Here is an 84669-nt window from a genome sequence, read left to right as displayed (position 1 = left end):
GTAGGCAGTAGGCAGTAGGCAGTAGGCAGTAGGCAGTAGGCAGTAGGCAGTAGGCAGTAGGCAGTAGGCAGTAGGTGTCTCCTTCCCTATTGCCTATTTGCCTAATCTTTACTGCCTCTTTCCCGGTTTCTGCCAGCCCGTGCCGAGCAGCCCGATCTCGCGGAGCTCCCTGTCCATCGTCTTCGCGATGTCCCGGCGTCCAGCGCCGATGTCGCGCAGCTGGCCGTCGGAAAGGTCTTCGACTGACTCGTGCGGCAGCCAGACGGCGACGCGAGCCTGGCGCAGCCAATCGCGTGCTGAACGCAGCCAAAGCGTGAAGCCGGAACGGGATTCCAGGGTGGTGCATGACTTCAGGACGATCTCAGACATGGCTCTATCCGTGTTCTCTGGATATCAAATCCGGTTTTATAGTGTTTCGATGAAGCCATGATGCCGGATTGAAAAACAAACGGGAAACGAGTAGTTCTTTTCTGATCGTCAAGTTTTATTTGGAGATCATATGTCCAAGCTGCTGCCGGGAACGCGTGCGCTGCGGACGTTCGAAGCGGCCGCCAGGCATCTCAACTTCACCCGCGCGGCCGACGAGCTCGGCCTGACGCCAGCGGCGGTCAGCCACCAGATCAAGGAAATCGAGGATCAGCTCGGGCTAGTGCTGTTCACGCGCACCAGCCGCACTATCCGGCTGACGGAGGCAGGCAATGTGCTGCTGGAGGCCTCGGTCGATGCGCTTGACCTGCTGAACCGCGCCGTCAGCCGCGCCCGCAAGATGACCCGCGGCACGGCGCTGCTGAAGGTGACGCTCGACGCGCAGTTCGCGACGAAATGGCTGATGCGCCGCGTCGACGACTTCCGCAAGCAAAAGCCGGGCATCGAGCTGCGCTTCGACATCACCTACGATGTCCGGGATTTCGACCTCGACGACGTCGATGTCGGCATCCGCTTCGGCGCCGGCAAATATCCGGGGCTCTGCGCGCATCGGCTGTTCGAGAACATCATCATCCCGGTATGCAGCCCAGCGCTGCTGGCGTCAGGTCCGCCGCTGAAGGAGCCGCGCGACCTGTTCAACCACACGCTCGCGCATATCGAATGGTCACGGCAGGGCGTGACCTGGCCGAACTGGAGCATGTGGATGCACGCGGCCGGCGTCGACGACTTCGACGACAGCCGCACCCTGGTCTTCGGATCGTCGACCGACGCCACCCAGGCGGCGCTCGACGGCAACGCGGTGGCGCTCGCCGACTTCGCCATGGTCGCCAACGATCTTTCCCAGGGACGTCTGGTGCGGCCTTTCGAGCTCGGCATCAAGGTCGCGCCGGAATTCGCCTATTTCCTGGTCTATCCGGAGGCGGCGAAGGACGACGCGCGCGTCGTCGCCTTTCGCGAATGGCTTACCGAGGAGGCGGCGAAGACGCCGACGTGATGGCCTAAATACTTGTTTCCGCGCAATTCCGGAGGGAAGGCTACGGCGAAGTCGCCGAGCCTAAACGCTTACACTTTTCCTGGAATTGCTTTAGCCAGCCGCGGCGGCCGGCGCGCCGAACCAGCCGATGATGGCGCCGATGATCAGCATCACGCCCAGCCAGTGGCCGGCATCGATCAGCGTCAGGGTCCAGCCGAAGCCTTCATAACGGTGGTTGACGGTGAGCGTGGTAGCGATGAAGCCGAGCCAAAGCACGAAGCCGAACAGCAGCCCGGCGATCGGGTTCGGCTCGCCGCCGGTTATCGCGCCCACCACCAGCGTCAGCACGAGCGCCATGATCAGCTCGGCGATGAAGCTGACGACGAAGGGAGCGACCGAGCGCTGCATGGTGGCCGGGTCGAGCTTGGCGGCCTTCAGCCAAGGCTTGCTCAAGCCCATGTACCAGGCGGCGCCGAACAGCCACGCGACGGCGGCGGCGGCGATCACCGCCAGCCAGTTCACGACCGAAAAATCCATGCTTTCCCCTCCAAGTTGAAAGGCGATGGAACGCTTGTTCGGCGATCGCGTCAAGCAAGGCGCCAGACGGTCGTGCGCTTGACTTCGGCATCTTCCAGCACGCGCGTCACCGGAACCTGGTACATGGCAAGCGCTTCCAACCCGGTCCTGGGGAGATAGGCACGGCCGGGATCACCGACGAGGATCTCGGCGCCGCGCGCCTTCAGAGAGGTGAACCAGGGCAGCAACCGGTCGGCGAAGGTCTTGTCGTAGAAGACGTCGCCGGCAAGCAAGACGTCCCAGCCATCGTCGGTGCCGACGCAATCCGTGCCGCGGAATTGCGCTTCAACGCCGTTGGCTTCGAGGTTGAGCGCGATCGCCGTCTCGCAGAACGAGTCGATGTCGGCGGCGATTACTTGCTTCGCGCCGGCTTTCATCGCTGCGATCGCGACGAGGCCGGAACCAGAGGCGAAATCGAGCACCCGTTTGCCGCGTACGGTGCCCGGATTGTCGAGCACATAGCGGGCGAGGCCCTGGCCGCCGGCCCAGGCGAAGGCCCAGAAAGGCGGCGGCAGGCCGATCTCGGCCAGCTCTTCCTCGGTGCGCAGCCATAGATCATGCGCCTCGTCGGCGAGGTGCAGCAGCACTTCCGGCACATGCGGCGGCGCCATCAGCGCCGTGTTGTCGAGGATGAACTTTCTCGCGCTTCTCGGCGTGAGCTTGGTCACGGCGCCGGGTTGAGCTCGGCCATGCGGCAGACCTCTTTCCATTCGGCCGGCGTCACCGGCTGCACGGAAAGCCGGCCGAGCCGGACCAGCGCCATCTCGGCGAGCTTCGGGTTGGCCTTGACCTCTTCCAGCGTCACCGGCTTCGGCACGTCCTTATAGGCGCGGATGTCGACGCATTCCCAGCGCGGATCGTCGGTCGTGGTGTCGGGATGGGCCAGCGCGCAGACCTCGGCGATGCCGACGATGTCGAGGCCCTCATTGGAATGGTAGAAGAAACCGAGATCGCCGATCTGCATCGCCTTCATGTTGTTGCGGGCGGCGTAGTTGCGAACGCCGTCCCATTGCGTGCCGGCCTTGCCTTTGGCCTTCAGCGCCTCGAAGGAAAAGACCGAGGGTTCGGACTTGAACAGCCAGTAGTTCATATCGTTTGTCCCATCGCTTTGTCGCACCGCCACGCATGGCGTTCCCGTCTATGCTTACTCTCTCGCCGTCGATGCGGCGAGGGCAGCCAATCATGCGCCGGCGGGCTTCTGGAAGACCCAGTTCCACGGACGGATCTGGACGCTTTCGAACAGGCCGGCCTTAGCGTAGGGATCGGCCGCGGCCAAAGCTTGGGCAGCAGCCATGTCCGGCGCTTCGATCATCACCAGGCTGCCGTCCGGCTTGCCGTCGGCGTCGAGGAAGGGACCCGCAAAGGCAAGCTTGCCGTCGGCGATCAGGCCTTCCAGGAACGCCGCATGCGCCGGCCGCGTGTCGACGCGCAGCTGCAGGCTGCCGGGCTTGTCCTTGCAAATCAACGCAAACAGCATTTTCAACTCCGATGGTCAGATGTCGGTTTCGGTTTTGAGCGGCCTCGTCATCAGCGCGGTCACGGCCTGGCCGATCGTCACCTTGCCGTCGAGGATGGCGGCGACGGCCGAGATGATCGGCGCCTCGATGCCGCGCTCGGCGGCGATGCGGGCGGCGATGCCCGCCGTCGGCACGCCTTCGGCCAGCGGCAGGCCGGCAAGCGGCTTGCCCTGGCCGAGCGCCAAGCCATAGGCGAAATTGCGCGACTGTGCCGAGGAGCAAGTGAGCAAGAGGTCGCCGAGGCCGGAAAGCCCCATCAGAGTTTCCGGCCGGGCGTCGAAGGCCGCGCCGATGCGGCGCAATTCGACGAAGCCGCGCGTCACCATGGCGGCCTGGGCGCTGGCGCCGAGGCCTGCGCCAGTGACAGCACCGGCGGCAATGGCAAAGACGTTCTTCAGCGCGCCGCCGATCTCGACGCCGATCAGGTCGTCGCTCGAATAGCAGCGCAGGTTCTCCGCTGAGAAGCGCGCGGCAAGCTCGGCCGCCAATTCCGCATCGCGGGCGGCAACCACCACGGCGGTCGGCAGGCCGCGCGCGACGTCGCTGGCGAAGCTCGGGCCGGAAAGCGCCGCGACCGGATTGCCCGGCAGGCTTTCCTCGACGATCGCCGAGAGCAGCGCGCCGGTATCGCGCTCGATGCCCTTGGCGCAGAGCACCAGCGGCGCTCCCTGGGGCACATGGTTGCGGGCGTTGGCCAGGATGGCGCGCAGCGACTGCGCCGGCGTCACGGCGAGCACGCAGTCGGCGCCTTCAAGCGCCGCGGCAATGTCGCTGGTGGCCGTGATGCCGGGCTCGATCCTGATGCTGGGCAGGTAGCGCGGGTTCTGGCCGCGGGCGATGGCGGCGACGGTTTCGGCGTCGCGAGCATAGAGCCGGACATCATGGCCGGCGCGCAACATGGCCAGCGCCAGCGCCGTGCCCCAGGCGCCGCCGCCCAGCACCGCAACACGCCAGCCGCTGGTGCTCTTCTTGGTCATGCCTTGGCACCACGCCGGCCCGAGCCGACCAGAGGCGCGGAAACACTGTCGAGCGGCCAGCGCGAGCGCGGCACGAAATCGGCGGCATTTTCGTCGGCGATGCCGGCGCGCAGCCGCTCTATGCCGGCCCAGGCGATCATCGCCGCATTGTCGGTGCAAAGCTTCTGCGGCGGCGCGACGAATGCGAAGCCGGCCTCGAAACACAGCGCTTCGAGCGTCGCCTTGATGGTGCGGTTGGCGGCGACGCCGCCGGCAACGACCAGCGCCGGCTTTGGATGGTCCGGGAATTCCTGGCGGAACCGGGCAAGGGTGCGGCCGACACGATCGTCCAGCGCGTCGGCCACCGCGGCCTGGAAAGAGGCGCAGATGTCGGCGACGTCCTGGTCGCTCAGCGGCGCGATCGCCGTCGCCGCCTGGCGCACCGCCGTCTTCAGGCCGGAGAAGGAGAAATCGGGCTGCGCCGAGCCCTTCATCGGGCGCGGGAAGGCAAAGCGGCCTGCATCGCCGCTGGCGGCCGCCTTCTCGACATTCGGGCCGCCGGGATAGGGCAGGCCAAGCATCTTGGCGGTCTTGTCGAAGGCCTCGCCCAGCGCATCGTCTATGGTGGTCGCCCAGCGCTGGTAATCGCCGACGCCGCGCACCGCGACGATCTGGGTGTGGCCGCCGGAAACGAGCAGGAGAAGGTAAGGAAAATCGAGGCCGTCGGTCAGCCGTGCCGTCAGCGCGTGGCCTTCGAGGTGGTTGATGGCGATCAGCGGCTTGTTGGCGGCGGCGGCGATTGCCTTGGCGGTCATCAAGCCGACGATCAATCCGCCGACCAGGCCCGGCCCTGCTGTCGCGGCGATCGCGTCGATCTCATCGAGCGACACCGCCGAATCGGCGAGCGCCGCCTCGACGATGCCGTCCAGCGCCTCGACATGGGCGCGGGCGGCGATCTCCGGCACGACGCCGCCAAAGGCCGCATGCTCCTCGATCTGGCTGAGCACGATGTTGGACAGGATTTCGGGCGCGGCGACGCCGTCCAGCGCCACAACGCTGGCCGCCGTCTCGTCGCAGCTCGTCTCAATGCCCAGAACGCGGATCAATTGGTCGCTGGCCTCTATGATTGTATCACCGGCCAATCCCAATTAGGAAAAGGCCCGGCAGACCTCAAGCTGCCCCGGGGGGTTATCACGGACCGCGCGCCATGCAAACTTTGAAAATCGGAACACGCGGCAGTCCGCTGGCATTGGCCCAGGCGCATGAGACGCGGGCGCGGCTGATGCAGGCGCATGGCCTGCCCGAAGAGGCGTTCGAAGTGGTGCCGATCTCGACCAGTGGTGACCGCATCCAGGACCGGCCGCTGTCGGAGGCCGGCGGCAAGGGCCTGTTCACCAAGGAAATCGAGGAAGCGCTGCTCGAGCGCCGCATCGACATCGCCGTGCATTCGTCGAAGGACATGCCGACGGTGCTGCCCGTCGGGCTGGAGCTTGTCACTTTCCTGCCGCGCGAGGACGCGCGCGACGCCTTTATCGGCAAGAACGTGAAGCGGATCGCGGACCTGCCGCATGGCGCCGCGGTCGGATCGTCATCGCTGCGCCGTCAAGCGCTGATCCGCCGCATGCGGCCGGATCTCGACGTGGTGATCTTCCGCGGCAATGTGCAGACCAGGCTGCGCAAGCTGGACGAAGGCGTCGCCGAGGGCACCATCCTCGCCTATGCCGGATTGAAGCGCCTCGGACTTGAGCATGTCGTCACCGACCTGATGCCGCTGGAAGCTTTTCCGCCGGCGCCGGGGCAAGGCGCGATCGGCATCGAAACCCGCATCGGCGACCGCGACGTCGAAAAGATGCTGGCGGCGATCCATCACGTGCCGACCGGCCAGGCGCTCACCTGCGAGCGTGCCTTCCTCGCCGCGCTCGACGGCTCCTGCCGCACGCCGATCGCCGGCCATGCGATGGTGGCGGGCGAAAAACTGTCCTTTGACGGACTGATCATCTCGCCCGACGGCACGGAATCGCACGAGGTCCAGTTGGAAGGCGAGGCTGCCGACGCGGCGGAGATCGGCCTGGACGCGGCGCGCACGGTCCGCACCAAGGCTGGTGCGACATTCTTCGACGGCTGGGCCTGACATGATCCGCGTCCTGGTGACGAGGCCGGAGCCTGGCGCGTCGCGCACGGCACGGCGCCTCGAAGCCCTGGGATTCCAACCCGTCTTGCTGCCGGTGACCGAGACGAGCGCATTGCCGGTCGAGGCGAGCATCGGCACCGATGCCGTCGCGGTCGTCGTCACCAGCGCCAATGCGGTGCGGCATGCGCCGAAGGCGCTGATCGCGGCACTTGCGCGCCTACCTTGCCACGCGGTCGGGAAAAGGACGGCCGAGGCCTGCCGCGCGGCGGGATTTTTCGCCGTCACCGAAGGTCCGGGCGATGCCGAGGCGCTGGCCTATGCCATCGCCGGCTGCCTTGCCGGCAAGGCAATCGTCTATCTGTGCGGCCGCGTCCGCTTGCCTGCGTTCGAGCAGCGGCTGGCGGCGGCTGGCGTGCATGTCCAGGCGATCGAGACCTACGACACGACAGGTGTCGACCATGGCGATGCCGATGTGGTCGCCCGCCTGTCGGATCGGCCGATCGACGCGGCGCTGCTCTATTCGGCCAAAGCCAGCTTGGCGCTGGCCAGCCTGATTGCGCGGCCGGCCTTGCGGCATCTCTTTGAAAAAACGGAATTCCTGGCGCTTTCGGCGCGTGTCGCCGAGCCGCTGGGCAGGGTTGCCGGTAGCAGGGTCCGCACTGCACCCAAACCCGAGGAAGAGGCGCTGCTGGCGCTTTTGTCGCTGCCCGGCTGAGCCGCGTCATCACACCGCCCCTTTTCACCGCTTGGTGATGTGCTAGAGCATCCTGACGCTCTGGACCCCTTTGATCCATCCTCAAGCCATTTTGCGGAGCCCAAGCATGGTCAAGACGCCGAAGATGCGACATTCGAAGACCCGGCGCGAGCCGGTGACCATCGAACTCGAGCCCGGCGCCGTCTCGCGAATCACCGACGAGGATGCCGCCAAGGCCGAGGCCAAGGCAGCGCAAACCGACGAGGCGAAGGCGGAAGAGGCCGCCGCTGCTTCGCAGCCGGAGCCGCCGGAAGAGCCGATCCATGCCGAGCAGGCCGATATCGAGCCGTGGGAGCATAGCGACGCCGCGCAGGCAACTACCGATAAATCAGAGGCCGGCAAGGACGAGCCGGAGGCGCCGTATCCCGGCGCGTCCGATGCGCCGAAGAGCCAGCCCAAGGGCTTCGATTACAATTTCGAGGACGCATCCGCGCCTGGCGCCGGCGCCTCGGCATCGAAGGCAAGCGAGACACGAAGTGAGACATGGGGCGAGGATGGCGTGCCGCAGCCCCCGCGCAGAACCGGCGTCAACGCCATCGCTGCGGGCGTCGTCGGCGGCGTGATCGCGCTTGCCGGCGCCGGCCTGCTGCAGGCGGTCGGGCTGATTGGCGCGCCGGGATCGAACGGAGGATCGCTCGATGGCGTCAATGGCGAGATCGCTTCGCTGAAAACCGAGATCGCGGCGCTGAAGGAAAGCGGCGGCACCGGGGCGGCCTCGGCCAAGGTCGAGGGCCTGTCCTCGGCGCTCGATCAGGTCAAGGCCGATGTGGCGGCGCTGAAATCGTCGGCCGGCCAGGGCGGCGACGGCGCTACGCTCAAGGCGCTCGGCGACAAGGTCGGCCAGATCGAGACAACCGTCGCCGAGCTGCAGAAGAACGGCAATGCGGCACCCGCCGATCTCGGTCCGCTCAACGAGAAGATCGCCGGGCTCGACGCGCTGGTGAAATCGGCGGGCGATGCGGCCAAGGCCGAGGACGACCGGGTCGCGGCGCTGGAGCAGTCCGTATCGCAGCTTTCCGGCAAGGTCGAGGCGCAGGCCTCGCAACCCAAGATCGCGCTGGCGATCGCCGCCTCGGCGCTGAAGTCGGCGCTCGATCGCGGCGCGCCGTTCGCGACCGAGCTCGACACCTTCGCGGCGATCGCGCCGGACGCGCCCGAGCTCGCGGCGCTGCGCTCCTATGCCGAAAAGGGCGTGCCGACCCGCGCCACCATCGCTGCGGAGGCCGATGCCGCCGCCAACGCCATGGTCGATGCGGCAAAGCCGGTCGACCAGAATGCCGGCTTCTTCCAGAGCCTGGTGTCGAGCGCTGAATCGCTGGTCAAGGTGCGGCCGGTCGGCGCGGTCGAAGGCAAGGGCGTGCCGGAAACCGTCGCGCGCATGGAAGTGGCGGTCAACCAGGGCGATTACGCCAAGGCGCTCAGCGAATATGACACGCTGCCGGACGCGGCAAAGGCGGCCGGCGCCGATTTTGCCGACAAACTGAAGGCACGGCTGGAGGTCGAAAAGCAGCTCGAAGCGCTGATTGCCGGCGCGACGAAGGCTTAAGGAGACAAGATGATCCGCATCCTCGTCTTCCTCGCCGTCGTCTTCGCGCTCGGGCTCGGCTTTGCCTGGCTGGCAGACCGCCCGGGCGAGATGCTCGTCACCTTCAACGGCTACCAGTACCAGGTCACGCTGATGGTGGCGGCGGTGGCGATCGTCGCTGTTGTGGCGGCGGTGATGATCGTCTGGTGGCTGATCAAGTCGCTGTGGAACAGCCCCTACACGATCTCGCGCTATTTTAGGGTGCGCCGCCGCGACCGCGGATACCAGGCATTGTCGACGGGCATGATCGCCGCCGGCGCCGGCGACGGCGCGCTGGCGCGCAAGAAGACCAAGGAGGCGGCCAAGCTGATCAGCTCCGATCAGGAGCCGCTGATCAACCTGCTCGACGCCCAGGCCTCGCTGCTCGAAGGCGACCATAAAGGCGCGCGGGAGAAATTCGAGCGCATGCTCGACGATCCCGAGATGCGGCTGCTCGGCCTGCGCGGGCTTTATCTGGAGGCCGAGCGCCTCGGCGACCGCAATGCCGCGCGCCACTATGCCGGCCGCGCGGCGGCGGTGGCGCCGCAGCTTGCCTGGGCGGCGGAATCGACGCTGGAAGAACTTACCGAACGCGGCGATTGGGACGGCGCGCTGAAGCTGGTCGAGGCGCAGAAATCGACCAGGCAGATCGAGCGCGACGCCGCCAATCGCCGCCGCGCCGTGCTGCTCACCGCCAAGGCGCAGGCGCTGGTCGACAGCGACCCGAACGCGGCCCGCACCGCGGCGCTCGAAGCCAACAAGCTGGCGCCGGATTTCGCGCCGGCCGCGGTGATCGCCGCCGATCTGGTTATCCGGCAAAACGACGTGCGCAAGGGCTCCAAGATCCTGGAGGCCGCCTGGAAGGTCGAGCCGCATCCCGACATCGCCGAGCTCTATACCCATGCCAGGCCGGGAGACGCCGTGCTCGATCGTCTGAACCGCGCGAAGAAGCTGCAGGAATTGAAGAGGAATCATCCCGAGTCGTCGATGGCCGTGGCGCGCGCAGCGCTCAATGCTCAGGATTTCGCCACGGCGCGGCGCGAGGCGGAGGCCGCGATCCGCATGGATCGTCGCGAGGGCGCCTATCTTCTGCTCGCCGATATCGAGGAGGCCGAGACCGGCGACCAGGGCAAGGTCAGGCAGCTCTTATCGAAGGCCGTGCGCGCGCCGCGCGATCCGGCCTGGGTGGCGGACGGCGTCATCTCCGAGCGCTGGGCGCCGGTGTCGCCAGTCACTGGCAAGCTCGATGCCTTCACCTGGCGGGCGCCGATGGAGCGGCTTGGCCAGCTGATCGACAGCGACGCGGATGTCGCCGTACCGGCGATCACGGCCGCGCCGCCTGTCCAGCCTGTCGCCGAAAAGGCGATCGACATCGTCGCCGATGCTCCGGCCGAGAAGCCGGCGCCGGTGCCTTCAAACGGCGGCGAGAAGCAAGCGTCCGTTGCGGAAGCCGTCAGCGAGGCTGAAATCGGCGAGCCCGGTCCGGAGCTGCCGCCTCTGCCGGATGACCCGGGCGTCACGCCGGAAGAAGAAGCGGAAAAATCGCCGCGCCGCTTTCGTTTGTTCTGAGGCTGTGTTCTGGGACCGGGTTTGTTGGGCAGGGAAAAAACATCGATGTTCGAGCGCGTATTGTCCTTCCTGAGGGATCTGCCGGCTGGGCGCGAGACCAAGCCGAGCGCCGACGATCCGCGCGTCGCGGCTTCGGCGCTGCTCTATCATGTGATGAACGCCGACGGCGTGCGCCAGGACGTCGAGTGGGAACGGTTCAAGCAGATCCTGGCCGAGACCTATTCGGTGAGCGGCAAGGAACTCGATGCGCTGGCGGCGGCCGGCGAGCGCGCCGACAACGAGGCGATCGACCTCTACGCCTTCACCAGCGTCTTGAAGCGCCACCTCGACCCCGAGGCGCGCAAGGCCTTCATCGGCCTGATGTGGGAAATCGTCTATGCCGATGGCGAGCTTGATGAGCTCGAGGACAACACAGTCTGGCGGGTCGCCGAGCTGATCGGCGTCGAGCGTCGCGACCGCATCGAGGCGCGCCGCAAGGCGGCAGCCGAGGTGCCCGGCGCGCGGGGCGAATCGAGCGACGAATAGCAGGATCTTTTGCCTTCCATGCCACCCAGACCGAGGCCGAGACCAAAAATCCTGATCGTGCTGCATCAGGAGACTTCGAGCCCCGGCCGCGTCGGCCACATGCTCCTGGAAGAAGGCTTCGACCTCGACATCCGCCGGCCGCCATTGGGTGACGAATTGCCCTGCACGCTGGACGGTCACGCCGGCGCGGTTATCTTCGGCGGGCCGATGAGCGCCAATGACGAGGACGAGTTCGTCCGCCGCGAAACCGACTGGCTGGAAATCCCGCTCAAGGAGAACCGACCGTTCCTCGGCATCTGCCTCGGGGCGCAGATGCTCGCCAACCATCTCGGCGGCAAGGTCGAGGGCCATGGCGAAGGCCTGGTCGAGATCGGCTGGTATCCGCTGAAGGCGACCGATGCCGGCAAGAAGCTGCTGCACTGGCCGGAGATGGTCTACCAGTTCCACCGCGAAGGCTTTTCGCTGCCGAAGGAAGCGACGCTGCTGGCAACCGCGGAAACCTATCCCAACCAGGCGTTTCGTTACGGCGACAATGCCTGGGGCATCCAGTTCCATGGCGAGCTGACAAGGGCGATGATGCAGCGCTGGGTGGTGCGCGGCGCGCATCGCTTCGAACTGCCCGGCGCCCAGCCCGGCCGCGACCATCTCGGCGGCCGGCTGATCTGGGACATGCACCTCAAGCGCTGGCTGGGCGAGTTTTTGCAGCTGATTTTTGGCAGGCCGGCTGTGGGGTAGGGCAAACTGATGCGGCTGTTGGACTGGATCAGACCGACCAGCATCTGCGCCGCACCTGCCGAGGTCGCGCAGATCGTTGCCTCGCCGCGCCAATTTTCTGCGCCCGACGCGGCGAATCCGTAACCCTACTCGGCGGCCGTCTCCGACGGCGCCTCTGCCGGCCCCGAAGGCTCGGCTTCGGCACGGGGCTTGCGCCGTGAAAACAGCGACCTGAGCGTGACGTAGAACACCGGCGTCAGGAACAGGCCGACGAAGGTGACCCCGAGCATGCCGGAGAACACCGCGGTGCCGAGCGACTGGCGCATTTCTGCGCCCGGGCCCGTTGCGATCATCAGCGGCACGACGCCGAGGATGAACGCGAAGGCGGTCATCAGGATCGGCCGCAGCCTGAGCCGGCAGGCTTCGACGGCGGCCTCGGCGGCCGACAGGCCGCGTTCCTGCGCCTGCCGCGCGAATTCGACGATCAGGATCGCGTTCTTGGCGGCAAGCCCGATCAGCACGATGAGGCCGATCTGCACGAGAATGTTGTTGTCCAGCCCTCGGAAAGTCACGCCAAGCAACGCCGCGAGCACGCCGAGCGGCACCACCAGCACAATGGCGAACGGCAACACCCAGCTTTCATATTGCGCCGCCAGCGCCAGGAACACGAACAGCACCGACAGTCCGAAGATATAGACGGCGGCATTGCCGGTGTTGCGCTCCTGATAGGCAAGCTCGGTCCATTCATAGGAGGTACCGGCCGGCAATGTCTTTGCCGTGATCCCTTCCATCAATGCCAGCGCGTCGCCCGTGGAGACGCCAGGCGCGGCGTTGCCCTGCAGCGGCACCGAGACGTACATGTTGTAGCGCTGGACCAGCGCCGGGCCGGTGACGTCGCGGATCTCGATCAACGTGCCGAGCGGAACCAGCGCGCCGGTCGCCGAGCGAACCTTCAATTTCAAGATGTCGGAGCGATCGAGGCGGAACGCCTGGTCGGCCTGCGCTCGCACCTGGTAGACGCGCCCGAAAGCGTTGAAGTCGTTGACGTAGGCGGTGCCCAGATTGATCGACAGTGTCTCGAAGATGTTGGGGATCGGCACGTTCAGGATGCGCGCCTTGTCGCGATCGATCGCCAGGAAGAATTGCGGGCTCGACGCGGAGAACGTGGTGAACACGCCTGTCAGCCCCGGCGTCTTATTGGCCTTGCCGGCGATTTCGTAGGCAAGCGCCAGGATCTGCCGCATGTCGGCGCTGTTGCGCTCCTGGATCTGCAGCTTGAAGCCGCCGGCATTGCCGACGCCGCGGATCGGCGGCGGCGGCAGTGCGATAATGAAGGCTTCCTTGATGCTTTGCAGGCTGCCGAACAGATTGCCGATGACCTTGGTCGCCGACTGGCCGGCTTTCAGCCGCTCGTCAAACGGCTTGAACCTGGCGAAGATCACGCCCTGGTTGCTGGCGTTGGTGAAGGTCGCGCCGGAGAAGCCGGCGAAGGCGACCGCGTAGTCGACGCCTGGCGTTTTCTGGATGATCTGCGACGCCTGCTGGATGACCGCATCGGTCCTCGACAGCGAGGCGCCGTCGGGCAACTGGACCACGACGATCGCATAGCCCTGGTCGAGCGATGGGATGAAACCGCGCGGCACGGCCTGCGCCATGTAGACCGTGGCGGAGATCAGGCCCGCGAAAACGGCCAGCATGGCGGCGATCGTTATCCACGAGCCGACCAGCACGCGGATGATGCTCGAATACCAATGGGCGACCCTGTCGAAGCCGCGATTGAACCCGTCGGCGAGCGCCCGTCCGAACCGCGCCAGGAAAAAGCGAGGCGGCGCCGCCGCGGCGCGGTGCGACTTGAACAGCAGTGCGGCCAGCGCCGGCGAAAGCGTCAGCGAATTGCATGCCGAGATCGCCGTCGACACCGCGATGGTGATCGCAAACTGCAGGTAGAATTGCCCGGAAATGCCGGGGATGAAGGCTGTCGGCACGAAGACGGCTATCAGCACCAGCGAGATCGCGATAATGGCCGTTCCGACTTCGTTCATGGTCAGGTGCGACGCCGGATTGGGCGCGAGCCCACTGGCGATATTGCGCTCGACGTTCTCGACCACGACGATCGCATCGTCGACGACGATGCCGATCGCCAGAACGAGCCCGAACAGCGACAGCATGTTGAGCGAGAAGCCGGCGGCGTAAAGCACAGCCAGCGTGCCGATCAGCGACACGGGGATCGCCACGATCGGCACGATCGCCATGCGCCACGACTGCAGGAAGACGATGATGACGATGATGACCAGCAACATCGCCTCGAGGATCGTCTTGTAGACCTCGTGGATCGACTCGGCGACGAATTCTGTCGGATTGTAGACGATTTCGTAGCTCAACCCGTTCGGGAAGTCGCGGGAAAGCTCCTTCATCTTGTCCTGGATCTCCGCGGCCGCGGCGAGCGCATTGGTGCCCGGCCGCTGGAAGATGGCGAGCGCCACCGCCGGTTTGCCGTTGAGATAGGAGTTGGTCACGTAATCCTTGGCTCCGAGCTCGATGCGCGCAACGTCCTGCAGCGAGATCAGGCGGCCGTCGTCGGTCGATTTGACGATCACGTATCGGAAGTCGCGGGCGTCGTTGAAGCGGCCTTGCGTGGTGACCGTGTACTGGAACGCCGTGCCGGTGCCGGTCGGCGGCGCGCCGATCGAGCCGCCCGACACTTGGACGTTCTGGTCGCGCAGCGCCTGCACCACATCGCCTGAGGTCATCCCCAGGGCGGACAGTTTTTCCGGATCAAGCCAGATGCGCAGCGAATATTCGCGTTCGCCGAAGATGATGAGGTCGCCGACGCCGTCTAACCTGAGCAGTATGTCGCGCACCCGCGAGCGGGCGTAGTTCGAGACGTAGAGCTGGTCGTAGGTATTGTCGGGCGACAGCATGTGCACGACCATCATCAGGTCGGGCGAGCTCTTGGTGGTGGTGATGCCGAGGCGGCGGACTTCTTCGGGCAGGCGCGGCTCGGCGACCGACACGCGGTTCTGCACAAGCACCTGCGCCTTGTCGAGATCGGTGCCCAGCTTGAAGGTGATGGTCAGCGCCATCGACCCGTCGCCCGACGAATAGGACGACATGTAGAGCATGCCCTCGACGCCGTTGATCTCCTGCTCGATCGGTGTTGCCACCGTCGCTGCGACCGTCTGGGCGTCGGCGCCCGGATACTGCGCGCGAACGACGATGGTCGGCGGCGCGATCTCGGGATATTGCGCGACCGGCAGCTGGGTATAAGCAATCCCGCCGAGGATCAGCAGGACGATCGAAACGACCGATGCGAAGATGGGGCGGTCGACGAAGAAATGTGCGAACCTCATTGCTGCAACCCGGCGGTGTCGGCCTTGGGCGGCAACGTCACCATCTCGGCCTTCACTTTGGTGCCAGGCCTGGCGTGCATCAGCCCTTTGACGATGATCGTCTCGCCGCCGGTCAGGCCCGAGCGGATCACCCGGTAGCCGTCGAGAAGCGGGCCGGTGCGCACGGGCTTCGCCGACACCATCCCGGCCTCATCCACCAGGAAGACGATGCGTCGATCCTGATCGGCGCCGATCGCGTCGTCGGGCACCAGCACGCCGCTATGCGGCAGCGACCCCGGCACGTTGATGCGCCCGAACATGCCTGGCTGGAGAATGCCGTCGGGGTTGGCAAACTTCGCACGCACCCGCATGGTGCCGGTCGCGTTGTCGATCCGGTTCTCGGCAAAATCGAGCTTGCCTTTGAGCACCGCCTCCGCGCGGTCAGCGACATGAACCTCCACATCGAGCCCGCTGGCGCCTTCCTGCATGCTGCCGCCGCGCGCCTTCGCGTCGCGGGCGTAGCTGAAATACAGGCGCTCATCGACGTCGAAATAGAAGTCGATCGGGTCGCGCGTGACGATGGTCGTCAGCAAGGTGGAATCCGGCTGCACGAGGTTGCCGACCGACACCAGCCGGCGGTCGATGCGGCCGGATAAAGGCGCCTTGATCTCGGTGAATTCCATGTTCAGGCTGGCCGTCGTCAGCGCAGCCGTCGCGCCCTGCATCTGCGCCTGCGCCGCAAGGTATTCCCGCCGGCGGTCGTCGACCGTGGCGGGCGAGATGTTGCCGGTCGTGGCAAGCTCGTTGGCGCGATCCAGCTGCATCTTGGTGAATTCGAGCAGTGACTTGGCGACGTCCACTTGCGATTTGGCGGCATCATAAGCGGCCTGGTACGGACGCTGGTCGATGGTGAAGAGCAGGTCGCCCTTGTTGACCAGCGAGCCGTCCTGGAAGCTGACCTTGTCCAGATAGCCGCTGACGCGCGAACGGATGGCGACCTGGTCGACGGCTTCGAAGCGCCCGACGAACTCGTCGTCTTCGACGATATCACGCACCACCGGCTTGGCCGCCGTCACCGCTGGTAGCTGCTGGTCCTGCGCCAACGCAGCGCTGCCGAAAGCCATGCCGAGCAGGAATGCCGCCGACACGGCGGCGCGGGCAAGCCAGTTGGCCGATCGACGGGGTCGCCCGCCCGCGTCGCGATGCAATTGCCCATTCCCTGTGGTGTCCATTTGCGTCCCCGCTCGCTGGACCCGGAGGTCGATTGATCCGCTTCACGCTCAGGCTTCTAGTGGAGATCAGACTGCAGCGTTGTGCACAGCAACATGATCATTTTCCATGCGGGCTGAAATGTCCACCCCGTGGCTGCCCATCGCCATCCGGCAAGGCCGACATCGATCATACAGACGCGACGGCCACTTCACGCCACGAGTCAAAGTTCGTGCTCGCCCTGGCGTCCGGTCACCAAGCAATCCAGGACATCGGAGTTCACCGTTTGGTGATGATGCGCATCGCAGCGAGAGCGTATGGCGACCGTCAGCGCTGCAACAGCGGTTTCACTCCTGTCGCTGCTTTCGTCGGATTTCCAGATGCTGTGCAGCAGCAGCCCGGAGATCGCTGAAATCATCCGCACGACCGCGCTTGAGTAGCGCGGCGCGGCGCAGCCGTCCAAATAAGTGTCGTTGCTAGCTCCGAGGCGCTGGCGAATGCATCGGCTTTCCCCGCCGGCGCTGTGCATCGCCGGTCTGGCCGCTATCGGCGGAGCGGCGAATCTGTGCTAAGGCGCCGCGCAATCAATCAAAGGAAGACACTGTGAACGAACTGACCTTGGCCGAGGCGACCGAAAATATCTATGCCTCACTCCGAGCCGACAATGCCGAACTCGATACGCATATCGCGGCACTCAAGGCGGCGCTGGCGCGGGAGGGGAAGAAACAGGCGGTTTTCGATCCGGCCAGGCTGGTGCAGAACAACCGCGCCGGCCGCAAGTTGATGCAGGCCTATTTTCGGCAGCGGGGCGTCAGCGTGAGCTTTTCGGAGTAGAAACAGCTTCCGACCCTACCTCGCTGGTCGACAGCGCAGCGTGATTGGCCCGAACGTCGGATCCAGCGGCTTGGATTCAGAACTCAGTCAGTTCCGGCTGTTCAGGTGCCGCACCTGCCGCAGCGCCGGGAACAGATACGCCCATAGGGCGGCGACGGCGATGGCGCCGATGCCGCCGATCACCACTGCGGGAACCGTGCCGATCAGCGCCGCCATGGTGCCGGCGCGGAATTCGCCGAGCTCGTTCGACGCGCCGACGAAGACCTGGTTGACGGCGTTGACGCGGCCGCGCACCTCGTCCGGCGTCCAGAGCTGGATCAGCGTCTCGCGGATGTAGACGCTGAACATGTCGGTCGCTCCAAGCAAGGCGAGTGCGACGATGGACAGCCAGGTGATGGTCGACAGGCCGAACAGCACTATCGAGGCGCCGTACAAGGCGACGAAGCCGAGCATGATCTTGCCGGCATGGTCGCGGATCGGATGGCCGGCCAGCCAGACGGCGACGCAGATGGCGCCGATGCCCGGCGCCGAGCGCAGCAGTCCGAGCCCCCAGGGACCAAGCTGCAAAATGTCGCGCGCATAGACCGGCAGCAACGCAAAGGCGCCCGACAGGAGCACGGCGAACAGGTCGAGCGAGATCGCGCCGAGCACGATCTTCTCGCCCCAGATGTAGCTGAAGCCGGCAAACAGCGTCTGCATCGTCGGCTTGTCGGTGGCCGTCTGCTGGGCAGGCTTGGGAATGGTGAACACAAGCATGCTCGCAACCAGCATCAGCACAGCGGCGGTGGCGTAGGCGACTTCCGCCGACACGCCGTAGAGCAGGCCGCCGGCGACCGGGCCGACGATGGTCGCCGTCTGCCAGGCCGACGAATTCCAGGCTATCGCGTTGGCGAAATCTTCCTGCGGCACGAGATTGGCGAACAAGGAGGACGAGGCCGGACCGTAGAAAGCGCGGGCAATGCCGAACATGACCAGCACGAGGAAGATCGGCAGCGGGCTGGTCAGGCCGCGCAGCGTCAGAAGCAGCAGGGCCAAGGCGCAGCCGGCCTCGACCAGGGTCGCCAGCGTCATGATCAGCCGGCGGCCGAAGCGGTCGGCGACGACGCCGGTGACCAGGACCAGGAGCAGCGAAGGCAGGAACTGGACGATGCCGACAATGCCGAGGTCGAACGGATTGCGGGTCAGGTCATAGACCTGCCAGCCGACGGCGACCGAGACGACCATGGTGGCGAAGGTGGTGAGGAAGCGCGCCGTCCAGTAGCTGAGGAACGGGCGGTGCCGGAACGCGGCGTAGCGCTGGTCTGGTGACGTTGCTTCGACGGTCATGATTCGAGGGCCCCTTTGCGACAATGGCCGGCGGGGCACTTCCACGGTGGGCGCTGGTCCGGCCGCAACCCTTTAGCCCAGTTCGTCTTGCCATGCGCGTAAAAAATCCGCGCTGGATCTAAGAAAATCGAAATTCCCTGCTCTTGTGATGGGGCGTTCAGCCTCTCAAAGCAGCCGAGATGGCTTCCAGCCCGCCGCGCAACTCCGCCTCTTTCGGCCAGCCGAAACCGAGGCGGAAGAAACGCTTCGGCATCTCGAACCAGTGGCCGGGGCCGACATAGGTGCCGTATTCCTCCAGCAGCCTGGTGTAAAAGCGGTCAAGGTCGAAGCCGGCATCGACGTTGAGCCGTGGGAAACCGACGACGCCGCCTTGCGGCAGCACCCAGTCGACGAGAGGCTCGCCGTCGATCCAGGCCTGCACGATATCGCGGCGCTTGGCCATTTCGGGGAGCAGCGAGGCGAGGAAGGCATCGCGGCGTTCGAGCGTGGCGCGGGCGATCGCCTCGTCGATGACGCTGCCGCAGATGCCGATCTGCTCCTTGGCGGCGAGGAAGGTCTCCTGCAATTGCGGATCGCGGGTCATCAGCCAGCCGATGCGGATGCCCGGAATGCCGAAGGCCTTCGACAACGAGCAGACGCTGATGGCGGCGGAGCTGAGCGAGGCCGCCGACGGCAGCCGGGCGCCATAGGAGAGGTCGCGATAGGTCTCGTCGACCAGCAGGCGGCATTTGCGGCTTTCGGCAAGCGTAATCAGCGCGTCGAGATCGGCGCGTGTCATCATCGTGCCGGTCGGGTTGTGCGGGCAGGTGACGCTGATCAGCCTGGTGTTCGGCCGCAGCTCTGCCTTCACACGGTCGATGTCGATGGCAAAGCCCTCGTCAAAATCGAGATCGATGTAGGAGATGGCGCAGCCGATCGCCTTCGGTGTCTCGATGTTGGTGGCGTAGTTCGGCCGCACGACCACGAGATGGTCGCCGGCCGACAGAAGCGACGTGGCGATGATGAACAGCGCGCCGGCCGCGCCAGCGGTCACCAGCACATCATCGGGGGAAAGACCGCTGTCCTGCCCGGCGATAAGCGCCCGCAGTTCCCTGTCGCCGCGGTGCTCGCCATAAAACAATGTGAGGTCCGGCAGCGCGAGACCTATGTCGGAGAGTTTCTGGTCTGCGATCGAGCTTTCGGAAAGGTTGTAGCGGATGCGCTCGTAGCCGTATTCCTCCGGCGCTTCTTTCTCGATCACCATCCTGGTGTAGTTCATGACCATGTCCCCAAGCGGTTCATCCTTTTAAACAAACCGCGCGTCCTGTTTTGACGCAATTCCGTACGGCTTTTCTGGAATTGCCTGGTGGAACGGTATCCAAGCCATAAAAGCAGGAAGCCTGCCAAGGCTGATTCCTCGGCAGGCTTCCCTAAACCATTGGTGCAGGCGCGTTATTTCAGGCCGGGGCTTTGGCCTTCCTGGCCCTTGCAGGCTTCGCCGGCTCCGGTTCCGCCTTGCGGCCGAGGCCGATCGACTTGGCGAGCTGCGAGCGCGAGGCCGCGTAGTTGGGCGCGACCATCGGGTAATCCACCGGCAGGCCCCATTTGGTGCGGTAGGCTTCCGGCGTCAGTCCGAAATGCACGCCGATATGCCGCTTCAGCGATTTGAACTTCTTCCCGTCCTCGAGGCAGATGATGTAGTCCGGTGTCACCGAGCGCCTGGGATTGACGGCGGGGACCGGCGGGGGCGCCGCGGGCTCCGCCGGCTGGCTGATCCCGCCGATCGAAGAGGCGACGCTGGCGATCAGTCCGCCCAGGTCGGAAGCAGGCAAGCGGTTTTTGGCGACATAGGCCGATACGATATGAGCGGTGAGCTCGAGCAGGTCGATTTCCCTGGCTGTGCTGGTGTCCTCGTCCACGTAGTCCCTCCATTTCTGCCGCAAGGTCGCGAAACCGATCCGGTTTTCGCGGTGTAATGTCGAAGCGCTGCGAGCGTTGTTTGCGAATTCGGGAAGCCGCAGGGGCCGCAGGCCGGCGAATTCCTAGTCGGCAAATCTGCGCGGCGCAACATTTTGTCGCGTCAATACACGCTGTTTTGAACAATTATACTGAAATGTAACTATATCAGACGACCAGCGCCTTGTCGCGCCACAGACGAAATCCACCCTCGAAAGCGCGAGTGTTGTCGCCGCGCCGGGACTTTTCAGGCAATTGATCGAGCTTGTCGACATTGCCGCCGCCAATCACGACATAGTCAGGCTGCAAGGCGGCGCGGAGCCTATCGACAACGTCGAAAACGTATTTGCGCCACTTCTTCTTCCCGTGCTTCATCAAGCCGCGTTCGCCGACGTAATCTTCGAAAGTCGCTCCCTTCTTGTAGGGCAGGTGGGCGAGCTCCATGGGCTGGCCGACATTCTTGATGATCATGGCGGCGCCCAGGCCCGTGCCGAGGCCGAGGAACAGCATGCGGCCGCCGTCATAGCTGCCGATGGCCTGCATCAGCGCGTCGTTGACGAGCTTCACCGGCTTGCCGAAAGCGGCGGTGAAATCATAGCCGTTCCAGCCCTTGCCGAGATTGAAGGGATCGAGCGAGGGCTTGTTGTCGCGCACGGGGCCGGGATAGCCCATCGAGATGACGTCATAGTCCAGGCCCTCGGCCAGTTTCTTGACCGACGAGACGACCTGGTCCGGGGTCAGGCTCGGTCCGGATGCGACGCGGCGCATCTCGCCGCCTGCGCTGGTGAGGATCTTCACATGCGAGCCGCCGACATCGACGGTGAGCACGATCGGATCGCCGGTCGCCGCGGCTTTCTTTGCTGCCTTCGCCATCCCCGTCCTCCCCGATATTATTTGCTCGGATTGATCCAGCCATCGGGTGGGCCGAAGCCGTTCATGGCATCGACCGGCCCCCAGGTCTTGGGCGCATAGATCGCCGGCGCCGCGGTGTCGCCGAGCACCGGGCCGACGATGCGCCAGGCAAGCTCGGCCGCGTCCTGGCGCGTGAAGAGCTGGCCATTGCCGTTCATGGCGTCGCCGATCAGCCGCTCATAGGGCGGCATGTCGCCCTTGGTGTCGTCGAGCGCGGTCAGCTCCACCTGCTCGCCGATCATGTCGTCGCCGGCGACCTTGCGCTGGGCGCCGATCGAGATCGCCACCTGCGGGTCGATGCGGAAGCGCACATAATTGGCGTCGCCCGGCTTGATCGGATCGAAGACGTCGAGCGGCGGCCGCTTCATACGCACGATCACCTCGGTGGCGTGCACCGGCATGTTCTTGCCGGCGCGGATGAAGAAAGGCACATCCCGCCAGCGCCAGGTGTCGACGAAGAAGCGCACCGCGGCGAAGGTCTCGACCGGCGAGTTGGGCCTGACGCCCGGCTCGGCCAGATAGCCGTCGAATTGGCCGCGCACGACATCGTCCTTGGTCAGCGTGCGGATCGCGCGCAGCACCTGCACCTTCTCGTCGATCAGGTCGTCGGCCGAGCGGCCGACAGGCGGCTCCATGGCCAAAAGCAACAGGATGTTGAGCAGGTGATTTTCGATCACGTCGCGGATGCAGCCGACATCGTCATAGAATTTGCCGCGGCCCTCGACGCCGAAATCCTCGGCCATGGTGATCTGCACGCTCTCGACGAAGTTGCGGTTCCAGATCGGCTCGAGGAAGGAGTTGGCGAAGCGGAAATAGAGCAGGTTCTGGATCGCTTCCTTGCCGAGATAGTGGTCGATGCGGAAGATCGACTGCTCGTCGAACACCAGATGCAGCACCCGGTTGAGCCAGCGCGCCGACTGCAGGTCGTGGCCGAACGGCTTTTCCACCATCAGCCGCGCGCCGCGCGCGGTGCCGGACTGCTCCAGGCCCTGCACGACCGTTTCGAACATGGTCGGGGGGACGGCCATGTAGTGCAGCGGCCGCTGCGCGGAACCCAGCGCCGTCTTCAGCTTCTCGAAGGTCGCGCCGTCGCGGTAGTCGCCGCTGACATAGCGCAGCAGCGAGGCGAGCTTGGAAAAGACCTTGTCGTCGACACGGCCAAGCGCGGTGACGATGCCGTCGCGCGCACGGTCCACCAATTTGGGGAGCTCCCAAGGCTCGAAGGCGACGCCGATCACCGGCTCGCTCAGCGTGCCCTTGGCGACCATCTGGTAGAGCGCCGGGAAAATCTTCTTGTGCGCAAGATCGCCGGTCGCTCCGAAAAGCACCAGCGTGTCGGACCTCTCCTGGCTCATGCAGTCTCTCCCTTCACGCGCCGGTCTTCGGCTTCTCGACATGGCCGCCGAAGGCATAGCGCATGGCGGACAGAAGCTTGTCGGCGAATTGCGATTCGCCTTGCGAGGAGAAGCGGTCGAACAGCGCAGAGGACAGCACCGGCGCCGGGACGCCGGTGTCGATCGCCGCCTTCAGCGTCCAGCGGCCTTCGCCGGAATCGGAGACACGGCCGCCGAACTGGGCGAGCGCCGGATCGTTCTTTAGCGCGCCGGCGGTGAGATCGAGCAGCCAGGAGCCGATGACGCTGCCGTGCCGCCAGACCTCGGCGACCTGCGGCAGGTCGATGTCGAACTGATAATATTGCGGATTTTCGAGCGGGCTGGTCTCGGCGTCGGCTGTGCGCTGCCTTTTGCCGGCATTTGCCGACTTCAGGATGTTCATGCCCTCGGCATAGGCGGCCATCACGCCATATTCGATGCCGTTATGCACCATCTTGACGAAGTGGCCGGCGCCGCTCGGTCCGCAATGAAGATAACCGAAGGGCGCCGTGCCGGCATCCTTGGGCGGATTGGCCCCCGCATCGGCGCCCGGCGCCAGCGTGGCAAAGATCGAATCGAGATGCTTCACAGCGTCATCGGGGCCGCCGATCATCAGGCAGTAGCCGCGCTCCAGGCCCCAGACGCCGCCGCTGGTGCCGACATCGACGAAGTTGATGCCCTTAACCGCCAGCTTGGCCGCCTGGTCGACGGCATCGTGATAATAGGAATTGCCGCCGTCGATGATGATGTCGCCCGGCTCCATCAGCGCTGCAACCTGGTCGACGATCCTGCCGGTGATCGCGGCCGGCAGCATCAGCCAGGCGCAGCGCGGCTTGGCGAGCTTGGCGACGAACTCCTCCAGCGAGGCGGCACCGACCGCGCCGTCCTTGACCATGCCGGCGACGCTTGCCGAATTGATGTCATAGACGACGCATTCATGACCGTCGCGCATCAGGCGCCGCACCATGTTGGCGCCCATCCTGCCCAGTCCCATCATTCCGATCTGCATGGTTTCATCCCGATTGCTTGAGGAAGGAGAACTACAATGGCCCTGCTGGATCACGATTGGGCGCCAATGCCGACGCTGAAGTCGACATTCTCCCAACGCATCGCCCCGGGCCAGAAAAAAGTGAAGACGATGGTGGTTCCCGGCTGCAGGCGGTTAACGGGCAAATCCACCAGGTGAATGCCGAACGCATTCTCGGTTGTCTTGCTGTCCTGCACGGTCAGCCATTTGTCGCTGCTCCAATGGACGACCCCGGGCGCCGACAATTCGACGCGCAGCGCCTTGCCGGCCGGAATGGAGCGGATCTTGTTGTTGAAGCGCCAGATCCTAAGCGGCGAGATCGTCTGGCCCTTGATATAACGTTCGACGCCTTGCGGCGGCAGGTCGAATACAACGCCGTCGCGCAGCGAGCGCAACAGCTTGATGTGCTCTGCATGCGCCCAGACCAGCGGCATGGCGCTGCCCGAAGGGGCGCCCAGCCGCAATTCGCGGTCTGGCATGTCGGGGCGATCCCAGACCTGCTCCGGCAGGAAGCCGCCGACGCCGGCCGAACGTTCGAAAGTCTCAAGGAGCTGCGCCGCCCTGTCCCCGCGGCCGGCTGCCAGTTCGTAATGGGCACGCTCGCCGGCGAGCAGCGGCCACGGCCGGCCCCGGCCGGTGCCGTCGAAAGGCGAGCCGTCCTCGTGCTCGCCATAGCCGTCGCCGGTATAGCGGTACCAGAGCGGCCCCTGCGGCAACTCGCAGCGCAGCTCGGCGTCGATGGCCTTGACGGTGTTGACGATGCGCGGGTCGTCCGCGGCCCTCAGGCCGAAGCGGACCAGCGCCAGCGCATCCGGGCTGATGATCGCCTCGGCGGGCTTGTCGGTGTCGCCCGGCGGCCGGTTCTTGATCGGCACGAAGCCGTCCTTCGGAGACGCGGCGCCGCCATTGTCGGGCGGCGCGATGCGGACATAATATCCGTCGATTCCCGCCTTGGTGCTTGCCTGCGTACCGGTCACATAGGTCCAGCGCTCGACTTGGTCGTTCCAGCAATCGGCGGTCTCGCGCAGATAGTTTGCCGGCTCATTTTTGCCGCAGGCTTCCAGCATGTCGGCGGCGGCGAGCAGGCTCGCTATTTCCACGGCCAGCGTGAACGGGCTGTAGCCGGCGTCCTCTTCCCAGCGGTCCTGGCCGGTGACCGGGCCGTTGCGCGCGACATAGGCGGCGGCGTTCTCGACCATGCCCATGAAGTCGGCGAGCTTCGCCTTCGGCAGATGGCCGGCACGGCGCAAGGCATCGGCGAGCAGCAGCGGAAAGGCGCATTCATCCATCTGGATGCCCGGCCAATAGGCGGTGCCGTCGGACCAGCAATTTTGCGGCCAGTGGCCGTCCGGCTGCTGGATCGAGCGCAGATAGGCGAGGATCTGCAGCGCCTGCCTGCCGTCGCCGGCCGCCAGGAAGCCGCCAGCCGTCTCGACCAGGTCGCGCGGCCAGACGAGATGATAGCCGCCGAGATCGTCGTCGCCCTTGTTGAAACCCCAGGGGATCGACAGGCTGGCGACCGCGGCGCCGGGCCTGGCTACCGACAGATGCGTCGCCAGCACCGCGCTGCTGACGCGGTAGGTGTTGAGACCGGAGGCTGCGTGGCGGTCGAGCTTTTCCAGTCCTGCCTGAAATGTCCGCCAGTTCTCGACATAAGTCTTCGCGGCCGGCTCGAAACCCTGTTGCAGACTTGCAAGCGCAAGGTCGGCGGCTTCCTCCGGCGAGGCGCCGAAGCCGAGCGCCAGCAAGGCGACCGTCCCGCCGGCCGAAAAGCCGATCTCGCCCGTAAGCGCGACATTGCCGTTTTCGGCTGCATGACAGGAAGTATCGAGCGCGCCGCTGTCGCGCAGCTGCTGCCAGCCGTCGGAGAAGCCGACATAGCCGGCCGAGCAGGCGCCCCAGGGCAAAGAGGAGGCGAGCGCGAGCGACACGCCGCGCCCTGTGGCGAAGAGAAGACGCTCCCCCTTGTGCTCGCCGATCCAGGCCGTGTTGCCCATGCCGGCGTTGACGAGGTGCGGCGCCAGCAGCGCGTAGACGCGATAATCAGCCAGCGAGCCCTTGATCGCGCTGAAACGCACTTCCTGCAGCAACACAGGTCGTTTCGAATCCGTAACGATGCGTTTTTCGATGCGGTAGGCGCCATCGGAAGCGGTGTTGCTGAACCTGTAGCCGGGCACCCCGTCCTCGAAAGGGTCGGCGGTGTGGGCCGCATCGCGTTTCTCTTCGGAAAAATAACCGTCGGGGCCGGTGACGATCAGTCCCAGGTCGCGCGTGCAGGCGCTGTCGAGGTGCGGATAATAGATTTCATTCAGGATGCCGTGGCTGGTGGTGAACCAGAGCGGGCTTTTTGCCGAAAGCGCGGTTCCGACGCCACTCTTGGCACTTGACGTCCAGCGCGCCGGAATTCCGGGCGCGCCTTTAGCAACGGTCGGCGTCACTGCCATGCACTGGCCTCCTGCCGCGTTCCTAGACCAGGAGTCGCCGTCTTTTCAATCGTCGCACCGCAAGTTGATCGAGCAGTGCCAATGCTTTGCAGTTGACAGCTTGCGGTTCCTCTGCATTTGTCTGACAATAGATAAAAAACAGAGAATTCGCGTTTAGTAGCAGCAACCTCGGGAGGAACCGATATGAAGAAACTGCTCGTATTGAGTGCATTTGCGGCGATGCTCGCCTCGGGCACCGCGCTTGCCGACACCAGCGGCAAGAAGATCGCCTTCTCCAACAATTATGCCGGCAATTCGTGGCGCCAGGCGATGCTCGACAGCTATGCGATCGTCACCAAGAAGGCGGTCGAGGACAAGGTGGTCGCGGCAGCGGATGTCTTCACCACCGCCGACAAGGAAGTGCCGACTCAGGCCGCCCAGGTGCAGAACCTGATCCTGCAGGGCTATGACGCCATCGTCATCAACGCCGCGTCGCCCGATGCGCTCAATGGCGCCATCAAGCAGGCCTGCGATGCCGGTATCGTCGTCGTCTCCTTCGACGGCATCGTGACCGAGCCTTGCGCCTACCGCGTCGTCGTCGACTTCAAGGACATGGGCAAGCAGGAAGTCGAGCAGATGGCCAAATTCCAGCCCAAGGGCGGCAATCTGCTGGAAATCCGCGGTCTCGCCGGCACCTCGATCGACGATGCCATCCATGCCGGTATCCTCGAGGGCGTCGCCGCCCATCCCGAGTTCAAGATCGTCGGTTCGGTGACGGGCGACTGGGACCAGACTACGGCGCAGAAGGCGGTGGCGACCATCCTGCCGTCGTTGCCGGATGTCGTCGGCATCGTCGACCAGGGCGGCGACGGCTATGGCGCCGCGCAGGCCTTCGCCGCGGCCGGCAAGCCACGCCCGACCATCATCATGGGCAACCGGCAGGACGAGCTGAAGTGGTGGAAGGAGCAGAAGGAGAAGGACGGCTACAAGACCTGGTCGGCCTCGATCGCGCCCGGCGTGTCGACGCTGGCCTTCTGGGTGGCGCAGCAGGTGCTCGACGGCCGCAAGGACATCCCGCATGACCTCCTGGTGCCCTATCTCGCCTTCACCCAGGACGATTTCGAGGCCGCGCTGCCGAAGATCAAGGAAGGCGGCGTCGCCACGCACGAATACACGCAGGAAGAAGCTATCGCGGCGATCAAGGCCAACATCAAGCAATAGCGGTGGGCACATTGCGGTCCGCATCGCCAACCGGATAAAGTTGAGGATGCTTCAGGCTATTGCGGATATCGTCAGGCTCAACGGCGCCGAAAAGCATTTCGGCGCCGTTCGGGCGCTTAACGGCGTCGACTTCCATGTCGGCGCCGGCGAATGCGTCGGGCTGGTCGGGCATAACGGTGCCGGCAAGTCGACGCTCATGCACATGGTGGCCGGCACGCTGCGGCCGGATGGCGGGCAGATCGCCGTGCGCGGCAATCAGGAAGCGAGCTATTCGGTGGCGCGCGCGCTCGAGCTTGGCATACGCTGCGTCTTCCAGGAGCTGTCGCTCTGCCCCAATCTCAGCGTCGCCGAGAATACCCGCATCAATCACCCCGCGCTCACCGGTTTCGGCTGGCGGCGCCGGGCCGCCGACCTCATCCGCGCCAAGCTGGACGAGATCTTCCCGGACCACGGCATTTCGGCGGACGACATCGCCGGCGACCTTTCGATCGGGCGGCGCCAGATGGTCGAGGTGGCGCGCGCCTTCACGCTGACCCGCGAACCCCTGCATCTGGTCATCCTCGACGAGCCGACCTCGTCGCTCGACGCGCATACGGCGGGCCAATTGCTTTCATTCGTGCGCCGCTTCGTGGCGGCCGGAGGCAGCTGCATCCTGATCTCGCATGTGCTGGGCGAGGTGCTGCAGAACGCCGACCGCATCGTGGTGATGCGCGACGGCAAGGTGGTCGCGGCCGATGCCGCGAGCGCGTTCGACCGCGACAGGCTGGTCGCGGCCATGGGCGGTGCCGAGGGACATCACAAAGCCGCCGCCGAGGCCCGCAAGACCGAGCCAGGAGCGCTCAGGGTGCGGGCACGCCCGGCCAGGCAGCAGGACGGCAAGGAGCTTGTCGCGCGCGCAGGCGAGATCATCGGTCTTGCGGGACTTGCCGGCCATGGCCAGACAGATCTTCTGCTGGCGATCTTCTCGGCCGCCTCGCGCGCCAGGATCGGCATCGAGGTCACCGCGCCGGTGGCGCTGGTCGCCGGCGACCGCCAGTCGGACGGCATCTTTTCGCAATGGTCGATCGCGCAGAATATCGGCATCCGCTCGCTGGCGCGGCTGCGCAACGGGCTGCTGATCTCGCCGCAGCGCGAGGCCGAGCTTGCCGAATTCTGGAAAAAGAAGATCGGCATCCGTACGCCGGACATGAACAACAACATCTATTCGCTGTCGGGCGGCAACCAGCAGAAGGCGCTGTTTGCCCGCGCGCTCGGCTCCGACGCAGAGATCGTGCTGATGGACGACCCGATGCGCGGGGTCGATATCGGCACCAAGCTCGAAGTCTACGACCTCGTGCGCGAGGAGGCCGCAAAGGGCCGGACCTTCCTCTGGTACACGACCGAGACCGAGGAGCTCGACAATTGCGACCATGTCTATGTTTTCAAGAACGGCCGCATCGTCGCCAATCTGCGGCGCGACGAGCTGACGGAGGAAAAGATCATCCAGTCCTCATTCGGCGATGCGGCCTGATATGACAGCGATCGCTCCCGGCACCGTTCCGAAAGCCTCGCCGCGCGGCAGCGCCGCCCGGGCGCGCATGCTGCGCGGCCTTTTGCCGGCTTTGTCGCTGGCGCTGGTGCTGATTGCGATTGCCTGGCTCAACCCGCGCGCCATCAGCTATTTCGGCTTCAACCTGATGCTCAACCTGGCGATCCCGATCGCGCTGGCGACGATCGCGCAGATGTTCGTCATCGCCGGCAACGAGCTCGACCTGTCGATAGGGACGTTCGTCGGATTCGTCGGCTGCGTCACCGCGACATGGCTGCGGGACGCGCCGCTCCTCGGCATTCTCGTGCTCATGGGTTCGATCGGCGTCTATGCATTGCTCGGCGCGCTGATCCACCTGCGCAATTTGCCTTCGATCGTGGTGACGCTCGGCATGAGCTTCGTCTGGCAGGGGCTTGCGATCCTGATCCTGCCCAAGCCCGGCGGCAAGGCGCCGGACTGGCTGCTGTCGATCCTGTCGTTCAAGCCGCCCTACATTCCGTTCCCGATCCTTGCCGCGCTGCTGATCGCCGCGGTCGTGCATTTCGGCCTGATGCGCACGTCCTACGGCGTCATCCTGCGCGGCTCAGGCGGCAATGCCGCGGCGCTGAGGCGCGCCGGCTGGTCGCTGCTCAAGACCAAGGTCGTGCTGTTCGCGTTGACCGGCCTGTTCGGCGTGCTCTCCGGCATGGCGCTGATCGGCATCACCACCTCGGCCGACGCCAATATCGGCAATGGCTATACGCTGCTTTCGATCGCCGGTGTCATTCTCGGCGGCGGCGAGTTCGTCGGCGGCCGGGTGTCGCCGATCGGCGCCGTCCTCGGCGCGCTGACATTGGCGCTGGCCGCCTCGCCGCTCTTGACCTTCATGCACATCCCGCCCGACTGGCAGGTGGCCGCCAACGGAGCGATCCTGATCATCGTGCTGGCGGCGCGGGTGCTGATCAGCCGCAGGGAGCGGTGAGCGATGACCTTGGTGCGGACGCTGCTTGAAAAACCCTGGATCTGGTCGTTCGTCGGCGCTCTGGTCGTCTGGCTGGCGACGATTGCCTTCACTGGCGGCTACGGCGCCGGCGGCATGGTCACGGCGGCGCTCTCGCTTGCCGTCTTCACCGTCATCGTCGGCGTCGGCCAGATGTTCGTCATCACGCTGGGACCCGGCAATGTCGACCTGTCGCTGCCGGCCAATATCGGGCTGGCCAGCGCGGTCGCCATGAAGGTGATGGGCGGCAGCGACGCCATGATCGTCGTCGGGCTGCTGGCGGCACTTGCCTGCGGTGCTGCGATCGGCGCGATCAACTATCTGCTGATCTGGGCGCTGCGCATCCCGCCGATCATCGCGACGCTGTCGGCGAGCTTCATCATCCAGTCGGTCGACATCAGCTACGGCCGCGGCCTGCAGATCAAGCCGCCGCCGGGCTTTGCCGATTTCACCAACTGGCAGGTGCTGGGCATTCCGGTGCTGGCGATGCTGACGGTGATCTTCACCATAGGCGCCGCGCTGGCGCTGCAGCGCATGATCTACGGCCGCTCGGTGCTGGCGATCGGCCAGAACATCCGCGCCGCCTGGCTTGCCGGCGTCCATGTCGGTCGCATCCGCTTCCTCACCTACACGCTGTGCGGCGCGCTGGGCGGCATCGACGGGGCGCTGCTTGCCGGCTATTTCCGCGGCGCCAATGTCGATATCGGCAACGAATACCTGCTCGCCTCGATCGCGGTCGTGGTCATCGGCGGCACCTCGGTCGCCGGCGGCAAGGCCAATGTGCCGGGCGTCTGGGGCGCCGGCCTGTTCCTGGTGCTCCTGCTCACCATGCTCAACACGTTCGGCGTCAGCGCCGGCGTGCGGCTGGTGCTGACCGGGCTGATCATCGTCGGGGTGATCACGGCGGCCGGCGGCGAGAAGGCCGTTCGGTAGTCTTATTTGGCTGTCTTGGCGCGCGCGATCGCGTCGACGATCATCTTCTTGGCATATTTGGAATCGTGCCAGCCCTCGATCTTGACCCATTTGCCGGGCTCGAGATCCTTGTAGTGCTCGAAGAAGTGCTGCACCTGCTGGCGCGTGATCTCGGGCAAATGCGTGTATTCGGTGACGTTCTCGTAGCGCAGCGTCAGCTTGGGCGAGGGAACGGCGATCACCTTCTCGTCCTGGCCGGCATTGTCTTCCATGATCAAGACGCCGATCGGCCGCACATTGATGACGCAGCCCGGCACCAGCGCCCGGGTGTTGCAGACCAGAACGTCGATCGGGTCGCCGTCGCCCGACAGCGTGTGCGGCACGAAGCCGTAATTGCCCGGATAGCGCATCGAGGTGTGCAGGAAGCGGTCGACGAACAGGGTGCCGGCCTCCTTGTCCATTTCGTATTTGATCGGCTCGCCGCCGATCGGCACCTCGATGATGACGTTGACGTCCTCAGGCGGGTTCTTTCCTGTGGGCACGGCTTCGATACGCATGGCTAAATCCCTCTCTCGATTGCAAGACCGATAGCGGGCGAAACGTCATGGTGCAATGCGGCGAATGGCACTGAACGCCAATGGAAGCGCACAGTTTGTGATGGCGTGTAACCTAGGCGACGTCAGTCATTCCAGACGAAAGCCACTTTCTTGAGCGCCTTCTGCTCGAAGACCTCGACGCCTTCGGCGATATCGCGGCCGCCATTGCCGGCGTAGAAGGCCAAGGCGTTGTGATTGTCCTCCAGCGCCCAGACCACCAGGCCGCGCAGGCCGTGGTCGGCGAGCCGGGCCTTGGCCGCCTTGAACAGCCGGCTGCCGAGCCCGATGCCCTGATATTCCGGACGAAGATAGAGCTCGTAGATCTCGCCCTGCTGGCGGAGTTCGCGGGCGCGGTTCTTGCCGATCGTGGCATAGCCGGCGACCGTTCCGCCGATCTCGACGACCAGCACGGTGGCGGCGCGGCGAATCGCGTTGGCCCACCAATCGACGCCGCGACGGTTGATCATCGAGGTCAGCGTGCGATGCGGGATGATGCCCGAATAGGCGCCGCGCCAGGCCTGCTGGTGCACCTCGGCGATGGCGCTCGCGTCGCGCGGTTCTGCCTTCCGGATGTCGATCGTCAGCGTGTTCATGGTTGGTTAACCATAAACCCGCCTCGGGCAATTGCAAAGAGTCCGCCAACATGCCTCCTCGCTTTCGCACAGGCGAAAGGTGGGTGCGCCGACGAGGCGTTCATTTCCGTAAAATCAGCGCAAACGCCGGAGATTGGCTGAAGCCGCCCAACCTCGTCATTCTATGGCGGAGCAAGGAGCGAAGCGACGCGGCGCAGACCCTAGAATCCATGCCGTGACCTTAAGGCGTTGCCACGGCGCAGAATTCTGCTCCGTTGCACGCTGTGGCGAAGGTAACGGCATGGATTCTAGGGTCTTCGCGACGGAGCTCCGCTCCTGCTCCGCCCTAGAATGACGATCGCGATGGGCGTTTCGGCCAATCTCCAAGGCGTGTCGCCTGCCGACGCAACAGAGCCGACCGGTCAAGATCCCAATACGGGAACTAGTCAGATTTCGACGAGATGATCATCGAGCTCGTTGGTGTCGCCTTCGGTGACCGGGAAATGCTCGGCGAGCACCGCGCCGACCGTGCCGATAGCCTTGACGAAGCCGTCGGCCAGCCGGTCGTCACCGGCATGTCTGGTCAGATCGCCCACCACGCCGTCCCAGACATGCTGGCCGACCTTGGCGTCGATACCGGAATCGGCGACGACCTCGGCATAGCGCTCGGCAACGGAGACGAAGATGAGCACGCCGGTGCGCGCGCTCGTGCGGTGGACGTTGCGGGCCAGGAACTGCTTCATCGCATTGTCGTGCGCCGCCTGATAGCGCAGCCTTCTCGGCACGAAATGAATGCGCAAGGTGGGCAGGAACCAGAGCAAAACGAGCGCCGAGGTCAGCGCCAGCGCTTGCGCCAGCACGAAATGCGGCAGCCGTATGGACAGCCACCATGCCTCCAGCCCATAGGCGACGGCAAGGCTGGCGACGAACACGCCGATCGTCGTCGTGAACGCGGCCGGAAAGAAGTAGCCGTCGCTGGCCCGAGCGACGACGCAGTAGATCTCGCCGTCGGTCTTCAACTCGGCGGCGCGGATCGCCTCGGCGATGCGGTCATGGTCCTCGGCGGTGATCGGTCGCGTTGCCATGATGCCTCACCAGCTTCCCGAAGAGCCGCCGCCGCCGGACGAGCCGCCGCCGCCGGAAAACCCGCCACCGCCGCCGCCCGAGGACCAGCCACCGCCGCCCGACGACCAGCCTCCGCCCCCGGACGACCAGCCGCCCGAGGAAGAGCGCCGGTTCTGATCGAAAGTCATCCCCAGCCAGCGATAGCGGCCGGGTCCGATCTTCTGGCCGAAGATCGGCGGCAGCACCGTCATCGCGATGCCGCCGAAGAAGATCAGCGCCCAGATGGTGATGAAGATGGCGAAGAACAGGTCGTCTGAATTGAACGGCGCCTGCTCGTTGCGCTTGCCGCGCGCTTCCAGCTCCTCCGGATTGCCCTCCAGGACCATGATCATGTCGTCGACGGCCTTGGTGATGCCGCCGGAGAAATCGCCGGCGCGGAAGGCCGGCACCATGTCGTTCTCGATGATCAGCTTGGTGTGCAGGTCGGTCAGCGTGCCTTCCAGCCCGTAGCCGACCTCGATGCGCATCTTGCGGTCGTTGGGCGCGACCAAGAGCAGCACGCCGTTGTTTTCCTTGGCCTGGCCGAGCTTCCAGAAGCGGAACAGCCGGTTGGCGTAAGGCTCGATCTCCTCGCCGCCGAGGCTGGGTATGGTGGCGACGACGATCTGGTCGGAGCCTTTTGTCTCGAAGTCGGCGAGCTTCTGCGTCAGCGCCGCGCGCGTGCCGGCATCGATGATGCCGGCATTGTCGACGACGCGGCCGGTGAGGGCGGGAAGGTCGGCGGCGAGGGCGGCGAGGGGGAGGAGGAGGAGAAAGGCAAGAAGTCCGACAAAGGCGAGGTGGCCGCGAGGCACCCCCCTCTGGCCTGCAAGCTCGATTAATTTTCAGCCGAGTTTCTCACCCGCCCTGCTTGGTGGTGCCCGTGCCGAAATCGACCTTCGGCACCTGCATCTTGTCTTCCTCGACGGTGAAGTTCGCGAAGGGCTCGTTGCCGCGGAACCAGAAGGTCGCCCACAGGACCGAGGGGAAGGTCCTCAGCGTCAGATTATAGTCCCTGACCGCCTGGATGTAATCGCGCCGCGCCACCGCGATGCGGTTCTCGGTGCCTTCGAGCTGCGCTTGCAGCGCGAGAAAATTCTGGTTCGCCTTGAGGTCGGGATAGGCTTCCGACACCGCGATCAGCCGCGACAGCGCGCTGGTCAGCCCGGCCTGGGCATCCTGGAACTTCTTCAGCGCCTCGGGATCCTTCAGCGTGTCGGGCGTCACCGTGATCTGCGTTGCCTTGGCGCGCGCCTGGACGACCGCGTCGAGCGTATCCTTTTCATGCGAGGCATAGCCCTTCACCGTCTCGACCAGGTTCGGGATCAGGTCGGAACGACGCTGATACTGGTTGAGCACCTCGCTCCAGGCCGCATGGGCGTTCTCTTCCGCCGTCGGGATGGTGTTGTAGCCGCAGCCGGCAAGCAGCGGCAGCACGAAAACCATCATCAGGAAGGCGGCAAGGCTGCGGAAGGGGGAGGCTAGTGAGAGGCGCTCGGCAATCATGATTGGTCCCTCGACAGAAGTTGCGCGCGAAGCATTACCACAATCCACGCGTAAGAAAATGTCCGGCCGATGACGCCTGCTCCGGCTCGGGCGCGAGCCCCTGTGAATAGTCGAGCGAACAGGATTTGATCGTCTTGTTTGACGCCATTCCGGCCGGAAGGCTACGGCGAAGTAAGCCGAGCCTAAACGCTTCGCACTTTTCCTGGAATTGCTCTAAGGTCCGGGCAGGAAAGGCAATTGCCATGGCCGAGCGCCGGGACGACGAGACCGAATCGCGCCGCATCCTCGAACGCGTGGCGCGCGAGACGGAGCCGGGCGGCGCGTCGTTCATCGTCCGCACGGCGAAGGACGCGCGTGACCGCGTGACCGCCGCCGACACCGACCGCACCGATCCCATCGAATATTGGGGAACCCGCATTGGCCGAACGCTCGGCTTCCTCATTGCCATTGGGCTATTGGCCTGGCTGGTGTATGCCGCAACGCGTGGCGGCTAGGAACAGATTTCCATGAGTGCAGAAAAAATCGACGCGCCGCGCGCGGTCATCGTCATCTCCAGCCATGTCGCCCGCGGTTCGGTCGGCAACCGCGCCGCCGTCTTCGCGCTGGAGACGCTGGGCTTCCCGGTCTGGGCGGTGCCGACCGTCATCCTGCCCTGGCATCCGGGCCACAGCCGGGCCACGCGCATCGTTCCGCCGCTCGATCAGTTCAAGGCGCTGATGGCCGATCTCGAGCGCGCGCCCTGGTTGGGCGAGGTGAGGGCCGTGTTGTCGGGCTATCTCGGCGAGGCCGGCCAGGCCGACGCGGTCGCCTCGCTGGTCGCCGCCGTCAAGGAAAAGACGCCGAACGCGCTTTACATCTGCGACCCGGTGATGGGCGATTCGGGCGGGCTCTACGTGCCCGAGCCGACGGCCGTCGCCATGCGCGACAAATTGATGCCGATCGCGGATATCGCCACGCCGAACCGCTATGAACTGGAATGGATGGCGGGCGCGCCGCTGCCCGACATCAAGGCGGTGACGGCGGCGGCACTTCATGCCGGGCCTTCGACCATGCTGGTGACCTCGGCGCCCGCGATGATGGCGGGCGGCACCGGCAATTTCCTGCTCGACGGCAGCCAGGCGCTGCTTGCCGAGCACCGCGTGATCGAGAAGCCGCCGAACGGGCTTGGCGACCTGACTGCGGCCGTCTATCTGGCGCGCGTTCTGTCCGGCCAGCCGCCGGTCAAGGCGCTGCAATCGACCACCGCCGCCGTCTACGAGATCCTCGCTCGCACCGCGAAGCGCGGCGGCGACGAGCTGCAGCTCGAAACCGACGCGCAGAGCCTGTCGCACCCCATGGCCATGGTGCAGTTGCGCCATCTCTTGCATCCCGGGCGGGACAAGCGGGCGTGAAGCTCGCAGGCGTCGACGGCTGCAAGGCCGGCTGGATCGCTGTCCACCGCCAAGCGGACGCCGTGCCATCGGTCTCGGTCTTCCCAAGCTTCCAGGCGCTGCTCGACGCGCTGCCCGATGCCACGATCGCAGTCGACATGCCGATCGGCCTGCCGGATTTTTCGCGCAAGGGAGGCCGCGGGCCGGAGGCGCTGGTGCGGCCGCTGCTCGGGGCGCGGCAATCCAGCGTGTTCGCCATCCCCTCGCGGGCGGCACTCTATGCCGATACCAGCGACTTCACCACGATCGAGGCCTGGCATGCCGCGCATCGGCTGGCAAGCGCGGCGGCATTGGCAACCTCGGATCCGCCGCGCGGCGTTTCCATCCAGGCCTTCGGCATCTTTTCGAAGATCCGTGAGATCGATCAGCTGTTGATCTCGCGGCCCGATTTGCGTGGCCGCATCTTCGAATCGCATCCGGAAGTGGCGTTCTGCCGGCTGAACGGCGGCACGGCGATGGCCTTGCCGAAGAAGATCAAGGGAGCGGTTAACCCGGCCGGCATGGAGGAGCGCAAGGCACTGCTTTGCCGGCACGGCTACGAAAACGCCTTCCTCGATCAGGCGCCGCCGCGGGGCGCGGCGAGCGACGACTTCCTCGACGCGGCGGCGATGATGCTGATTGCCGGGCGTATCGCCGGCGGCGAGGCGCGGCCTTCGCCTGATCCGCCGCTGGTGGATCGTTTCGGCATTCCCGTTGCCATCTGGGTGTGACGAAGCCATGAATGCCGCATCGCGATTGCGACGGGCTCATCCGCAATTCGGCATTGCTCGCGACCGACTTTTGCCGCTAGAGGCTTTGTCAGACTTCAGGCAGACATCGCTCGAACACCCACATTCGTGCGCATCCAACCCGGAAAGGGCCCAGACGCCGCCCATGCCTCACCTCCCTGAGCACCTCCTCGCCGGCTATCGCAACTTCATGGCCGGCCGCTATCCCTCGGAAAGCGACCGCTATCGCTCTCTGGCGCGCGAAGGCCAGGCGCCGGAAACGATGATCGTCGCCTGCTGCGATTCCCGCTCAGCCCCGGAGGCGATCTTCGACGCCGGGCCGGGCGAGCTCTTCGTGCTGCGCAATGTCGCCAATCTGGTGCCGCCCTACGAGCCGGACGGCGAATATCACTCGACATCGGCCGCGCTCGAATTCGCCGTGCAGAGCCTGAAGGTGAGGAACATCGTGGTGATGGGCCACGGCCGCTGCGGCGGCATCCGTGCCGCGCTCGACACCAATTCCTCGCCCCTGTCGCCCGGCGACTTCATCGGCAAATGGATGAGCCTGATCGCGCCGGCCGCCGAGACCGTGGCCTCCAGTACCATGATGACGGCGACCGAGCGCCAGACGGCGCTGGAGCGTATTTCAGTCCGCTATTCGATCGCCAATCTCAGGACCTTTCCCTGCGTCTCGATCCTCGAAGGCAAGGGCAAGCTCTCGCTCTACGGCGCATGGTTCGACATCTCGACCGGGGAGCTGTGGGTGATGAACAAGGAAACCGGCGATTTCGAGCGGCCTGAGTTGTGACGGAGGGATAATGCACCGGAGCCGGTGGAGGTTCTTTCTCGCGGCGGCGCTGTTCATGTCCACGGTCGCCCGCGCCAGCGCCGATGACGGCGCCATCATCGATCGCTGGTATTCGGCGCTGCTGACCGCCGACAGGGCCGAATTGTTCGAATTGCTTGCCGACGACGTGCGCATGAAGCTGGACGACATCGGCGTCGTGCAGACCAAACAGGATTTCATCGCCTCGATCGACGAATGGCAGGGCGCGGTGACGGGCGCCGCGATCCGTCATCGCATTGAAAAGAGCGAGAATGGCGAGACCACGGTGCTCGCCTGCTACGACTTCCCCAGCAACGACATGCTGATGCGCGAGACTTTTACCATCGCTGGCGGGCGCATCGTCGTCAGCACGCAGACGGCGGTGGCGCAGGATTGCAGCGGCTATTAGTGTTTGTGTTGGTAGGCGGCATGCTTGAAGATTGGCTGACGCGCTTGTCAGGTCGTCATTCTAGGGCGGAGCAAGGAGCGAAGCGACGCGCGCAGACCCTAGAATCCATTCCGTGACTTCCGAGCGTTGCCACGTGCAGAATTCTGCTCCGCTGCGTTCCTCGGCCAAGGTCACGGAATGGATCCTCGGGTCTGCGCTCCGCTTCGCGTCGCTCCGCCCGTGGATGACGAGGTTGAGAGGCTTCAGCCAATCTCCAGCGTTTGCGATGAACCAGCGCATTTCACCGTTTCAGGGAAAACGGCGAACCGCCTTGTCCCTTGAACGGTCTAAGGCGAAGCATGGAGCGACCCTTGTTGCGCGCTGCGTAGCATCGTCCTACATCCGGGGCAGCCTGCCGCTCCCAATTCACCGAACTCCCCTATTGGATCTGTCCATGTCAAAAACCGTCGATCTCGCCGCCCATCCGCTGACCGTCTGGCAAGGGCCGCTAGGCCTGCCGGATTTCTCGCGAATCGGCGACAATGATTTCGGGCCGGTCTTCGACGCGGCGCTGGCGGCGCATCAGGCCGAGATCGACGCGATCGCCGGCAACAGCGAGATGCCGACCGTCGAGAACACGCTTGCCGCGCTCGAGCTTGCCGGCGAGGCGCTCGACCGTGTCTCGTCGATCTTCTGGTGCCGTGCCGGCGCTCATACCAACGACACGCTCCAGGCGATGGAGCGCGAGGTTTCGCCAAAGATGTCGCGGCATTTCTCGGCGATCTCGATGAACGAAAAACTGTTTGCCCGTATCGACGATCTCTACCAGCGGCGCGACAGCCTCAAGCTTGATGCCGAGACGCTGCGTGTCCTGGAAAAGACCTGGAAGGGCTTTGTCCGCTCGGGCGCCAAGCTCGATGCCGACGGCAAGAAGCGGCTCGCGGCAATCAACGAGGAACTCTCCTCGCTCGGCACCAAATTCGGCCAGAACGTGCTCGCCGACGAGCGCGACTGGGCGCTGTTCCTCGACGAGGCCGACCTTGCCGGCCTGCCGGACTTTTTGAAGAGCGCCATGGCGGAAGCGGCCGAGATGCGCGGCCAGAAGGGCCGCTATGCGGTGACGCTGTCGCGATCGATCTACGAGCCGTTCTCGACCTTCTCGGAGCGCCGCGACCTGCGTTGGATCGCGTTCAAAGCCTTCATCATGCGCGGCCAGAATGGCGGCGCCTCCGACAACACCGATGTGGTGCGCGACATGCTGAAGCTGCGCGCCGAGAAGGCGAAGCTGCTGGGCTACGATTCTTTCGCGGCGCTGAAGCTCGACGACACGATGGCGAAGACGCCGAGGGCCGTGCACGAGCTGCTCGATCCGGTGTGGGAAAAAGCCCTGGAAAAAGCGGCCGCCGACCAGAAGGAGCTGGAGCGGCTGGCCGCGGAAGCCGGCAGCAACGAGAAATTCGCGGCCTGGGACTGGCGCTTCTACCAGGAGAAGCTGCGTGCCGAGAAATTCGCCTTTGATGAGGCGGAGCTGAAGCCTTACCTGCAGCTCGAACGTGTCATCGAAGCCTGCTTCGATGTCGCGACACGCCTGTTCAGCATTACCTTCGAAGAGAAGAAGGGCATAACAGCCTGGCATCCCGATGCGCGTGTTTTCGTGGTGAAGAATGCCGACGGCAGCGAACGCGGCCTGTTCCTCGCCGATTATTTCGCGCGGCCCTCAAAACGCTCCGGCGCCTGGATGAGCGCGCTGCGGTCGGGCTATAAGCTTGGCCCGGGCGCCAAGCCGGTGATCTACAACATCATGAATTTCGCCAAGCCGCCGGCCGGCGAGGCGGCGCTTCTGTCGGTCGACGAGGCGAAGACGCTGTTCCACGAGTTCGGCCATGCGCTGCACGGGATGCTGACCGACGTCACCTGGCCGTCGGTCTCCGGCACTTCGGTCAGCCGCGACTTCGTCGAACTGCCCTCGCAGCTCTATGAGCACTGGCTGACCGTGCCGGCGGTGCTGGAAAAGCATGCGCTGCACGTCAAGACGGGCAAACCGATGCCGAAGGCGCTGCTCGACAAGATGCTCGCCGCCCGCACCTTCGGCGCCGGTTTCGCCACGGTTGAGTTCACCGCCTCGGCGTTGATCGACATGGCCTATCACGCGCGGCCGGACGCGCCCGCCGAGCCGCTTCGATACGAGGCGGAAACGCTGGAAAAGCTGCATATGCCCGACACGATCGCGATGCGCCACCGCACCCCGCATTTCGGCCATGTCTTCGCCGGCGACGGATATTCAGCCGGCTATTATTCCTACATGTGGTCGGAAGTGCTCGACGCCGACGCCTTCTCGGCTTTCGAGGAGACGGGCGATGCCTTCAATCCGGAACTCGCCGAGCGGCTGCGGAAGAACATCTATGCCGCGGGCGGGTCGAAGGATCCGGAGGAGCTTTACACGGCATTCCGGGGGAAAATGCCGTCGCCTGAGGCGATGATGGCGAAGCGAGGGCTGGTGTAGCGCCTTTTTTCCTTCTCCCCTTGTGGGAGAAGGTGGATCGGCGCGCAGCGCCGAGACGGATGAGGGGTGCTCCAGGGAACGCCAGCGCCTCATCCGCTGGAACACCCCTCATCCGGCCGCTTCGCGGCCACCTTCTCCCACAAGGGGAGAAGGGGAAGCGCGCCAAGGATCAGCCACTCTCGGCCAGATCGGCCGCGTCAGCTTGGTATAATCCGTCACCGCCGGATTGCTCGGGTAGGAACTCGGCGCGGCGACATAGATGATCTCGGCGGCGATCGGCGCGAAGCCGGCGTAGAAATGATTCGTCGACTTGATCAAGAGGACGTCCTTCGACAACGGATCGATGCCGATGTTGGAAAAGATATCTGGCTCGAAGGTCTGGGTGCGGTTGGTGTTCAAGATGACATCAACCTCGGTGCGCTCGATGCGCACCACCGCCGATGGCCCCAGCGTCACGCGGCTCGGCCCGAAGCTCTGCCAGCCTTCGCCGACCGCTTTCAGCACCCTGACGCGCGCATCGATCGGCTCGCCGGCCTGGGGGCCGGCCTTGCCGCCGAAGCGCAGGTCGATGACCGCGCCCTCGCCGGCCGCGTGGCAGAAGGTGACCGCGACCGGATCCCAGATCGTTGCCACGCCGACCTTGCCCACGCCGCGCGAAAGCAGCTCGCGCAGCACGATTGTGCCGTCGCCCGGCACGCCGCCGCCCGGATTGTCCCAGATGTCGGCGATGACCGCCGGCTTGTCCTGGCGCTCGGCGCGCACGGCTAGTGCCTGCTCGATGCCGGCGGATGCAGACAGCATCGTCATGGCGGTCTTCTCGCGCAGGTCATAGAGCTCGCGCCCGAGCGTCTCGGCGAGCTTGTCGCCCTTTTCCTTGTCATTGTCGGTGACGACCAGGATGCGCGTGCCCATTTCCGGCACGTCGGCGGCCATGAAGCCGTGGATGACCGAGACCGACAGCACGCCGTCCTTACCATGCAGGGCTTTGATCCTGTCGACGAAGGAGCGCATCGGCTCGCGGCTGGTCGGCAGCACCTGGATCATGCGGCAGTCGAAGGTCGAGATCACCGGCTTGATCTCGCCGCGCGCCGCGGCGAGGCCGAGCTCGACCACATGCTCGCCGCGCTCGTAGAAATCGGTGTGCGGGAATTCGAGGAAGTAGGCCATGATGTCGCAAGCTGCGACGCGTTTCGGCGTCAAATGGCTGTGCGGATCGAACTCCGAGGCAATCACCACTTTCGGCCCGACGATGGCGCGCACGCGCTCCAGGAGATCGCCTTCGCAATCGTCATAGCCTTGCGCCACCATGGCGCCATGCAATCCCAGGATCACCGCATCGACCGGCAAGGCGGCCTTGAGCTGATCGAGGATCTCGTCGCGCAGCGCTTCATAGGTCTGCCGTTGCACCAGGCCGCCGGGCTCGGCCCAGGTGGCGGTGCCTTCGATGACGGTCAGCCCTTCCTTCGCGGCGCGCTTGCGCAGCGCCACGATCGGCGAGGAGCAGAGCGTCGGCGTCTCCGGATGTTTTCCGGGGCCGGCATAGAAGGCCATCTCGAAGGAAGCCCGGTCGGTCGGCACCGGCGAGAAGGTGTTGGTTTCCGTCGCCAGCGAGGCGGTGAAGATGCGCATGAAGGCTCCGTGATGACCTTTTGTTTTTCGCAATTCCGGACGGAAAACCGCTGCGCACTTTTCCTGGAATTGCGGGGATAGCTATTTGACCGCCCCGAGCGCCAATCCGCGGACGAGATAGCGCTGCAGCCAGATGAAGAGGATCGCCACCGGCAGTGTCGCCAGCAACGTGGCCGCCATGACATGGTGCCATTCGATCGTATAGCGGCCGGCGACCAGCGAGAAAACCTGGATCGGCAGCGTGTAGCTTTCCTGGCTGCGCAGCATGGTGAGCGCCACGACGAACTCGTTCCAGGCGTTGATGAAGGTGAAGATCGCCGTCACCGCGATCGCCGGCAGGCAGAGCGGCAGGAACACTTTACGCAGGGTGAGCCAGCGCCCGGCGCCTTCCATCCAGGCGGCCTCCTCAAGGTCGCGCGGGATTGTGTCGAAATAGCTCTGCAGCATCCAGACCGTGAAGGCGACGTTGAAGGCCATGTAGATGAAGCCGAGCGCGGTGGTGCTCTCCACCAGGCCCCAGGCCGCCATCAGCCGGAACAGGCCAAGCACCAGCACGATCGGCGATATCATCTGCGAGATCAAAAGGAACTGGCGAAAGGCGCCATAGCCGCCGAAGCGGAAGCGCGACATGGCGTAGGCGGCCGGCACCGAGATCAGGATCGCGCCGATTGTCGCCAGCGCCGAGACATAGAGCGAGTTGACGAGCGCCTGGCCGAAGCCGGTTGCTACCCACATGTCGGCGAAATTCGACCAGCGGAACTCGCTCGGCCACCAGGTGGGCGTCAGCACCTCCGTGCGCGGCTTGACGGCGGTGAGAAACATCACGGCGAAGGGGAAGATCGTCACCGCGACCAACGGTGCAAGCAGCAGCCAGGCGATGATGGTGCGTTTCATCTTGCTGTTCATGCCCGCTGCTCCCGCATGGCGAGGCGCACATAGATCATGGTGAAGACGAGCAGGATCGCGAACATCACCAGCGACACGGCTGATGCCTCGCCCAGCTTGCCGATGCGGAAGGCGAGCTTGTAGAGATGGGTCACCAATATGTCGGTCGAGTTTGCCGGCCCCCCTTGTGTCATCACCCAGATGATCGGGAAGGAGTTGAAGACATAGATGGTGTTGAGCACGATCGCGATGTTGATGAACGGCTTCAGGAGCGGAAAGGTGATCTCGCGGAACTGCTGCAAGGGCGTGGCGCCCTCGAGTGCTGCCGCCTCATAGAGATCGTCGGGGATGGAGGACAGGCCGCCGAGGAAGATGGTGGTGGTGAAGGGCACGGTCACCAATATGCCGATCAGCACCTGCATCGGGAAGGCGGTTTCGGCGCTGGCCAGCCACTGGATGTTCTGGCTGATCAGGCCGAGCTTCGTCAGCGCCGAATTCAGCATGCCGCTCTCGCCGTTGAGCGCCCAGCGCCAGACCACCGCGGTCATGGTCAGCGACACCGCCCAGGGCAGCATGATGATGACGCGGGCGAGGCCGCGGCCGTAGAAGTCCGTATTGAGGATGATCGCCACCGGGATCGACAAAAGCAGCGCGCCGCCGACGACCAGCACCGTCCACAGCGCGGTGCGCCAGAGCGCGGCGACAAAATCGGGATCGGCGGCGAGCGCCGCGAAATTGGCGAGACCGCTGAACTCGCGCAACTGACCGAAGCGGTTGACGTTATGCGTCGAGATCTGGATCAGGTCCCAGACCGGCCAGAAAATCACCACCGCCGCCAGGAACAGGCTGGGCAGCGTCAGCAGATAGGGCAGGAAACGATTTTGCATCGGCTGGTTTGTATCGCGTTGCGAGGCTTCGAGGGGGGTGCCAATTCTCATCTGTCTTGCCAGGCGCTCAGTTTCGAATTCCTTCCAGGCGCCGCCCCTCACCTGTCTGCCTGTCCTCCGCGGCAGTTGCGGAAGAGCCCTTCCTCTCCCCCGTCGATCGGGGGAGAGGTGTCGAGCGCAGCTCGACGGAGTGGGGGTCGACCCTTGGCGCAAGGCAGGCGATGCTTGCGCCGAGTGCCCTTCGTATGTCCGTTCGCGGCGGTTGCCATGTGGTTCCCCCACTCCGTCTCGGCTTCGCCGAGCCACCTCTCCCCCCTCCGGAGGGAGAGGAAGGAGGCTGGCTGGGGCGGCGCCGACGTAGGTTCCAAAAAGGTGTGGCGCGCTCCGACGGGTGGAGCGCGCCACGGGCGCAGGGAGATACGCCCTTATTTCTTCTTCAGAACGGCGTTCGCCTTATCCGCCGCGTCCTTCAAGGCCGCTTCCGGCGTGGCGCTGCCGAGATAGATCTTCTGCATGGCGTCCGACGTGATCTGGGCGATCTCTTCCCATCCGGGGATGACCGGCGCGAAGCGGGCGTCGGGCAGAAGCGCGGTGAAGGCGGCGAGGTCGGCATTGTTGACGTAATAGTCCATCTTGGCCTCTTCCTTGTTCACCGGCAGGAAGCCTTCGCCTTGCGTGAACTTGGCGCGCTGCTCCTTGGTGAACAGGAAGTCGAGCAGCTTCCAGGCCTCGTCCTTGTTCTTGGAGTTCTTGAACATGATGATGCTATCGGTGACGCCATAGGTGCCGCGCGCGCCGGTCGGGCCGGCGGGGATGGCGGCGACGCCGTATTTCAGCTTCGGCGCTTCTTCCTTGATCTGGTTGGAGAGGAAAGGCGCGGTGATCATCATGCCGACCTTGCCCTGCTTGAACAGGTTCTGCACGTCCTCGCGGTTGTTGGAGGTCACACCTGGCTCGGTCAGGCCCTCGTCGATCATTGATTTGTAGAGCTTGGCGGCCTCGAGCGCGCCGGGCGTGCTCAGACCGGATGTGCCGTCCTTATTGAGGATCTCGGTGCCGAAGGACCACATCGCGTAATAGTAATAGACGTCGGTCTCGATCTCCTTGCCCTGCAGGCCGTAGCCGAAGGCGCCTTGAGCCTTGATCTTGCGCGCGTCCTCCTGCAGCTCGGTCCAGGTGGCCGGCGGCTTGGCGATGCCGGCCTTTTCGAACAGCTCCTTGTTGTAATACATGGCGCGCGCCGAGGCGGCGATTGGCAGGCCGTAAGTGTGGCCGTCCATGATCGAGGGCTGCAGGAAGGTGTCGATGAAGCGGTCCTTGAACTCGGGCGTGATGTAGCTGTCGAGCGGCTCGGCGACATCCTGCTGGACGAAGTCGATCAGCCAGCGCGTGCCGATGATCGAAAGGTCGGCGTTGGTGCCGGCGGTGATGTCGGTGGTGAGTTTCTGCAAAAGCACGTCCCACGGCACCACTTCGTACTTGATGGTGATGCCGGGATTGGCCGCCTCGAACTCCTTCTTCACCGCTTCGAAATAGGGGCCGGTCTTGGCGCTGTACTCGGCGACGGTGACGCGCACCTCGCCGGCATCAGCAGGTGCCGCCAAAGCCAGCATGCTCATTCCGGCCAACAGGCCGACAGTCCATTTCGCAAGGCTCATCTGATCTCTCCCATTGATCCGCATTCGCGCCTGGCCTTAGAGGCACAGGATTTATGTTACTTTCCTACATTATCGAGGGTTATGCCCAATGCAAGCAGTTTATCATGTTGCTAAATTACATTTTGTTGGATAGCGTTCCCTCGCTGTCTGGCACGGCGGAGGAGCGCGCATCGTGGTATCAAAGGCCGATCTCGAGGGCAGAACCGTTGTCGTCACCGGCGCCGGCGGCGGCCTCGGTTCGGCGATCGTCGAGCTGATGGCCGAGCGCGGCGCGCGCGTCGTCGGCTGCGACCAGTCGGTGGAAGCTCTGGCCAGCCCGCATATCGCGTCGCGCCATGTCTTCAACCTGCTCGACCGGGCCTCTATCGAAGCGGCTATCCCGGCGCTGCTCGACAAGGATGGCGTCCCCGACATCCTGATCAACAATGCCGGCTGGACGCGCGCCGAGACCTTGAAGGCGCTGACGGCGGACAAAATCGAAGAGGAGCTCGGCCTCAATTTGACCGGCGTGATGACTTTCGCCGATCCGCTGATCAAGGCGATGTCCGAGCGCGGCGCGGGCAGCGTCGTCTTCATCTCCTCGGTGAACGCCATCGCGCATTTCGGCAATCCGGCCTATGCGGCGGCCAAGGCCGGCATCAACGCCTACGCCAAATCGATCGCCGTCGAGCTGGGCCGCAGCGGGTTGCGTGCCAATGTCGTCTGTCCGGGCTCGATCCGCACCGCCGCCTGGGACCATCGCCTGGCCAAGGACCCCGAGATCTTAGGCCGGCTCAAGCGGCTCTATCCGCTCGGCCGCATCGTCAACGCGTCGGAAGTGGCGGAGGCAGTCGCCTTCCTTGCCTCCGAGCGCGCTTCCGGCATAACAGGTGCCGTGGTGCCCGTGGACGCGGGACTGACAGCCGGCTACCTGCCTTTCATCGACGACATATTGGGAGCGTGACTATGACCGACGTCCAGTTCCGCAACCTGTCGAAATCCTATGGCCAGCACAAAATCCTCGAGGACATCGACCTCGACATCCGGACCGGCGAGTTCGTCGTGCTGGTCGGCCCGTCCGGCTGCGGCAAGTCCACTTTGCTGCGCATGCTGGCAGGGCTGGAGACGATCACCTCCGGCGACCTCGTCATCGGCGGCACGCGCGCCAACGAGCTGCCGCCGCAGAAACGCAACATCGCCATGGTGTTCCAGTCCTACGCGCTGTTCCCGCATCTGAAGGCCTCGGAGAATATCGGCTTCGGCCCGAAAATCCGCGGCGAGACGCGCGCCGCGATCGACGACAAGGTCAAGAAGGCGTCGGGCGTGCTGAACCTCTTTTCCTATCTCGACCGCTATCCGAGGCAATTGTCCGGCGGCCAGCGCCAGCGCGTCGCCATGGGCCGCGCTATCGTGCGCGAGCCTTCGGTCTTCCTGTTCGACGAGCCGCTTTCCAATCTCGACGCGCAGCTGCGCGTGCAGATGCGCACCGAGATCAAGGCGCTGCACCAGCGGCTGAAATCGACCATCGTCTATGTCACCCACGACCAGATCGAGGCAATGACCATGGCCGACCGCATCGTGGTGATGGATCGCGGCCGCATCCAGCAGGTCGGGCAGCCGCTGGAGCTCTATGACCGGCCGGCCAACAAATTCGTCGCCGCCTTCATCGGCTCGCCTTCGATGAGCTTCGTCTCCGGCGCGCTGAAGACCGCTGGAGCCAAGTCCTGGTTCGAGACGACAGGCGGCGGCCGCCTGGCGCTCCCGGGCAAGGCTATGTCCGGCTGTGAGATGGTCGAGGCCGGCATCCGGCCGGAGCATTTCGTGGTCGTCGCCGGCGACGATGCCCTCGCCATCAAGGTCGACGTCGTCGAGCCGACCGGTTCGGAAACGCATGTCTATGGCTCGGTCGGCGACGACACGGTGCGCGCGGTGTTCCGCGACCGGCTGCAGGTGAAGCCCGGCGACCGGCTGCCGGTGAGCGTCGACCCGCGCAACATCCACCTCTTCGACAAGGCGACGGGCCTGCCGCTGTGAGATGATGACATGAAGACCCCGGCCGACATCATCACCCGCCTGCAATTGATATCGCAGGACGGCACCAAGTCGGACCGCCGGCTGGCCGGGCTGGTGCTTTCCGACCTCGATTTCGCCTCGAAGGCCGCGATCTCGGAGATCGCCGCGCGCGTCGGCGTCAGCGAGCCGACCGTCACCCGCTTCTGCCGCAATCTCGGCTGCGAGGGTCTTCGCGATTTCAAGTTCTACCTGGCGCAAGCGATCGCCATCGGCGGCCAGTATCTGTCGCCGGAGCCGCTCAGCCGCGACGCGCGCGAGCAGCGCATCGCCTCGGCGATCACCGAGGCGGCGATCGCCGCCATCCAGCGCGCCAGCGAAAACCTCGACATGACGACGCTGATGGACGTCGCCGCCCGCATCGCGGCTTCCGGCAATGTGCTGTGCATCGGCTCAGGCGGCATCTCCTCGATGATGGCGACCGAGATGCAGAACCGGCTGTTCCGGCTCGGCTTGTCGGCGCTCGCCCAGACCGACGGCCAGCTGCAGCGCATGTATGCCGCGGTGGCGACGCCCGAGACGACGCTGCTTGCCTTCTCCGTCTCGGGCTATGCGCGCTCGGTGATCGAGGCGGTCGAGGTCGCACAGCAATATGGTGCGGCGACCGTTGCCATCACCGCGCCGGATTCGGCCTTGTCCAAGGTCGCCGACACGGTCATCCTTCTGCAGTCCGTCGAGGACGGCAACATCTACAAGCCGACCTCGTCGCGTTACGCGCTGCTTGCCATCCTCGACATGATCGCCACCACGGTCGCGGAAGCGCGCGGGCCGAAAGTGCTGGAGAATCTGCGCCGCATCAAGCAAAGCGTGAACACGCTGAAGGTCGACGATCCGAAGCTGCCGCTGGGCGATTGAGCGGTCGCAGCGGCTTGCGCCGTCAGCGCTGACAATCCCTTGCGCCCTCCTCTGACCGCTACTCTATGCGCATCTTCTGTGACTGGCGCTCCTGATCAGGCCGAGGCTTGATTGCCAGGTGGTTCCCCCAATCCGTCGCTGCTTCGCAGCGCCACCTTCCCCCCTCCGGAGGGAAAGGAAGGGAGCCTCGCTGGACGACAGTTGATGGCTAAAAAGCTTGGCGCCTTTCCTCTACCCCGTCGATCGGGGGAGAGGTGGCTCGGCGAAGCCGAGACGGAGTGGGGGTCGACCAGCGCAGCATAGGATAACACAAGCGCCAAGCTGCTACGCACGCTATCGAAGGCCAGCCGCCTGGAAATGTGTGCATGCTGTAGCCTCTGTCCGGCAGGACAGAGGGGGGCGCTGTCCAGCCTGCGTCTCAAATTTACATTATCCGATCAGAGCCTCGACGCTTTTCGCCAGCTCGGCCCCTTCCCCCACGACCCGCAGCGTCTTCAGTCGCGATGTCCCGCCGGCAACCACCGAAACGGCCGACACTGGAACACCCAGCGCCTTCGCCATCATCCGTTCCAGCGCTTGATTGGCGGCGCCGTTCTCCGGCACGGCGCGGACGCGGGCCTTAAGATGACTGCGCCCGTCGGCAGCGGTCTCGACGCCGTCGATCCGGTCGAGCGCCGCTTTTGGCGTAAGCCGCACGAGGAGGTCGATGCCGTTCTCGCGCTGCCGAAACGGCGTGCTCATCAGCCGCCGGTCACGACCCAGGACCAGACGGTGGTGACCAGGAACTGCCGGATGAAGAAGATGATCAGAAGCAGGATGATCGGCGAAATGTCGATGCCGCCGAGATCGGGCATGAAGCGGCGGATCGGGCGCAATGCCGGATCGGTCAGCCGGTAGAGCATGTTGCCCACGCTGCCGACGAACTGGTTGCGCGAATTGACGACATTGAAGGCGTAGAGCCAGGAAAAGATCGCCGAGGCGATGATGATCCACCAGTAGATATCAAGCGCCATGACGATGGTCTGAATAAGGGCGATCATGCCGGTCTCCAAATTGTCGCCGACATGTAGCCATTGCTTGGCGTGCGGGCAAGGCCCGCGGGCTTGACTGGCGGGCAAGGCCTACCAGTCAGCGTGCTCGTCGCCTGCCGGTCTTTCGCCTTGACATGAAACGGCCGCGACCGATACAAGCCGATCCGCTGGAACGGGGCTGTAGCTCAGCTGGGAGAGCGCATCGTTCGCAATGATGAGGTCAGGGGTTCGATCCCCCTCAGCTCCACCAGCCAGCACACGCATGTGCCTCTCGCGCGCGGTTGCCTTCCTCGTTCAGCATTTTGTGGCCGCCGGATTTCGGGCCGCGTGCTTGGAACCAATGGTGGGGCAAGACGGTTCAGCTATACTTTTGAAGCTGATGTGCCCAGCCGGCTGGGCAAGCGGCGATGCTTGAGGAGGTCCCCATCATGAAGATTTCGTCCAGGTTCCGTTCAGTCGCGGTTGCGGCAATCGCCGCGGCGGGCGTCAGCATTGCCAGCGCCGCGCATGCCGACAGCGGCACGATCCGCTTCTCCGTCTACAAGGCGGCCTTCTTCATCGGCGGCTCCGGCGGCGAAGGCACGCTGACCTTCCATGGCAAACGGTATCCGATCTCGGTCGGCGGCGTATCGGGCGGCCTCGCCTTCGGCGCGTCCAAGACCTATTTTCAGGGCAGGGTGCGCCATATCCGGCGCGCCAGCGACGTGACGGGCGTCTACGGCGCGGCCGGCGGCGGCGGCGCGCTCGGCAGAGGCGCCCAGGTGATCGTCATGACCAATGACAAGGGCGCCCAGCTCGAGCTCACCGGCCGGCAGGTGGGCCTGCAGGTCAACGCCGACCTCAGCGGCATGAGCATCGCGCTGAAGAGGTAGGAGCCCCAACTCCATCCGTTATTCCCGGATGGGCCGGTTCAGGCGTGCCCGGGCGCGCAATGTCAACGACAAGGTCGCGCCGGGCAGGCCAGACGGCGAGTTTCATCGACCTCTCCGCCGACCTGCCAGACCAATGGCGGGGGTGTCCGCTCTGATGAATAGCGGGCCTGCAGGCATCCCGCTTGCCAATGAAGGGCGGCTCGCCTCAATCGTCCCAGTCATCCCAATTGTCTTCGTCCTGCGGATAGTCGGGAACGACCCGGATGATCGGCCGCGGACGCTGATAGCGCCAATAATCCTCGTCCGGTAGCTGACGCTCATAGGTGCGATAGGCAGGCCGGTCGTAGTGGTGGCGCTTCCAGTATTTGTGCTTCTTGTGCGGCCGCACGCAGTAGCCGTCCTCGGTCAGGTAGGCGCATGTGACATGCGCCTGCTGGACCAGGCCATTCCTGGCCGGCATGCCAATCATCGGCGCCGCATCTACCGCTGGCATCACCGCCAGCATGGTGCCGGCAAGGGCAAGAACAGACAATTTCATCGGCCTCTCCAATCTGTGCAGATTAAGGCCGGAAGAACGTCCTGATTGGGGACGATTTGCGGCGGCCGAGATCACTTTGATTTGCGGCCGCACATATGAGCGTTAGATCATGTATTGCGCCGGCGTCAGGCTGACGCAACCATAGCGGCCGCTTTCTTTCACATCATCCCGCGAGCGGAGGCCACCCTGCACTGCTAATTGGCCAACTGATCGAGAAGCGTGTCGATTTCCCCTTTCTTTGGCGCTTCGGGCGAAACAGGGGCGGCCTGCGGGTCGGCGGAAGCAGGTTCAGCCGCCGGCGCGGTGATCTCTGCTTCGGCCTCGCCGCCGGCGTTCGAACCTGGCGGCGGCGCATTATCCGTATTGCCGGTGTCTGGCGCCACGGCGGGTTCCGGAGCCGCGGGCGGCGCTTTGGGCCGGGGTGCGGCGTTGCGCAGAAGATCGCCGATCAGATCCGCCGCTCCCTTGCCGGAACCGTCGCCGTTCGAGCCCGTTTGGCCGGGGATCAGCTTGTCGAGATTGAGTTTCCCGGTCGGCAGCCCAAGGCGGCTCAACATATCCAGCGCGCCCTGCGGGTCTTTGGCCAATGCGCTCAGGTCCGGATAGGCCCGAGGCGCAAACAGCGGGCCTTGGACCACGATCGGCACCCCGATGCCCTTCACGGCAACGTCGCCTCCCTGCCCGGCAAGCGAGGCAACGACGCGGGGGTTGAGACGGATGTCGAGCGTCTGGTCGGCGAAGTCTATCTTGCCCGAGCCGTCCATTCGCACCAGCGGACCCAGCAGGCTGATGTCCGTCGTCTGCGCGACGCCGTTCTCGATGGCAAAAGAGGCGCCGAGTTCGGTGAACGTCGTCTTCTTGGTCTGATCCTGCTTGAAGCCGCTGGAAAGCAGCCCGACCAGGTTGTTGTAGACCTCTGCTACGTCGATGCCGCGGAAGGCGCCGTCGCCGAATTTTGCCGCCGCCTTGCCGCCAAGGGAGCGGGCAAGCGATTTCGTGGTCTTTCCCGAGCCTGAAACCGCGACCGTCGCATTGAGCGTTCCTTCGATGCGGTCGAAATTCGCAGCATCATGGAGCAAGGGAGCGGCGGCCGCACCGGCGATCGCAGTGTTCAGGGTCAGGGAAGCGGCGTCCTTCGAGCCGTCGGCTGTCATCTCCGCGGCAATCGTGCCGCCGTAGAAGGGACTTTGCGGCACGTTCAGGTGCGCCTTGCCATCAGCAACCACCAGAGTGGTGGCCACCGGCCCGGCGAAGACCTTTCCATAGCCGAGCTTGTCGGCCTGGATGTCCACCTTGGCGTCAATTCCCTTGAGGAAGGAGAGATCGATCGGCGCGTCGGTGGCGCCGTTCGGCTTCTGCTTTCCGCCCGTGGCAGGCTCGCCGCCGCCGGCGAACGCCGCGAAGTCAAGCTTCGCGAAATTGAGAGACGTCCGGATGTTGAGGGGCGCCCCAAGTTTCATCGAGCCCTGGCCCGACGCCTTGACCCCGTTCAAGGCAACAGAGGTTTTCTGAAAGGAAAGCTGTCCTGGCCCGGCGTCCACGTCACCTTTGAAGGCAAAGTCTCGCAGACCGTGGGAAGCACTCTGCCCCAGCCATTGCATAAGCTTGTCGACCGAGGCCGATGTGGCCGAAACCTGACCCTTGAACGTGCCGCCGCCCCCGGCAGCGCCGCTTATGCTGCCTTCGAGGTACTTGGAGGAAACCGAAAGGCTGATCGGCCCGGACGCATCGGCAACGGAGCCGCTGGCCAGAAAGGATGCAGGTGCGAGCTGGGACTTGAACGTCACGGCCTGTCCCCGCCAGACGAGCTTGCCCGTCAAATCGACCGGCTTGCCGACATCGCGAACCTTCGCATCAAGATTAAGCCCGGTGATGTCGTCGGCCGTTGTGGCGTCGGCAAGTGCTGCAAGCGGAAGCTTGCCTTCCCGAATTCCAACCGTTCCCTGCAGATTGGCGCTGCTGCGTATGCGCTCTGCGGTGAGTCCGCGAAAAGCGAACCCCATATCGGCGGTCAGCTTGCCGGACAACGGCACGGATTGTCCGGCCAGCTTCGCTACAGAGCCGATATCCAGCCCTGAACTCGCAATATTGCCGCGTATGGTCGGAGGCGTTTCACCGACATTCGTCGAGGCTTTCGCGGTAACGCTTCCCGCATCGAGGCCGAAGTGCTCCAGCTTTGCCTCGAGATGTCCGTCGCGCAGCGTCGCGGCGAGCTGGACATCGGAAGCCCGTATCTTGCCGCCGACCAATTCATCGATGGCAACGCTGATGTCGGCGTCGAACGCAGAGAGCATCGCGAGGTCGGGCTCGCCGGAGCCGGCCGAAACCTTGCCCGCGCTGGAACCACCCTTTCCAATATCGCTCAAGGCGTCGATATCGACGCGCTTTGCCGCCAGGTCGGCGAAGAAGCGATGCCGCGCCCCGGGCTGGAAGAGCGCGTCCATCTGGAAGCTCTGGTCGCCGATCTCGAATTTTCCGCCCTTGATCTGATAGCTGCCGTTCCCGTTGAGCTGGATCTCTCCACTCGCATGCAATGAAGAGAATTTGGCAACCGGCGCCGGATCGAGACGCGCCTCGATGGCGATCTGGGCCGGCAGCCGCTTCAGGATCGGCCTCAAGGCGGAAAGGCTCCCGCTCATTTCAACGCGACGGCCGCCGCTGGTGCCGGCCAACGAAAACGAGACCTCTCGGTCGAGGTCCGGAGCCCTCAGATCGGCGTCGATTGCCGTCACCTTAGCGGAATTGCCGGCCGACGCGCCTGAGGCAAGGGTGCCGTTCGTTATCGTCAGTTGATTGATCGCCAGCCGCTCGAGCGTATCGACAATCGCCGCAAACGGATCGGCCTGAACATCATTCGGTTCCGGAGCTGACGTCGCGTTTGCCGAAGCCTTGAGCGCGATTGTCGGATCCGCCAGCGCGACGGACTGTATCTCGAGCTTTTTCGACCATAGCGACGACAGCGTTATCGAAGTCGAGAACCGCGGAGCGGATATCGCGATGTCGCCCGTACCGGTCGAGAGCGAGATATCGTCCGCGACCACCGCCAGCTTGGGCAGCAGCGATAGTCTGACAGGTCCGTCCAGCCGAATTGTCATTCCGGTTGCGGACGACAGTTGCCGGCTCAATTCGGCACGCACCCAGTCGATTGAAACAAGAGCGGGCAGAAGGAAGAGCAGCCCGACGGAAAGAACTACAGCTACGGTGAGTGCAGCGACGATTTTTCTCACATCGACCAGCCAAAAAGATCGGAAGAATCAGTATCGTCAAACATACATGCTTCTGGCGCGCGACTGAATCCTGCCGAAACATGAGCCCCGCGCCGGACGAATTTCGGACTGTTCCGCGGAGCCCGTCGGCTCTTTCGTCGAGGTCTATCGCGGTCGCAGCCATTTGCACGGAAGTGTTTCCAGACGAAAGGGTTTGGAAACGGTCAGCCGGTTTCCGAGCCATTCGCGTGAAACAGACCGGGCGCATTTTTCCGGCACCCGCCGCCGACATATCAGCCATTTCAAATGGAGGACGTGCCAATGTCTGCGCTCGGAACCCTGCTTCGTTTGAGCCGCGCCATCATCCACGCGCACAACAACGCCAAGGTCAGAAACCTGATGGATGTCCCGCCGCCCGAAACCGGCAGAGACATGGGCCGGCATGTTTCGCCCGACGCCTCCAAAAAGGAGCCTGGCGCCATACACCCCGGAGGACGCTGACACAAGCGGAGTCTCGGACCGGCCTCGCCCCCCTCACCTGGAGACTGGTGTTGCTTTGCGTTGGCGCGCATAGGCCACGCAGGCGTCCACGGTGCTGACGCATAGCGCGTCACGGCTGTTCGGCAAGTTATTGTCGCCGGCATAGGCTACCTCTGCGACGTGGCCGTTGAGCATGCGTATTTGCGTATTGCAATAGCCGCCGGGGGCGACGTTGACCGACCCTCCGACCGCGGGAATCGCGCCCACGGCCATCGTCGGCACCGCGATACTGAGATTGCCGCGTTGCACGGTGCGCTGGTAGGTCCAAATCTGACCGGAAGGCCCCGTGTCGGCCGTCGCGGTCGGAAAGCCGGCGCACATGCGGACATCGGCCTCGCTGAGACCGACCATCTCCTTGCGGGCAGCGGCCGTGGTGGCGTCGACCTTGGCGATGCTCGACGTATCGTCGGGGATGACGCAGGACGACAGGATGGAGATACCTGCCGCAACAAAGGCAAGTTTTCGAATATGCAAGGATGTCATGCCGTCGGTCGGAGTTGTGTGCCGCCCCAGCGCCCTCCTCCCTACCTAGGCAATCGGCCAAACGCGTCAACCCGCGGAATGCCGACGCATCTCCACGCCGATGCGCTTACACCACCCGGAAGTAGCTCGTCATGCCGGTCTTCTGATGCTCGATGATATGGCAATGCAGCAGCCAGTCGCCGGGATTGTCGGCGACGAAGCCGAGCTGCACCTTCTCGTCGGGCTGGATGAGATAGGTGTCGGAGACCAGCGGCTGCACTGCCCTGGTCGAGGACGACAGCACCTTGAAGCTCATTCCGTGCAAATGGATCGGGTGCGCGTGCGGGGTGAGGTTCTCCATGTCGATGATGTAGCTCTGGCCAAGCTTCAGTTCGGCGAGCGGCGCGGTCGGGTCCGGCGTGTCGCCCGGCCACGGCACCTTGTTGATCGCCCAGAAACTGTAGCCGAGCGAGCCGCAAATGCCGTCGGCCGCAACGTTCTCGGCCGTCGCGCTCAGCGCCAGGGGAATCCGCTTGGCGCTTGTCAGGTCCACCTCCGACACGGGATTGGCGTCAAGCGGGCCGAGATCGCGCAGATCGTGCTTGAGCGATTTGCCGACCGAGCGCAGCGTCGCCAGGATTTTCGGCTTGGTGCCCCTGACATCGCGCAGGCTGACGATCGCGCCCTCCTCGTCGGGCATGCGGATGGCAAGCTCCAGCCGCTGGCCAGGTCCCAGCTGCAAGGCATCCGGCGTAAAACGCTGCGGCACCGGATTGCCGTCGAGCGCGATGACCGTCGCCTCGGCGCCGTCGACGCGGAAGGCATGGATGCGGGTGACGTCGGTGATGGCCGCGCGCAGCCGCACCAGCCCGCCGGCCGGCGCATCGAATTGCGGCTGGCCCTGCCAATTGGCGGTGCGCACCGTGCCGAAGGTGCCGGCCTTGGCCGCGTCTCGCGGCCGGAACGGCTCGATGAACTGGCCGTCGTCGCCAAGCCGCCAGTCGCGCAGGTTGACGGCCATCTCGACGTCGAAGACCGGGTCCTTCGGATTCTCGACCACGATCACCCCGGTCAGGCCGTGGCCCATCTGGATCAGCGTGTTGCAATGCGGGTGGTACCAGAAGGTGCCGGCGTCGGGCGGCGTGAATTCATAGTCGAAATTGTCGCCCTGATAAACATAGGGCTGCACAAGGAACGGCACGCCGTCCATCTTGTTGGGAACGCGGATGCCATGCCAGTGGATGGTCGTCGGCTCGTCGATGCCGTTGATCAAGCGCGCGGCAAACGGCTCGCCCTTTCTCATCCTGACGACCGGCGGCATGCCGGCCTCGCCGTAGGTCAGCACATTCTTCGTCGGCGCGCCGTCCATCAGCTGCGCCCCGATGCTTGCGGTCTTCAGGATCAGCGGGGCAGGCTTGGCGGCTGCAAAGCCCGCCAATCTGCCGACAGTCGCGGCGCCGATGCCGGCCAGGCCTGCGGCAGCTGTGGTTTTGAGAAGGGCGCGGCGCGTGAATGTCGTCATACGGTTTCCGTCGGCAGGATGCCTCGGCCGTTGGAATTGAGCTGAACCAGTGAGCCGCCTACCACCATCCGGCGCGCCGGCCTAGTGCGTTTCACCGTTTCATGGAAACGGCGAAACGCCCTATCTCCTTGTTTTTGCGCAATTCCGGACGGAAAACCGCCCACACTTTTCCTGGAATTGCTCTAGTCCCGCAGGCTGAAGACGAAGGGCGCGGTGCGGGTGACGCGGGCGCCGAGCTCCGCCGGCGGCGCCGGCACCGAGGCGCCCTGCAATGCGCCGAGCGCCGCACGGTCGAGATCGCCATCGCCCGAGGATCGCGCCAGCCGGGCCGAGACCACCCTGCCGGAGGTGTCGACCGTGAAGGTCACGCTCGGCGTGCCCTCGACCCGCCTGGAGCGCGCCGCGCTCGGATAGCGGGTGTGCCGCCTGATCCACGCCGCCAGGCTGGAATTCCAGCGCGACGGGCCGACGCTGGAGCGCGGCGCTGCATCCGAGGACCGGGTTGCTGCCGCCTTCGCCGCCGCCTTGGCGTCGATGCTGGCGGTGGTCGTCGCCTTTGGCGGTGGCGCCTTTTCCTTTTTCACCCGTTCTTTCGGCTTCTCGACCAGTTTTTTCTCGGCCTTCTTCCTGGCTTCGACCGGTCTCTGCGCCTTCATCTCCGCTTCCGCAGGTTTCGGTACCGGCAGCGGAATGACGACGTCCGGCGCGATCGCCTCGACAAGGTCGGGCACGGGCTCGTCCAGCGGCGGCCCCTCGCTCAGGGCAGCAACGGCCTGTTCGGCGGGAGCGACCTGTTTGGCCTCCTGCGTGTCGTCGATATCGAGGGGCTGTTCAGCGACGGGCTCGGTCTGCTCGGCCACCGGCGCCGGGTCGATCACCGATTTCGCGTCGATGGGCTTTTCCGTCTCCTCCGCCGCATCGGGCGGCTCCGGTGTCACCGTGTCCGGCATCGCCGCCTCTTCCGGCACGGCGGGGGCGATGGCCAGCGGCGCCATCTCGACCGCCAGCGCCGGCGGCGGACCGCCATCCTGCATCTCGGCGAAGCTCAGATTCTGCACCGCATACGCAACCGCCACATGCGCGGCCAGAATGATCGCGGCGGCGCTCGTCCACAGGCCGGCCTCATGCGCGCCAAAGCGCGGCTGCGAAATGCGGGAAAGCGCGGCGACCGTCATGGCGCTGAACCGTCACCCGGAGCCGACGCCGAGTTTACACCAGTTGCCGGAGCTCCAGACTCGGCCGGTCCGCCAGCACTGCCCGACGTAGTCTCGAGCCCCACCAGCGCGACCTTGAGATAGCCGGCGCTACGCAGCAGGTTCATCACCTCCATCAGGTCGCCATAGCCGACCGTCCTGTCGGCGCGCAGGAAGATGCGCGTCTGCTTGTCGCCCTTGGTGCGGCTGTCGAGCACAGCCGCAAAGGCCGGGCGGGGCAGGCTGTCATTGCCGACCGCGAGCGTCAGATCGCTTCTCAGCGTGAGGAACAGCGGTGTCTCGGGCCGCGGCGCGGGCGCAGCCGTCGATCCGGGCAGGTCGACATTGACGTCAACGGTGGCGAGCGGTGCAGCGACCATGAAGATGATCAGGAGCACCAGGATGACATCGATGAACGGCGTGACGTTGATGTCGTGGCTTTCCTCGAGATCGTCGCCGGACGTCTCGCGAATGCGTGCCGCCATCGCCGCTACTCCGCCGCCATGGCCGTCGCCTGCGGCACGGTGCGGAAATCGAGGTCGCGGCTGACCAGCCGCTCGACGCCCGCGGAAGTGTCGGCGAGGATCTGCCTGTAGCCGGCTATCGAACGCGCGAAGACATTATAGATGACGACCGCCGGAATGGCCGCGACGAGGCCCATGGCGGTGGCAAGCAACGCCTCGGCGATGCCGGGCGCGACGACGGCGAGGTTGGTGGTCTGCGCCTGCGAGATGCCGATAAAAGCGTTCATAATGCCCCAGACGGTGCCGAACAGGCCGACGAAGGGCGCCGTCGAGCCGATGGTGGCGAGCAGGCCGGTACCGCGCGACATGCGCCGCGCCGCCGCCGCCTCGATGCGCGCAAGCCTGGAGGCGACGCGTTCCTTCAGGCCGTCGCCGGAAGCATGGTCGAGCGCGCCGGCCGACAGCGCCCGTTCCTCTTCTGCCGCCCGCACCAGCAGCGCGCCCGGGCCGCCGCTGCGGCCAAGCTCCCGGCCGGCCTGCATCAATGTCGCGGCGTTGCCGATCGCATCGGCGGCGCGGCGGGCCCTCAGCTTGCCGCCCAGGACCTCCAGCGACTTGGCGAGCCAGATCGTCCAGGTGACGAGGGAAGCGAAGGCCAGCCCGACCATGACTGCCTTTACGACGATGTCGGCATTCATGAACATACCCCAGGGCGACAGGTCATGCGGCAGCGTCAGCGAGATAGAAGGCTCTTCGCTCGTGGCGCCGTTCGCAGCCGGCCGAATGCCTGGCCCCACCGACGTGGCGGCGGGCGCCTGTGCCGCAGGCGTCTGCAGGCTTGGAGCGGCCGGCGCCTGCTCGACTGGTGCAGGCGATCGTCCCTGCGCCGCGGCGACACCAGCCGAAAGAATGAGCGACGCGGCCAGCGCCGCCAAGAGGCTGTTTCGGGACAAGGCTCGTCCTCGCTTCATCATTGCAATGCGGCGGCCATACAGACAGGTGCAGGGCGAGCCATGCCGGGTGACTATGAAACATGAGTTTGCGAGTCAACTATAAAGATGACTATGTTGCTCCACAATTCATAATGTGCCTATGCCCGCCTGAGCACGCTGCGGGCCTGGACCGTAAGACGGTTGCCGGGCACGATGCGCATGGAGCAAGAAGAGCTGGCAGCCAATGATCAAGGCGATACCGTTCGATTTCCCTTATGACGGCAGACTGGAGCCGCAGCACACGGCGCTGCTGGCGATCGACCTGCAGGAGGATTTCCTGTCGCCGACCGGCTACTTCGCCAGGAAGGGATATGATCCAGCACCGCTGCGAGCCATCCTGCCTGCGGTGAACCGGCTGATTGCCGCGGCCCGTGCCGCCGGCCTCACCGTCGTCCATACCAAGCAAGGCTATCGCCCCGACATGGCCGATATGACGCCTTATGAAAGATGGCGCCGCAAGCGGGCGGGGCTCGACGGCACCGATGTCCTGCTGCGCTCCGGCCCAGGTTTCCAGATCGTTTCCGACATCGAGGTCGCACCTGGAGACATCATCATCGACAAGACCTGCAACAGCGCCTTCACCTACACGGATCTCGAGCTCATTCTGCGGGCGCGCGGCATCACGCATCTGATGTTCACCGGCTGCACGACGGATGTGTGCGTGCACACCACGCTGCGCGAGGCCTGCGACCGCAACTTCCAGTGCCTGACGATTTCGGACGCCTGCGCCAGCGGCGACCAATATGCGCATGAAGCCGCACTGCATATGGTGACGGTCGAGGACGGCGTCTTCGGCGCGCTGGCGGACTCGGCGGCCGTCATCAGCGCGCTATCACGGCTCGCGAGCGTGGCGAGCTGAGGATTTCGGGATCGCGCGGATCGCCGGGTTCCGGCCAGCCGATATCCTTGCGGATGTCGAGAGGCAGCAGATAGAGCGTCCGCGCTGCCCGATGGCGGGCACGGGTCGCGGTGTATTCGCCCGCGATGCGAGCGATGGATGACAGGATCGACATTTGCTTCTCCCTTGGTTGATGCCGGGATGGCAACCCGGCACTCACCAAGACGAAACGCGGATGGCTGTTGGAACGGCGAGGATAAATTTTTCTGAACTCACGGCACGGCGGCCGCTCGATATAGGTCCATGGCAGCGTCCGGATCGCGAACTTGATTGATTGCCGAAAAACTTTTGCATGTACCGTTCCGTTTCCGGTTCGGGCTTCGTCTTGAGGGTCGTAACGGGTGCGAGAGCCAAGACGGCCTCCGCCATCAGGACAAACGGAGCCAAGCCATGTCGACCACAGTGACCTTGATCAACGTCTTCACCGCCAAGCCGGGCAAGCAGCAGGAACTCGCCAACACGCTTGCCGAAGGCACGAGGAGTTTCTTCAGCAGGCAGCCTGGCTCGCTGTCGTCATCCGTGGTGATCGGCGTCGACGGCAGCAAGGTGGCCAACATCTCGCAATGGCGTTCGGCAGACGACATCGCGGCCTTCCGCGGCGATCCCCGCTTCGGCGAATACATGAAGAGCATCGTCGAGCTCGCCTCCGGCGAGACCATGATGGGCCACACGGCTTATTCCCATACGGGCGGAGTGGAGAACTGAAGCAATTCCAGGAAAAGTGTGAAACGGTTAGGTTCGGCGCCTTCGCCGACCTTCTGTCCGGAATTGCGTCAAACAAAGAGGTAGAGCACGCGTGACCGGTTCGCACGATCAGTCCGTTGCGGCGACCGAAACCAGGCTTCGCGCCTTCGAGCGCGATGCCGCCTTGCTGAGAGCCAAGCTGCACCGCTACGCGTCGCGCATGGTTGGATCGGTCATCGATGGCGAAGACATTGTCCAGGAGGCTTTTGCAAAAGGCTTCGTGGCGATCAGGAATGGCGACATGCCCGACAAGACCGAGCCTTGGTTGTTTCGCATCGCGCATAACGCCGCCCTCGATTTCCTGCGCAAGCGGGCCCGCTTGCGGGGGCGCGAAAGCGAAGTCGAGCTCGACACGATCGCCGACCAGAACTCGGCGCTGGATGCTCGCATTGCCGCCGAGGCGAGCCTGGCCGAACTGATGCAACTGCCGCCGGCGCAACGATGCACGGTCGTGCTGAAGGATGTGCTTGGACACAGTCTGGAGGAGATCGGCGAAATCCTCGAAACTTCCGAGACCGCGATCAAAGGCGCGCTGCAGCGGGGCCGCGAGAGCCTGCGCAAGCTGGCGGCCGCGCCGCGCATCGCGCCGCCCCGCCCGGCGCTCGACCAACACGACATGCGGCGCCTCGGCGATTATGTGGCCGCCTTCAACGCCAGGGACTTCGATGCCTTGCGCGGCCTGCTGGCCGAGGACGTCAAGCTGGAGCTGGTCAACCGCCTGCGCGCCGACGGCAAGGAATATGTCGGCAATTATTTCGGCCGCTATGCCGACGAGACGCATTGGCATTTCACAACCGGCCTCGTCGAAGGCCGGCCCGCCATCCTGGTCACCAGCCCGGAGCGTCCGGACGGACCGCCGCGCTACTTCATCCTCATCGATTGGGAGAACGGCCGGATCGCCGGCATCCGCGACTTCCTGTTTGCGGATTACGTGATGGACGGCCTGGACTATTCCGACGCGGAGCGACCTTAGTCTAGGACGCGCAGCGTTGCGCAAAAGGGTGCGAGGCAAACGCGCCCGGCTGCGGAACTTCGGCCTCGCGGCGCGCCAGCGAATTCGCGACCAGCGCGATCGTCTCGCGCCCGATGCGGGCGATCTCGCCCAGGCGGTCGATGCCGCCGATCATGAACTCCTCGACGCCCAGCGCCGCATAGGGCAACAGCGCCAAGGCGAGCCGCGCCGGCGGCCCGGCAATCTCGACCGCCTTGTGATCCGAGGCGCCCGTCCAGCCGTCCGGGCGGATGCGCACCGGAAGCGCGAAGCGCAGCCTGCCGCCGCGACCGTGCTCGGCGGCGGCGCTGCGCGCGCGCTCCATCAATTGCCTCACCTCGTCGGGCGAACCGGCGGCCAGCTCGAAGACATCGGCATGCTTGCCGGCGACCTTCAGCGCGGTGCCCGACTGACCGCCGAGGCGGATGACGAGATCGGCGCCGTGCGGACCCTTGCGCGGCACGAAGCCGCCGCGCACGCTGTAGAAGGCGCCCTCATGGTCGAACGGCCTGTCGTTCGACCACAGCCGCTTCAGCAGCACCAGATATTCGTCGATGCGCTGCCACACGACGCTGTGGCCGACCGGTCGCGCCTCGGCATCGCTGTCTTCAAGCGGCTCGCTCAGCATGCGAAGCGACAGACGCCCCCCGCCTCTGCGGTCGAGCGCTGCGAGCTGCCCTGCCGCCACCGTCGGCTCGATAACGCCGGCCCAATGCGTCAGCACCACCTCCAGCGAGCCGGTGCGGTCGAGCGTCTGCGCGGCGATATCCATGTTGGCAAGCAGTCCGGCCGGATCGTCCACCACCAGCTTGCGAAAGCCGGCGTCCTCGATCAGCGACAATTTGGTCGCCGTCTCGGCGAAATCATAGAAGAAGCTGCCATTGGCAGGCTTGCCGGGAACATGCGTGAACTCGATCGGCATTGCCATCTCCTCCATCACGTTGGGCCGCCCCGCTCCGAACCCCCGAGTCAAATCCATCTCGTCGGCGCGCGACAGCGCGCCGGCCTTCTTCGGCTCCGATTACACAACTCAGATTTTTGGACGGCGGGGCCTTTGTTTTTACGCAATTCCGGACGGAAAACAGATCGCACTTTCCTGGAATTGCTCTGGCCCCCGGCTCAGTCAGGGGATGATCCCGAAAACGACGGCGCCGGTGAACACGAAGGCAAGCGCAAAGACGAGGTAGGCGAACGTGCCGCCATAGGCGGGCCTCCAGCTCTGGTCGGCGGCAAGCCTCTGGCCTTTGCGTTGGGCGTTCTGAATGTAGGACATGGTCGATCCTCCGTCGCGACCATTAATCTATAAAACTAGTAGACTTTGTCGATTGTTATTTTTGGGCGGTTTCTGGAACAAATTTTTGGGGAGGATGCAATCTGTGGTTTTTCATTCTCGTCCCGTTGCGGTTGTAGCCGGTTCCAGGTTCTTCGCCCCGGAACGGCTTGGCGCGTTTCCTCTACCCCGTCGATCGGGGGAGACGTGTCGAGCGCAGCTCGACGGAGTGGGGGTCGACCCTTGGCGCGGTGCAAGGAGATTCGTGCGCCGAGTCTCGCGGCGGTAGCGAGGTGGTTCCCCCACTCCGCCGCTGCTTCGCAGCGCCACCTCTCCCCTCCGGAGGGAGAGGAAAGGGCGCCACCCGCCTACCGCTCCTCCCGGCGGAACGGCTTCAGCAGGGCCGAAGGCGCGACCGCGTTGCGCGACATGAAGGCCATGGCGACGATGGTGAAGATGAAGGGCAGCATCAGGAAGGCTTCGTAGGGGATGTGGCCGAGGCCGCTCGCCTGCATCCTGAGTTGCAGCGCATCGACGAAGGCAAAGAGCAGCGCCGCGCCCGCCGAGCGCCAGGGATCCCAGCGGCCGAACACGACCAGCGCGATCGCCACCCAGCCGCGCCCGGATACGACGCCGAAGGTGAAGGCGTTGAACTGCGCCATGGTGAGGAAGGCTCCGGCAAGGCCCATCAGCGCGCCGCCGAGGATCACCGCCTGGAAGCGCGTGGCAATCACGCTGACGCCGGCCGAGTCCGCCGCGCGCGGATTCTCGCCGACCATGCGCACCGACAGCCCCCAGGGCGTGCGGTAGAGCACGAAGGCGGCGAGCGGGATGGCGATGATCGCCAGATAGACCAGCGTGAACTGGTTGAACACCGCCGGGCCGAGGATCGGGATATCCGAAAGCAGCGGAATCGGCACCGTCTTGAAGCCATCGATGCTCGGCGGCACCGATTGCTGGCCGAAAATCAGCCGGTAGAGGAAATAGGCAAGGCCGGATGAGAACAGCGTCACGCCGATGCCGCAGACATGCTGGCTGAGGCCCAGCGCCACGGTGAACAGCGCATGCAGCGCGCCCATCAGCGCCCCGACCAGCACGGCCACCAGTACGCCCAGCCACAGGCTGCCGCTAAGGCTCGCGGCGGTGAATCCGGCCATCGCCGACAGCAGCATGATGCCTTCGATGCCGAGATTGAGCACGCCGGCGCGCTCGGAGAACATTTCGCCAAGGGTGGCGAAGGCGAGCGGCGTGGCGATGCGGATGATGGCGGCGAGAAAGCCGACCTGGAAGATCTGCTCGAACACCGCGCTCATGTCTGCGCTCCCACGCGGCGGACGCGGTAGGCGGTGAACAGCAGCGCCACCAGCATGGCCAGCAGCGCCGTGCCCTGAATGACGTCGCTTAAGAAAGCCGGCACGCCGGTCGCGCGCGACATCGCCTCGGCGCCGGTCATGACGGCGGCCAGGAAGATCGCCGCCGGTACCACGCCGAGCGGGTTGAGCCGGGCGAGCATGGCGACGACGATGCCCGAATAACCATAGCCCGGCGAGATGTCGCTCATCACCTGGAAGTGCACGCCGCCGACCTCGCCGACGCCGGCCAGCCCGGCCAGCGCGCCGGAGAGCAGCGCAGTGGAAAGCAGCACGCGCTGGACGTTGATGCCGCCATAGCGGGCGGCTTCCGGGTTCTCGCCGGTGACACGGATCCTAAAGCCGAGCGTGGTGCGCGCGATCAGGAACCAGCAAAGGGGTGCGGCGATCAGCGCCACGACCACGCCGAGATGCAGCCTTGTGCCCTCGATCAGCACCGGGAAATTGGCCGAGTCCTCGATCGGCGGGGAGATCGGGTAGCCGGAGAAGGTGTCCTTCCACGGCCCTTCGATCAGTGCCATCAGCGCGTAATAGATGACCGAGTTGAGCAGCAGCGAGCTGACCACGTCGTCGACCTTGAATTTGACGCGCAATGTCGCCGGCACCAGCGCGACGAGAGCGCCCGCAGCCGCGCCTACAAGCGCCATCAGCAGCATGGCGAGATAGCCCGGCATCGGGATGGCGCCGATGAAGCAGCTTGCCACCGCGCCGGCGAGCAGCTGGCCCTCGGCGCCGATGTTCCAGAATTTGGCGCGGAAGGCGATTGCCACCGCAAGGCCGGTGAAGATCATCGGGGCGGCGCGCACCAGCGTCTCGGTGATGGCGTAGCTGTCGCCGAGCGATGCAGACAGCATCACGCCATAGGCCTCGATCACGCCGGCGCCTGCAATCGCGATCAGGCCGCTGCACAGGATCAGTGTGGCGGCGATGGCGACCAGCGGCAGCGCGAGGTTGAACCAGGCGGGCGTTGACGTGCGGGCTTCGAGGCGGAACATCAGGCGTGCCCCTCCGCGCCGGTCATCATCAGGCCGAGCCTTGCGACGGTGGCATCCGCGCTGGGAAGCGTGCCTGCGATGCGGCCCTCATACATCACGGCTATGCGGTCCGAGAGCATCAGCAATTCCTCGAGGTCCTCGCCGATGACGATGATGCCGCAGCCCTTGGCGCGCATGGCGAGGAATTTCTCGTGGACGAAGCGGGCAGCGCCGATGTCGAGGCCGCGCGTCGGCTGCGAGACGATCAGCACCTTGGGGTCGAAGGCGAGCTCGCGCGCAAGAAGCGCCTTCTGCAGATTGCCGCCGGACAACGCTCCGGCGCGCACCATCGGTCCGGGGCAGCGGATGTCATAGGCCTTGATCTGTTGCTCGGCGAAGGCGCGGATGGCGGCCGGGTTGAGCAGGCCCTTGCGGCTGAAGGCCTCGGTGCCGATACGCGGCAGCACCATGGAATCGGCTAAAGGCAGGTTTGTGACGAGGCCGGTGGTCATCCGGTCTTCCGGGATGCGGCCGAGGCCGAGCGCCTGCAGCTCGCGCGGCGAAAATTGCATCACCGCTTTGCCGGCTATCATCATGGTGCCAGCCTTCGGCGGCAGCATGCCGGAAATGACGTCGGCGAGCGCACGCTGGCCGTTGCCGGAAACGCCGGCGATGCCGAGGATCTCGCCCGCACGGACGAAAAGCGAGACCTCGCGCAGCGGCGTGCCGGCATGAGCGGAAGTGGATATGCGGTCGAGCGTCAGCACGGCGGCGCCGGGCGTCGAAGCCTGCTTGACCGGCGGCACGATCTCGTGGCCGCACATCAGCTTGGCCATTTCCGCCGACGTGGTGCTTGCCGGATGGTCGACGCGGCCGGCGACCTTGCCGTGGCGCAGCACGACGCAGCGATGGGTGAGGGCCCTGACTTCGTTGAGCTTGTGCGAGATGAAGATGATGCCGAGCCCTTGCGCCGCCATCGAGCGCAGGGCGGCGAACAGGCCGTCCACTTCGCTCGGCGCCAGCACCGCCGTCGGCTCGTCGAGGATCAAAAGCCTGGCGCCGCGAAACAGCGCCTTGATGATTTCCAGCCGCTGCTGCTCGCCGACGGACAGCGCCGACACCGGCAGGTTCGGATCGAGGCTTAGCCCATATTGCCGGCTGATTTCGTCCAGGCGGGCAAGCCCGCGAGCACGGTCGATGCGACCGGACTTGCCGGCAATGCCGATCAAAAGGTTTTCCAGCACCGTAAGGCGCGGTGCGAGGTGAAAATGCTGATGCACCATGCCGATGCCGGCGGCCAGGGCGTCGGCGGAATTGTGGATGGCGACCGGCCTGCCTTCGACCAGGATCTCGCCGGCGTCCGGCGCATAGGCGCCGAACAGCACGTTCATCAGCGTCGTCTTGCCGGCGCCGTTCTCGCCGAGCAGGCCGAGAATCTCGCCGGGCGCGACGCTAAGGTCGACGGCCTCGTTCGCCTTGACGGTGCCGAAGCTCTTGGTGATGCGGCGCATTTCGATGAGTGGGGCGGACAAGGGTGCTCCCGCAGGATTGGCTTAACTTGAAAGGGCGTGCCCGGCGCACCCCCCTCTGGCCTGCCGACCATCTCCCCCTCAAGGGGGGAGATCAGATGTCACGGCGGCCTTCGCCAACTTTCAACGTTGAAAGCATCGAACACCGTCGACGGAACTGCCAATCTCCCCCCTTGAGGGGGAGATGTCCGGCAGGACAGAGAGGGGGCCGCGCCGCCCCTGGCGTCAATCCGAAACCGGCGTGTTCTCGTCGACGTCGACGCGGAAATTGCCTTCGAGGATCTCGGCCTTCTTCTTCTCGACCAGGTCCTTGACGTCCGCCGGCAGCGTCTTGTCGAATTTATGGAAGGGCGCCAGATACGAACCGCCCTTGGCCATGCGCGAGAAATCGCCATAGTCCTGCGCGGTGAAGACGCCGGCCTTGACCAGCTTGATCGCCTGCTCGACCGTCGGGTACATGTCCCACACCGGGCCGGTGATGACGGTATCCGGCCCGAGGCTGGACTGGTCGGACATGTTGGAGATGGCAAAAATCTTCTTCTCGACCGCCGCTTCGATGACGCCGAAGCGCTCGGCATAGATGACGTCGACGCCGGCATCAATCTGTGCCACGGCCGCTTCCTTGGCCTTGGGCGGATCGAAGAAAGAGCCGATGAAGGCAACCTTCTTCTTGATGTTCGGGTTGACCTCCTTGGCGCCGGCGAAGAAAGCGTTGACCAGCCGGTTGACCTCCGGAATGCCCATCGCCGCGACGGCGCCCACCGTGCCCGATTTCGACATCTTTCCGGCGATCATGCCGGAGAGATAGGCGGGCTCGTGAATCCAGTTGTCGAAGACACCGAAATTGGGCTCGGCCGGACCGGCGCCGGAGCCGAACAGCCACGCGGTCTTCGGGAATTGCTTGGCCGTGCGGCGCGACTCGCGCTCGGCGGCGAAGGCGTCGCCCAGCACCAGCTGGTACCCCCCTTGAGCATATTCGCGCATCACGCGGCTGAAGTCGGCGGTCTGCACCTTTTCCGACCATTTGTATTCGATGCCCAGCTCCTTCTCGGCCTTCTGCAGGGCGACGTGGATCTGGTTGTCCCACGGCTCCTCGATCGGCGTGGCGAAGATCGCCGCCACCTTCAGCTTCTTGTCCTTGGCGAAGGCCGCGCCGGGCAGCACGGTGGCCGCGAGGCCGAGCGCGCCGAGTTCCAGCACGTTGCGCCGCGACAGGCCGGCGCGTTGCGTTTTGCTACGTTCGTTTTCCATTGAAGTGCCCCTCTGTTCGACAGCCGTGTCGAGCCGGCCGTTCCAAAATGTCAGACACCCGGGACTATGGAACGGCGCCTGAGATTTGTCCACATGGTCAAATTTGGGTGTTGTCGCCTCCGCGTTCGTCATCCACGGGCGGAGCAAGGAGCGTAGCGACGCAGCGCAGACCCGAGGATCCATGCCGCGACGTCTGAGCGCGGCGACGGTGCAGAATAATCGACGGCTGTGCCATCGCTCGTTCTGCACCGTTGCATTCTTTGTCTGATGGAACGGCATGGATTCCAGGGTCTACGCTTCGCTTCGCCCTGGAATGACGAAGTTATGGGGCGCCGCCCGCACCTTCCCACGATCCCGTCTCGGCAAACCGCCTCAACGCCGGCGCCGGCTCGAAGATCGCCCGGCCGGTCTGCCGGTGCCAGAACTCCAGCCGCCTGACGATCTTCGTCGCACCTTCAAGCCCGGCCCAGAACATCGGCCCGCCCTTGCCGATCGGGAAGCCGTAGCCATTGACCCAGACGACGTCGATATCGGACGCGCGCGCGGCGATGCCTTCCTCAAGAATCCTCGCACCCTCGTTGACCAAGGGATAAAGCGTGCGTTCGAGAATCTCCTCGGCGCCGATCTCGCGCCGCGCAATTCCAAGCTCCGCCGCCTTCGCCCGGATCAGCGCCTCGACATCCGGATCGGCAATCGGCTCACGCGAGCCGGTCTCGTAACGATACCAGCCGCGCCCGGTCTTCTGGCCGAAATGGCCCTGCTCGCACATCGTATCGGCAATCACCGCCGTCTGGCTGCGGGCCTTGCGGTTGCGCCAGCCGATATCGAGGCCGGCGAGGTCGCCCATCTGGAACGGCCCCATCGGCCAGCCGAAATCGGTGAAGGCCTTATCGACCTGGCTTGGCGTCGCGCCTTCCAGCAACAGCGCCTCGTTCTCGGCGCCCCTTGCGGACAGCATGCGGTTGCCGACAAAACCGTGGCAGACGCCGACGACGACCGCGACCTTTCCGATGCGCCGCGCGAGGTCGGTGACCGTCGCCAGAACCTCAGGTGCGGTCTTTTCGGCGCGCACGATCTCAAGGAGCTTCATGACGTTTGCCGGCGAAAAGAAATGCATGCCGAGCACGTCTTGCGGCCGCGACGTAGAGGCGGCGATTTCGTTCACGTCGAGATAGGAGGTGTTGGTGGCGAGGATGGCGCCGGGCCTGGCGACCGCATCGAGCCTGCCGAACACGTCCTTCTTCACCGCCATGTCCTCGAACACGGCCTCGATGATCAAGTCGCAATCGGCGAGATCGGCGTAGTCGGTGCTGCCCTTGAATAGGCCGAGCCGCTGCTGCTTGGCCTCTTCCGTCAACGAGCCGCGACTGACGGAGACGGCATAGTTCTTCTCTATCGTCGCCAGGCCGCGGCGCAGCGCCGCTTCGCTCGTCTCAAGCAAGGTCACCGGCAGGCCGCCATTGGCGAAGGCCATCGCGATGCCGCCGCCCATCGTGCCGGCGCCGATCACGCCGACGCGCTCTATCCGGCGCTTCCGCAAATCCTTGCCCGGCACCTTCGCCGCCTCGCGCTCGGCGAAAAAAAGATGCCGCTGCGCGCGCGACTGGTCGCCGGAAACGAGTTTTTGGAAAAGCTCCCGCTCGGCCGCGAGCGCTGCGTCGAACGGCAAGGTGATCGCGTTGCGCACGGCTTCGGCGCAGGCCAGCGGCGCGTCCAGTCCGCGGGCTTTCTTGGCCAGATCGGCGGCTTGGCGGTCGAAGGCACCGAGGTCGGTTCCGGCAAGGCGGTCGTTGCGGTCACGCACCGGCACGAACGGTCCGCCTCGAGCAGCCATTTCGTGGGCGAAACGAACCGCCTCTGCCAAGAGATCGGTGTCGACAACCGCGTCGGCAAGAGCGGCGGCCTTCGCCTCGCGGGCCGAGATCGGGCTGCCCGAGACGATCATGCCGAGCGCTTTCGCGGCGCCGACCAGGCGTGGCAAACGCACGGTCCCGCCGCCACCCGGCAACAGGCCGAGCTTTACCTCCGGCAGGCCGAGCTTGGCGCCGGCGTCCGCGACGCGAAAATGGCAACCCAACGCCAGTTCCAGCCCGCCGCCGAGCGCCGTGCCATGGATGGCGGCCACCGTCGGCTTGGCGATGGTTTCCAGCAAGGCAACGATGGCGCGCAGTTCCGGTTGCTCGACCGGCTTGCCGAATTCGGTGATGTCGGCGCCGGCAACAAAGGTGCGGCCGGCGCAGGCGATGACGATCGTCCTCGCGGCGGGATCGTCGCGCAAAGCGGTGAGCGCCTCGTAAAGCGGCTTGCGGACATGAAAGCTCAGCGCATTGACCGGCGGGTTGTCGATGGTGACCACCGCCACGCCGTTCTCGTTCGTGACGCTGACAGAACTGGACAAGCGGAACCTCCCGAGACCGGCTGCAACCGCGCAAGGGTTTACTAGGCAGCGACCCGAATGGGAACCCGATCCGGCCCTGGCCCAATTGTTGGCGAGGCCCGGTTAGTTGTCCACGCGGCCGAAGGGCGGCACGTCGCCGATCACCTCGCGCTTGTCCTTGCCGCAGGCGAAGGTCTTTGCCTTTTCGTCGGCGAGCTTGCGCGCCTGGTCGTTGGCCTGCGGATTGCCAGTGGCTAATACCAGGCCGATCGTGCAGCCTTGATGCTCTTCCGGTTGCGCCACCTTGGCGACGACCAGCACATCGGTCGATTTCTTTTCGTCCTCAGGGTTGCTGACGGAGCGGCGGTGGATGGCGGCGAAGGGGATGACGACGTCGCCATTGGTCTCGATGCGCCATTCGACTTTCGGTCCGGAGCCGTTGAACGCGGTAAAACTCTCCCAGACCGCAGTCATGTCGTCGGACGGAAAGCCGTAATAGACGGATTCGCGCGCGTCGTCATAGCCGATCAGCACCGGATAGCCGCGGTAGCCGGAGCAGGCGAGGCTCGCCCAGTCGCCGTCGCCTTCCGCGGCCTGCGCATAGGTCACGCAGTCCTTCTTCGAGTCGAGCTCGGTATAGGCGCTGGAGATGTCGCCGGCCTGGGCCGCCTGGCAGAAACCGGCGAGGGCAAGCGGGACCAGAAGAGCGCGCATCGCTGACAACTCCGTTCGAGCTGCCCGAGCGTAACGTCAATCGCTATTTCTTCAAGCTGGCTTCGATCAAGAGATCGGCGTTGCGGGCAACCGCCGCCGCCGGTCCGCCAACGCCAAACAGCTGGCCGCTGATATAAGCGCCCTCGATGAGCAGCAGCAGTCCGTCGCCCAGCGTGTCGGGATCGGCGGCGCCCATTGCGGCGGCCATAGCGCGCAGGCGGCGGCGCAATTCGACCTTGTTATTCTCGCTCACCACCCGCGCGGGATGGCCGCGCTCGGGATATTCCACCGCAGCGTTGGTCATGCCGCAGCCGCGATAGTCCGGCTTTTGCGTGCGTTTGCCGACGCGGGCCAGGAAGGCGATGATCTGGGCGCGCGGATCGCCCGGATGCGCGTCGACGGCTTCGTCGAAGCGTTCCCAGAATTCGAGGTCGTATTTACGCAGATAGGAGGCGGCAAGCTCATCCTTGGATGGGAAGCTGCGGTACAGGCTCGGCTTTGTGACGCCGGCGCGCCTGACGATCTCGTCGACGCCGATCGCCCTTATGCCCTCGCGGTAAAAGAGGTCGCGCGCCACGTCCAGGATCTTATCCGCCGCCCTCGGAGCAGGGGGCTCGCTGATCGACGCTTCAATTTTATTGCCGGATGGCATTCAAACAACTCGCTTGACAATGTTACTGACCGGTACGTATGTATGGCTTCACTCCATTGCAACGTACCGGTCAGTAACATGATAATCCAGTCCCGTCCGTTTGGCCAGCGCTACGCATTCGTCGTCGTTGCCGTCATTTTCCTGTGCCTGCTGATCGCGGCCGGGCTCCGTTCGGCGCCCTCGGTGATAATGGTGCCGCTGGAGGAAAGCTTCGGCTGGCATCGCGACGTAACGTCCTGGGCCGCCAGCGTCGGCATCCTGCTCTACGGCTTGACCGGACCGTTCGCCGCCGCGCTGATGGAGCGCATCGGGTTGCGCCGCACGCTGCTCGGCTCCCTGCTGGTGATGTCGGGATCGACCGCGATCAGCCTGTTCATGACTGAGCCATGGCATCTCTTCATCACCTGGGGCGTGTTTTCCGGCATCGGTTCGGGCGCGGTGGCGAGCGTGCTCGGCGCCACCATCGTCAACCGCTGGTTCAAGACCAATCGCGGCTTGATGATGGGGCTGATGTCGGCCTCCAGCGCCACCGGCATGTTGGTGTTCCTGCCGCTCATCGCCTCGCTGGCGCAGAACGGCGGCTGGAAGCCGGTGGCGATTGCCGTGGCGCTGGCCACCGCCGCGCTGATACCCTTCGTCTTGCTGCTGGTGCCCGAGCGCCCCGCTTCGATCGGCCAGGTTCGTTATGGCGCCGATGCCGACGACGTGCCGCCGGTGTCGCCGGCATCGCAGGGCAATTTCCTGGCGCACACGCTGAACACGCTGCGCCGCGCGGCGGGCACGCGGGTGTTCTGGTACCTGTTCGCCACCTTCTTCGTCTGCGGCTTCACCACCAATGGCCTCGTCGGCACGCATCTCATCGCCTTCTGCGGCGATATGGGCATCGGCGAGGTGCAGGCAGCCGGGCTGTTGTCGATGATGGGCATTTTCGACCTGATCGGCACCACGCTCTCCGGCTGGCTCACCGACCGTTTCGATCCCCGCAAGCTGCTCGGCGTCTATTACGCGGTGCGCGGTCTGTCGCTGATCTACCTGCCCTATTCCGGCTTCTCGGCGACCAGCCTGGTCATCTTCGCCGTGCTTTACGGGCTCGACTGGATCGCCACCGTGCCGCCGACGCTGAGGCTTGCCAACGAGGCGTTCGGCGATCGCAGCGGACCGATCGTGTTCGGCTGGATCGTCGCCGGCCACCAGGTGGGCGCCGCGGCCGCCGCCGCCTTCGGCGGCACGATGCGCGAGCTGCAGGGCAATTACGAGCTGGCCTTCCTGATTGCGGGGATGACCGGCATCGCGGCGGCTTGTATCTCGCTCTTGATCAACACGAGCAGGCCGGCCTTCGGGCCGGAGCCGCAGGCGGCTTAGGCGCGACTTTCCCTTCTCCCCTTCTTGTGGGAGAAGGTGGCCGCGAAGCGGCCGGATGAGGGGTGCTCCAGGGAACACCGACGCCTCACTCCGCTGGAACACCCCTCATCCGTCTCGGCGCTATCGCGCCGATCCACCTTCTCCCACAAGGGGAGAAGGAAGATGTCGACTGTTATCAAAACTTCATGGTTCCGATATGCGCCTGAAACATTGAAGCGAGAGCTTGGCGGTCCCGCTCAATGCCATCCCGGAGACAGCCATGAACAAGCTTTCGCTCACCCGCCGCGCTTTCGTCACTTCGGCCAGCGCCTTCGGCCTTGTCGGCGCCTCCGGTCTGGCGCTGCCCTATTATTCCCGCGCCAGCCAGCGTCCGGCCTTCACGCATGGCGTCCAGTCCGGCGATGTCGACGCCACCTCGGGCATGGTCTGGACCCGCACCGATCGTCCGGCCCGTGTGATGTATGAAGTGTCGACGACCGAAAGCTTCGCCAATGCGACGCGGCTGGCGGCGCTCGATACCTCGCCGGCCAGCGATTACACGGTGAAGCGGCTGCTCACCGATCTCGCCTCGGACCAGGACATCTTCTACCGCATGGTGGCTGCCGATCTTTCCGACATCAATGCCGTGTCCGAGCCGATCGTCGGCCGTTTCCGTACCGCGCCGTCGTCCAAGCGCGACGTGCGCTTCGCCTGGTCGGGCGACACCGCCGGCCAGGGCTGGGGCATCGACGAGACCGGCATGAAGACCTATTCGACCATCGCTAAGCACACGCCGGACTTCTTCCTGCATTCCGGCGACACCATCTATGCCGACGGCGCCCTGAAGGACGAAGTCGACCTGCCCGGCGGCGGCAAGTGGAAGAACGTCGTCATGATCGACGGCAAGCGCAAAGTGGCCGAGACGCTGGACGAGTACCGCGACCAGTGGAAATACAACATGATGGACAAGCATGTGCTTGGCCTGTCGGCCATCTGCCCGACCTTCTACCAGTGGGACGACCACGAGGTGCTCAACAATTGGTCGGATTCGAAGGACCTGACCGCCGACGACCGCTACAAGGAAAAGTCGATCCATGTGCTGGCGGCCAGGGCGGCTCGCGCCTTCCATGAAATGACGACCATCCGCTACGAGCCGTCGGAGCCGGGCCGCGTCTACCGCAAGGTCTCGCATGGGCCGTTGCTCGACGTGTTCTTCCTCGACATGCGTTCCTATCGCGGCCCGAACGGCCCCGACATGGAAGAGACGCTGACGCCGAAGTCGCGCATGATCGGCGAGGAGCAGTCCAAGTGGCTGAAGCGCGAGCTGGCGAATTCCAAGGCAACGTGGAAGGTCATCGCCGCCGACATGCCGCTTGGCCTGGTCGTCTGGAACGACGCGGCGAAGAAGGCCGGGGCCGAGGCGGTCGCCAACGGCGACAATGGCGCGCCGAAAGGCCGCGAGCTCGAATTCGCCGACGTGCTGCGCTTCATCAAGAATGCCGGCATCACCAACACGGTGTGGCTGACCGCCGACGTCCACTACACCGCGGCGCATTACTACAATCCCGACAAGGCGCAGTTCCAGGATTTCAATCCGTTCTGGGAATTCGTCTCCGGCCCGATCCACGCCGGCACCTTCGGCCCCAACGATCTCGACATGACCTTCGGGCCGGAGTTGAAGTTCATCAAGGCGCCAACCGCCGAACAGGGCCAGAACCTGCCGCCGTCGGCCGGGCTGCAGTTCTTCGGTCTGGTCGACATTTCCGGCGCAACGGAACAGCTCACCGTACGGCTGATGGATCGCGACGACAATGAGCTTTACAAGGTTACGCTCGATCCGGTGCGGTCCGCGTAAGGTCCTGGAGAAAATTGGTAAGGTTGGCGGGACAGCGCCCCCCTCTGCCCTACCGGGCATCTCCCCCACAAGGGGGGAGATTGGCCGTCACCTCGACCTTCGCCAATCTCCAACGTTGCAGGAATGAGCGAGGCGCCGAAGCTGCTAATCTCCCCCTTGTGGGGGAGATGGCCGGCAGGCCAGAGGGGGGCGCGAAGGATCGCGACGTTAGCCGCGTTATGGCAAAGGCGAAATCAATCCGGATAGCAAGCCCGGGGAACGTTGGGCCAGACCGCGGTGTCGCAGTTGGCATCCTTCTGGCGCTGCTTGAAGGCGGCGCTGACCGGGCCGGTGACGATCGGGTCGACGCCGTCGGGGGCGTCGGCGAACATCTGCTGCGCGGTCCTGGCGTCGGGCGGTACGATCGGGTCGGCTTGCCGAAGCGTCGCCGCCGACTGCGCGGCACCGGCAGCGACGAGCATTCCAAGCGCCGCCCACGCAAAAACCGGACGCAATCTGGACATAGGATCGGTCATGAACATCGAACTGTCCGGCCCCTCAAAGGTTCCGCCTTGGTTAACGGAATCATTTCACACCAAGACGTTTAAGAATCAGTGACCATGTATTTGGGGTCGGGCCTCCCCTTTCGCAATTGCGAAAAACCTTGTATGAGCCGCGCAACCGAAAAAGGCGGCGCCTCTGGGCCTGCTGCCTGCAACGCTCCCGAGACCAGACAATGAACCTCCGCAATATCGCGATCATCGCGCATGTCGACCATGGCAAGACCACCCTCGTCGACCAACTCCTGAAACAGTCCGGCGCCTTCCGCGACAACCAGCGCGTCGCCGAGCGCGCCATGGATTCCAACGACCTCGAAAAGGAACGCGGCATCACCATCCTGGCCAAGGCGACCTCGGTTGACTGGCATGGCACCCGCATCAACATCGTCGACACGCCCGGACACGCCGATTTCGGCGGCGAGGTCGAGCGCATCCTGTCGATGGTGGATTCGGCGATCGTGCTCGTCGACGCCGCCGAAGGGCCGATGCCACAGACCAAATTCGTTGTCGGCAAGGCGCTCAAGGTCGGCTTGCGCCCCATCGTCGTCATCAACAAGATCGACCGTCCGGATGCCCGCCATATCGAAGTGGTCAACGAGGTGTTCGACCTGTTCGCCGCGCTCGACGCCACCGACGAGCAGCTCGATTTCCCGATCCTCTATGGTTCGGGCCGCGACGGCTGGGTTTCGGAAAATCCGGAAGGCCCGAAAGACCAGGGTCTCGCACCGCTGTTCGACCTGGTCGTCAAGCATGTGCCCGCACCTACGGTGCATCCCGGCCCGTTCCGCATGATCGGCACCATCCTCGAGGCCAATCCGTTCCTTGGCCGCATCATCACGGGCCGCATCGAGTCCGGCACGCTGAAGGCCAACCAGGCGGTCAAGGTGCTGCACCATGACGGCACGCAGATCGAGACCGGCCGCATTTCGAAGATCCTCGCCTTCCGCGGCCTCGAGCGCCAGCCGATCGACGAGGCCCAGGCGGGCGACATCGTGGCCATCGCCGGCCTGTCGAAAGGCACCGTCGCCGACACCTTCTGCGATCCGGCGGTGAGCGAGCCGCTGCATGCGCAGCCGATCGACCCGCCGACCGTGACCATGTCCTTCCTCGTCAACGACTCGCCGCTTGCCGGCACCGAGGGCGACAAGGTGACCAGCCGCGTCATCCGCGACCGGCTGCTGCGCGAGGCCGAGGGCAATGTCGCGCTCAAGATCGAGGAATCGGCCGAGAAGGATTCCTTCTTCGTGTCCGGCCGCGGCGAATTGCAGCTCGCCGTGCTGATTGAGACGATGCGCCGCGAAGGTTTCGAGCTTGCCGTGTCGCGTCCGCGCGTCGTCATGCAGAAGGGCGACGACGGCCAGCTGCTGGAGCCGGTCGAGGAAGTCGTCATCGACGTCGACGAGGAGCATGCCGGCGTCGTCGTGCAGAAGATGTCGGAACGCAAGGCCGAGATGGTCGAGCTGCGTCCGTCCGGCGGCAACCGCCAGCGCCTGGTCTTCCACGCGCCGACGCGCGGCCTGATCGGCTATCAGTCCGAATTGTTGACCGACACGCGCGGCACCGCCGTGATGAACCGGCTGTTCTTTGCCTATGAGCCGTATAAGGGCGAGCTGCCCGGCCGCACCAATGGCGTGCTGATCTCCAACGAGCAGGGCGAATCGGTCGCCTATGCGATGTGGAACCTGGAAGACCGCGGCCCGATGATCATCGATCCGGGCGTCAAGGTCTACCAGGGCATGATCATCGGCGTCCATTCGCGCGACAACGACCTCGAAGTGAACGTGCTCAAAGGCAAGAAGCTCACCAACATCCGCGCCGCCGGCAAGGACGAAGCGGTGAAGCTGACGCCGCCGATCCGCATGACCTTGGAGCGCGCGCTGGCCTGGATCCAGGACGACGAGCTAGTCGAGGTGACGCCGAAGACCATCCGCCTGCGCAAGCTCCATCTCGACCCGAACGAGCGCAAGCGTTTCGAGAAGGCCGCCAAGGTGATGGGCGCGGCGTAAGGTTCCACGGAAAGTTCGAAAGAGAGAGCGGGTGCTCCCTCTTTTGTTTCCGCGGCAGGCGACTGCTTCGTTTCAATTTAGGCGTCGGCGCTGCCCCTTATCCGCCTGCCGGCACCTTCTCCCCGTGAACGGGGAGAAGGGAATCTCGCGCGGACTCCGGCGCTCTTTCTGCAACGCTGGTGATTGGCGAATCGTCGGCGCCATGTCCCTTCGCCCCGTTCAACGGGGAGAAGATGGCGGCAGCCAGATGATGGGCGGCGCCGGCGCTGGCAGTTGTTGTCGCCTTGATCAACGTTCGCGCCTTGTTGGGCGTGCCAAATCTAGTACGATCGGCTATCGTTCTTTATCTCTTATAGGGAGCGACCCCATGCATCTCGCCTCGTTGCTGATCTTCGCCGCCGCGCTCTTCGTTGCCGCCGGCTCGCCCGGCCCGTCGATCGCGGCCTTGGTGGCGCGGGTGATCTCGAAAGGGTTCCGCGACGTCTTTCCCTTCCTGCTGGCGATGTGGATCGGCGAGGCCATCTGGCTTTCGCTGGCGGTGTTCGGGCTCGCCGTCGTGGCGCAGACCTTCCATTACGCCTTCGTCGTCGTGAAATGGGTGGGTGTCGCCTACCTTGCTTATCTCGCGTTCAAGATGTGGACGGCGCCGGTCGAGGCGAAGGAGGGCGAGATGCCGCGCGAGGACTCGCCCCTGAAACTTTTCCTTGCCGGCATGGCGGTGACGCTCGGCAATCCCAAGATCATGATGTTCTATCTGGCGCTGCTGCCGACCATCATCGATCTTGCCTCGGTCAGCGTTGTCGGCTGGGTCGAGCTGACGCTGACCATGGCGCTCGTGTTGATCGTCATCGATCTCGCCTGGGTGTTGGCCGCCTCCCAGGCGCGCCGGCTGCTGAAGAGCAAGCGCGCCATGAAGATCGCCAACCGCGTCAGCGCTACGACGATGGCGGGCGCCGCCGCCGCTATCGCCGCGCGATAGAGCGCCGGCCTCACATCATTTCAATGATCGGCGCGATCTCGACGGTAAAAGCCGGGTCCATCAGGATCGGGCAGTCCTTGGCTTTGGCGACGGCATCGTCGATATCCTTGGCTTCGACGATGGTGTAGCCGGCGGTCGGATTGCTGCCGCCATTGTTCTCGATCTTGCCGCCGGGCAGCACCGTCTTCGACATGCCAACCGGATTGCCGCCGTCGACCACGGCCGAGCCGAGCTTGTCGTACCAGCCCGTCCAGGCATCCATAGCCGCTTTGCGTTCGGCGTCGTCGGTCGGCATCTTGCCGGAACCGTGATAGACATAGAGAAATTTCGCCATGTTCTCCTCCCTTGTCGGCGGCGTCGAACCGGCATGCGGCCACGCCGCTTGCGATATGCAGTGATGCTGCAATCCGATATGCGGCCTTGCCGCAATCCTGATCATCGGACCAAAACGAAAAACAGGCAATCGATGTTAAGTTGAGTCTACTGTAACGAGCTCACCTTGCCATGGCGTGGTATTCGGGGTTGGGCCGCATGTCGACTGCTGCTGCCACCCGGTTCGACATGTTGAAGAAGGCGGCGGTCGAGGCGATGTCCCAGATGTCGTGGTCGGTGAAGCCGGCCTGGCGCAAGGCGGCGCGATCGGCCTCGACGATTTTAGCCGGCTCCTCGGTCAGCTTCACAGCGAATTCGAGCATGGCGCGCTGCCGGTCCGACAGATCGGCGGCGCGAAAATTCATCACCATCATCTCTCCGAAGGCCGGTTCGCCCGACAGCTGGCGCACCGCCGCGCCATGCGCGGTCAGGCAATAGAAGCAGTGGTTGATCGAGGAGACGACCACGGCGATCATCTCGCGCTCCAGCTTCGACAAGTCGGACTCGCCCAGCATCAGGTCGTTATACATGTCAGTGAAGGCGCGCAGCTTCTTCTCGTCGAAGGCGTAGGCGAGAAGCACGTTGGGCACGAGGCCGAGCTTCTCCCGGCATTTGGCGAAATAGGCTTTCATCGTCTCGCCGAGCTCCGCATGGACAAGGTCGAGCGCGGTTACTTTGCCGGTCATGGTTGTTCTCCTCGCGGGGCGATGGCGTCAGTTGGAATTTTTTTAAGCGCCGTCAAACCTTTGTCGCCAAACGGCGGTCATCTGGCTACCATAGTCGCAAAAGCATATAACGGGAGGGACTAAGCGTCATGGCCAGCGTGAAATCCAAGCCGAAGAGGAAAGCCGCCGCCGCGAAAGCGGAGGAGAAACCCGCAAGGCTTGCCGACTATCTGCTGGCGCGGGCGCCCGCCGAGGACATCGCAGCCTATGACGTGGCCGACCTCGAGCGCGCCGGCGAGCTCGCCGCCCAAGCAGTCGCCAGCCACAGGAAGGGCGAAAGCGTCGTTGCCGTCGAAGCCGATTCGGGCGTTGCCTGCGACGGCCGGCCGGTTACGGTCATCACCGTCGTCAACGACAACATGCCGTTCCTGTTCGATTCCATCCTCGGCGAAATCACCGAGACAAGCGGTGAGCCGACCTTGGTCACCCATCCGATCGTCACCGTCCGCCACGGCAAGACCGGTGTGGTCGAGGTGCTTGGCGACGGCGGCAAGGAGGATGACGACCGGCTGAGCGTCGTCCATGTGCATATCCCGCGGCTGACCGCCGAGCAGGCCAAGAGCCTCACCGGGCGGCTGCACAAGGTGCTTTCGCAGGTCCGGGCGGCCGTCGTCGACTGGAAGCGGATGCTCGCCCGCCTCGACCAGGCGATTTCCGAATTCCGCTATTCGGCGGTGCCGCTCGACAAGAAGAGCGTCGCCGAGGCGATTGCCTTCCTCGAATGGCTGCGCGACGACAATTTCACCTTCCTCGGCATGCGCGAGTTCAAATATACCGGCGGCGAGGAAAGCGGCTCGCTGGAGCGCGCCGACAAACCCGGCCTGGGCATCCTGTCGGATCCGGATGTGCTGGTGTTGAGGCGCGGCACCGAGGCGGTGACGACGACGCCGGAAATCCGCGCCTTCCTGCACGGGCCGGAGCCGCTGATCGTCACCAAGGCCAATGCCAAGTCGTCGGTGCATCGCCGCATCTATCTCGATTACATCGGCATCAAGACCTACACGTCGAAGGGGGCGCTCGCGGGCGAGCTGCGCATCGTCGGCCTGTTCACCTCGACCGCCTACACGCGCTCGGTGATGAAGATCCCCTATCTGCGCTCAAAGGCCGAGACCGTGATCTCGAAATCCGGTTTCGATCCGCACGATCATTCCGGCAAGGCGCTGATCAACATCCTGGAAAGCTATCCGCGCGACGAGCTGTTCCAGGTTCCCATTCCCATCTTGCGCAAGCACGCCAGCGCCATACTCGGGCTGATCGAGCGGCCGCGCGTGCGGGCGCTGGTGCGCGTCGACCAGTTCGACCGCTTCGTCTCGATCATCGTCTTCGTGCCGCGCGACCGCTACGACAGCGTCGTGCGCGAGAAGGTCGGCACCTATCTCAAGACGGTGTTCGAGGGCCGGCTGTCGGCCTATTACCCGGCCTTCCCGGAAGGCGGGCTGGCGCGCGTGCATTTCATCATAGGCCGTTCCGGCGGCAAGACGCCTAAGGTCGAGCAGTCGACGATCGAGGCGGCGATCCGCGACATCGTGCGCACTTGGGAGGACGCGCTCGCCGAAGCCGCGGAAGCCGCCGGCAGCGATCCGGCGCTGAAGGCGATCGCAGCGCGTTTCCCCGAAAGCTATCGCGATAGCTTCTCGGCCGCCGTGGCGCTGGCCGATGCCGGCCGCATCGCGAAGATCGGGGCCGACAATCCGATCGCCATCGACTATTACCGCCATGCCGACCAGAAGCCGCACCAGGCGGCTTTGAAGATCTACCATTTCGGCAGCCCTGTCGCGCTGTCGCGGCGCGTGCCGGTGCTCGAAAATATCGGCTTCCGCGTCATCAGCGAGCGCACCTTCGAGGTCGCCGACACCGGCTCCGGCAAAGTCTTCATCCACGACATGGAGCTGGAGAACAGCTATGGCGCGCGTATAGACATCTCCGATGGCGGCGCGTTGTTCGAAGACGCCTTCCTGTCGGTCTGGCGCGGCGATGTCGACAATGACAGCTATAACGGCCTGGCCCAGACCGCCGGCCTGTGGTCGGGCGAAATCGCTATCCTGCGCGCCTATGGCCGCTATCTGCAGCAGGCCGGCATTCCGCAGAGTCAGGATTTCATCGCCGCCGCGCTCAATCGTTATCCCGAGATCGCGCGCGGCCTGCACGCGCTGTTCGTCGCCCGGCTCGGTCCGGCGGCCGAAGGCGACGGCGCGGTGGCGGCCAAGCACCTCAAGGCCAAGATCAAGGACGCGCTGGAGGAGGTGCCCAATATCGACGACGACACCATCATCCGCCGCTATCTCAACCTCATCGAAGCCTCGTTACGCACCAATCATTTCGTAACCGATACGAAACAGAAAGGGCAGTCGCTGGCGATCAAGCTCGATTCGCAGGCTGTCGAGGGACTGCCGGCGCCGCGGCCATGGCGCGAGATCTTCGTCTACGGCTCCGAGGTGGAAGGCGTGCATCTGCGCTTCGGCCCGGTGGCGCGTGGCGGCCTGCGCTGGTCGGACCGCGCCCAGGATTACCGCACCGAGGTGCTGGGGTTGGTCAAGGCGCAGCAGGTCAAGAACGCCGTCATCGTGCCGGTCGGCGCCAAGGGCGGCTTCTATCCCAAGAAGCTGCCGATGAGCGCCGGGCGCGATGCCATCTTCGAAGCAGGCACCTCGGCCTACAAGAACTTCGTCTCCAGCCTGCTTTCGATCACCGACAATATCGGCGTCGACGGCGTCATCCCGCCGGCCGGTGTGGTACGGCGCGACCAGGACGATCCCTATTTCGTCGTCGCCGCCGACAAGGGCACGGCGACCTTCTCCGACACCGCCAACGCGATTTCCGAGAAGCATCATTTCTGGCTGGACGACGCCTTCGCCAGCGGCGGCTCGGCCGGCTATGACCACAAGAAGATGGGCATCACCGCCAAGGGCGCCTGGGAAGCGGTGAAGCGGCATTTCCGCGAGATGAACCGCGACATCCAGACCTCGCCCTTCACCGTCGTCGGCGTCGGCGACATGTCGGGCGACGTGTTCGGCAACGGCATGCTGCTCTCGCCGGCCACCAGGCTGATCGCCGCCTTCGACCATCGCGACATCTTCATCGATCCCGATCCGGACATGGCCGCCTCGATGGCCGAGCGCCAGCGCATGTTCGCGCTGCCGCGCTCGTCCTGGCAGGACTACGACAAGTCGAAGCTGTCGGAAGGCGGCGTCATCGTCTCGCGCAACCAGAAATCGATCACGCTGCCGCAAGCGGCGGCCGCCGCTATCGGCCTCGCCAAGACCACGGCTACACCGGTCGAGATCATGAACGCCATCCTCAAAGCGCCGGTCGACCTTTTGTGGTTCGGCGGCATCGGCACCTATGTGCGGGCTTCAGGCGAAAGCAACGCCGATGTTGGCGACCGCGCCAACGACGCCGTCCGCGTCACGGCGCTCGACGTCCGGGCCAAAGTCATCGGCGAGGGCGCCAATCTCGGCGTCACGCAACGGGCGCGCATCGAGTTCGGCATGAATGGCGGCCGCTGCAACTCGGACGCCATCGACAATTCGGGCGGCGTCAACTGCTCCGACGTCGAGGTCAACATCAAGATCGCGCTGGCGTCGGCGATGCGCAAAGGCTCGCTGGCGAGGCCGGCGCGCAACAAGCTGCTCGCCGAGATGACCGACGAAGTGGGCGCGCTGGTGCTCGCCAACAACTATCAGCAGACGCTGGCGCTTTCGTTGGCGCGCAAGCGCGGGCTCGCCGACATCGCGCACCAGGCGCGCTTCATGTCGGCGCTGGAAGCGCGCGGCCTGCTCGACCGGGCGGTCGAGACGCTGCCTTCGCCGGCGGCGCTTGCCGAACGCGAGGCGCGCGGCGAGCCGCTGACCAGGGCCGAGCTCGGCGTGCTGCTCGCCTATGCCAAGATCGTGCTGTTCTCCGATATCGTCGCCAGCGACGTGCCGGACGATCAGCATTTCGATCGCGATCTGATGGGTTATTTCCCGGAACGCATGGCGAGGAAATTCGCCGATGAGATCCGCGAACACCGGCTGCGGCGCGAGATCATCGCGCGCGTACTCGCCAACGACCTTGTCAATCGCGGCGGACCGTCCTTCGTCAACCGGCTGCAGGAAGCCACGGGCCGCACGGCGGCCGATGTGGTGCGCATCTTCGCCATGGTCCGCGACGGCTTCGCGCTGCCCGCGCTCTATCGCGAGATCGACGCGCTCGACAACCATATCGACGGGCAGGTCCAGCTCGATCTCTATCAAGCGATCAGCCGGCTTATCTTTGTGACCAGCGGCTGGTACCTGAAGCACGAAGCCGGCTCCGCGCCGCTTGGCCAGCGCATCGCCGAATTGCAGGAGGCGCGCAAGGCGCTCGAGCCGAAGCTTCTCTCGCTGCTGCCGGCCTTCTCGCGTGAGCGCGTTGAGGAGCGGCGGCACGGCCTGTCCAAGAGCGGCACGCCGGAAAAGCTCGCCGGGCAGCTCGCTCTGGCCGAAGTGGCCGAGCTGATCCCCGACGTCGCGCTCACCGCGCGCACGGCCAATGCCGACATCGTCAGCGCGGCCAAGGCCTTCTTCGCCGTCAGCGATGCCTTCCGCATCCCACGCGTCGAGGAAGCCGCGCGCTCGATCATGCCGCCGGACTATTACGACCAGCTGGCGCTGTCGCGCGCGGCCGACACGATCGGCGTGGCGCGGCGCGGCATCGCGGTGGCGGCGCTCACCGCGCACGGCACGGCGGCGGATCCGGTCGCGGCTTGGCTGGAAGCCGGCGGCGACCGCGTCGCGCGCATCCGCGAGCGGCTGCAGGCGCTGACCGAAGGCGGCGACATCACCGTGTCGCGGCTGTCGGTGGCATCGGGCCTGATGAGCGACCTGACGGGGATGTGAAGTTCCTCGCCCCTGCCAAAGCGGCTGGCCTTTGGCGATAGCGTGCATGGCAGCTTGGCGCATGCATTGTCCTATGTAGCGCTGGTCGACCCCCA

78 protein-coding genes, 1 tRNA gene and 1 pseudogene are annotated in these 84669 nt (G+C 64.9%); 31 read left to right on the top strand and 49 right to left on the bottom strand.

All coding sequences use genetic code 11. The features are described from left to right. Positions 1 to 108 precede the first annotated feature (108 nt). On the bottom strand, positions 109 to 369 hold the full coding sequence (locus tag LB520_RS27930; protein ID WP_224640078.1) for a hypothetical protein: 261 nt from the start codon (positions 367 to 369) through the stop codon (positions 109 to 111). A 130-nt stretch (positions 370 to 499) separates the two neighbouring features. Between LB520_RS27930 and gcvA the strand changes: the two genes are divergently transcribed. Next, positions 500 to 1420, top strand: a complete 921-nt coding sequence (gene gcvA, locus LB520_RS27925; protein WP_140698256.1) for a transcriptional regulator GcvA — start codon at positions 500 to 502, stop codon at positions 1418 to 1420. Positions 1421 to 1510: 90 nt separating this feature from the next. On the opposite strand, the gene LB520_RS27920 is transcribed toward gcvA, so the two are convergent. The 6 genes from LB520_RS27920 to tsaD form a co-directional block, all read right to left on the bottom strand. Then, the gene (locus tag LB520_RS27920) at positions 1511 to 1936 is read right to left on the bottom strand and encodes a DUF1761 domain-containing protein (RefSeq protein ID WP_224640077.1); all 426 of its coding nucleotides are present in this window, start codon (positions 1934 to 1936) and stop codon (positions 1511 to 1513) included. Between the two features lie 50 nt (positions 1937 to 1986). After that, a complete protein-coding gene (locus LB520_RS27915; protein WP_224640076.1) occupies positions 1987 to 2685 on the bottom strand; it encodes a class I SAM-dependent methyltransferase in 699 nt (232 codons plus the stop codon). Then, a complete protein-coding gene (locus LB520_RS27910; RefSeq protein ID WP_095769579.1) occupies positions 2640 to 3065 on the bottom strand; it encodes an EVE domain-containing protein in 426 nt (141 codons plus the stop codon). The genes LB520_RS27915 and LB520_RS27910 overlap by 46 nt, the downstream gene beginning before the upstream one ends. Before the next feature lie 90 nt (positions 3066 to 3155). Continuing rightward, positions 3156 to 3452: a YciI-like protein gene (locus LB520_RS27905; protein WP_224640075.1), complete on the bottom strand. Its 297-nt coding sequence runs from the start codon at positions 3450 to 3452 to the stop codon at positions 3156 to 3158. 15 nt (positions 3453 to 3467) lie between these two features. After that, positions 3468 to 4469, bottom strand: coding sequence for an NAD(P)H-dependent glycerol-3-phosphate dehydrogenase (locus LB520_RS27900; protein ID WP_224640074.1), 1002 nt, complete (start codon positions 4467 to 4469; stop codon positions 3468 to 3470). Further along, positions 4466 to 5551, bottom strand: coding sequence for a tRNA (adenosine(37)-N6)-threonylcarbamoyltransferase complex transferase subunit TsaD (gene tsaD, locus LB520_RS27895; RefSeq protein ID WP_224640083.1), 1086 nt, complete (start codon positions 5549 to 5551; stop codon positions 4466 to 4468). Before tsaD ends, LB520_RS27900 begins: the two co-directional genes overlap by 4 nt. Before the next feature lie 104 nt (positions 5552 to 5655). On the opposite strand from tsaD, the gene hemC reads away from it, so the two are divergent. The 6 genes from hemC (at position 5656) to LB520_RS27865 (ending at position 11726) form a co-directional block, all read left to right on the top strand. Next, positions 5656 to 6579, top strand: coding sequence for a hydroxymethylbilane synthase (gene hemC / locus LB520_RS27890; protein ID WP_224640073.1), 924 nt, complete (start codon positions 5656 to 5658; stop codon positions 6577 to 6579). Between the two features lies 1 nt (position 6580). Next, a complete protein-coding gene (locus tag LB520_RS27885; RefSeq protein ID WP_224640072.1) occupies positions 6581 to 7294 on the top strand; it encodes a uroporphyrinogen-III synthase in 714 nt (237 codons plus the stop codon). A 106-nt stretch (positions 7295 to 7400) separates the two neighbouring features. Next, the gene (locus LB520_RS27880) at positions 7401 to 8879 is read left to right on the top strand and encodes a COG4223 family protein (RefSeq protein WP_224640071.1); all 1479 of its coding nucleotides are present in this window, start codon (positions 7401 to 7403) and stop codon (positions 8877 to 8879) included. 9 nt (positions 8880 to 8888) lie between these two features. Further along, a complete protein-coding gene (locus LB520_RS27875) occupies positions 8889 to 10466 on the top strand; it encodes a heme biosynthesis protein HemY (protein ID WP_224640070.1) in 1578 nt (525 codons plus the stop codon). 45 nt (positions 10467 to 10511) lie between these two features. Next, positions 10512 to 10991 carry a TerB family tellurite resistance protein gene (locus tag LB520_RS27870; protein ID WP_224640069.1) on the top strand — a complete coding sequence of 160 codons (480 nt, stop codon included), beginning with the start codon at positions 10512 to 10514 and terminating at the stop codon, positions 10989 to 10991. 18 nt (positions 10992 to 11009) lie between these two features. Next, positions 11010 to 11726: a glutamine amidotransferase gene (locus tag LB520_RS27865; protein ID WP_224640068.1), complete on the top strand. Its 717-nt coding sequence runs from the start codon at positions 11010 to 11012 to the stop codon at positions 11724 to 11726. Between the two features lie 125 nt (positions 11727 to 11851). Here LB520_RS27865 and LB520_RS27860 read toward each other — a convergent pair whose 3' ends face one another. The 3 genes from LB520_RS27860 to LB520_RS27850 all read right to left on the bottom strand — a co-directional run bounded on the left by LB520_RS27860 (position 11852) and on the right by LB520_RS27850 (position 16772). After that, positions 11852 to 15055 carry an efflux RND transporter permease subunit gene (locus LB520_RS27860; RefSeq protein ID WP_224640067.1) on the bottom strand — a complete coding sequence of 1068 codons (3204 nt, stop codon included), beginning with the start codon at positions 15053 to 15055 and terminating at the stop codon, positions 11852 to 11854. Next, complete coding sequence (locus LB520_RS27855; RefSeq protein WP_224640082.1) at positions 15052 to 16158, bottom strand: efflux RND transporter periplasmic adaptor subunit; 1107 nt, start codon at positions 16156 to 16158, stop codon at positions 15052 to 15054. The genes LB520_RS27860 and LB520_RS27855 overlap by 4 nt, the downstream gene beginning before the upstream one ends. A 308-nt stretch (positions 16159 to 16466) precedes the next feature. Next, the gene (locus tag LB520_RS27850) at positions 16467 to 16772 is read right to left on the bottom strand and encodes a hypothetical protein (protein WP_224640066.1); all 306 of its coding nucleotides are present in this window, start codon (positions 16770 to 16772) and stop codon (positions 16467 to 16469) included. 74 nt (positions 16773 to 16846) lie between these two features. On the opposite strand from LB520_RS27850, the gene LB520_RS27845 reads away from it, so the two are divergent. Continuing rightward, on the top strand, positions 16847 to 17077 hold the full coding sequence (locus tag LB520_RS27845; protein ID WP_224602396.1) for a hypothetical protein: 231 nt from the start codon (positions 16847 to 16849) through the stop codon (positions 17075 to 17077). Between the two features lie 87 nt (positions 17078 to 17164). Here LB520_RS27845 and LB520_RS27840 read toward each other — a convergent pair whose 3' ends face one another. From LB520_RS27840 to LB520_RS27810, 7 genes are all read right to left on the bottom strand, one after another. Then, complete coding sequence (locus tag LB520_RS27840) at positions 17165 to 18406, bottom strand: MFS transporter (protein WP_224640081.1); 1242 nt, start codon at positions 18404 to 18406, stop codon at positions 17165 to 17167. Between the two features lie 154 nt (positions 18407 to 18560). Further along, positions 18561 to 19661, bottom strand: a complete 1101-nt coding sequence (locus LB520_RS27835) for a pyridoxal phosphate-dependent aminotransferase (RefSeq protein ID WP_224640065.1) — start codon at positions 19659 to 19661, stop codon at positions 18561 to 18563. Between the two features lie 178 nt (positions 19662 to 19839). Then, positions 19840 to 20301, bottom strand: a complete 462-nt coding sequence (locus LB520_RS27830; RefSeq protein ID WP_095769591.1) for a MucR family transcriptional regulator — start codon at positions 20299 to 20301, stop codon at positions 19840 to 19842. Positions 20302 to 20506: 205 nt separating this feature from the next. Beyond that, positions 20507 to 21211, bottom strand: coding sequence for an ROK family protein (locus LB520_RS27825; RefSeq protein WP_224640064.1), 705 nt, complete (start codon positions 21209 to 21211; stop codon positions 20507 to 20509). A gap of 17 nt (positions 21212 to 21228) precedes the next feature. After that, a complete protein-coding gene (zwf, locus tag LB520_RS27820; RefSeq protein ID WP_224547158.1) occupies positions 21229 to 22605 on the bottom strand; it encodes a glucose-6-phosphate dehydrogenase in 1377 nt (458 codons plus the stop codon). A 13-nt stretch (positions 22606 to 22618) separates the two neighbouring features. Then, positions 22619 to 23632 (bottom strand): phosphogluconate dehydrogenase (NAD(+)-dependent, decarboxylating), encoded by a 1014-nt coding sequence (gene gnd / locus LB520_RS27815; RefSeq protein WP_224640063.1) that lies wholly within the window; start codon positions 23630 to 23632, stop codon positions 22619 to 22621. Positions 23633 to 23682: 50 nt separating this feature from the next. Continuing rightward, positions 23683 to 26094 carry a glucan 1,4-alpha-glucosidase gene (locus LB520_RS27810; protein ID WP_224640062.1) on the bottom strand — a complete coding sequence of 804 codons (2412 nt, stop codon included), beginning with the start codon at positions 26092 to 26094 and terminating at the stop codon, positions 23683 to 23685. A gap of 183 nt (positions 26095 to 26277) precedes the next feature. Between LB520_RS27810 and LB520_RS27805 the strand changes: the two genes are divergently transcribed. Genes LB520_RS27805 through LB520_RS27790 form a run of 4 tightly spaced genes read left to right on the top strand, consistent with a single transcriptional unit; the run spans position 26278 to position 30734 of the window. After that, a complete protein-coding gene (locus tag LB520_RS27805) occupies positions 26278 to 27294 on the top strand; it encodes an ABC transporter substrate-binding protein (protein ID WP_095769596.1) in 1017 nt (338 codons plus the stop codon). A 46-nt stretch (positions 27295 to 27340) separates the two neighbouring features. Then, a complete protein-coding gene (locus LB520_RS27800) occupies positions 27341 to 28804 on the top strand; it encodes a sugar ABC transporter ATP-binding protein (RefSeq protein WP_224640061.1) in 1464 nt (487 codons plus the stop codon). Between the two features lies 1 nt (position 28805). Beyond that, entirely contained in the window at positions 28806 to 29783 is a 978-nt protein-coding gene (locus tag LB520_RS27795) for an ABC transporter permease (protein ID WP_224531917.1), read from the top strand. Positions 29784 to 29786: 3 nt separating this feature from the next. Then, entirely contained in the window at positions 29787 to 30734 is a 948-nt protein-coding gene (locus LB520_RS27790) for an ABC transporter permease (RefSeq protein WP_224640060.1), read from the top strand. Between the two features lie 2 nt (positions 30735 to 30736). Here the strand turns inward: LB520_RS27790 and ppa are convergent, their stop codons facing one another. The 5 genes from ppa to LB520_RS27765 form a co-directional block, all read right to left on the bottom strand. Beyond that, positions 30737 to 31270 carry an inorganic diphosphatase gene (ppa, locus tag LB520_RS27785; protein WP_095769600.1) on the bottom strand — a complete coding sequence of 178 codons (534 nt, stop codon included), beginning with the start codon at positions 31268 to 31270 and terminating at the stop codon, positions 30737 to 30739. Positions 31271 to 31392: 122 nt separating this feature from the next. Next, positions 31393 to 31902 carry a GNAT family N-acetyltransferase gene (locus LB520_RS27780; RefSeq protein WP_040991512.1) on the bottom strand — a complete coding sequence of 170 codons (510 nt, stop codon included), beginning with the start codon at positions 31900 to 31902 and terminating at the stop codon, positions 31393 to 31395. Positions 31903 to 32327: 425 nt separating this feature from the next. After that, complete coding sequence (locus LB520_RS27775) at positions 32328 to 32966, bottom strand: TPM domain-containing protein (RefSeq protein WP_224640059.1); 639 nt, start codon at positions 32964 to 32966, stop codon at positions 32328 to 32330. A 6-nt stretch (positions 32967 to 32972) separates the two neighbouring features. Then, on the bottom strand, positions 32973 to 33800 hold the full coding sequence (locus LB520_RS27770; protein WP_224640058.1) for a TPM domain-containing protein: 828 nt from the start codon (positions 33798 to 33800) through the stop codon (positions 32973 to 32975). A 43-nt stretch (positions 33801 to 33843) separates the two neighbouring features. Then, positions 33844 to 34491, bottom strand: coding sequence for a LemA family protein (locus LB520_RS27765; protein WP_224640057.1), 648 nt, complete (start codon positions 34489 to 34491; stop codon positions 33844 to 33846). Positions 34492 to 34733: 242 nt separating this feature from the next. Here LB520_RS27765 and LB520_RS27760 point away from each other — a divergent pair, with 242 nt between their 5' ends. The 6 genes from LB520_RS27760 (at position 34734) to LB520_RS27735 (ending at position 40345) form a co-directional block, all read left to right on the top strand. Continuing rightward, positions 34734 to 34985, top strand: a complete 252-nt coding sequence (locus LB520_RS27760; protein WP_224640056.1) for a hypothetical protein — start codon at positions 34734 to 34736, stop codon at positions 34983 to 34985. 12 nt (positions 34986 to 34997) lie between these two features. Then, complete coding sequence (gene pdxY / locus LB520_RS27755; protein ID WP_224611041.1) at positions 34998 to 35882, top strand: pyridoxal kinase PdxY; 885 nt, start codon at positions 34998 to 35000, stop codon at positions 35880 to 35882. Further along, positions 35879 to 36631 carry a DUF429 domain-containing protein gene (locus tag LB520_RS27750; protein WP_224640055.1) on the top strand — a complete coding sequence of 251 codons (753 nt, stop codon included), beginning with the start codon at positions 35879 to 35881 and terminating at the stop codon, positions 36629 to 36631. Before pdxY ends, LB520_RS27750 begins: the two co-directional genes overlap by 4 nt. Positions 36632 to 36794: 163 nt before the next feature. Next, positions 36795 to 37436: a carbonic anhydrase gene (locus tag LB520_RS27745; RefSeq protein WP_095769607.1), complete on the top strand. Its 642-nt coding sequence runs from the start codon at positions 36795 to 36797 to the stop codon at positions 37434 to 37436. 55 nt (positions 37437 to 37491) lie between these two features. Next, complete coding sequence (locus tag LB520_RS27740; RefSeq protein WP_224640054.1) at positions 37492 to 37863, top strand: nuclear transport factor 2 family protein; 372 nt, start codon at positions 37492 to 37494, stop codon at positions 37861 to 37863. 433 nt (positions 37864 to 38296) lie between these two features. Next, the gene (locus LB520_RS27735; protein WP_411969964.1) at positions 38297 to 40345 is read left to right on the top strand and encodes a M3 family metallopeptidase; all 2049 of its coding nucleotides are present in this window, start codon (positions 38297 to 38299) and stop codon (positions 40343 to 40345) included. Positions 40346 to 40453: 108 nt separating this feature from the next. Here LB520_RS27735 and LB520_RS27730 read toward each other — a convergent pair whose 3' ends face one another. From LB520_RS27730 to LB520_RS27715, 4 genes are all read right to left on the bottom strand, one after another. Further along, positions 40454 to 41974 (bottom strand): M81 family metallopeptidase, encoded by a 1521-nt coding sequence (locus tag LB520_RS27730; protein WP_224640053.1) that lies wholly within the window; start codon positions 41972 to 41974, stop codon positions 40454 to 40456. Between the two features lie 81 nt (positions 41975 to 42055). Beyond that, entirely contained in the window at positions 42056 to 42880 is an 825-nt protein-coding gene (locus LB520_RS27725; protein ID WP_224640052.1) for a carbohydrate ABC transporter permease, read from the bottom strand. Further along, entirely contained in the window at positions 42877 to 43746 is an 870-nt protein-coding gene (locus LB520_RS27720) for a carbohydrate ABC transporter permease (RefSeq protein WP_224640051.1), read from the bottom strand. The genes LB520_RS27725 and LB520_RS27720 overlap by 4 nt, the downstream gene beginning before the upstream one ends. A gap of 425 nt (positions 43747 to 44171) precedes the next feature. Beyond that, positions 44172 to 45404 (bottom strand): ABC transporter substrate-binding protein, encoded by a 1233-nt coding sequence (locus tag LB520_RS27715; protein WP_224585055.1) that lies wholly within the window; start codon positions 45402 to 45404, stop codon positions 44172 to 44174. Positions 45405 to 45576: 172 nt separating this feature from the next. Between LB520_RS27715 and LB520_RS27710 the strand changes: the two genes are divergently transcribed. Genes LB520_RS27710 through LB520_RS27700 form a run of 3 tightly spaced genes read left to right on the top strand, consistent with a single transcriptional unit; the run spans position 45577 to position 48308 of the window. Then, entirely contained in the window at positions 45577 to 46347 is a 771-nt protein-coding gene (locus LB520_RS27710) for an SDR family oxidoreductase (protein ID WP_224640050.1), read from the top strand. Positions 46348 to 46349: 2 nt separating this feature from the next. Then, positions 46350 to 47417, top strand: a complete 1068-nt coding sequence (locus tag LB520_RS27705) for an ABC transporter ATP-binding protein (protein ID WP_224640049.1) — start codon at positions 46350 to 46352, stop codon at positions 47415 to 47417. A 9-nt stretch (positions 47418 to 47426) separates the two neighbouring features. Continuing rightward, the gene (locus LB520_RS27700; protein WP_224640048.1) at positions 47427 to 48308 is read left to right on the top strand and encodes a MurR/RpiR family transcriptional regulator; all 882 of its coding nucleotides are present in this window, start codon (positions 47427 to 47429) and stop codon (positions 48306 to 48308) included. 429 nt (positions 48309 to 48737) lie between these two features. Here the strand turns inward: LB520_RS27700 and LB520_RS27695 are convergent, their stop codons facing one another. Both LB520_RS27695 and LB520_RS27690 read right to left on the bottom strand, forming a co-directional pair. Then, a complete protein-coding gene (locus tag LB520_RS27695) occupies positions 48738 to 49049 on the bottom strand; it encodes a DUF167 family protein (RefSeq protein WP_224640047.1) in 312 nt (103 codons plus the stop codon). Next, complete coding sequence (locus LB520_RS27690) at positions 49049 to 49348, bottom strand: YggT family protein (protein WP_135888880.1); 300 nt, start codon at positions 49346 to 49348, stop codon at positions 49049 to 49051. Before LB520_RS27690 ends, LB520_RS27695 begins: the two co-directional genes overlap by 1 nt. A gap of 165 nt (positions 49349 to 49513) precedes the next feature. On the opposite strand from LB520_RS27690, the gene LB520_RS27685 reads away from it, so the two are divergent. Together LB520_RS27685 and LB520_RS27680 are read left to right on the top strand one after the other, a co-directional pair. Beyond that, positions 49514 to 49589, top strand: a tRNA-Ala gene (locus tag LB520_RS27685). Positions 49590 to 49767: 178 nt separating this feature from the next. Further along, a complete protein-coding gene (locus LB520_RS27680; RefSeq protein WP_224640046.1) occupies positions 49768 to 50211 on the top strand; it encodes a hypothetical protein in 444 nt (147 codons plus the stop codon). Positions 50212 to 50416: 205 nt separating this feature from the next. Here LB520_RS27680 and LB520_RS27675 read toward each other — a convergent pair whose 3' ends face one another. The 8 genes and pseudogenes from LB520_RS27675 to exbB form a co-directional block, all read right to left on the bottom strand. Then, positions 50417 to 50749 carry a hypothetical protein gene (locus LB520_RS27675; RefSeq protein ID WP_224640045.1) on the bottom strand — a complete coding sequence of 111 codons (333 nt, stop codon included), beginning with the start codon at positions 50747 to 50749 and terminating at the stop codon, positions 50417 to 50419. 194 nt (positions 50750 to 50943) lie between these two features. Continuing rightward, positions 50944 to 53193 carry an AsmA family protein gene (locus tag LB520_RS27670; protein ID WP_224640079.1) on the bottom strand — a complete coding sequence of 750 codons (2250 nt, stop codon included), beginning with the start codon at positions 53191 to 53193 and terminating at the stop codon, positions 50944 to 50946. Between the two features lie 495 nt (positions 53194 to 53688). Beyond that, positions 53689 to 53976: pseudogene (locus LB520_RS29440) on the bottom strand (hypothetical protein); the annotation flags it as partial. Between the two features lie 513 nt (positions 53977 to 54489). Then, positions 54490 to 54978, bottom strand: a complete 489-nt coding sequence (locus tag LB520_RS27660) for a hypothetical protein (RefSeq protein WP_224640044.1) — start codon at positions 54976 to 54978, stop codon at positions 54490 to 54492. Between the two features lie 106 nt (positions 54979 to 55084). Then, on the bottom strand, positions 55085 to 56479 hold the full coding sequence (locus LB520_RS27655; RefSeq protein ID WP_224640043.1) for a multicopper oxidase family protein: 1395 nt from the start codon (positions 56477 to 56479) through the stop codon (positions 55085 to 55087). Between the two features lie 182 nt (positions 56480 to 56661). Then, a complete protein-coding gene (locus LB520_RS27650) occupies positions 56662 to 57654 on the bottom strand; it encodes an energy transducer TonB (protein WP_224640042.1) in 993 nt (330 codons plus the stop codon). Continuing rightward, on the bottom strand, positions 57651 to 58157 hold the full coding sequence (gene exbD, locus LB520_RS27645) for a TonB system transport protein ExbD (protein WP_224640041.1): 507 nt from the start codon (positions 58155 to 58157) through the stop codon (positions 57651 to 57653). The genes LB520_RS27650 and exbD overlap by 4 nt, the downstream gene beginning before the upstream one ends. A gap of 5 nt (positions 58158 to 58162) precedes the next feature. Continuing rightward, a complete protein-coding gene (exbB, locus tag LB520_RS27640) occupies positions 58163 to 59089 on the bottom strand; it encodes a tonB-system energizer ExbB (protein WP_224640040.1) in 927 nt (308 codons plus the stop codon). A gap of 223 nt (positions 59090 to 59312) precedes the next feature. On the opposite strand from exbB, the gene LB520_RS27635 reads away from it, so the two are divergent. Next, entirely contained in the window at positions 59313 to 59987 is a 675-nt protein-coding gene (locus LB520_RS27635; RefSeq protein ID WP_224640039.1) for a cysteine hydrolase family protein, read from the top strand. Here the strand turns inward: LB520_RS27635 and LB520_RS27630 are convergent. After that, positions 59950 to 60141, bottom strand: coding sequence for a hypothetical protein (locus tag LB520_RS27630; protein ID WP_224640038.1), 192 nt, complete (start codon positions 60139 to 60141; stop codon positions 59950 to 59952). The two genes, LB520_RS27635 and LB520_RS27630, sit on opposite strands and share 38 nt — an antisense overlap. Before the next feature lie 275 nt (positions 60142 to 60416). Between LB520_RS27630 and LB520_RS27625 the strand changes: the two genes are divergently transcribed. Then, on the top strand, positions 60417 to 60731 hold the full coding sequence (locus LB520_RS27625) for a putative quinol monooxygenase (RefSeq protein ID WP_224640037.1): 315 nt from the start codon (positions 60417 to 60419) through the stop codon (positions 60729 to 60731). 91 nt (positions 60732 to 60822) lie between these two features. Further along, positions 60823 to 61743, top strand: a complete 921-nt coding sequence (locus LB520_RS27620; RefSeq protein WP_224640036.1) for a sigma-70 family RNA polymerase sigma factor — start codon at positions 60823 to 60825, stop codon at positions 61741 to 61743. 1 nt (position 61744) lies between these two features. Here LB520_RS27620 and LB520_RS27615 read toward each other — a convergent pair whose 3' ends face one another. From LB520_RS27615 to LB520_RS27575, 9 genes are all read right to left on the bottom strand, one after another. Continuing rightward, positions 61745 to 62683, bottom strand: a complete 939-nt coding sequence (locus tag LB520_RS27615; RefSeq protein ID WP_224640035.1) for an LLM class flavin-dependent oxidoreductase — start codon at positions 62681 to 62683, stop codon at positions 61745 to 61747. Positions 62684 to 62884: 201 nt separating this feature from the next. Then, positions 62885 to 63034: a hypothetical protein gene (locus LB520_RS27610; protein WP_140544253.1), complete on the bottom strand. Its 150-nt coding sequence runs from the start codon at positions 63032 to 63034 to the stop codon at positions 62885 to 62887. Between the two features lie 365 nt (positions 63035 to 63399). After that, positions 63400 to 64344: an ABC transporter permease gene (locus LB520_RS27605; RefSeq protein WP_224633474.1), complete on the bottom strand. Its 945-nt coding sequence runs from the start codon at positions 64342 to 64344 to the stop codon at positions 63400 to 63402. Then, positions 64341 to 65396, bottom strand: coding sequence for an ABC transporter permease (locus tag LB520_RS27600; RefSeq protein WP_224633475.1), 1056 nt, complete (start codon positions 65394 to 65396; stop codon positions 64341 to 64343). The genes LB520_RS27605 and LB520_RS27600 overlap by 4 nt, the downstream gene beginning before the upstream one ends. Continuing rightward, positions 65396 to 66907 carry an ABC transporter ATP-binding protein gene (locus LB520_RS27595; RefSeq protein WP_224640034.1) on the bottom strand — a complete coding sequence of 504 codons (1512 nt, stop codon included), beginning with the start codon at positions 66905 to 66907 and terminating at the stop codon, positions 65396 to 65398. Before LB520_RS27595 ends, LB520_RS27600 begins: the two co-directional genes overlap by 1 nt. Positions 66908 to 67129: 222 nt before the next feature. Beyond that, complete coding sequence (locus LB520_RS27590; protein WP_224640033.1) at positions 67130 to 68155, bottom strand: BMP family protein; 1026 nt, start codon at positions 68153 to 68155, stop codon at positions 67130 to 67132. A 322-nt stretch (positions 68156 to 68477) separates the two neighbouring features. Next, a complete protein-coding gene (locus LB520_RS27585; RefSeq protein WP_224640032.1) occupies positions 68478 to 70553 on the bottom strand; it encodes a 3-hydroxyacyl-CoA dehydrogenase NAD-binding domain-containing protein in 2076 nt (691 codons plus the stop codon). Positions 70554 to 70655: 102 nt separating this feature from the next. Continuing rightward, positions 70656 to 71246, bottom strand: a complete 591-nt coding sequence (locus LB520_RS27580; protein WP_224640031.1) for a hypothetical protein — start codon at positions 71244 to 71246, stop codon at positions 70656 to 70658. A gap of 43 nt (positions 71247 to 71289) precedes the next feature. Then, positions 71290 to 71898, bottom strand: a complete 609-nt coding sequence (locus LB520_RS27575; RefSeq protein ID WP_224640030.1) for a TetR/AcrR family transcriptional regulator — start codon at positions 71896 to 71898, stop codon at positions 71290 to 71292. Between the two features lie 78 nt (positions 71899 to 71976). Here LB520_RS27575 and LB520_RS27570 point away from each other — a divergent pair, with 78 nt between their 5' ends. Together LB520_RS27570 and LB520_RS27565 are read left to right on the top strand one after the other, a co-directional pair. Next, positions 71977 to 73260 carry an MFS transporter gene (locus tag LB520_RS27570; RefSeq protein ID WP_224640029.1) on the top strand — a complete coding sequence of 428 codons (1284 nt, stop codon included), beginning with the start codon at positions 71977 to 71979 and terminating at the stop codon, positions 73258 to 73260. Positions 73261 to 73519: 259 nt separating this feature from the next. Continuing rightward, a complete protein-coding gene (locus LB520_RS27565) occupies positions 73520 to 75094 on the top strand; it encodes an alkaline phosphatase D family protein (protein WP_224640028.1) in 1575 nt (524 codons plus the stop codon). Between the two features lie 233 nt (positions 75095 to 75327). Here the strand turns inward: LB520_RS27565 and LB520_RS27560 are convergent, their stop codons facing one another. Continuing rightward, a complete protein-coding gene (locus LB520_RS27560; RefSeq protein ID WP_224640027.1) occupies positions 75328 to 75615 on the bottom strand; it encodes a hypothetical protein in 288 nt (95 codons plus the stop codon). 194 nt (positions 75616 to 75809) lie between these two features. On the opposite strand from LB520_RS27560, the gene typA reads away from it, so the two are divergent. Together typA and LB520_RS27550 are read left to right on the top strand one after the other, a co-directional pair. Continuing rightward, positions 75810 to 77639: a translational GTPase TypA gene (gene typA, locus LB520_RS27555; RefSeq protein WP_224640026.1), complete on the top strand. Its 1830-nt coding sequence runs from the start codon at positions 75810 to 75812 to the stop codon at positions 77637 to 77639. Between the two features lie 367 nt (positions 77640 to 78006). Further along, positions 78007 to 78618, top strand: a complete 612-nt coding sequence (locus LB520_RS27550; RefSeq protein WP_224602044.1) for a LysE family translocator — start codon at positions 78007 to 78009, stop codon at positions 78616 to 78618. Between the two features lie 10 nt (positions 78619 to 78628). Here LB520_RS27550 and LB520_RS27545 read toward each other — a convergent pair whose 3' ends face one another. Beyond that, the gene (locus LB520_RS27545; RefSeq protein WP_095769764.1) at positions 78629 to 78952 is read right to left on the bottom strand and encodes a YciI family protein; all 324 of its coding nucleotides are present in this window, start codon (positions 78950 to 78952) and stop codon (positions 78629 to 78631) included. Positions 78953 to 79112: 160 nt separating this feature from the next. Beyond that, the gene (locus LB520_RS27540) at positions 79113 to 79676 is read right to left on the bottom strand and encodes a peroxidase-related enzyme (RefSeq protein ID WP_224640025.1); all 564 of its coding nucleotides are present in this window, start codon (positions 79674 to 79676) and stop codon (positions 79113 to 79115) included. Between the two features lie 128 nt (positions 79677 to 79804). On the opposite strand from LB520_RS27540, the gene LB520_RS27535 reads away from it, so the two are divergent. After that, entirely contained in the window at positions 79805 to 84574 is a 4770-nt protein-coding gene (locus LB520_RS27535; protein WP_224640024.1) for an NAD-glutamate dehydrogenase, read from the top strand. The last annotated feature ends 95 nt before the right edge of the window (positions 84575 to 84669 follow it).

Source organism: Mesorhizobium sp. CA12, from assembly GCF_020165255.1.
Taxonomy (GTDB): domain Bacteria; phylum Pseudomonadota; class Alphaproteobacteria; order Rhizobiales; family Rhizobiaceae; genus Mesorhizobium.
The sequence above is the reverse complement of the archived record's forward strand: the minus strand, read 5'-3'. Positions and strand labels throughout refer to the sequence as shown.

What these genes read in the sequence shown, in the direction of transcription:
- LB520_RS27930 (WP_224640078.1), bottom strand. Translation starts at nt 369, where the DNA reads ATGTCTGAGATCGTCCTGAAGTCATGCACCACCCTGGAATCCCGTTCC.
- gcvA (WP_140698256.1), top strand. Translation starts at nt 500, where the DNA reads ATGTCCAAGCTGCTGCCGGGAACGCGTGCGCTGCGGACGTTCGAAGCG.
- LB520_RS27920 (WP_224640077.1), bottom strand. Translation starts at nt 1,936, where the DNA reads ATGGATTTTTCGGTCGTGAACTGGCTGGCGGTGATCGCCGCCGCCGCC.
- LB520_RS27915 (WP_224640076.1), bottom strand. Translation starts at nt 2,685, where the DNA reads ATGGAAAGAGGTCTGCCGCATGGCCGAGCTCAACCCGGCGCCGTGACC.
- LB520_RS27910 (WP_095769579.1), bottom strand. Translation starts at nt 3,065, where the DNA reads ATGAACTACTGGCTGTTCAAGTCCGAACCCTCGGTCTTTTCCTTCGAG.
- LB520_RS27905 (WP_224640075.1), bottom strand. Translation starts at nt 3,452, where the DNA reads ATGCTGTTTGCGTTGATTTGCAAGGACAAGCCCGGCAGCCTGCAGCTG.
- LB520_RS27900 (WP_224640074.1), bottom strand. Translation starts at nt 4,469, where the DNA reads ATGACCAAGAAGAGCACCAGCGGCTGGCGTGTTGCGGTGCTGGGCGGC.
- hemC (WP_224640073.1), top strand. Translation starts at nt 5,656, where the DNA reads ATGCAAACTTTGAAAATCGGAACACGCGGCAGTCCGCTGGCATTGGCC.
- LB520_RS27885 (WP_224640072.1), top strand. Translation starts at nt 6,581, where the DNA reads ATGATCCGCGTCCTGGTGACGAGGCCGGAGCCTGGCGCGTCGCGCACG.
- LB520_RS27880 (WP_224640071.1), top strand. Translation starts at nt 7,401, where the DNA reads ATGGTCAAGACGCCGAAGATGCGACATTCGAAGACCCGGCGCGAGCCG.
- LB520_RS27875 (WP_224640070.1), top strand. Translation starts at nt 8,889, where the DNA reads ATGATCCGCATCCTCGTCTTCCTCGCCGTCGTCTTCGCGCTCGGGCTC.
- LB520_RS27870 (WP_224640069.1), top strand. Translation starts at nt 10,512, where the DNA reads ATGTTCGAGCGCGTATTGTCCTTCCTGAGGGATCTGCCGGCTGGGCGC.
- LB520_RS27865 (WP_224640068.1), top strand. Translation starts at nt 11,010, where the DNA reads ATGCCACCCAGACCGAGGCCGAGACCAAAAATCCTGATCGTGCTGCAT.
- LB520_RS27860 (WP_224640067.1), bottom strand. Translation starts at nt 15,055, where the DNA reads ATGAGGTTCGCACATTTCTTCGTCGACCGCCCCATCTTCGCATCGGTC.
- LB520_RS27855 (WP_224640082.1), bottom strand. Translation starts at nt 16,158, where the DNA reads ATGGCTTTCGGCAGCGCTGCGTTGGCGCAGGACCAGCAGCTACCAGCG.
- LB520_RS27850 (WP_224640066.1), bottom strand. Translation starts at nt 16,772, where the DNA reads ATGCACAGCGCCGGCGGGGAAAGCCGATGCATTCGCCAGCGCCTCGGA.
- LB520_RS27835 (WP_224640065.1), bottom strand. Translation starts at nt 19,661, where the DNA reads ATGAACTACACCAGGATGGTGATCGAGAAAGAAGCGCCGGAGGAATAC.
- LB520_RS27825 (WP_224640064.1), bottom strand. Translation starts at nt 21,211, where the DNA reads ATGGCGAAGGCAGCAAAGAAAGCCGCGGCGACCGGCGATCCGATCGTG.
- zwf (WP_224547158.1), bottom strand. Translation starts at nt 22,605, where the DNA reads ATGAGCCAGGAGAGGTCCGACACGCTGGTGCTTTTCGGAGCGACCGGC.
- gnd (WP_224640063.1), bottom strand. Translation starts at nt 23,632, where the DNA reads ATGCAGATCGGAATGATGGGACTGGGCAGGATGGGCGCCAACATGGTG.
- LB520_RS27810 (WP_224640062.1), bottom strand. Translation starts at nt 26,094, where the DNA reads ATGGCAGTGACGCCGACCGTTGCTAAAGGCGCGCCCGGAATTCCGGCG.
- LB520_RS27805 (WP_095769596.1), top strand. Translation starts at nt 26,278, where the DNA reads ATGAAGAAACTGCTCGTATTGAGTGCATTTGCGGCGATGCTCGCCTCG.
- LB520_RS27800 (WP_224640061.1), top strand. Translation starts at nt 27,341, where the DNA reads ATGCTTCAGGCTATTGCGGATATCGTCAGGCTCAACGGCGCCGAAAAG.
- LB520_RS27795 (WP_224531917.1), top strand. Translation starts at nt 28,806, where the DNA reads ATGACAGCGATCGCTCCCGGCACCGTTCCGAAAGCCTCGCCGCGCGGC.
- LB520_RS27790 (WP_224640060.1), top strand. Translation starts at nt 29,787, where the DNA reads ATGACCTTGGTGCGGACGCTGCTTGAAAAACCCTGGATCTGGTCGTTC.
- ppa (WP_095769600.1), bottom strand. Translation starts at nt 31,270, where the DNA reads ATGCGTATCGAAGCCGTGCCCACAGGAAAGAACCCGCCTGAGGACGTC.
- LB520_RS27780 (WP_040991512.1), bottom strand. Translation starts at nt 31,902, where the DNA reads ATGAACACGCTGACGATCGACATCCGGAAGGCAGAACCGCGCGACGCG.
- LB520_RS27775 (WP_224640059.1), bottom strand. Translation starts at nt 32,966, where the DNA reads ATGGCAACGCGACCGATCACCGCCGAGGACCATGACCGCATCGCCGAG.
- LB520_RS27765 (WP_224640057.1), bottom strand. Translation starts at nt 34,491, where the DNA reads ATGATTGCCGAGCGCCTCTCACTAGCCTCCCCCTTCCGCAGCCTTGCC.
- LB520_RS27760 (WP_224640056.1), top strand. Translation starts at nt 34,734, where the DNA reads ATGGCCGAGCGCCGGGACGACGAGACCGAATCGCGCCGCATCCTCGAA.
- pdxY (WP_224611041.1), top strand. Translation starts at nt 34,998, where the DNA reads ATGAGTGCAGAAAAAATCGACGCGCCGCGCGCGGTCATCGTCATCTCC.
- LB520_RS27745 (WP_095769607.1), top strand. Translation starts at nt 36,795, where the DNA reads ATGCCTCACCTCCCTGAGCACCTCCTCGCCGGCTATCGCAACTTCATG.
- LB520_RS27740 (WP_224640054.1), top strand. Translation starts at nt 37,492, where the DNA reads ATGTCCACGGTCGCCCGCGCCAGCGCCGATGACGGCGCCATCATCGAT.
- LB520_RS27735 (WP_411969964.1), top strand. Translation starts at nt 38,297, where the DNA reads ATGTCAAAAACCGTCGATCTCGCCGCCCATCCGCTGACCGTCTGGCAA.
- LB520_RS27730 (WP_224640053.1), bottom strand. Translation starts at nt 41,974, where the DNA reads ATGCGCATCTTCACCGCCTCGCTGGCGACGGAAACCAACACCTTCTCG.
- LB520_RS27725 (WP_224640052.1), bottom strand. Translation starts at nt 42,880, where the DNA reads ATGAACAGCAAGATGAAACGCACCATCATCGCCTGGCTGCTGCTTGCA.
- LB520_RS27720 (WP_224640051.1), bottom strand. Translation starts at nt 43,746, where the DNA reads ATGCAAAATCGTTTCCTGCCCTATCTGCTGACGCTGCCCAGCCTGTTC.
- LB520_RS27715 (WP_224585055.1), bottom strand. Translation starts at nt 45,404, where the DNA reads ATGAGCCTTGCGAAATGGACTGTCGGCCTGTTGGCCGGAATGAGCATG.
- LB520_RS27705 (WP_224640049.1), top strand. Translation starts at nt 46,350, where the DNA reads ATGACCGACGTCCAGTTCCGCAACCTGTCGAAATCCTATGGCCAGCAC.
- LB520_RS27700 (WP_224640048.1), top strand. Translation starts at nt 47,427, where the DNA reads ATGAAGACCCCGGCCGACATCATCACCCGCCTGCAATTGATATCGCAG.
- LB520_RS27695 (WP_224640047.1), bottom strand. Translation starts at nt 49,049, where the DNA reads ATGAGCACGCCGTTTCGGCAGCGCGAGAACGGCATCGACCTCCTCGTG.
- LB520_RS27690 (WP_135888880.1), bottom strand. Translation starts at nt 49,348, where the DNA reads ATGATCGCCCTTATTCAGACCATCGTCATGGCGCTTGATATCTACTGG.
- LB520_RS27680 (WP_224640046.1), top strand. Translation starts at nt 49,768, where the DNA reads ATGAAGATTTCGTCCAGGTTCCGTTCAGTCGCGGTTGCGGCAATCGCC.
- LB520_RS27675 (WP_224640045.1), bottom strand. Translation starts at nt 50,749, where the DNA reads ATGAAATTGTCTGTTCTTGCCCTTGCCGGCACCATGCTGGCGGTGATG.
- LB520_RS27670 (WP_224640079.1), bottom strand. Translation starts at nt 53,193, where the DNA reads ATGGACGCGCTCTTCCAGCCCGGGGCGCGGCATCGCTTCTTCGCCGAC.
- LB520_RS27660 (WP_224640044.1), bottom strand. Translation starts at nt 54,978, where the DNA reads ATGACATCCTTGCATATTCGAAAACTTGCCTTTGTTGCGGCAGGTATC.
- LB520_RS27655 (WP_224640043.1), bottom strand. Translation starts at nt 56,479, where the DNA reads ATGACGACATTCACGCGCCGCGCCCTTCTCAAAACCACAGCTGCCGCA.
- LB520_RS27650 (WP_224640042.1), bottom strand. Translation starts at nt 57,654, where the DNA reads ATGACGGTCGCCGCGCTTTCCCGCATTTCGCAGCCGCGCTTTGGCGCG.
- exbD (WP_224640041.1), bottom strand. Translation starts at nt 58,157, where the DNA reads ATGGCGGCACGCATTCGCGAGACGTCCGGCGACGATCTCGAGGAAAGC.
- LB520_RS27635 (WP_224640039.1), top strand. Translation starts at nt 59,313, where the DNA reads ATGATCAAGGCGATACCGTTCGATTTCCCTTATGACGGCAGACTGGAG.
- LB520_RS27630 (WP_224640038.1), bottom strand. Translation starts at nt 60,141, where the DNA reads ATGTCGATCCTGTCATCCATCGCTCGCATCGCGGGCGAATACACCGCG.
- LB520_RS27625 (WP_224640037.1), top strand. Translation starts at nt 60,417, where the DNA reads ATGTCGACCACAGTGACCTTGATCAACGTCTTCACCGCCAAGCCGGGC.
- LB520_RS27615 (WP_224640035.1), bottom strand. Translation starts at nt 62,683, where the DNA reads ATGCCGATCGAGTTCACGCATGTTCCCGGCAAGCCTGCCAATGGCAGC.
- LB520_RS27610 (WP_140544253.1), bottom strand. Translation starts at nt 63,034, where the DNA reads ATGTCCTACATTCAGAACGCCCAACGCAAAGGCCAGAGGCTTGCCGCC.
- LB520_RS27605 (WP_224633474.1), bottom strand. Translation starts at nt 64,344, where the DNA reads ATGAGCGCGGTGTTCGAGCAGATCTTCCAGGTCGGCTTTCTCGCCGCC.
- LB520_RS27600 (WP_224633475.1), bottom strand. Translation starts at nt 65,396, where the DNA reads ATGTTCCGCCTCGAAGCCCGCACGTCAACGCCCGCCTGGTTCAACCTC.
- LB520_RS27590 (WP_224640033.1), bottom strand. Translation starts at nt 68,155, where the DNA reads ATGGAAAACGAACGTAGCAAAACGCAACGCGCCGGCCTGTCGCGGCGC.
- LB520_RS27580 (WP_224640031.1), bottom strand. Translation starts at nt 71,246, where the DNA reads ATGCGCGCTCTTCTGGTCCCGCTTGCCCTCGCCGGTTTCTGCCAGGCG.
- LB520_RS27575 (WP_224640030.1), bottom strand. Translation starts at nt 71,898, where the DNA reads ATGCCATCCGGCAATAAAATTGAAGCGTCGATCAGCGAGCCCCCTGCT.
- LB520_RS27570 (WP_224640029.1), top strand. Translation starts at nt 71,977, where the DNA reads ATGATAATCCAGTCCCGTCCGTTTGGCCAGCGCTACGCATTCGTCGTC.
- LB520_RS27565 (WP_224640028.1), top strand. Translation starts at nt 73,520, where the DNA reads ATGAACAAGCTTTCGCTCACCCGCCGCGCTTTCGTCACTTCGGCCAGC.
- LB520_RS27560 (WP_224640027.1), bottom strand. Translation starts at nt 75,615, where the DNA reads ATGTTCATGACCGATCCTATGTCCAGATTGCGTCCGGTTTTTGCGTGG.
- typA (WP_224640026.1), top strand. Translation starts at nt 75,810, where the DNA reads ATGAACCTCCGCAATATCGCGATCATCGCGCATGTCGACCATGGCAAG.
- LB520_RS27550 (WP_224602044.1), top strand. Translation starts at nt 78,007, where the DNA reads ATGCATCTCGCCTCGTTGCTGATCTTCGCCGCCGCGCTCTTCGTTGCC.
- LB520_RS27545 (WP_095769764.1), bottom strand. Translation starts at nt 78,952, where the DNA reads ATGGCGAAATTTCTCTATGTCTATCACGGTTCCGGCAAGATGCCGACC.
- LB520_RS27540 (WP_224640025.1), bottom strand. Translation starts at nt 79,676, where the DNA reads ATGACCGGCAAAGTAACCGCGCTCGACCTTGTCCATGCGGAGCTCGGC.
- LB520_RS27535 (WP_224640024.1), top strand. Translation starts at nt 79,805, where the DNA reads ATGGCCAGCGTGAAATCCAAGCCGAAGAGGAAAGCCGCCGCCGCGAAA.